This is a genomic window from Streptomyces sp. NPDC008313 (assembly GCF_042956125.1).
GTDB lineage: Bacteria > Actinomycetota > Actinomycetes > Streptomycetales > Streptomycetaceae > Streptomyces.
On record NZ_JBIBFR010000020.1, the window covers coordinates 1 to 115,343 of the forward strand.

The window sequence follows — 115,343 nt, forward strand, 5'->3', positions numbered from 1 at the left end:
CCACCCCCCAGGTCATTCCTTCGACAGGGGGACACAGTCATGCCGAGCCCGGAGGCCAGCGGCCCCGTTGCAGGACCGCGAAAAAGATAACGGGGAGGGCCCGGACCGCCGCTCTCGGGCGAGTCTCTTCCCGGCGGTACCGGAAGCTCGGCGGCCCCGGCGGCCCCGGCGGTCCCGGAGTCTCGGCGACCCGATGTTCCCTCACTCGTGCGAGGGTGGGCCTGGACCGTTCGGCGCCAGGGCGGTCGGGAAGGTGCGGAGCGCGGACGGACGCGCCGCCAGTCGGCCGAGGAGAGCAGGGCATGGAAGGACCGGACACGGAGAAGGCTCGCGGGCAGCGGCCCCTGACGACAGCGGCCGCGCTCGGCGACGCGCTGGAGGCGATCGGGGCCGGCGCCTACGTCGTCGACGAGCAGGGCCGCATCCTCGCCGTCAACTCCCGCGCCGGGCAACTCCTGGACCGGCCCGCCGACGACCTCGTCGGCCACGACGCGCACGATCTGCTGCACCGGGACCCTCACGGCCAGCCCCTGCCGAGGAGCCAGTGCCGTATGCGGCAGCCCTTCCACGCCGGGCGCGCGGCGCAGGCGGAGGAGGACCACTTCGCACGCGGCGACGGCTCCGTGCTGCCCATTTCGTGGCTGATAGCCCCCTTCGAGTTCACCGGCCACCGGCGCGGCACACTCGTCGTCTTCCACCCGTGGCAGCCACGGGAGACCGGCGCGCGGCCGGAGCCGGATGCCTCGCTGCTGACGGAATTCGAACGGCTCGCGCTGCTGGCCGCGACCACCACCCAGCTGACCTCCACGCTCGACGTCGAGGAGGCGCTGCGGCGGCTGGTGTCCCTGGTGGTGCCCAGGCTGGCGGACTGGGTCGTCATCGACCTGATCACGGAGCGCGACGAGGTGTGGCGCCACGTCGTCGTCGAGGCGGACGGCGGCGCCCTGGTGAGCCACGAGGAACTCCAGGGACCGATGCCACCCGTCCCCGCGGAATCCCCGATGCCCCTGTCCAGAGCCCTGCGCGGGGTCGCCTCGACCGTGGCCGGCCCGCAGACCTACCAGGGACCCCCGGACTCCGGCATCGCGGTCGAACAGCGCCGCATGTTCGAAGCCACCGGCATTCACTCCGCGGCCATCGCCCCCATCCGCAGCACGCGCCAGGTCCTCGGAGCCCTGACCCTGGGCCGCGCCAAGCAGAAGGGCGACTACCGCGCCGCCGACCTCCCCCTGATCGAGGACATCGCCCGCCGCGCCGGCCTCGCCCTGGACAACGCCCGCCTCTACCAGCGCCAGCGCAAGGTCGCCGAGACCATGCAGAACCACCTGCTGCCCCAGATGCCGCGCGTGCCCGGTCTGCAGATGACGGTCCGCTACCTGCCCGCGCCCCACGCCTCGCAGGTGGGAGGCGACTGGTACGACGCCTTCTCCCTTTCCGACGGCGCCACCGCGCTGGCCGTCGGCGACGTCGTCGGGCACGACCTGGAGGCCGCGGCCGGCATGGCACAGGTGCGCAACATGCTCCGTGCCTACGCCTGGGCCCTGCAGGAGCCCCCGAGCAGGATCGTCGAACGCCTCGACGAGGCGCTCATGCACATCACCGACGTCACCATGGCCACCATGATCTTCGCCCGGCTGGAGGAGACGGCCGACGGCCCGTGGAAACTGACCTGGACCGACGCCGGCCACCCGCCGCCCCTCCTGATCAGCCACGACGGGCTGGCGGAGTACCTCACCGACGGCCACGGCATCCTCCTCGGCACCGGGGTCCGTACGCCGCGCACCGACGGCACCTTCCTGTTGCCGCCCGGGTCCACCCTCGTGCTGTACACCGACGGCTTGATCGAAGAATCCGGCCACACACTCGACGAGGGCCTGGGACGACTGCGCCGGCACGCCGCCGCCCTCGCCCACCGCCCACTGGCCTCCTTCACCGACCAACTGCTGCGCCGCGTCCGCCCCGCCGCCAACGACGACGACGTCGCGATCCTCGCCCTCAGGACACCGGCCGCACCCTGACGTTCACCTGGCGGAGGACGCGGAGGCGCACCACCATCCCGCCGGGGTCCTCGTACCGCGTGGAGTACCGGGGACGAGCACGCCCGCACGACCTCCACTGAGCCGCGGCGTCCGCCGACGGCCACCGCCGCCTCGACGGCAGGCCGCGTTGTCAGTGGCGGATGCGAGGCTTCGGGGCATGGATGAGCTGGAGTTCTTGCGCGGCCGGGTCTACGGCGCCGACCACGACGACGCCGGTCCCCGGCCAGGGCGCAGCTACGCGCAACTGGTGGGCGGCCCGCTGGACGGCCTTCTCCTGGACGTCACGGACCGGCCCGGCCACGAGACGCGGGAGGCCGTGGGACTGCCCACCGAGATGGGTCACTACGGCCCCGGCGGCCGCGCCCTGTACGCGCCCCGGCCGGGGGACGGGCGCAGGTACGACTGGCGCGGCGACGCGCCTTGACCCACGCCCTTCCGCCCCGTGCCCGTCGGCCCGGCGTGCCCCTCGGCCCGCCCATCCGGCCGGCGGCTCGGCGCCGTCGCGTGAGAAGCGGAGCTGTGAAGGTCTGAGTGAAGGTCTGCGCAGGAAGCGGCGGATTTGCCGACGGTGCCTTGCGCGCGGCGTGGAGCGTTGAGTAACTACGTGTTCCATGAACCTTTTCAGCCGTAGCTCGGCACCCCGGCGCGCGGCGGCACAGAGTCCTTCCCCGTCCGTGGCTCCGGCGGCATCCGCCGCCGGAGCCGTGCTCGATCCGGCGCTGGCGGCCCTTACCGGAGAGTGGATGGTCGACCCCGCCCACAGCAGGATCGGGTTCTCCGTGCGTCACGCCATGGTGACGACGGTGCGCGGTGCCTTCGCACAGTACGAGAGCCGTCTTTTCTTCGACGGCCGCAATCCCGCCCGGTCACGGGCCGAGATCGTGCTGTCCACCGCCAGCGTCGAGACGGGGGTGGAGCAGCGCGACGCCCACCTGGTCGGCCGCGACTTCCTGGACGCGGCGCGGTTTCCGAAGATGACCTTCACCAGTACCGCGGTGCAGCTCGCCGGCAAGGACGTCTACCGCATGATCGGTGACCTCACCATCAAGAACGTCACCCGGCCGGTGGTCCTGGAACTCACCTACATCGGTCACGTCACCGACCCGTTCGGCTACGAGCGGGCGGGCTTCGACGGCACCACCACCATCAACCGGTCCGACTGGGGACTGACCTACAACGCCCGGCTGGCCGAGGGCGGAGCCATGGTGAGCGAGAAGGTCCGCCTCCAGTTCGACATCGCCGCCATCCGTACCCCCTCCGCCCCCTGACGGGGCGACCGGCCCGCCGCGCACCGGCGATCCGCGCTTGACGGGGCGTGCGGCGGGAGGCGAGGCTGTGCCTGCCTGCGGGGGAGCGGGCACTTCACAGGGGGACGCATGACTGAGCGGCATATGACTGATCTCGATCTCTGGGCGCACGGGGCCTTCCTGATCGCCCTTCTCGGATTCGTCGCGGCGTTGTTCACCGGCCTGCCGCTGTGGCTCCTGCTCCCGTCGTTCCTCGTCATGGTGCCGAGCGTCGTCGTGATGTGGATCGAGAAGCCGAAGCGGCGCCCGTGACGCCTGACTCGCCCACGTCGTAGGGAGACCTGCGGGCCGGCGCCTCAAGGCCCTGGCCCGCGGTCCGTACGCCGCGGTCTGCCGGGTCAGCTCGCGTCGAGGAACGCGGCGACCATGGCGGCGAACTCGTCCGGCGTGGCCAGCCGGACGCCGAGGGTCTCGGCCTTCGCGCGCTTGGAACCGGCGTTCTCGCCCGCGACGACGAGCGCGGTCCTCTTGGAAACGCTGGAGGAGGAACGGCCCCCGGCGCGCTCGATCAGTTCGTTGACCTGATTGCGGGTCAGCTTCTCCAGCGGGCCCGTCATCGCGCCCGTGACCACCACGGTCATCCCCTCCAGCGGGCCGCCCGGCGCCACTCCGGGCGCGCCGGCGGGCGCGCCGTCCGCGGGGATGCCGTCATCGGCCGGGGGAGGAGTGGCGCCCGGCTCGGTCATGTTGACACCCGCGGCGGCAAGCCTGTCGATCAGCGGGGCCAGCTCGGCGAGTTCGGCCACGACGGAGGGGGCCTTCTCGGTGCCGATGCCCTCGACCCGCTGCATCGCCTCGGCGTCGGCGGCGCGGACGTTGTCCATGGTGGCGAAGCACCGCGCGATCCGGCGCGACATGGACCGGCCCGTGCCACGCACACCCAGGGCGCACAGCACCCGGGAGAGGGGCTGCCTCTTGGCGGCGCCGATCGCGGCCAGCAGATTGTCGGTACTGGTCTCGCCCATCCGCTCCAGGCCGAGCAACTGCTCGCGCGTGAGCGTGAACACGTCCGCGAGGTCGGCGACGAGACCGGCCTCGACCAGCTGTACGACGCGCGTGCCGCCCAGCCCCTCGATGTCGAGCTGATCGCGGCCGACGGCGTACGCGAGGGACGCCACGAGATGGCAGTTGCGGCCCTGCTCGCAGCGCCAGCGCTCCTGGGACGCGTCGATGCCCGAACCGCAGCGCGGGCACGCCTCGGGGAACACGATCGGCTGCTCGTCGCCGGTGCGCAGATGCGCGACCGGGGCCTCGACGCGCGGGATCACGTCACCGGCGCGATGGACCATGACGGGGTCACCCAGGCGCAGATCACGGCGGGTGATGTCGGCCGGGTTGTGCAGGGTGGCGTACGTGATGGTGGAGCCGTCGATCTCGACCGGTTCGAGCACGGCGCGCGGGGCGATGATGCCGGTCCGCCCGACGTTCCACTCCACCTCCAGCAGGCGGGTGATCTTCTCCACGGCAGGGAGCTTGTACGCGATCGCCCACCGCGGCGCCCTGGAACCGGATCCCGCCGCCCGCTGGTCGGCGGCCAGATCCGCCTTGACGACGATTCCGTCGATCCCGAACGGCAGCTCGGCGCGGAGCCGGCCGATCTCCTCGATCCGGGCGACGACCTGCTCGGCGGTGGCTGCGGTGGTGCCGGGCACGGCGGTCGTCGCGGGGGTGTTCACGCCGAGGGCGGCGGATCTCCGCATCAGCTCACTGTGCGGGAGTTCGCCCAGTTCCCCGGCGAGTACGGGATCGGTGTCAGGGGTGGGCAGCAGACCGTATCCGAAGAACGTCATCGGCACCGTGTAGGCGCGCTCCTTGGCCCGCAGGGTGCCGGCGGCCGCGTTGCGCGGGTTGGCGAACGGCTGCCCGCCGTGGGCGGTGCGGACCTCGTTGGCGTGCTCGAACTGGGCCGTCGTCATGAGGACTTCGCCGCGGACCTCCACCGTGACGGGTTCGGCCAGCGTGTCCGGCAGGCCCTCGACGGTGCCGATGGCGTGGGAGACGTCCTCCCCCGCCGTCCCGTCCCCGCGGGTGATCAGCCGGGTCAGGCGGCCGTTGCTGTAGCGGGCGGCGATCGCGAGGCCGTCCAGCTTCGGCTCGACGCTGAACCGCTCCACGTCGTGGCCGATCCGCCGGGCCACCGACGCCGTCCACGCCGCGAACTCCTCGGCGGAGAACACGTTGTCGAGGCTGAGCATCGCGACCGTGTGCGGCACGTCGCCCTCGGCGGCCCCGCCGGCGACCTTCCCCGTCGGCGAGTCGGGCCGTATCCCGTCGGGATGCCGGGACTCCCACTCGGCGATCGCGCGCACCAGCCGGTCGTAGGTGTCGTCGTCCAGCGGCGAGGTGCCGCCCGCGTAGTAGGCGGCACAGGCCCGCACGGCGTCCTCGACGGCCTGCGCGTAGGCGGTGGCGTCCACGATCACGGCTGCGTGTGTTGTCATGACGAGCATCCTGCCTGTCACCACTGACAACGGACCGGGACGGCGGCGGGAGGGGGCGGCGCGTGGGCGTCTCCCGCCGGTGCCGCGGGTCCCGTCAGCCGCCGAGAAGGCCGGTGACCTGTCCGCGTACCGCCTCTCGCGCGGCAGCGGGCAGCGCGCCGAGGTCCGTACGCCCGAGGGTGGCGAGAACCTCGCCGACGCCGGTGCCGGCGTCGAGGACGGTGCTCTCGCCGATCACCTCGTAGCCGTCGCGGACCGCGACCCGCAGGCGGCTTCGTCCGCCGCCCTCGGCGTGCACCGCGGCGGCGACGACCAGCGGCGGCGGGCCGCCCGGGTCGCCGGGCAGCTTGCGGTACGCGCTCGCGAGCGGCCGGCGCCAGCGGAGGCTGAGCAGGAGGTGGTTCTTGGCCAGCAGCTCGGCCAGGTCGGTCTCGTGGACGCCGTCGGCCTCCAGGACCGTGGCCCGGGCGTCCAGGACGAGCGCGGCGGGCAGCAGGCAGCGCAGGGTGCTGCCGACGAGGTTGCCGCCCACGGTGGCGGCCCTGCGGACGGCTCCGGTGCCGACGGAGGCCGCCGCTCGGTGCAGCACCTCCGGCACGCGATCGTCGATCCGGTTCAGCACCACGGCCGCGCCGAGCGTCTCACGCCCGAGGACGTTGGCCTCCGGCAGGTCGCGCAGTGACATGGCCTGTTCGGGGAACCCGTCGCGCTGCCAGGTGGCCCAGACGAGCGTCGCCCCGCCGATCGGCAGGGCTCCGTCCGTCAGGTACGTCTGGGCTTCGGACACGGACGTGGGCAGGCGCAACAGCACGGCACCGACCTGCTTTCCGGGGGAGGGGGCGGTGGGGAGCGGTGTTTCAGCCGCATGGCCGCTGACGGTGGAGGATTCTCCCGAGTCCCGTGGGGGCGCGTACAGGGCTCACCCCCGCACTGCGTGCGCTCCTCACGCGCCGGATCGCGGGCCGCCCCGCACCCGCGCGGCCCGGCCTTGTCGCCCGCGCCCCGCCACGGTCCCGGGCCTCGCTCCCGGCCCGTGTCCCGACGCCGTCCCCGGCCTCGCTCCCGGCCCGTGCCCCGGCCCCGGACCCGGCCGGGAGGCCGCCCAACCCGCTCTAGAATGCGAGGCGTCCACTTCCCCGGCGTGCGCGCGCAGTGCGTACCGCTCATGATGAAGCAGGTTCCCCGAATGACGCAGCGGTCCGGTCTCACGACGCCTTGGGTCCTCGCCCGCCTCGCCCAGGGCGCGGTCGCGGTGGCCGCCGTCGCCGACGTGTTCCGGGCCGTGGAGCTCCGCGACCAGCACGCGCACCGCACCGACGCGTCGTCGAGCGGCTCCGGGTTCGCGTCGATGGTGTTCGTGTACGTCATGACGGTGACGGTCGTGCTCTTCCTGATGTGGTTCACCCGCTGCCGCCGCATCGCGCGGGCTCTCGCCCCGGGTGCCGTGACCGGATCCGAACCGTGGGCCGTCGCCTCGTGGTTGATCCCCGTGATCAACCTCTGGGCGCCGCGGCGGCTCGTCCTCGAGGTCCGGGACGCGAGCGCGGGCGGAGCGTCCGGGAGGAGACGTGACGGGATCCTGGTGAACTGCTGGTGGGCGGCCTGGGCCGGGCACGCGGTGGTGACCGCGGTGACCCAGGCGGGCGACGGCGTCTCGATGCCCGCCCTGCTGCTGTCGGAGGCGCTGATGCTCACCGCCGCGGTGCTCGCGATCCTCGTCGTCCAGCGCGTCACGGGTCTGCAGAGCGCCGCGCTCTCCGCGGTCGCCGCCGGGGAGCCGGCCACCCTCGTCCGGCCGCCGCTGCCGGCACCTCAGGATGCGGACGGACCGCGCCCCTCGGCCGACGCCTCGACGTCGTCGTAGACGAGGAGACCGTCCTCGCGCAGGCGGGCGCCCGGGGTCGGGGTGTGGGCGGGGGTCCGGCCGTCGTGCATGAGGTGGCGGGCCGGCACCGAACGGGCGAGTACCGCGAAGTCCGCGATGAGACGGCGGTGACAGCGCCACCAGACCGCCTCGCCGCACATGACGGTCGTAGGGGCCGAGGCCGCCTCGCTCAGCAGCCGGCCCATGGCGGCGACGAACTCGTCGGTGCGGGTGTGCGCGGCGTAGCCGCGGAAGGAAGCGTTGCGCCACACGACGTCCGGGCTGTCGGGCGCGGGCCTGCGGAACCCGCCGAGCGCGGGCTCCCAGCGGTAGGCGATCCCGTACGAGGGCAGCCATTCCGTCAGCCGCTGCCGGGACACCTCGGGGTCGCGCCGGCTGCCGGGAGCGGTGCGCACGTCCACCACGGCCTCGATACCGGCGTCCCGCAGCAGACCGGCGATCTCCTCACGGGTCGCCGTGCCGTGCCCGAAGGTCCACAGTGACGTTTCCAAGGTCTCGGACCTCCCGCCGGTCGACGGAACTCGTGGTGCGGGGTTCCCGGTCCCGCCCATTGTCCCGGCCCGGCGGCGGGACCGCAGTCCGGGCCGGAGTCCGGGCCGCGGCCCGGGGCCGCGGACCGAGCGCGGCCGGAATGCGTTCCGCCTTCCGCATGTCGGCAGCGACGCGGGCCGGTACGCTGCCGGGCCCCGCACAGGTGTTCGCGGGGCGGGGGAGGGAGTATCCAGGGCATGAACGACGCCCGGGAAGTGACCTGCCGCCCTCCGCTGAAGGCGCCCTTGTGGTCCCTCGCCGCGTCGGGCGCCGCCGGTGCGGCCGTGGCCGTCGCGGGTGTGGTGCGCGGCGCCGGGATGCCGGGCGTGTGGCTCGGTGCCGGCCTCCTGTCGGCCCTGGTGGGCGTCCTGTCGCTCGACGCGGCCGTCGCCGCCGTGGACGCGGACGCCCGCGGACTGCGGGTCCGCAGGCTGTGGCGCCGGCGGACCGTGCCCTGGCACGACGTCACCGGCCTCGGCGTCCGGCTCGTGCACGCGCACCTGTCCCGGGCCCCGGCGAGCCGCCGCGTGAGCGTGCTGCTGCGCGACGGGCACCGGCTCACGCTGCCCCTTCCGGTGGGCAGGCCGCCGCGGGACACGGACTTCGACCGCACGCTGGACGGACTGCGTGAGCTGCACAGCCGTTTCGTGGAGCGCGTGCCGGATCACCTCCCCGTCGTCTCGTACCGCACCGCCGGGCACGGCTGGGCCGGGGCGGTGATCTGGTGCGTCCTGCTGCTCGCGTCCTCGGGCGTGGCCGCGTCGTTCGTCCCGGACGCGGCGTCCGACGAGCGGGCGTGGAAGTCGGCCGCTCCCTGCGCCGTCGCGGGGGGCGGGCCGCAGCCGGGGGGAGAGTGTCTGGCCACCCGGTCCGCCGTCATCGCGCGCACCGAGGCCAACCGGCCGAAGAAGTTCAGCTGGCTCTACTTCACCGACGGCCGGCCGCTGGAGCGGCTCGCGGTCGACCGCGACGCCGCTCTGGAGTTCCAGCCGGGCGACAGGGTCGAACTGACCGTGTGGCGCGGCGAGGTGAGGAAGGTCGCCGGTGCGGGGCACGTCTGGCGCCGGCACCGGGCCGGCGCGGGGGACGTCGCGGCACTCGCGGCCGCGCTGGCCCTGGCCGCCGGCTTCCCCGCCGCTCAGGTGCTGCTGCGGCTGCGCGGAAGGCGGCTGCCCGACGACGAGGTCCTGCCGTCCGTGCTCCCGTTCGCGGGCGTGCTCGTGGCCACGGCCCTGTGGCTGCTCCCGCTCCGCTACCTCCACCCCACCTCCCTCACCGGCTCTCCCGGCACGGTCGTCTGGCTGACCGCGGGTTCACTGGTCACCCTGGGGCTCCTCGCCGCGGCCTGGCACGCCACCCGGGTCCGCACACCCACCGGGTCCGAGGCGACCGAGGGGACGGCGGAGGCGGGAACGGACGTGTTCGTCACCGCGCGGTTCCTCGAACACACCGACTACAACCCGCACGGCTTCGGCACCCACGTCGTCCTCGGCGGCGGCCCGCCCGCCGTCACGCCGCACGCCGGCCCGGGACGGTTCGCGCAGAAGCGGATCCCGGTGGAGCGGCTGACCGTGACGCACGTGCGGCGTGCCCGGGGCGACGACGGCGACAGCGTGCCCAGGAGCTGGCACATCGCCGAACTCGACGACGCCGGTGAACCGGTCCGTCTCGCGGCGGCCCCGGACGACCTGACCCGCGTCATCGGCGCGCTGCGCCTCGCGCAGCCGGCCACCCGCCCTCCGGACCCCGGACCGTGACGGGCCCTCACACGAACACCGCGGAGCCCCCGTCCGCCTCTCGCACCGTGACGCGGAGCCGGACCGCGAGCGGACCCGCCTCCCGCACCGCCGGGTGCTCGGCGGCCAGGACGGTCACGGAGAGGCCGGGCAGGGCGTGGAGGGGCCCCAGACGGACGGCGGGGCCGGGGCCGAACCCGAGGTCGAGGGTCAGCCGGCGCAGCGAGGGGAACGTGGTGGCGAGTCCGTCGAGATCCGGGTCGTCGAGGAGGTCGGGCAGCGTGAGGGAGTGGACCCGGGGGAGCGGGGGGAGGCCGCGGAGTTCCTCCGAGGGCCGCGCGAGCGGGAGCTGCAGCGCGCGGAGCCTGGGCAGTTCGGCCAGCTGTGTGAACAGTTCGGCGAGAGGCGTGGGCTGCCGGACGGCGAGGCCGCGCAGACCGGTCCAGCGGTGCAGGGTGTCCACCTGGAGGTCCTGGCTGGACACCGACAGCCGGGCCACGGAGGGGTGAGGCGGCGGAAGCTGCGCGTACTGCCCGATCGGCAGCCCGTCGAAGCGCAGTTCCCGCAGCTCGCTCATGGTGGGGACGACGTCCAGGTCCTCGGGGAGCAGCAGTGACGCGTCCAGGGACAACTTCACGAGGGGGGAGCCCGCGAGGACGGAGATGTCCCGGATCCCGGCGGCCGGATCCACGGTCAGATGCCTGATGTCCGGGCGCCCGTGCAGGAACGACAGGTCGGTGAGGGCCGGATTGCCGGTGATCGTGAGGGTGCCGATCGAGGTGTGCGGCAGATACCGGCGCAGCTGGGCCGCCGGGAAAGGCCCCTCCGTCACGACCCGCGTGAGCGGACCGAGGTGGCTCAGATTGCGCAGCATGTGGTCCCGGTTGACCAGGATCTCCACGTCGTCCAGCCGCATCGTGGCGAGCACTTCACGGGCGTAGGGCCCGGCCGGGAAGTCCCCCCAGGCCGACGCCAGGAACTGGCGCAGCAGCGGGCTGGGCTGGGCCGCGTACGCGCGTACGAGGGGAAGGCACCGGGGGGTGCCGATCCTGGTCAGGGTCGTGGCGACGAAGAGCTGCACGTGCTCGGGGATCCCCTCGGGCCCGGGGAGGATCGGCAGGACGTAGGCGCCCAGCCGGGCCACCTCGATCGCCTGGACGACGTCCTTGGGCGGCATGAAGGCCTTGAGGCGCTCGGCGACTGCCTCGCGTTTCTCCTGTGGCAGGAAGACCGCCTCCGCCGCGCAGCTCGCCGCGAGGAGATGGAGGTTCCACCGCTGGTGCCCCTCCTGGGCGTCGCCCTGGGCCATCAGGTGGTCGACGACCTTCTCGACCTCGGCGGTCCGGCAGTGGCCGATCGACAGCAGGACGACGTCCTGCCAGTCCTCCTGGGCGGCGTGGCCGAGCAGTTCCCGCAGGCAGTCGCTGTCCTGGAACTCCCGTGCCGCGAGGTAGTCCTGGAAGGTGCGGTGGATGAACTGGATGCTGTCCTCGCCGCGTTCCTCCAGTACCCCGCTGCGATTGAGCATGTGCCGCAGGACGGCGTCGACAGGGGCCTGGACCTCGGGCATGCCGCTGAGTACCGGCAGCAGTTGTCCCGCGGCCTGCTCGTGGGAGAGCTGCGACTGGCCGTTGCGCACCAGCCACACGGCGATGCGCTGCAACAGCAACTGGTGTCGCTCGGGCGCGAGTTCGATCCCCTCGGGCTCGGAGATCAGACGCTGGGTGTCGCGTTTGCCGAGCAGCATCTTCAGCGCCGCCGTGTACAGCTCGGGGCGGCTCACCGGCAGGTCACCGCGATTGCGGCGGTGCAGGGCGCAGATGACGGCGCAGAGCAGCGGCGTCCTGGCGAGGTTGCGCAGCGCCGGGCTGCTCGTGAACTTGGCCTTCAGGGCGGCTTCCAGCGTGGAGAGGGCTCCGCGCTCGTCGTCGGACAGCGTCGGCTCCAGACGGGCGGTGTCGTGCCAGGCGTGCACGAAGGCCTGGATGTCGGTGTCCCGCATCGGCAGCAGACGCAGTTCCCGGAAGCCGTCCCGGCCCATCCAGTCGGCCTCCACGGCGAGCGGTCGCACGGTGACGAGGCAGTGCAGGCCGGGGAACTCGGCCAGCAGGTCGGCGAGCCACCGGCGGGCCTCCTCGCGGTCGTGCCGGGGGACCTCGTCCAGGCCGTCCACGAGCAGCAGTCCCCGCCCCGACTCCAGGACCCTGCGGACCCATCCCCGGGGCGCCTGGTCCGTCATCAGCCGGGCCGCGCGGTCGAGTTCGCCGGGCCGGGGGAAGCCGCCGCCGGTCGCCCGGAGGCTGCGCATCGGGACGACGAACGGCACCAGTCCGTTGAGGGGGGCGAGGTTGCCGCCGAGTGTGCCGACGCCTGCGTGCGAGGCGAGCCACCACACCAGGGTCGTCTTGCCCGCGCCGGCCTCTCCCCGCAGCAGTACGTGCGGCCCCGCCTCCGCCAGCAGGTCGTCCACGCGCCGCGGGCGGGCGGGCACGCCTCCGGTCCCCGGCGCGCGGGGGGCCGCCTCCGCCTCCAGGTGCAGGTAGGCCGTGTCCAGGTCCCAGCGGGACTCGTGGGTGGCCAGTTCGTCCAGCCCGATGATGTCGATCTTGCGGTAGCGGTTCTTGACCGCCCGCCGGTACTGACGCTCGAACACCTCGTCGCGGCGGTGCGTCTCGAAGACGTCCTCCGTACGCGGGGGCAGCAGTCCGGCGTCGGCCGTGCCCGACATCCGCAGTTGCTCCGCGTCGACGTCGGTCGCCTCGATCCGCATGTGGTCGCGCCCCCGGGGGACGGCCGTGACGATGCCGAGCAACACCCCGCCGGCGAAGACCGGGGCGCCGGACAGCCCGGCGAGCGGGGAGTAGCGGTCGTCCTTCTCCGCCACGGGCTTGCGGGAGAACTCGCAGACCATGACGTGCGGCCGCAGGCGGCCGGCCATGGGCAGCACGGTGACCTCGTACTGATCGCACTCGATGTCCCCGCTGACCGGGTCGCGCTGCACCTCGGGGAAGCCGATGATCTGGCAGTCGCCCAGGGGCTGGGAGGTGGCGATCCGGCCCAGCCGCGTCCGGCCGAGCGGCTGCAGGAAGTCGGGGCCCACCACCTCGTTGCGCGTCCGCAGCAGGGCGAGGTCGCGGACGGTGTCGATCCAGCGCACCTCGCACGTGACCCACTCGGAGCTGTGGGGGTGGATGATCTCGGCGGTGCGCGGACTCTGTGTGGGGACCACCACGAGCTTGGGCGGCACCCGCCGGAGGTCCGAGATGTTCTCCGGATGCCGCACCCGGGCCCGGGGAGGGCCGGTCAGCACATGGGCGGCGGTCAGGATGTGCCGGGGGCCGATCAGGACCCCGGTGCCCTGGACGGCTCCGCCGACCAGGACGACCCGGTCGGCCGACGACGTGGCGCGCACCATGGCCGGTCAGTGACCGGAGGCGCGCCCGAAGCGCGCCGTGCCGCCCGCGGCCGGGTTGCCCACGCTCCACGGGGCTCCCGTGCGGGCGTTCTTGGGCGTCAGGGTGAAGGACACCTTGTGGGTGCGCCCGGTGGAGCGTGTTGCGTCGACACCGGCGTCCAGGACCCAGGCGCGGACCTTGGCCCCGGCCTTCGTCTCCGAGCGCAGCTCGACGGTGAACTCCATCTGGATGTCGCCCACTTCGAAGGCCAGGTCCTGGCCCGTCGCCCGGCCGGCGGCGATGAGGAGCTGGTCGCGGACCGCCTGCACCGCGTCCGCCAGCTCGATGCCGTCCTCGGTCCCGTCACCGGTCATGGCGCCTCCCCCGAAACAGACCGTCCTCAGGCAGCGAATGTACAGGGAGTGACGCCCCGCGGTACGGCGAACGTGACAGTGCCCCGGCGCGGACCACCGCGCTCTCCGGGGCGGACGCCGTGACCGCCGCCCACGGAGCGGCCACGGCGTCCCACGCCGGGGGACGCGTACCGTGCGTGCCCGCCCCGCCGCGGCCGTCGGCGCGCGGCCGGGGGCGTCACGCGGCGGGCGTCACAGGAGGTCGGCGATGCGGTCCACCTGGTCCGGGTCGAGGCCGTAGCAGTAGAGCATGACCTCGTCGGCGCCGAGGTCGCCGAAGCCGGCGAGAGCGTCCCGGATCTCGGCGGGCGTGGTGAGCAGACCGGCGGTCATCCGGTCGGCCATGCCGGTGAACTCGTAGTACGCGTGCATGGCCGAGCGCGCCTGGTCGATCACGTCCGGCGGCCCGAGCGCCACGTTGACCTGCGCGACGAAGCGGGGTTCGCCCTCGCGGCCGTACTCCTTCCAGAATCCGCGTACGGTGTCGAACAGGCCGCCCGCCCAGGAGGGCGCCGCGGCGGCGAGGAAGCCGTCGCCCCACCGGGCGACGCGTTCGAGCGCGGCGGGCTTGAAGCCGCCGAAGAGCACCTCCGGGCCTCCGGGCCGGGCGGGCTCGGGCCCGATGGGGCCGACGCCGTCGCCGTAGGGCTCACCGGACCACAGGCGGCGCATCTGCGCCATCTGACTGTTCAGCCGCCGGCCGCGGGTGCGTATGTCGACGCCCGTGGCCAGGTGGTCGTCGTCCCGGCCGCCGATGCCGAGGCCGAGGACCAGACGGCCGCCGGTCATCCGGTCCAGCGTGGCGACCTGCTTGGCGAGCAGCGCGGTCTCGCGCAGCGGGGCGAGCAGCACCTCGGTCTGGACGCGGATCCGGGAGGTGGCGCCCGCGAGGACGGCGAGGGCGATCAGGGGCTCGGGGTTGTCGTAGACGAGACGGTCCAGCAGGCCGAGCGTGCTGAACGGGCCGGCGTCCGCGCGCCGGGCCCAGGTGAGCAGGGTGGTCGGGTCGCCGATGGGCAGACCGATACCGACGTTCATGGAAGGAAGTCCTCCGGAAGAAGGGTCGACAAAGATGGTGCCGCCCCTCCGGCACCTCGGTGAGGTGGGACGGTCCCGTTCTGCGGCGTGCTTCTGGGGGAACGTCTCGTCGGAGTGGTCCCCACAGTAGAGCGCGTCGCGTTCTCGGGCCACACCTTTTCGAGCCGTTTGCCGTCCGCCGCCCGCTGTGGGCGACTTCGCAGTCCGGTCGTCCGGTCGTCCGCGGCCCTGTCTGTCCACCGTCGCGCCTGCGGGGCGCTGCCGCCCAGGCTCCCTCCGCCGGGTGCGGCCGCCGACTCCGCATTGACAGGAGTCAGGTCGCGTCGGAATGCTCGGACCGGTATGGGAGAGCGCTCTCCCATGAGCGTGACGGGCGGACGAGGAGGCAGACGGGATGACCGATGACTGAAGAAGAACGCGCGCGACTGCTGGACAAGCTGGACCTGGGACAGCGGGTGCGGCTGCTCACCGGGTCCACTACATGGCGGACGTCCGCCCAACCCGCCCTGGGGCTGGGGGAGATGACGGTCTCGGACGGCCCCGTGGGCGTGCGCGGCGAGGCCTGGGACGAGCGGGACACCTCCGTGCTGCTGCCCTCCCCGTCGGCGCTCGCGGCGATGTGGGACGAGACCCTGGTGGAACGGCTCGGTGGCCTCCTCGCGACCCAGGCGCGGCGCAAGGGCGTGCACGTGGTCCTCGCGCCCACCCTCAATCTGCACCGCTCGCCCCTGGGCGGCCGTCACTTCGAGTGCTTCGCGGAGGACCCGGAGCTCACCGGCCGCACCGGCGCCGCACTGATCCGGGGCATCCAGGCCCACGGAGTCGCCGCCACGGCCAAGCACTACGTCGCCAACGACTCGGAGACCGAGCGGCTCACCGTCGACGTGCGCGTACGCGAGCGCGTGCTGCGCGAGGTGTACCTGGCGCCGTTCGAGGCGGCCGTGGGCGCCGGGGTCTGGCTCGTCATGGCCGGCTACAACCGCGTCAACGGCGTCACGATGACCGAGAACCCGCTGCTGGCCGAACCCCTCAAGGGGGAGTGGGGGTTCGACGGGGTCGTCGTGTCCGACTGGGGTGCGGTGCGCTCGACACGGGCCAGCGCGCTCGCCGCCCACGACCTGGCGATGCCGGGACCGCTAAGCCCCTGGGGCGAGGCGCTGGAGCGGGCGGTCGGCGACGGGGCCGTCCCCTCGGAGACCCTCGACGACAAGGCCCGCCGGATCCTGCGGCTCGCCGACCGGGTGGGCGTACTCGGCCAGTCCGCCCCCGCCCCGGCTGTCGCGGCCCGGGGTGCCGCGGCGCCGGGTGTCGCGGCCGGGCCGGGCCGCGGAGCCGGGCGCGACCTGCTGCGCCGGGCCGTGGCGGCCGGTTCGGTGCTGCTGCACAACGACGGTGTCCTGCCCCTCGACCCCGGCGCGCCGCGCGGCGTCGCGGTGATCGGCCGGCACGCCGCCCGGCCCCGGGCCCAGGGCGGCGGCAGCGCCGGGGTCTACCCGCACCACGTCGTCCCGCCCCTGGAGGGGATCCGCGGCGCGCTCGGGGACGCCCTCGTCCAGTACGCCCCCGGCCCCTGCCCGGGCGCCGCTCCCGCCCCGCTGGACGCGGCGGACTGCCGCGACCCCCGCAGCGGCGCCCCGGGCGTCCTGCTGCGCGTGCTCGACGCCGAGGGGCGCGAACTCGCCGCCGAACACCGCCTCACCGGGCGCCAGATGGAGCCGCCCGTGCCGCCGGGCGCGCACGCCGTCGAGATCAGCGCCCTCCTCACGCCGGGCACCGGCGGCGAGTGGACCTTCGGCGTCGGGGGCTTCGGCCGCATGACCCTCCGTGTGGACGGCCGCACCGTCGTCGACGGCACGTTCCCCCGCCAGACCGACGATCCCGCCGTCATCCATGTGAACCCGCCGTGCCGGTACGGGAGCGTGCGGCTGCCCGGCGGGCGCGCCGTGCGCGTGGTGGCCCGGCGTGAGCTGGCGCCCGACACGGGCCGCGCCGTCCTGGTGACCGCGGCGCCGCCTGCGCCGGACGACGCCGCGGCCATCGCCGGGGCGGTCGACGCCGCGCGCGGCCGCGACGCGGCGGTCGTCTTCGTCGGGACCACCGAGGACAGCGAGTCCGAGGGCCACGACCGTACCGGCCTCGCGCTCCCCGGCCGTCAGGACGAGCTGGTGCGCGCGGTGGCGGCGGCCAACCCCCGCACCGTGGTGGTCGTCAACGCGGGCGGCCCGGTCGAGCTGCCCTGGCGCGAGGACGTGGGCGCGGTCCTGCTGTCCTGGTTCCCCGGCCAGGAGGCGGGCCCGGGCCTCGCGGACCTGCTGTTCGGCCGTACGGAACCCGGTGGCCGCCTGCCCACCACCTGGGGAGCCGCCCTCGGCGACGCGCCGGTCCTCAGCACCCGGCCCGAGCGAGGGGTCCTGGAGTACTCCGAAGGACTCCACATCGGTTACCGCGGCTGGCTGCGCGCGGGGAGCCGCCCCGCGTACTGGTTCGGGCACGGACTCGGCTACACCGCGTGGGAATACGATGGACTCGTCGCGCCGGACGCCGCGGCCCCTGGTGCCGCGGCCCCCGACGCCACGGCCCTTGACGCCGCGGCCCCCGACGTCCTCGCGGGAGGCGGCTTCACCGTGCGCGTGCTGCTGCGCAACACGGGCGCCCGGCGCGGCCGTGAGGTGGTCCAGGTGTACCTGGCCAGGCCCGGCTCGGCGGTGGAACGCCCGGAGCGCTGGCTCGCCGGGTACGCGGCCGTCGAAGCGGACCCGGGCGAGCGGGTGACCGCCGTGGTGCGGGTGCCCGCCCGCGCGCTGCGCCACTGGTGCGTGGAGTCGGGCGGCTGGCGTACCGAGCCAGGACCGTGGCAGGTGCTCGCCGGCCGGTCGGCGGGCGACCTGCCGCTGACCTGCGCGGTGCGCGTCACCCAGCCCGGCCCCTGACGGGCTGGCGGGCGCGCGGGGGAGAGCGCTCTCCCCCCGCTCCCCCCCCGGACACCCGGAAGGAGCCGCCCCGTCGACGGGGCGGCTCCTTCGCTTCGCGCGTGCCGCTGCGCGTGATGTGTTCCGCGCGATGTCTTCCGCGCGTGGGATCAGCTGTAGACGCCGAACTCGTGGAGCGAGTATCCCCAGCCGGTGCCGCGTGCGGTCAGGTGCAGTCGCACGTAGCGGGTGGTCGTCGACACGTCGATGGTGTCGATGTCACCGTTGCCGTCGGTGGTGGAGTACACGGTCCGCCAGTTCGTCCCGTCGTCGGAGACCTGGGCCTCGTAGGCCTTGGCGTAGGCCGGGTCCCAGGTCAGCTGGAGCGTGCGGATCGCGGTACGCGCCTGGAGGTCGACCTGGATGGACTGCGGGTCGCTCCAGTCGCTGGCCCAGCGGGTGTCGGCCTTGCCGTCCGTGGCCTTGGTGGGCGTGCAGGGGCAGTCGCCGTACTCCGCCTGGTACGAGGAGGCGGTGGTCGGCTTGCCGAGGGCGACGTTCGTCCCGTTGACGGGTGGAGCGACGACCTTGACCGACTTGGTCTCGATGCCGGCGTTGCCCTTGCCGTCCCGTGCCTCGATGTAGACCTTCCACACGCCGAGCCTGTCGGGAGCGGTGACGGCGAACGTGCCGTTCCCGGTGGACCGCCACTTGGCCTCGACCAGGCCCTTGTCCCCGCTCGCGTAGTTGCCGCTGAGGAAGATCTTGTACTCGATCGGGTCGTTGTCCGGGTCGCGTACGTCGGCCCGGACGGTGAACTCGGCGCCGGCCGGGGCGGACGAGGCCGGTGACACGGTCATGCCGCTGATGACGGGAGGCGTGTTGTCGCCCGCGGTCGACCCCGAGTACGCCTTCTTCACGGCGTAGTACGACAGCCTCTTGAGGCCTCCCGACAGGACGTTGAACCACACCCCGCCGAAGTCGTGCTCGGTGCCGTAGTGGAAGAGGGTGGCGCCGAGGGCGACTCCCTTGTGCCCGGTGACGCAGTCCCACGCCTTGGTGTAGCCCTCGGCCTTCTGCACGTCGGTGGGCTCGTCCGGGATGCCGTTGGCGTCGTCGGGCACCTCCCACTCACCGGCGGGGCCGCCCTCGGTGATGATGTAGGGCTTGGTGTATCCGCCCTGCTCCCAGTCCTCCTGGACGCCGCAGATGTGGCCGTAGGAGTTCATCGCGTACAGGTCCAGGTCGGGCGCGTTGCGCTTGTAGTACGGCCAGGCCCCGGTCCAGGCGTCCGTCGAGGTGACGGGGTGGTCGGGGTCGATCGAGTGGATCTTCTTGGCGACGTCGTTGACGAACGACGTGTAGGCGTTGCGCTGCTTCTCCAGCTCGTCGCCGCTGTAGCAGTTCTGCAGGCCGAGGACCGATTCGTTGCCGACGTTCCACATCAGCGTGCCCGGGTGGCTCTTGTAGGCGTCCACCCACTTGGCGAACTCGGTGAGCGAGTTGTTCTTGTACGTCGTGTCGGTCACGTAGTCGACGCAGCCGCCGCTGCCCGGACCGCCGCCCGGCTGGAGCCAGAACCCGTTGATGACGCGGATGCCGTTGGCCGCCGCGCTGTCGAGCAGGGGCTTGGTGGAACCGTCGGTGCCCCAGGTGCGGATGGTGTTGACGCCCATGGACTTGAGGTCGGGCATGTACTTGGGGGCGTCCGCGATGGACGGACCCCAGGTGAACCCCTTGACCGTGTACGGCTGCCCGCCGACCCGCAGTTGCCAGTTGCCCTGCGAGCCGGTCACCTCGACCGCGCCGCCGGAGGTGGGCGGGGTGGTGCCGCCGTCGGAGCCGTAGACCCGGAACTCCCAGAGGGAGTAACCGTATCCGCCGGACCGGGCGGTGCCCAGCATCCGCACGTAGCGTCCGGAGCCCGACACGGCGAGGTCGTCGGTGCCGCCGTCGCCGCCCGTGACGGACTTCAGGGTCCTCCAGTCCGTGCCGTTGTCGGACGCCTGGATCTCGTACGCCTTGCCGTAGGCGGACTCCCAGTTGAGCACGACCCGGCTGAGGTCGTGGTTCGCGCCGAGGTCGACCTTGATCCACTGCGGGTCGCGCCACTCGCTGGCCCAGCGGGTCCCGGTCAGGTCGCCGTCGACGGCCGCGGCGGCGGAGTACCCGTCTCCCTCCTGCGACGAGGCCGTGGCGGTCTTGCCCTGTGACAGCAGCGTGTCGTCGGCGGCGCGCGCGGTCGACGCCGTCGCCAGGGAGAGGGACGACGCCAGCAGGGCGCCCAGCGTGACAGCCAGGGCCCCCGTTCGTGGTCGCCCGGACAGGACACGGAATCTCAACACTGCGGCTCCTGGGGGGAAGTGGGGCGTACGGGTGCGGCCCTCCGCCGATGTGGGAGAGCGCTCTCCAAGGAGAGTGGCCGGTAGTCGTGAGCCTGTCAACGTGTCCCGGGGCAACTCGTGTGGTTCCGGAACCGGCCGGGGGAACGGCGACGGCCCGGGCACGGATGTTCCGCGCCCGGGCCGGTCGTCTCGGCGAGCGCCGCCTCCGGAGCCCTTCGTGGGCGGCGCCGGGAGGCTCCGTCAGAGGTTCGGCTGCACGGCTCCCGTGGTGGAGGAGGTGATGACGCCGCGGTGGGCGGGGTCGCCCGGCGGGATGCCGGGATGATGTGCGCCGGGCCGGTTGCGCGGGGCGGAGCCGCCGAGGGCCAGATGGGAGACGATCCGGTAGCGGTCGCCGCGGTAGACGGACCGCACGTACTCGACGGGGCGGCCGTGCGTGTCCGTGGTCAGGCGCTCGATGAGCAGGGCGGCGGAGAGCACGGGCGTGCCGAGCGTCTCGGCCTCCGTCTCGTTGATCACGGTCGGCTCGATGGACTGCTCGGCCCGGTGGACGTGGATGCCGTGGTGGTCCCTCAGATGGTCGTACAGCTCGCCGACCTCCAGCTCGCTGCGGGTCAGGTCCGGCACGAACTCCGCCGGGATGTGCAGGTGTTCGATGGCCATCGGGATTCCGTCGACCAGCCGCAGCCGGGCGATGTAGAGCAGTTCGGTGGCCGGTGACAGACCGAGCTTGCGGCCGATGCGGGCGCCGGCGCGCAGTGTGGTGAGTTCGAGGATGGAGCTCGTCCAGGTGCCGGAGGCGCGGGGGAGTGTGAAGCCGGTGTTCTCGGAGGCGAGCTCCTGAGTGATCTTGCCGGGTGCGATGAACATGCCGCGCCCGTGCTCGCGGACCAGCAGTCCGGCGTTGACCAGTTCGTCGACGGCCGCGCGCAGCGTCGGCCGGGAGACGTCCAGGGTGGCGCAGAGGGTGCGCTCGGAAGGGATGGCGTCGCGGGGCCGGCCGGCCTCGATCAGACCGAGCAGGTGCTCGCGCACCCTCTCCCGCTTGAGCATCGGGCCCGGCCGGCCGCTCTCCTTGGGCACTGCGCTTCTCCTCGGGGTCCGTGTCCGGCGTACTGGTCAGATACATCTTAACCAGCTGGGCTGTGGTCGTAGCGGGGGACAGAGCAACAGCCCTTGTCTACAAGGGGTATTGACACTTCTATTGGTCTATGCCACTTTCTTGCCAGCCATCAACCCACCTTGCCAATTGGTAAGTTCATCGCTGGGGGACCCGCTCATGAAGACCCGCTTCGTCGCCGCGGCCGTCGCGCTCGCGCTGTCGGTCACCGTCCTGTCCGCCTGTGGCTCCTCGTCGGACTCGACCGGGGGAGGGGACACGGAGCTGACCGTCTGGATCATGAAGGACAGCGTCGCCGACGACTTCCTCACCCGGTTCGAGCGGGACTTCGAGAAGCGGCACTCCGGCGTCCGCCTCGACGTCCAGATCCAGGAGTGGGAGGGCATCGGCGAGAAGGTGACCGCCGCACTCGCCAGCAACGACGCACCCGACGTGATCGAGGTCGGCAACACCCAGGTCGCGCAGTATGCGGCGAGCGGCGGCGTGAAGGACCTGACGGACAAGGTGGGCGAACTGCACGGCCGGGACTGGCTGCCGGGACTCGCCGAACCGGGGAAGGTCGGCGGGAAGCAGTACGGCATCCCCTGGTACGCGGCGAACCGCGTCGTCATCTACAACAAGGACCTGTTCGCCGAGGCCGGCATCACCGAGCCGCCCACGACACGGGCGGACTGGCTGGCGGACACCCGTGCCCTCGACAAGGGAAAGACCCAGGGCATCTACCTCCCCGGCCAGAACTGGTACACCCTGGCCGGCTTCATCTGGGACGAGGGGGGCGACCTCGCCGTGCGCAGCGGCGGCGAGTGGAAGGGCGCACTCGACACCCCCGAGGCCCTGAGGGGCATGGACTTCTACCGGCGGCTGCAGGCCCTGGGCAAGGGCCCCAAGGACTCCGACGAGGCCAAGCCCCCGCAGGCCGAGGTCTTCGCCAAGGGCGACGTCGCCCAGATCATCTCCGTACCCGGCGGCGCGAAGATCGTCGAACAGGCCAACCCCGAACTCAAGGGCAAGCTCGGCTTCTTCCCCGTCCCCGGCCCGAGCGCCGCGAAGCCCGGCTCCGTCTTCACCGGCGGGTCCAACCTGATCATCCCCGAGGCGTCCGCCCACCAGGACGCCGCCTACCAGGTGGTCAAGGCACTGGCCGGGAAGAAGTGGCAGACCGACATGGCCAGGCTCATGAGCTACGTGCCCAACCGGACCTCGCTCGCCCACGTCATCGAGGACAACGAGGGCACGGCCGCGATGGCGGCGGGTGCGGCCCAGGGCCACGCCACTCCCAACTCGCCCCAGTGGGCCGCCGTGGAGGCGACCAACCCCGTCAAGGGATACATGACGGCCGTGCTCACCGGCGCCGATCCGGCGAAGGCCGCCGAGAAGGCCTCGGCGAGCATCACCAAGACCCTCGGCTCCTGAGGACGGCGAGGCGTGGGAGACGGACAGACCGTGGCCTCCACGACCCGCACGGACCCCGTGCACAGCCGCCGGCCGGCGCCGGCTCCCGGCACCCACCGGCCGCCGGACACGTCCGGAACCGTCCGGCGTGCCACCCGCGGAACGGCCCTGTGGCCGTACCTCCTGATCGCTCCGACGGTCGCGGGGGCGGCCTTCCTCCTCGCCTATCCCCTGGTCCGCAACCTCGTCATCTCCTTCCAGCACTACGGCGTACGCGAACTCATCCGCGGCGACGCGGACTTCACGGGGTTCGACAACTACCGGGAACTCCTCGGCGACGACGAGTTCTGGCAGGTCGCCCGGCGCACCCTCTGGTGGACCGCGGTCAACGTCGTACTGATCATGGTGCTCTCCACCCTGGTCGCCCTGATGCTCCAGCGCCTCGGCAAGCGGATGCGGACGCTGGTGATGACCGGGCTCGTCCTCGCCTGGGCCAGTCCGGTCATCGCCACCACCACCGTCTTCCAGTGGCTGTTCGCCTCTCGCCTCGGAGTGGTCAACTGGCTGCTCGTCCGCCTGGGTTTCGACTCCTACGACGGCTACTCGTGGTTCGCCCACGGCACCGCGACCTTCACCGTCCTCGTCGTCCTCGTCGTCTGGCAGTCCGTACCGTTCGCCGCCATCACGCTGTACTCGGCCCTGCTCACCGTCCCGGCCGAACTGTACGAGTCGGCCAGGATCGACGGCGCCGGCGGCGGACGGATCTTCCGCTCCGTCACCCTGCCGATCCTGCGCCCCGTCTTCGCACTGGTGCTCTGCCTGGAGGTGATCTGGGTCTTCCGGTGCTTCGCGCAGATCTGGGCCGTCAGCAAGGGCGGCCCGGACGGCGCCACGACCACCCTGCCCGTCTACGCCTACCAGGTCGCCCAGTCGCTGCACCGCTACGACCTGGGGGCCGCGGCCGCCACCCTCACCGTGCACGCCCTGACCCTCATCCTCATCGCCTACTTCCGCCAGATGTTCCAGCAGGAGGCCGAGCTGTGAACCGCGCCCGCACGCGCCGGCTGCCCCTCCACCTGGGCGCCCTCACCGTCTTCGCCCTGTCGGTCTTCCCCGTGTACTGGATGGTGCTGACCGCCTTCAAACCGACCAAGGACATCCAGGCCGAGACGCCCGACTTCCTCCCCGTCTCGGTGACCCTCGACCACTTCACCAAGGCCGTCACGGCGGAGGGCTTCTGGTCCTTCTGGGCCAACAGCCTTCTCGTCACCGTGAGTTGCGTCCTGCTGTCCACGGCGGTGGCACTGGGCGCGGCGTTCGCGGTGGCACGGCTGCGATGGCGGGGGCGCAGAGCATTCATCCTGATGGTCTTCGTCGCCCAGGTCGCACCCTGGGAGGCGCTGCTGATCCCCATGTACGTCATCGCGCGCGACACCGACATGCTCGACAGCCTCGCGATGCTCACTCTCGTCTACTTCATGATCACCCTTCCCTTCACGATCGTGACCCTGCGCAGCTTCCTCACCTCCATCCCGGTCGAACTGGAGGAGGCGGCCCAGGTCGACGGCTGCACCCGGGCCTCCGCCCTCCGCCGCGTCACCCTGCCGCTGCTCGCACCGGGGCTGCTCGCCACCTCCCTGTTCGGATTCATCACCGCGTGGAACGAGTTCGCCTTCGCCAACATGCTGATCATCAAGGATCAGGACGACCGCACCCTGCCCGTCTGGCTGTCGTCCTTCTCCAACGTCTTCGGCACCGACTGGGGCGCCACCATGGCTGCCTCCACCCTCTTCGCGCTTCCCGCCCTGGCACTCTTCCTGGCCCTCCAGCGACGGGTGGCCGCCGGCCTCACCGGCGGCGCGGTCAAGGGCTGACCGCGCCCACCGCCTCGTACGGCCGCCCCCGCCGTCCCGCACGGCGACGGCGGACGGATCATCCACACCCACCGACGAAGGCCCCGCCATGCCCTCACCCCGCACCGACCTCGCCCTGATCCCCCTGCCGGACCGCGTCGCCCGCCTGGCCGGGCACTTCATCCTCACCGCGGACACCGCCGTGCGCGCCGGGCCGGGCGCAGAGCCCGCCGCCGCACTGCTGCGCACCCTCCTCGCGCCGGCCACCGCACTGCCGCTCGCACTCCACCCGGACGGCGACATCGTCCTCGCGCTGGACCCCGCACTGACCGGACTGGGCGAGGAGGGCTACGGACTGACCGTCGGCCCAGACGCGGTCCTGATGCGCGCCGCCCGCCTTGCCGGACTGCTGCGCGGCGTCCAGACGCTCCGCCAGCTGCTGCCCGCCCGGGTACTCGCCGGCAGCCCGGCGGGCGACACCGCGTGGAGGCTGCCGTGCGTGCAGATCACCGACGTCCCCCGGTTCGCCTGGCGCGGCGCGATGCTCGACGTCGCCCGCCACTTCCAGCCCGTCTCCTTCCTGCGGCGCTTCACCGACCTGATCGCCCTGCACAAACTCAACGTGCTGCACCTCCACCTCACCGACGACCAGGGCTGGCGCATGCCCGTCGACGCCCTTCCCCGGCTGACCGGGGTGGGAGGCCGGCGGCGCGAGACCATGGGTGACGGCACCCCGCACGAAGGCGCCTACACCCGGCGCGAACTGAGCGGCCTGGTCGCCTACGCCGCCGAGCGCGGGGTGACCGTCGTCCCCGAGATCGAGATGCCGGGGCACGTACGCGCCGCGCTCGCCGCCTACCCCGAGCTCGGCAACGACCCACGGCGGCATCGGGACGTGTGGACCCGCTGGGGGGTGAGCGAGCACGTCCTAGGCGTCCACGACGGGGTGTTCGACTTCTGCGCCACCGTGCTCGGCGAGGTCATGGACACCTTCCCCTCGCCGTACGTCCACGTGGGCGGCGAGGAGTGCCCCACCGCCGAGTGGGAACGCTCACCGCTGGCCCGGGAACGGGCGGCCGCCGAGGGGCTTCCCGGACCGGCCGCGCTGCACGGCTGGTTCATGCACCGCATCGCGGAACTCCTCGCCCGGCACGGCAGGCGCCCGCTCGGCTGGACCGAGACCGGACTCGACCTGCCGTCCCCCTTCACCGTCGCCGCCTGGCGCGACGCCAAGCACGGGCTGGCCGCCGCACGCCGCGGCCACGACGTGATCATGACGCCCCATCAGTCCACGTACCTCGACCATCCGCGCTCGCACAGCCCGCACGAACCGCCCGGCCAGCCCGGCGCCGTCGTCGATCTGCACAGCGTCTACCACACAGGCCCCGCCCCGGACGACTGGGAACCGGAGGCCGCCGCCCGGCTCCTGGGCACCCAGGCGCAGCTGTGGACCGAGTACGCCCCCACGCCCGCCCACGTCGAGTACCTCCTGTTCCCGAGGCTGTGCGCCCTGGCCGAGAACGCCTGGACCGGCCCCCGGGACTGGACGGGATTCAGCCGGCGCCTGCGCTGCCACCAAGCCCGGCTCGACGCCCTCGGCGTCCGGAGCCGCCCCCCGACGATCCGCCCCACCGGAGAGGAAACCAGCCCATGAACCGAAAGCCCCGCACCACCCGCCTGCGCACCGCCGTCGCCGTCGCGGCGGTGGCGGGACTCGGTGCCGCCGCCCTCACCGCACTCCCCGCCCAGGCGGCCGACGCGTCGGTGAAGGTCCAGTACCGGACCAGCGCCTCCTCGGCCACCGCCGACCAGGCCGAGCCCTGGTTCAAGGTGGTCAACACCGGCAGCACCTCCGTCCCCCTCGGCGACGTCAGGATCCGCTACTACTTCAAGGCCGACCCCGGCGCCTCGTACACCTTCGCCTGCTCCTGGGCGGTCAAGAGCTGCGCGAACGTCACCGGCACGTTCGGCACCCTCGCCCACCCCACCGCCACCGCCGACCGCTACCTGGAGATCGGCTTCAGGTCCGCCGCGGGCAGCCTCGCCCCGGGCGCCGACACCGGCGACATGCAGCTGCGCTTCTACCGCACCAACTGGGCCTCCCTCGACCAGAGCGACGACTACTCCTTCTCGGCCGGCCAGACCTCCTACGGCGACTGGTCCAAGGTCACCGCGACGGTCGGCGGCCACACCGTGTGGGGCACCGCACCCGGCGGCAACGAGCCCGACCCGGACCCCACCGACCCGACCGATCCCACCGACCCGCCCGCCACCGGGGCGGCACTCTTCGACGACTTCGACTACACGTCGTACAACGACCCCGCGATCGCCTCCCACGGCTGGAGCGTGCGCTCCAACTCCGGCGGCCCCGGCGTACCGGGCGCGACCTGGGCCCCGCAGAACGTCACCTTCGCCGACGACAACGGCGACTCCGTCATGAACCTGGAGACGTCCACGGCCGGCACCGGCGAATCGACGAAGCAGACCGAAGTCCTCACCCAGGCCACCAAGTTCAAGAACGGCACCTACGCGGCACGCGTCAAGTTCGCGGACACACCGAAGTCGGGCCCCGACGGTGACCACCTCGTGCAGACCTTCTTCACCATCAACCAGCTCAAGGCCCCGATGGACGACGACTACGCGGAGTACGACTTCGAGTACCTGCCCAACGGAGGCTGGGGCGAGCCCTCCGGCATCCTCTACACCACCTCCTGGGAGACCTACCGGCCCGACCCGTGGGAGGCCGTCAACCAGCACTCCGAGTCGCGCGCCGGCTTCGCCGGCTGGCACGACCTCGTCGTCACCATCGACGACAGCAACATCACGTACTACATCGACGGCAGGGAGTTCGGCCGGCACGACGCCAAGTACCTTCCCGAGAAGCCGATGTCGATCAACTTCGACCAGTGGCTGATCGACCTCGACGGCCAGACCTCCACGACCCCGCGCGCCTACGACCAGAAGGTCGACTACGTCCTGCACGTCAAGGACCAGGTGCTGACCCCCGCGCAGGTCGACGCCAAGGTCGCCGCCTACCGGACGGCCGGCCGGAGCTTCGAGGACACGGTGCCGAACGGAGGCTGACGCCGCGCCCCGCCCGGGGCCGCGGCCCCCGCAGACCGAGCGGGGGCCGCGGCCCGCCGCCGACGCCCTCCAGTAGCCTCGTGTCCGGCCACCAACCAGGCCACCAACAGGGGGCGGACATGTCAACGAACGGCGGACACATGCGTATCGCGGTGATCGGAGCGGGCGGAGTCGGCGGCTACTTCGGGGCCCGGCTGGCCTCGGCGGGCCACGACGTCACCTTCGTGGCACGAGGCCGTCAGCTCGACGCCGTCCGCCGCTCGGGGCTGCTCGTCCGCAGCCCTCTCGGGGATCTGCGTACCCCGGCGGACTCGGCCGTGGGCAGCGTCTCGGAACTCGGCCCCACCGATCTCGTCCTCGTGGCGGTGAAACTCTGGGACACCGAGGACGTCGCCGCCCAGCTGGCCTCCTCACCCGTGGCCGGCACGCCCGTGCTGTCCCTGCAGAACGGGGTGCACAAGGACCTCATCCTGCGCCGCCGTCTGCCCGAGGAGTCCGTGCTCGGCGGCACCTGCTTCATCTCCGCGTTCATCGAGGAGCCCGGCGTCGTCGTCCACAACGGCACCCTGCAGAAAATGGTGTTCGGCCCGTACACGCCCGCCCTGCGGCCCGTCACGCGGGACCTGCTCACCGCCTGCCGCGACGCCGGGATCGACGCGGAGACCAGCGACGACATCGAGCGGGTGATCTGGGAGAAGTTCGTCTTCCTCGTCGGACTCTCCGCCACCACGGCGGCGGTTCGCAGGCCGATCGGCGTCATCCGTTCCCACGAACGCACCCGCGCCCTGCTGCGCGACGTCATGGCCGAGGTCGTCTCCCTGGCCCAGGCGTCCGGCGTGGGCCTCGACGACAAGTTCGCCGACGACCGGCTCGCCTTCTGCGACACGCTTCCCGCGGACATGACCTCCTCCATGCACAACGACTTGGAGAACGGCAACCGCCTCGAACTCCCCTGGCTGAGCGGCGGAGTCGCCGACCTCGCCGCCCGGCTGGGCCTGGACGTCCCCCGCAACCGCACCGTGGCCGACGTGCTGGCCCCCTGGGCACTCGGAGCGGACGCGACCTCGTAGCAGGTACCGGAACATACGCCTCGTGTGCCGGCGGGTCCCCCGGCTCGTGACTCCCGTGTCGCCCGGCAAAGCCCAACGGCTCGTCTCCTAGGATGAGTTGCCGTGACGATCTCCTCGGACAGTCCCGCGCTCTGGCGCGACCGGCGGTTTGTTCTGCTCGCCTCCGCACGGACCATCTCGGTCCTGGGGAACGGGTTCGCACGGGTGGCGCTCGCCTTCGCGGTGCTGGCCCTGCCCGGAGTCGGGCCCGGTCAGCTGTCGCTGGTGCTGGCCTGCCAGGCGCTGCCGCAGCTGGTGTTCATCCTGGTGGGCGGGGTCGTCGCCGACCGGATGTCCCGCTCCCGCCTCATGGTCGTCGCCGACGTCGTGGGCGCGGCCGCCTACGGAGGGCTCGCCGCCCTGTCGCTGTCCGGTCACGCACCCCTGCCCGCGATGTGCGTGCTGGCCGTGACCGCCGGCCTCGCCACCGCCATGTTCGTGCCGGCGATGGACGGTGTCGTCCCGCTCGTCGTACCCGCCGAGCGGCTGCAGCAGGCGAACGGACTGCTGCGGATGAGCACCAACTCCTGTCTGTTCCTCGGGCTGGCCCTGTCCGGAGTGACCGTCGCCTGGCTCGGCGCCGGCTGGGCCCTGGCCGTCAACGCCCTGTCCTTCGTGGTCAGCGCCGTCCTGACGGCAGGCCTGAAGCTGCCCGGCCGGCCGGCGAAGGCCACCTCCGGCTGGGCCGATCTGCGTGAAGGCTGGCGCGAGTTCGCCTCCCGGCAGTGGCTGTGGGTCGTGGTCGCCCAGTGCACGGCCGTGGTCGCCGTCTTCAGTGCCACCCTCGGCGTCCTCGGGCCGCTCACCGCCCGGGACGACCTGGGCGGAGCCCGGTCCTGGTCGGTCATCGTGGCCGCACAGGCCCTCGGCGCGATCGCCGGGGCCGGACTCGCCGTACGCGTACGCGTCCAGCGCCCGATCCTCGTCGCCGTCCTCGTCACCTTCCCCGCCGCCCTGCCGATGCTGCTCCTCGGCATCGGGGCGCCGGTGGTCCTGATCGCCGCCGCCATGTTCTGCGCGGGTGTCGCGAGCGACGTCTTCAACGTCCTGTGGGCGACCACCCTGCAACGCGAGATCCCCGAGGAGGTCCTGTCCCGCGTCAGCTCGTACGACGGGTTCGGCTCCCTCGCCTTCGCCCCGCTGGGGCTGCTCGCCGCCGGTCCCGTCGCGCAGGGCGTGGGGGCCGGGCACGCCCTCCTCGGCTGCGCGGCCGTCGTCGTGCTGGCCACGCTCGCCGCCCTGCTGTCCCCCCAGGTCCGCTCGCACCGCCGCACCGCCCCCGCCGCGCGGGCGTCGCCGGTGGCCGTGAGCAGTGAGGCCGCCGACGCCTGACCGGACCCCGGGAACGTCACGGGGCGGCCGAGGGCGGCCTCCACCGCTCGCCCCGCCGCCGGAGCGAGCCAGCCGCGACGCCGTGAGCGGGGTCAGCCGTCCAGGGAGGCCACGTACGGGGCGAGCTTCGCCGGGTTCATCACCCACATGAGCCGTTCGATCCCCTCGGCCGACGCGTCGACGGACAGCAGGGCCACGGGGCCTGTGCCGGACGACACGAGGACCGCAGGCCTGCCGTTGGCCTCGACCCACCGGACGTCCGAACCGGGCCAGAACCGCGGCGCGAACGCGGCCAGGTACCGGGAGACGTGCGCCCGTCCGACGACCGGGATCCTCGACGCGCCGCGCACCCCACCGCCGTCGGCGTAGCTGACGACGTCGGCGGCCAGGACGTCCTCGAGCACCGCCAGATCGCCCGTCCGCGCCGCGACGAGGAACACGTCCATCAGACGCCGGTGATCAGCCGGGCTGACCGGTTCCCGGCGTTCGGCCGCCAGATGCCTGCGGGCCCGGCTCACCAGCTGCCGGGTGTTGGTCTCGCTCGTCTCCAGGATGTCCGCGACCTGCCGGTACGGATAGTCGAACGCCTCCCGCAGCACATAGGCGGCCCGCTCCACCGGGTTCAGCTTCTCCAGCAGCAGGAGCACCGCCAGCTCGACCGCCTCGGCCCTCTCCGCGCCCACCTGCGGATCCACACTGGTGTCGACCGGCTCGGGAAGCCACGGCCCGACGTACGCCTCGCGCCGCACCCGCGCGGACTGAGCCACGTTGATCGCCAGACGCGTGGTGATCGTGGCCAGGAACGCCGCCGGTTCGCGCACGCCGGTCCGGTCCGCGTTCTGCCAGCGCAGCCACGCCTCCTGCAGGACGTCCTCGGCCTCCACCGCGCTGCCGAGCACGCGGTAGGCGATGCCGAACAACTGCGGGCGCGCCGCGACGAAGTCACCCGTCGCCTCTTCGAGGGAACCGGTGTCGTCCCCAGCGTGCATGCCCGTCCGTCCCTCCGGCCTCGGAACCACTCGGACCACGAGGTCACCCTGTCATAAACACGACACGACAGCGGTGCGCGGCCCGGCCGGACCGGACCGCGCACCGCCCGTCCTCAGCCGAACTGGCCGGGCTCGTAGCCACCGGCCGGCTGCTGGTTGAGCACGTTGACACGGTTGTACGCGTTGATGACGGCGATGAGCGAGACGAGCGCGACGAGCTGGTCCTCGTCGTAGTGCTTGGCGGCGTTCGCCCAGGCCTCGTCCGTGACGCCACCGGCCGCGTCGGCGATCCGGGTGCCCTGCTCCGCCAGCTCCAGCGCGGCGCGCTCGGCCTCCGTGAAGACCGTGGCCTCCCGCCAGGCGGCGACCAGGTTGAGCCGTACCGGGGTCTCCCCGGCCAGCGTGGCGTCCTTGCTGTGCATGTCGGTGCAGAAGCCGCAGCCGTTGATCTGGCTGGCGCGGAGCTTCACCAGCTCCTGGGTGGTGGCCGGCAGCCCGGATTCCGACACCGCCTTGTTCGCCGAGTTGATGTGCCTCAGCACCTTGCCCGCGAGGGAGTTGCCGAAGAAGTCGAGACGCGCGTCCATGGAAGATCTCCTGGTCGAATTGCGGATACGTCCTACTGACAGGGCAGCCCGACCGGATGTGACACGGGGCGGCCTCAGTCCATCGTCAGGACCATCCGGAAGCGCGCACGTCCGGAGAGCATCCGGCGGTACGCCTCGTCCACCTCGGCCAGCGGCAGCGTCTCGACCGTCGGGCGGATGCCGTGCAGGGCGCTGAAGGCCAGCGTGTCCTGGACGTCCTGCGAGGTGCCGGACGGGTGGCCGCGGACGACCCTGCCGGTCATGAGCAGCTGGAGCGGGCTGATCCCCAGCGGTTCGGGAGCCGCCCCGATGACCACCAGCTCGCCCCGGGGCGACAGCCCGTCGACGGTCGCCGCGATGGCGTCGGAGCTTCCCGCCGTGGCCAGGACGACCCTGGCGCCGCCCAGGGACCGCAGGGCCTGCGCGACGGGGGTGTCCGCCGTGCTGTCGATGTAGTGGTGGGCGCCCAGCCGCTCGGCGAAACCGGCCTTCTCGGCCCCCCGGGCGATGGCCACGGTCTCGAAACCCATGGCCGCCGCGAACTGCACGCCCAGGTGGCCGAGACCGCCGATGCCCAGTACGGCCACCAGGTCGCCGGGGCGTGCAGGGCTGCGCCTGAGCCCGTTGAACGTGGTCACCCCCGCGCAGGCCATGGGCCCCGCGTCGCTCGCCGTCAGCACGTCCGGGACGCGGGCGAGCGCGTCGACGGGCGCGATCACCTGCTCCGCGAAGCCCCCGTCGTACGCCCCGCCGGGGATCTTCAGGTTCTCGCAGACGATGAAGTCGCCCCGCCGGCAGGACGTGCAGTGGCCGCAGCTGCCGCCGAACCAGCCGACCGTCACGCGGTCGCCGGTCCGCCATCCCCGGTCGTGCGTCCCCTCGCCCAGTTCCTCGACGCGCCCGGCGATCTCATGGCCGGGCACGAGCGGGAAGCTGAGACCGGGGAGCCCGCCACCGACGAAGAACGCGTCGCTGTGACAGATCCCGCAGGCTTCGACGGCGATCCGGACCTGGCCGGGGCCAGGCCCCGGCACCTCGCGTTCCACGATCTCGAACGGTCCACCGGCGGCGGTGACCTGCGCGACTCGGTAGGCAGACATGGGCGTCTCCGGCATCGGGTTCGACGGCCCCCCGTCTCAGCAGACCAGCCCGGGGCCGCTCGCGCACGCCGGGCCGGTGCTCGCGCACGCCGGGCCGGTGCTCGCGCACGCCGGGCCGGTGCTCGCGCACGCCGGGCCGGTGCTCGCGCACGCCGGGCCGGTGGGGGGAGGGGCGGCCGGAGCGCTCACCCGGCCGCCGGGGCCGCCTCCTCGTCCGCTCCCCACGCGGCGGCGCACAGCGACCGCTCCACCGCGTCGGTGTAGACGGCGGCGGCCAGCCACGCGCGGGCGAAGCCGTCCGTGTCGGCCGGGAGCAGACGGCCGAAGACGTCGCGGGTGCGGTCCGCGGAGGCGGAGCGCAGGCCCCGCAGGAGCTCGCCCGCCGTGGAGAGACCGAGCGAGCCGAGACGGGCGGCGTCGCCGGAAGCGGTCCCGGGGAGAGCCAGGACGCGTCGGCCCCCCGCCACGGCCTGGTGCACGCGGCGGCGCAGCAGGTGCAGCGGGGCCTCGTGCACGGCGGGCGCGCCGCCGTCGGCGGCCGGTGCCGTGCCCGGGGGCAGGTCGGCGCGCCGCAGGCGGTCCAGGCCGAGGTCCACCCGGGCGGCGGGGTCGGTGGGGTGCTGGGCGGCGAGCAGCAGCGCGCGGGGGAGCGGACCGGGTGCCAGACGGGCGACGACCCGGAGCCCGCTGCCCCGGGCCGCGGCGAGGAGGCGGAGGTTGTCGCGGTAGGGGAGGGCGGGACTGTCGTGGGCCGCCGTCAGCCGCAGGGCCAGGCCGCCGCAGTCGGCGAGCAGGCAGTCGCCCGCCGTCTCCCGGGCCGTCCCGGTGAGGGTCACGTCGAGGAACAGCAGGTCGTGGCCGCCTTTCAGCGCCCGGGTGACCTGCTCGGCGACGGGTACGGCCCACAGCCGGTCCAGCGGTTCGTCGTGCCAGTCGGCGCCCGCGGCGCGCACCGCCCGTACGCCCGCCCCCGCGCCGAGCCGTCCCGTCGGGGAGACGGTGGCGCCGGACACGGCGAGTCCCGCGCGGGACAGCTCCCGGTGGGTGAGCGCGGTGTCGCCGATCCGTACGGCCCGGTCGGCGGCGCCGGTCGCCCGTGCGGGGCCGCCCGGTGCCACGTCGGAGACGGTGTGGAGGCGGCCCCCGGCGTCGGCGGTCCAGGTGACGGCGCCCGCGTACCCGGTCGCCGTCAGGACGGGCTCGCTGAACAGCCCGTACAGCCGCAGGGAGCCGTCGGGCCGGTACGGCTGCCGTACGCTGCCGCGCAGTCCGGCCAGGTCCGGCCCGCAGGCCCGGGGCAGGCGGTGGGCCACGGAGAGGACCTCGCGCAGGGCGGCGGCCAGTTCGGTGACGCGGTACGAGGGGTCGGCGGAGCGGGCCGCGCGCACCCCGGTGACCACGGAGACCGACGCGGCGGCGGCCCGGGGAAGACCGGCGAGCCGCGCGGTGTGCGCGGCGCGCAGCAGCTCCGCCTGGAGCACGGCGCCCGCTCCGTCCGTGCCCGCTTCGAGCACGAGAGCGGCGGCGTCGTGGACAGCCCGCGCGGCGGCGAGCTGGGCGTCGGAGGGGGCCTCCGCCTCCGCGGCCCCCACCCCTTCCGGGGACGACCCGTTCGACCCGTTCGGCGCGGACGACCCGGACGACCCGGACGGCGCCGAATTCGTGGCGCTGGGGGAGTCCTCGGTCGCCGCCGCGGCGTCGACCACGGGTGCGGCGTCCGCCACCGGCGCCGCCGAGGCCGCCGCGGCGCGGTGCAGGCAGCCGGGGGCCAGCAGACATCCGCACCGGATGGCGTCCGCGCTGGTCACCAGCCCGCCCGGGGCGTGCAGTTCGAGATCGGTGTCGTCGTCGACCGCGATGCGCACGGTGTCGCCGTCCCGCACGGCCGGGCGCGCGGCGAGCTTGGCGACGCCCGCGTCCAGCCGTTTGCGGAGCCGGGGCGACAGCGCCTCGACGAGCTGTGCGGTGACGGCCGGGGTCACCGGGGGCAGGTTCTGGCTCATGCGATCTTCTCCCCTACCCAGCGGGCGAGTTCGAGCGGGCTGAGGGCGGCGACGGGCATCCCGGCGGCGACGAGCCGGCCCGCGACGCCCGTGGAGTAGCGGGGGCGGCCGGTGTCGTCGAGGCTCGCGCAGCCCAGCACCTGGCAGCCGGCCCCGACCAGGGCCCGGACCTCGGCGAGGAGTCCGCCCAGCGGGTAGCCCTCCTCGAAGTCGCTGACGACCACGACCAGGGTGCGGGACGGCACGGTGACCAGTTCGCGTGCGTGCCGCAGTCCCGCCGCGATGTGGGTGCCGCCGCCCACCTTCACCTCCAGCAGCAGCGACAGCGGATCGTCGACGTGCCCGGTGAGGTCGATGACCTCGGTGGAGAACGCCAGGAAGTGCGTGGACAGGGTCGGCACCCCGGCCAGCACCGAGGCGGTCAGCGCCGCCCAGACGGTGGACGCCTCCATGGACCCCGACACGTCGGTGACCAGGATCAGCCGCCAGTCGGCGGCCCGTCGGGCGCGCGTGCGGAAGACCGGGCGCTCGGGAACGACCCGGACCGTGCCGTCGCTGCCACGACGCGCGGTCGCCAGATTGGCCCGCAGGGTGCGCGGCAGGTCCAGGCCGCCGCCCGGCCGTCTGCTCGGGCGCGGCAGGGCCGTGCCGCGCAGGGCGGGGCGCAGCCGGGTCGCCAGCTCACGGGTCAGCGCGTCGACCAGCCGCCGCACCAGGGGGCGCAGCGCGGCGAGGCGCGCCTCGGGCAGCCCGCCCGCGTGCCGCAGAACCGTGCGCAGCAGGTCGACCGAGGGACGTGCGCTGTCCGCGTCCAGTTCGGTGAGGACGTCCTGGCGGCCCGACGCGGCGGCGGACGCGAGGACCTCCTCCCGGACGCCCGGCCCGAACAACGCCGCCAGCTCCTCGGACCACTCCCGCACTCCGGGATACGGCGCCTCCCGGCCCGCGCCCGCTCCCGCGAGGTCGCCCCGGCTGCCCTCGCCGCGTCCGCTGCCGTACAGCTCGTCGAGCGCGGTCGCCAGGGGCGCGGCGGACGGGGGGAGCTGATCCGGGCGGCGGCCCAGGACGAGACGCCAGCGGTCGGCGGGCGCCAGAAAGCGCTCAGGGGGCAGTTGCCCGGCGACCCCGTCGGCCCTGGCGCCACCGACGGAGGTCCCGCCGACGGAAGCACCGGTGGACGCGTCGGCCCCGGCGGTCCCGTCGGCTTCCGCGGTCCCGGTGGACGCGTCGGTCCGCGGCGCGGGCGCTGCCGTGCCGTCCGGCGCGGGCAGCAGCTCCAGGCACCGCAGGACCTCGCGGGCCGTGAGGTCCGCCCGCGTCCACACGGCGAGCGCGGCCGGGTCCACGCCGCCGGTGTCGGCGACGCGCACGACGCCGAGACGCTCCTCGACGGCCGCGAGGAGACGGTCGCGGGCGGCCGGGCTCAACGTGTCGAAGCCGCCGCGCAGCGCGGGCAGCCGGTCGAGGAAGTCCCGGTCGGGCAGGTGCGAGACGCGGTCGAGCAGGGGGTCGAGGGCGGGCGACGCGGTCTCCAACAGCGGGCCGGCGGCGGACAGCAGCCCGCTCAGCCGGGCGGTGAGCGCCGCACGCGCGTCGGGCCCGGTGGCCCCGTCGACCCAGGACGCCACCCGGTCGCCGAGGGTCCGGGCGTCCTCCTGCCCGAGGAGCACGCGTACGGCCCCGGCGGCCCCGCGCATCAGCGGGGAGCCGTCGGCGGCCAGGCGGGCGAGGGCGTCGGTGAGCCGGATGCCGCCCAGCGCGTCGGCGCGGTGCGCGAGTTCGAGCAGTGCGCGGGCGTCGGCGGGGTCCTCGGACCCGGTCAGCCCGTCCACCTGCCGCACCGCCGCCGACGTCAGCAGACCGGCGACGGCCGCCGCCCGGGCCGTACGGTCCGCGCCGGCGTCCAGGCCCGGGACGTGACCGGCCCGCAGCCGGTCCGACAGGGCCAGGCCGGCGAGCAGTTCGGGCAGGGTGCCGGACGCAGGCAGCACCTCCGCGACGTCGTCGAGACGCTCGTCCGCCAACGCGTCCAGTCCGCATTCCGCCGCCTGCGCGAGCCCGTCCAGAGCCTGTGCCGCCGTCGGCCCGCCCTCGTCCAGCTCGGTGCGCCGCCGCTCGCGCAGCACCCCCTCGGCCGCCTGCGCGGGTGTGACCCCGCGTACGCCGGCCGCCGTCAGCATGGCCGCGGTCGCCGGGGTCCAGCGCACCTCCCACCGCGAGGTGAGCGCCTCGGTGCCTCCCGCGCCGACGACCTCCCCGGCCCGGCCGTACGGCACGCCGCACACCGCCAGCCGGCACAGCAGCAGTTGCCGGCGCCGGTCGAGGTCGGAGCGCAGCGGGTCCAGCCGCAGGTCACGGGTGCTGTCCGACTCCGGTCCCGGCAGGCCGAGGGCGGCCACCTCGGCCTCGACGGCGGGGGCGAGGCCGCTGCGCGGCGCGTCCGGGGCGGGCCGTCCCGTGCGCGTTCCGACGAGCACCCGCTCCATCGCCCGTGCCACCGCCCGGCCCCGCCCGTACGGCTCGCCCTGCGCGAGCACCGTCTGCACGGCCTCGACCAGCTCGCCCCGGCCCGCGGCGGGCAGTCCGCGCAGCCGGGCGAGGTCGGAGGCGAGCCGGGTGATCTCGCGCGCGTCGGCGGGCCCCGACGGGTGGCCGAGCGCGCGCAGCTGTGCGCACACCTCCACGGCCGCCCGCGTCAACGCCTCCTCCAGCGCCGCCGGTTCGCCCCCGGCCCGCAGCACCATGTCCTGCCACTCGGGGTCCCGGATACCGGCCGGGTAGCCGGATCTCTCGTCCAGCAGGGCGTACGTGTACGGAATCAGGGACGTCGTCCACGTGGAGCGGCGTCCGCCGGCCGCGGCGGACCCGGCCCGTGACGCGGGGCCCGCCTCCGGCTCCCCGCCGGTGGCGGGCCCCGCCAGCGCCGGGGCGTGGAAGGCCCCGACCACGACGGCCGCCCGCTCGCCGCGCGCGGTGGCCTCGGCCAGCCGCGCCCGCATCCACCGCTCGCGCCGCAGGTCCAGCGCGGGCACGCCGCCCGAGTCCGCCGCGTCCCGGCGCAGCGCCCACCCGGTGAGCAGCGCGGCCCGGCGCAGGGCCTCGGGCGGCGAACCCGGGGCGGTCGCCTCGACGAGCCGGTCCCACAGGTCGTCGCCGGGGCGGCCCGTCAGCCGGGTCCGCAGGGCGGCGGCGAGACCGGGGCCGCCCGCGGTCCGCTCCGCGTCGCGTCGTCCCTCGTCCCACGCCCGGTCGGCGAGCGGCAGGTCGCAGGCGATGACCGGCACACCGCGCCGGGCGGCCCAGCGCACGGCCGCCAGCTCGGGCGAGAAGTCGGCGAAGGGATAGAACGCCGGCCCCCCGTCACCGGGCGCCGCGGCGAGCGCGACCGGGGCCCGGGTCTGTTCGTGTCCCAGCCACGGCAGCCACTCCTGCGTCTCGGCCGGCAGCTCGACGAGCAGCACGTCCGGTCCGGCCGCGTCCAGGAGGGCGGGCACGGCGGCGGCCAGGGAGGGCGCGTGGTGCCGTACACCGATGAGGCAGGGACCCGCCGGGTCGGTGAGGGCGGCGAGCGCTTCTTCGGCGCCGCCGGGCAGCGCCGCGGGGGAGAGGGACACGGCCGTCAGCCCTCCAGGACCGTACGCAGGTCCCACAGGGCGCGCCAGGTGGCGGAGCCCTGCTCGGCGCGGCGCCGGACGGGGCCGTCCCAGTAGCCGCGCAGCCGGGCCGCGTCGGCCGGGTCGTCCTTGCGCACCACACCGAGCAGATGTCCCGGCAGGAGCCCCAGCACGTCCCGGTCACCGGGGAAGTACGCCGACGCGAGGGCCAGCGCACCCGCGACGGAGACCGCCTCCGCGGTACTCATCACCGTCGACGGCCGCTCCACCTCCCAGCCCTCCGCCGACCGGCCCTCCCGCAGGTCCCGGAAGGCGGTGACGAGGGCCTCCAGCACGGCGTCGTCGACCCGGAAGGGCGCCCCCGCGCGCTCCACGGACGCCCGCGCCTGCCCGCGCACCAGCGCGGTCTCCGCGTCGAGGTCCGCGATCGGGCCGACCGTCTCGAAGTTGAAGCGGCGCTTGAGGGCCGCCGACATCTCCGAGACGCCCCTGTCCCGCAGGTTGGCGGTGGCGATGAGGCTGAACCCGGGCGCCGCGTGCGCCAGCGCGTCCTCGGTGCCCGCCAGTTCGGGGACGGCGATGCGCCGCTCGGAGAGCAGCGACACCAGGGAGTCCTGCACCTCGGGCAGACAGCGGGTGACCTCCTCGACCCGGGCCACCGCTCCCCGGCGCATCGCGGTCAGCACCGGTGAGGGCACCAGTGCCTGCCGGCTGGGCCCCTGGGCCAGCAGCAGGGCGTAGTTCCAGCCGTACTTGAGCTGGTCCTCCGTGGTGCCCGCGGTGCCCTGCACCACCAGGCCGCTGGTGCCGCACACGGCGGCGGACAGCAGCTCGGACAGCATGGACTTCGCGGTGCCCGGCTCGCCGACGAGCAGCAGGCCGCGCTCCCCGGCGAGAGTCACCACGCACCGCTCGACCAGGGCCCGGTCGCCGACGAACTTGCCCTCGACGGCCAGGCGCCGCGGCACCCCCTCGGGCACCGCCGCCCCGTCGGGCAGCTTCAGGGCGCGGCCGTCGCTGCCCATGACGAAGGTGACGACAGCACGCGGGGTGAGCCGCCACGCGGGAGGGCGGGGGCCGTCGTCGTAGGCGGCGAGGAAGGCGAGTTCGACGGCGTGCCGGTCCTCGGGCGGGACGATCTGGCGGGCCGTGTCGGGGGACAGTGCGGTGGTCATCCGTGTGGGTGCTTCCCGGTGCGGTGGGACGGTGGTCATCGGCGGCGGCCCTTGCGGGTGGCGCGGGTGGTGAGCTCCTCGTAGGCGGGCACGTCACCGGCGCGGACGCGGGCGACCGCGGCGGCGAACAGCTCGGGCACGGGTGTCGTCACCACCGCGCGGGAGTGGGCGCGGAAGGGGTGAAGACCCTCCTTCCAGACCTCCACCGGCAGGGCGGGGGCCTTGAGGTCGAGCCAGCCGCACGGCAGGAAGAGGGTGCGTCCGGCGCGCGCCCGTTTGGCCTCGACGACCAGACCGGTGGCCACCAGCTCGGCACGCGCCTTCTTCGCCCGGGCGGGCTTCCAGCCCGTCCAGCGGGACCGGTTGCGGTCCGTGGGGTCCGGCAGGGCGAGCAACTGGAGGTAGAGGGCGGCCGCGTCCTCGCCCATGCCGTGGGTCTCGGCGAGCTCGGTGACGAGCTCCGGCACGCTGACGGCCGGGTCCTGGGCGTACCCGGCGGCCGTGCCCCCGGGGCCGGTCCGGACGGCGAGTGCGCGGGCGAGGCCGTCGCCGAGGACGGTCCGCAGGGCCTGCAGGCCGGCGCTGCGGACCGCCCCCACCAGGCCATCGAGGAGCCCGAACACGGTGTCGTCGGGGCCGGTGAGCCCGGCCGGGCGCAGCAGGACGCCCTCCTGGTCGCCGTACCGGGGATACAGCACCAGGGCCTCGCCCAGCCGGGTCAGACTGTCCGGACCGGCGCCGCCGGTCTCGGGCAGCCCGTAGGCCGTGCGCAGCTGCGGCGCGGTCGGCCCGCCCTTCTCGGCCCAGGAGACGTCGGCTTCGAGCAGCAGTTCCGGGTCGGTCAGGCGGCGGCGCAGCGCGGCGAGGCCGCCGGGCAGGACGGCCCGGAGGGGGTGCCCGTACGGCAGGGAGTAGGCGAGGCCGGCCAGGGTGGCCGCGGAGCGCGTCAGGTGGTGCCGTCCGGGCAGCGCCGCGGTGTCCTCGGCGACGAGGTTGCCGTCCTTGTCGAGACGCTGGACGGTGGTGCGGCTGATCCACGGGGTGCGCTCCGGATTGAGCACGTCCTCCGCCGCGTCAGCCGGTACTCCCGCGAGGTCGAGGTCGGCCGCGATGTCCTCGGGGAGGCGGACGACGCCGCCGAGCAGCTCGGCCCACACCCGGCCGGCCGCCGCCGTGTCCGGTCCGGACGTCCACAGCTCGCCGGGGTCCCCGGGCAGCAGGGAGCCGATGAGCGCCGCCCGGTCACCGGGCCGTACGGAGCCCAGCAGCCCTTGAGCCAGGTCCCGCTGACGCGGTTTCAGGCCGATGGAGGCCAGCGTGCCGGTGGGAAGGTTCCGGGGATCACCGGCGAGCAGCAGAGCGGCCTGCGCGGGTCCGAGACCGCCGTCGGTCGCGGCGGCGAGGGCGTCCGGCGCCCCGGGCCGCCAGGGCGCGGTGCCCTTGTCCCGGATCAGCCGGGTCACGGCGGCGAGCGCGTCGGCGGGGAACACCGCCGGGTGCGCGGTCTCCGCCTCGAGCGTGAAGTGGGCGACGGCGCCGAAGGCCCCGGCCGGATCGTGGTCCAGGGCCAGCCAGCTCACGTGCCCGGTTCGCCGGTCGACGCGTTGGCAGCCGAGGACGACGACGGTCCGGCCCTCCCGGCGCAGCACCTGTCCGACGCGCTCCTGACCGTCGTGCGGTTCCGCGAGCAGGACCTCGCGCAACGCTCCGCCCGGCGCGGTCAGCGGACCGTCCGTGAGGGCCTCGAACAGCAGGAGCAGCGCCTCCCGGTGGGCCTCGGGCACGACCGGTGAGGCGGCGCGGTAGGCGAGCGGGCGCAGGACGTCCAGGACGGACGGCCACAGCACGCCGATGCCCGGGACGGTGTGGTCGTCGCTGGTCCATCCCGCGGAGGCGAGCCGGGACCGCTCGGGCAGCGGCTTCCCGTCGGCGGGCTTCCCGGACAGTACGTGGTTCACGGCACGGATCTGCCGCAAGGCGTTCCACCTCGGTCCCCCGCTGTACCAGCCCGGCTGGGAGGCGAGCCCCGACGTCGCGTCGCGCAGCGTCCCGTCGTCGCCGTACTCGGGGCTGAGACCGGCGAACATGCCCTCGACGCGGCGCCGGTCCACCGGCTCCGCGGGCGGTGCCACGAAGGCGGCGCCCGTCTCGGCGAGGCGCAGCGTCCCCCGTACGAGCGCGGCCACCGCCGTGAGCAGATGCGGTTCGGTGAGCGTGGGCAGGCAGCGGGACACCGCGTCGCGCACCACCTCGTCGGCGGCGGGGACGCCGGCTGCCGCCGACGTGCTCCCGGCGGCCGACGGGCCGGCGGCGGCCACCAGCGCCGCCCGCTTCGCCAGGGCTCGCGTCCCGGCGCGCAGCAGCTCGTCCGCCTGCTCGTCGCCCAGCGCGCGCAACACCGCCGAGGCGCCCGCGTCACGCGGACGCAGCGCGTGCCAGAAGTCGGCCGGCGGCACGAGCCGCGTACCGGCGGCGAACTCACCGCCCCGCTCCAACGGCGTCACCCGGCCCAGCTCCACCGGGCCGGAGGGGCCGTCGCCCGTGTACAGGGCTATCTGCCGGTGCAGGGCGACGACGACGGGCTCGGCGCCGCCGGGCAGCCGCAGCGCGCCCAGCGGTACGCCCGGTGCCCGGCCCCCGGCCGCCGGCAGGCGGACGGTCCGGCCGTCCGGCGTGCCCGCGGTGGTGCGTGCCTCGTCGCCCTCGCCCTCCGTGCGCACCCAGTGGCCGAGGACCGTCCCGTCCGTGCCGAACGGGCTGTCCTCGAGACCGGGCCGGAGCGGAAGCACCGTGCAGTCCTCCTGCCGCAGGGTCGCGCCCTCGCGGACCCCGGCCCGCAGGAACGCGGGCAGCGACGCCCGGCCGTGCGTGCCCGTGGCCGGGTCGTACTCCAGCCACACGTGCTGCCGGCCCTGCCTGCCCTGCCGCCAGTACGTGGTGCCGTCCCCGAGGACGCGGCGGACGGGCGGCAGGACCGTGTCCCCGGCGTGCAGCGCCTTTCCGCCGCTGGCGCGGCCGCCGCCGGGCAACGGGATCGACGGCTCACCGGCCGTGTTGCCGCCGTACCAGCGGCTGCCCAGCTCGCCGGTGAGCGCGAACACCTCCGAGGGGCGCGCCGACCAGTAGCCGAAGCACTTCGTGTCCTGCCACCACATCACCAGCAGCTCGCCGTCCGTGTACCGGAACGACGGACGCTGCCAGCGGTCCAGCTCCACGGGCAGCCGCAGATCGTGCTCCAGCAGGATCTCCTCGGGGCCGACGACGATCGCCTTGTGCCTGCGGGAGAGGATCAGCGCGGGCCAGGCCTCCTCGACGGCCAGGGTGTCGTCGCGGTCGCGCCGGGTCTCCGCGTCGAGCCGCCGCAGCGCCTCCTCGAGGGCGGGCCAGCCCAGCTCGTCCAGCAGACCGGCCCGCAGCGTGCGGCCCAGCAGCGGTGTGACCTCGTACGCGGCGACCCGGGCGACGGCGGCCGGGGCGACCCGGGCGGCGACCGCGCGGAACGGACGCATCCGGTCCAGCGCCGCGCGCGCGGCGGGCAGACCGGCCGCGCCGGTCAGCTCGGCCGCGGCGTCGTCCAGCCACTCGCGCAGCACGTCGGCGAGCACGGGGTGCCCGGCCAGCGACTCCAGCAGCGTGGAGTCGGGGCGGTGTCCGCCGAGGGCGCCGAGGGCGTCGTACAGGAGGCGTCGCCGGTCCGGGTCGGCGGCGAGGGCCGTCAGGTCCCGGCGGCCCGGCCGGGCCGCCCGCAGCCAAGGGTCCAGAGGGAGGAAGACGGCGCGGTCCGAACCGGCCGGTGCCAGCGGGACACCCAGCTCCACGCACAGGTCGAGCAGGTCCAGGTCGGCGCCCGGGTGCCAGCGCCCGTTGAAGATGTCCACGGGGCGGCGGCGCTCGCGCAGGCGCGGCGCCATCCGCTCGACGAGCGCCATCGTGGCCGGCGAGAGGACGGAGAACGAAGCGCCGTGCTTGCGGTGCAGGGCCCAGCGGCTCAGCCAGTCCGCCGCGTCGACGTCGTCCGCCGCGGCCCCGGCCTCGCCGGTCAGCAGCAGGTCGGCGCCGGTCTCCGCGAGCAGTTCGAGCCAGAGCTCGTCCTCGGGGGTGCGGCCCAGGCCCGCCGGCATGATCTCCAGCAGCCTGACCCGTACGGCGGGCTGCTGTGCGGCCAGCGCGGACAGGGTCGTCCGGTAGGTGGTCCAGAAGGACGCGGGCGCGCGGACGGCGGCGGGCGAGGCGAGCAGGTCGGCGACCAGGGCGCACTCCTCGGTGGCCCGGTCGAGGCCGGCGGCCCTGATGAGCCCGCGGGCGTCCTGCGGCAGCGAGGCGTACGGGGGCATTCCGGCCGCGCAGCGCTCGACGGTGAGCTGCCGGAACTGCTCCCAGGCGGCGGCCGGGCTGAGCCGGGCGGCGAGCGCCTTCACGTACTCCTTCAGCGCCTTGACGGTCAGCGCACCCGCGAAGGCGAACTCCAGGAACACCGCCCGCTGCCGCTCCTCGTCCACGGCCAGCGCGTGGACCCGCTCGGCCTCGCGCGCCTTGCCGAAGAACGCCGCGGCGTATGTGGTGTTCTCGTGCTGGAGGAAGACGCGCGCGGCCTGCTCGTAGAACGTGGGCAGGAAGTGCGGCACGGCACGGCCGAGCCGTGCGCCGAGCGCCTCGAAGCCGTCCTTGGCCGTACCGGGGCGGGACTTGGCCTGCCGTGCGAGCCGCTCGACGTCCTGGACCAGGGCCAGCGCGTGGTGGCCGTTCGCCGGGTCGTTGACCAGGGCCCAGGCGGGGAAGCCGAGGGTCTCCCGGCGCACCTGCCCGACCTCGGGGGTCTCCGGCTCCCGGGCCAGCCCCAGGAAGTCGAGCGCGAGGTCCTCGGCCTCACCCAGCAGGCCGGGGACCAGCCGGACCACCTTGCGCCCGTCCAGCGCGGTGTGGGTGTACGTGCGGACGGTGAGGACGTCGGCGTCCTCCCGGCCGGTGGTGCCGGGGAGCAGGACGGCACCCGCGTCGAGCAGGGTCGCGGAGGTGCTCTCGTCGTACGTGGTCATGCCGCGCGCTCCTCGTCCTCGATGTCGCGCCCGGCGTACAGCGCGGCCGCCATGCGTGTGCCCTCCGACCAGGCCACCGGGCCGACCTGACCGAGCTTCAGCACCCGGCCGGCGGGATCGGTGAACACCAGCGGACCGGTCTCGGTCTCCGCGTAGCCGTCGTAGTCGCCCACCCATACGCGGGCCTCGACGCCGCGCCCGTCCTCCAGGACGGAGCAGACGGCGTGGCCGCCGCGCACGCGGTAGCCGAGCTGGGCCGCCCTGCCGTGCAGGAACCGCAGCTCCTTGAAGACGCCTCCCGCGTGGTCCTCGACGGAGGCGGCGTCGGCGTCGAGCGCCGCGGGCCGGTACCACACCTCGCGGAACAGCTGCTGGGCGCGCTGCTCGACGCCGAGCTCGACGGCGAACTCCCGCAGCTCCTCCAGGTCGTCGAGGAGCACCGGGTGCGGCAGGCGCACGAGCGTGGGGGAGATGCGGACGGTGTCGCCGTCGAGGTCGACGAGGCCGAGGCCCCGCTCGGCGTCCGCGTCCCGCAGGAATCCGGCCACCTCGCCGTCGGCCCCGGTGACGACCAGGTCGCGCAGGGCGGACCGCCACGCCGGGTCGGGCCACACCCGCGCGAGGACGGCGAACGGCACCGGCAGCGAGCGCACCATCCACCGCTCCACGTCCGTCAGGCACTGGCGCTCGTGCCGCTCCAGCCACTCCACGAGCTGCCGCAGACCCACCACGGCCGGATCGTCGGCGATCTTGGGCGGCACGGACTTCAGACGCCGCCCCGCCGCGTTGCGGCACACCACTTTGCCGTCGTCGAGGGCGACTTCGTAGCCGCCTGCCGACACCCACCCCATGCGTGCCTCCCGCACCCGCGATGATCAAGTGACGGGAACTCTAGGACAGGGCACTGACAACGCCGTCGGTGAGGGCGCGCGAGCCCGGCGCCGGGACCCCTCGGCGGGTGCGGCCGGGGCCGTGAACGTTAGATCGGACGGGCGCCGTGGGCCTGGGCGGGCGGGGCAGCACCGGGCCGGGTGGCGGTCGGGATGTGCGGGGAGCGGCGCCGCCGAGGGTCAGGCGGGCGTGGCCGGGTCGTCGTGACGGACCGGATCCGGTGCCATGTCCTGGGTGCCGATCACGGAGAGCAGCTCCAGCTGGGCGGCGCCCTCGCTGCCGGGCGGGGCGTCGAACCACAGCAGGCGCTGCCGGCCGTCCTCGCTGAACAGGCTGTGGCAGTCCAGCTCGATCACTCCGAGGGCCGGATGGACGATGCGCTTGTGATCGGTGCGCCGCAGAGCGACGTCGTGGGTGTCCCACAGCGCGGCGAACTCCGGACTCCGGCGGCGCAGCGCGCTCACCATCCGGGTCACCTGGGCGTCGCCTCCGCGCCGGGCGGCGACCGCCTGGAGGTCGGCCACGAACACCTTCGAGTGGTGGGGGTGGTCCTCGACGGGATGCAGCGCGCGGGTCGCCGGATCGGTGAACCAGCGGTAGGCGAAGCTGGCCTCCGGGCCGCGGGTCGCCGGTGGACGGCCGATGAGCGCGACGGCCTGCGGGTTCTGCACCAGGGTCTCGTGCAGATCGGTGATGACCTGCGCCGGGGTGGTGGTGAGCCGGTCGAGCAGGCCGAGCAGCCCGGGCTGCACATGAGACGTCGGACCGTGCTCGGACGGCGGCAGCGGCCGGTCGGCGAGGTGGAACAGGTGGTCCCGTTCGTCGCCGTTCAGCCGCAGCGTCCGGGCCAGCGCGGCCAGCACCTGCGCCGAGGGGTGCGCGCCCCGGCCGCGCTCCAGTTCCGTGTAGTAGTCCGCGGACAGTCCCGCCAGCTGGGCGACCTCCTCGCGCCGCAGACCGGGCACCCGGCGGCGCGGCCCCTGCGGCAGACCGACGTCGGCGGGGCGGACCCGGTCGCGCCGGGACTTGAGGAAGGAGGCGAGTGCGGCATGGTTCACGCCTCCCATGGTCCCCCGCCCGCTCCCTCCTATCCAGGGGTTGCCGACCCCTGGGTGGGCACAGCCCTGGCTCCCGCCCCCGAGCGGTCCGAGGGTGGGGACACCGGCCGGGCGCCCCCGGCGACCACGCCGGTACCCCGCCGGGGCCGTCACGTCGCGGCCCGGCCCACCCGCACCACCCACCGCACATGACAGGGAGTCCTCATGTCCACCACCCCCGCAGCCCCCGCCGGCGGCCCCCGGGTCGCCGTCGTCACCGGCGGCTCCCGCGGCATCGGCCGCGAGACGGTGTCCCGGCTGGCCGCCGACGGTTTCGCCGTCGTGATCGGCTACGCCGGGAACCGCGAACTCGCCGAGCACGCCGTCAAGGAGGTCACCGCGGCAGGCGGCCGCGCCGTCGCGGTGCGGGCCGACGTCGCCGACGAGGACGAGGCGGCGGCGCTGTTCACCACCGCCGAGAGGGAGTTCGGCGGGGTCGACGCCCTCGTCCACGCGGCCGGCCGGATGGTGCTGTCCTCGATCGCCGAGCTGGATCTGGCCGAGCTGGACGCGCTGCACCGCACCAACATCCGCGGCACGTTCGTCGTCGCCCAGCAGGCCGCCCGCAGGGTCCGCGAGGGCGGCGCGATCGTCACCTTCTCCACCTCGCAGGTGGGCATGGCCTTCCCCACGTACGGCGCCTACATCGCCAGCAAGGGCGCGGTCGAGGCCCTGACGATGGTCCTCGCCCGTGAGATGCGCGGCCGTGACGTCTCCGTGAACGCCGTGGCCCCCGGAGCCACCGCCACCGACATGTTCCTCGACGGCAAGGACGAGGAGACCGTCGCCCGGCTGGCGGCCATGGCCCCGCTGGAGCGGCTCGGCACGCCCGCGGACATCGCCTCGGCCGTCTCGTTCCTCGTCTCCCCGGACGGCCACTGGGTCAACGGCCAGGTCCTGCGCGTCAACGGCGGCATCGCCTGAGAACCGTGACGGCCCCGCCGCCACGACCGTCGCCCCGTCGGACACTTCAGGCCCGTCCGGCCCTCCAGGCCCTTCAGACCCATCGGTCCTGTCGAGCCACCACAGGAATCACAGAAACAGAAGGAGAACCGTCATGCCGTTCGCGAACTTCAAGGTCCCGGCCGGAAGCCTGGACGAGCAGCAGAAGGAGAAGATCGTCACGCGCGTCACCGAGCTCTACGCCGAGCTGTACGGCGAGCGGGCCCGCGCCAACACCATGGTCCTGGTCGAGGAGGTGACCGACGGCGGCTGGGGGATCGGGGGGAACGTGCTGACCCTCGCCGCGATCCAGCAGCCCGGACGGACCCCGTCCGGCACCTGACCTGCCCGGAACTTCGGACGACGCTGCCGTGGAGAAGGCGGAACAGGCGTGGGAGGCGGCCCGTACCGGCTCCCACGCGCCGCCGGGCGGACGGGCCACGACGGGGCGGGCCGATCAGGAATCGAGAAGCGCCGCCCGCCGGGACGCGACTAGCGTGGCCGCCATGGACATCACCCCGAGCAAGAGCCCGAGGACGAACACACCGCCGACAGCGGCTCACACCGCCGACAGCCACGACCTGATCCGTGTGCACGGCGCACGCGAGAACAACCTCAAGGACGTGAGCGTCGACATCCCCAAGAGGCGCCTGACGGTGTTCACCGGCGTCTCCGGCTCGGGCAAGAGCTCCCTGGTGTTCGACACCGTCGCCGCGGAGTCGCAGCGGCTGATCAACGAGACCTACAGTGCCTTCGTCCAGGGATTCATGCCGACGCAGGCGCGGCCCGAGGTCGACGTCCTCGAGGGACTGACCACCGCGATCATCGTCGACCAGCAGCGGCTGGGCGCCGACCCCCGCTCCACGGTCGGCACCGCCACCGACGCCAACGCGATGCTGCGCATCCTGTTCAGCCGGCTCGGGAAGCCGCACATCGGCTCGCCCAAGGCGTTCTCCTTCAACGTCGCCTCCATCAGCGGGGCGGGGGCCGTCACCCTGGAACGCGGCGGGAAGACGGTGAAGGAGCGGCGCGAGTTCAGCATCACCGGCGGCATGTGCCCGCGCTGCGAGGGCCGGGGCACCGTCTCCGACATCGACCTCGGCCAGCTCTACGACGACTCCAAGTCGCTCACCGAGGGCGCCCTGACCATCCCCGGATACAAGCCGGGCGGCTGGAACTACCGGCTCTACAGCGAGTCCGGCTTCTACGACCCGGACAAGCCGATCCGCGAGTACACCGACGAGGAGCGCAGCGACTTCCTCCACCGCGAGCCGACCCGGATGAAGATCGCGGGCATCAACATGACCTACGAGGGTCTGATCCCGCGCATCCAGAAGTCGATGCTCTCCAAGGACCGGGAGGGAATGCAGCCGCACATCCGGGAGTTCGTGGACCGGGCGGTCACCTTCACCGCCTGCCCCGACTGCGACGGCACCCGGCTCAGCGGGGCCGCCCGGTCGTCGAAGATCAAGGAGATCAGCATCGCCGACGCCTGTGCGATGCAGATCAGCGATCTGGCCGTATGGGCCCGCGACCTCGACGAGCCGTCGGTGGCGCCGCTGCTGACCGCCCTGCGGCAGACCCTCGACTCGTTCGTGGAGATCGGACTCGGTTACCTCTCGCTCGACCGGCCCTCGGGAACGCTGTCCGGCGGCGAGGCACAGCGCGTCAAGATGATCCGCCACCTCGGCTCCTCGCTCACCGACGTCACGTACGTCTTCGACGAGCCGACCATCGGCCTGCACCCGCACGACATCCAGCGGATGAACGGCCTGCTGCTGCGGCTGCGCGACAAGGGCAACACGGTGCTCGTCGTGGAGCACAAGCCCGAGACCATCGCGATCGCCGACCACGTCGTCGACCTCGGTCCCGGCGCCGGGACGGCGGGCGGCACCGTCTGCTTCGAGGGCACCGTCGAGGGGCTGCGGCGCGGCGGCACCGTGACCGGCCGTCACTTCGACGACCGGGCCGCACTCAAGGAGTCGGTGCGCAAGCCGGCCGGGGCGCTGGAGATCCGCGGCGCGACGGCGCACAATCTGCGCGATGTCGACGTGGACGTACCGCTCGGCGTGCTGACCGTGGTCACCGGCGTCGCGGGCTCCGGCAAGAGCTCGCTGGTGCACGGATCGATCCCGAAGGGCCAGGGCGTGGTCTCGGTCGACCAGGGCGCGATCAAGGGATCACGGCGGAGCAACCCGGCGACGTACACCGGGCTGCTCGACCCGATCCGCAAGGCCTTCGCGAAGGCCAACGGCGTGAAGCCGGCGCTCTTCAGCGCGAACTCCGAGGGCGCCTGCCCCACCTGCAACGGCGCCGGTGTCGTCTACACCGACCTGGCGATGATGGCCGGCGTCGCCACCACCTGCGAGGAGTGCGAGGGGAAGCGGTTCGAGGCGTCGGTGCTGGAGTACCACCTCGGCGGCCGCGACATCAGCGAGGTGCTCGCGATGCCGGTGAACGAGGCCGAGAAGTTCTTCGGCGCCGGCGAGGCGAGCACGCCGGCCGCGCACCGCATCCTCGGCCGGCTCGCCGACGTGGGACTCGGCTACCTCACCCTCGGCCAGCCGCTCACCACGCTGTCCGGCGGTGAGCGGCAGCGGCTGAAGCTGGCCACTCACATGGGGGAGAAGGGCGGTGTCTACGTCCTCGACGAGCCGACCGCCGGCCTCCACCTCGCCGACGTGGAGCAGCTGCTCGGCCTGCTCGACCGGCTCGTCGACTCGGGCAAGTCGGTCATCGTCGTCGAGCACCACCAGGCGGTCATGGCGCACGCCGACTGGATCATCGACCTCGGCCCCGGAGCGGGTCACGACGGCGGCACGGTCGTCTTCGAGGGCACCCCGGCCGACCTCGTCGCCGCCCGCTCCACCCTGACCGGCGAGCACCTGGCCGCGTACGTCGGCGCCTGACCACCGCCCTCGGCGGGCACCGCGCGGCCAGGCGCCGCGGTGCCCGCCGGGCGGAGGCGCGACAACTCCGGCGGGGGCCGACAGTCCCGGCGGGGCAGGAAGACGACGGCGGCCCGCGCGGGGCGGGCGCACGACCGTGACTGCCTTCCCGGAGCACCGAAGCGCACGAACGACGCACGACGTGCCCTTCGGCGGTTACGTTCGTACGCATGCCCAGGGACTACTTCGCGGACGACCCGCGCACCCAGCTGGAGCGGATGCTCGCCGGTGACCTCTACATCGCCGACGACCCCGAGATCGCCCAGCGGCAGCAGCGCGCCATGCGGCTGGCCTCCCGCTACCAGGCCGCCTACGTCGAGGACACCGCGTCGGCCAGACCACTGCTGGCCGAGCTGCTCGGCTCCCTGGGCGAGGGCGTCGAGGTACGGCCGCCGCTGCACGTCGACTACGGCGGCAACATCGGCATCGGGGCCCGCACCTTCGTCAACTACAACCTGACCGCGCTGGACGTCGCACGGATCACCATCGGCGAGGACTGCCAGATCGGTCCAGGCGTCCAGCTGCTCACCCCCACCCACCCGGTGGAGCCGGAACCCCGCCGCGACAAGCTGGAAGCAGCCCTGCCCATCACCATCGGCGACAACGTCTGGCTCGGCGGCGGTGTCGTCGTCTGCCCGGGAGTGACGATCGGTGACAACTCCGTCATCGGCGCCGGTGCGGTCGTCACCAGGGACATCCCCGCGAACGTCGTCGCCGTCGGCAATCCCGCCCGCCCCGTCCGCGACCTCTGACACCCGCCCGTGACCACCGGACACAGCGATCCCCGGACCCGCGACCTGACGCTGCCGGCGGTCACCCGGACGGGCCGGCGGGCGGCCGTCGTGTGAAAGGAGCAGGGGCGTGTGCGAGGCTGTCCGGGAAGCGGAAGAAGGGTGACGGACGATGAGTGACAACGAGCAGAAGGCCCTGCTGGCGGGCGGCTGTTTCTGGGGTATGCAGGAGCTGATCCGCAACCTCCCCGGAGTCGTGACCACCCGGGTGGGATACAGCGGCGGCGACCTGCCCCACCCCACCTACCGCAGCCACGAGGGCCACGCGGAGTCGATCGAGATCACCTTCGATCCGATGGCGACCGACTACCGCACGATCCTGGAGTACTTCTTCCAGATCCACGACCCGAGCACGAGGAACCGTCAGGGCAACGACATCGGCTCCAGCTACCGCTCCGCCGTTTTCTACGCGGACGACGAGCAGCGCCGGGTCGCCGAGGACACCATCGCCGACGTCGACGCCTCCGGGCTGTGGCCGGGACCGGTGGTGACCGAGGTGGTACCGGCCGGCCCGTTCTGGGAGGCCGAACCGGAGCACCAGGACTACCTCCAGCGCTATCCGGACGGCTACACCTGCCACTTCCCGCGCCCCGGCTGGCGTCTGCCCAAGCCCACGGACTCCTGACCCGGCCAGGGCCTCCCGTCCGGATCATGCCGGGCTCGCGGGCTCCGGCCCGATCCGGACGGAAGCCGGGCGTAGTCGTCGCGCGGCGCTCCGGCTTCGTGCGGGCACCCTCGCGGAAGTAGGCGTACTCCCGGTCGTCCAGGCTCCAGGTGGCGCCGCCCGACTGGCGTGCGGCCCACCTGGTCCTGGCTCTCCCGGGGGCCGCCGCCAGCTCGGTCCCGCTACCTCCCGGCGCGCTCGGAGGCCACGGCGGCGGCCGCCTTCACGTGGCCGTGGTGCACGGGGCCGTGCCCGGGCAGGACGGTGTCCGCGTCGACGTCCTGGAGCACGGTCAGGGCGTCGAGGGCCCGGGCGCGGTCCTTGTGGAACATGCCGGGCAGCAGCTGGGGGCCGGTGACCCGGGACGTCGGATGGGCGGTCACCAGGGCGTCACCGCTGACCAGGATGCCCTGGGCGGGCAGGTGGTAGGAACAGTGCCCGGCCGTGTGGCCCGGCGTGTGCACGGGCACCGGGGCGCCGGGCAGGTCGAGCGCGCCCGGCGCGGGGAAGGCGCGCGGCTCGGAGACGGGAATGTGCGCGGTCCCGCCCGACCGGAGGGCGTGCACGGCCCACGGAACCACTCCGGGGCGCCACGCCCGGGCGAGCACCTGCCCGACGGAGACCTGGTGGAGGAAGTCGCGGCGGGCGTGCGGCACTTCGTCCTCGTGCATGAGTACGGGTATGCCGTGCCCGGCCCGCAGCCGCTCGGACGCCCCGATGTGATCGTTGTGGGCGTGGGTGACCAGGACGGCGCTGACGGCGCCCGGGGCCAGTCCCACGGCCGCGAGGGAGGCCAGCAGGGCGTCGTGGTCGCCGGGGTAGCCGGTGTCGATCAGGGTGCAGCTGTCACCGTCCTTGACGATCACCCAGTTGGTGTTGCTGCCCGAGACCGCGTAGACGTCGTCGCCGACCCGGACGATGTCCGCGTCGCGCAGGACCTTCTGCATCTTCTGATTTCCTCTCGCCGTCACCGGTGCCGACGGACAGTGTCCCCGACGGGGACGGCCGTCCGGAGCGGTAAGGGCCGGGTGGGCCCGGGCACTTGACCGAGGAGAGGGCGGATGCCGGGAAGCACGCGGGAAGCCGCGGGGCGACGAGGCCGGCGCCGTCAGACGTGGACGGCCGGTGCCCGGTCCTTCGGCGTCCGGGTCTCCTCGTGCGCGAGGTGGTCCGCGGGTTCCCCCGGGGCGAGGAGGCGGCCCAGACGGCCCGGCACGTCGAGGCCGACCAGGAGCACCACGATCGCCGTTCCGGCGAAGGTGAGGACCGCGAGGGCCCGGCCCAGGTCCATGCCCGAGGCCAGGCGGGCGCCGAGGACCGGGGCCACGGCGCCGCCCAGCGCGCCCACGTTGTACGTGAAGCCCAGCGAGGCGCCCCGGGTGCGGGTGGGGAAGTGCCCGCCGATGTACCGCGGCAGCAGGCCCGAGATGCCGAAGCTGGTGGCCTGCAGGGCGAAGAGCAGGACGCCGAGGAGCAGCGGGTCGTCCTGCACCGCGAACACGGGGAAGACGAGGACCAGGGAGGCGAGGAGCGTGAACGCGTACGCCTTCCTGGTGCCGATCCGGTCGCCCACGAACCCGGCCAGCCAGCAGCCGGCCATCGTCCCGAAGCCCGCGTAGTACAGGACGTCGGTGACCTGGCCGGGGCTGTACCCGAGATCGGTCTTCAGATAGGTGGGGAGCAGTGCCTGGATGGGCCACGAGTACAGGAACGCGAAGAAGACCGTGATGATCATGGACACGTGGAGCAGCCAGCCGCGCCGCCCGCCGAGCTGCACCGCGAAGGCCATCAGACAGGCTCCGGCGAGGACCGACAGGACGGGCACCATGCCGTCGCCGAGCGGCGTGAACACCGCGAAGAGCGCGACGGTGGCGGCGACGGCCATGGCCGTGTTGGCCGTGGCCCGTGCCCGGGTCGCGAACAGCGGCCCGAAGGGGCTGGGCCGCTGTTCGCGCGTGGCGACCGAGGTCTCCCAGTCGGCGGCCTCGGGCAGCGCGCGGCGCATCCACAGCGCGATCACGATCGGCACCAGGCCGATGTAGAACATCCAGCGCCAGCCGAGCGCGGGCACGACCCACTGGTAGACCTGGGCGGCGAGGACGGCGCCCGCCGAGTAGCCGGAGATCAGGAAGCCGCTGGCCCGGTTCCGCATCCGCGCGGGCCAGCTCTCCATGACGTACGTGGCGCTGGCCGAGTACTCCCCGGCCATGCCCATGCCGATGGCGAGCCGGGCGACGAAGAGGCTGGTGTAGTCCCAGGCGAACCCGCAGGCGAAGGTGCCCAGCGAGTACAGCAGGATGCTGGCCACCATCGCGGGCTTCCGGCCGAAACGGTCACCGAGGGCGCCGAGCAGCGCTCCGCCGAGCCAGCGGGTGATGAACGCGGCCGAGACGAGGCTCGCGGCCCCCACCGTGTCCAGGTGGAAGTCGGCGCTGATCTCCGTCAGCACCAGGGTGATCAGCACGAAGTCGAAGCCGTCGAGGACGTAGCCGATCCAGGCGGCGAAGAACGCCTTCCACTGGCCGCGGTCCACCTGGCGGTACCAGGGCGACGGGTCGGGGGCGGGGTGGTGCACGGTGACTCCAGGATGCCGGGCGCACTCGCCTTCGGTGCCGTCGGCGGCGGGGAACGTAAGATGTCTTACGTCTGCACGGTAGGTGACCTGGTGGTTCTCCTCAAGGGTGGGGGAGGTCACAACGGCCGGGGTGAGCGGCACCCTCGACGTCGCGGCCCCCGCGCCGGCCGGTGACCGGGCGCCTCGTCCGGAGCCACCCGGCGAGCGGCTCCGGACCACGGCTGGGTGCCGAGTTCCCCCGTGTGCGTCCGCGTCAAAGAGGCCTGCTCAGCCGCCCGGCCGTTCAGCCGGCCCCGTACCGGCGCCGTAGCGGAGTCCGTCGACGAGCAGGGCGATCATGCGCGCGGTGTGGCCGCCGTCCTCCTGGGCGGGCAGGGTCACATTGGCCACCGCGCGCAGCAGATCCTCGGGATCGATGTCGGTGCGCACGTGGCCGGCCCGCGCCGCGGTGTCGAGCAGTCCGCCGAGGACAGGCACGAAGCGCTGCTCGAAGTAGGAGGGCAGGCTGTCGTACGCGGGGTCGCCGGAATGCAGGGCGGCACTGAGCCCCCGCTTGGTGGCGATGAAGCCGGAGAAGCGCCGCAGCCACTGGGTGAGCGCCTCCACCGGCTCCCGCCGGGCCGCGAGGGAGGCGGCGTCGTCGGCGCAGCCGTCGACCTCGTGGCGGAAGACGGCGGCGATGAGGTCCGAGCGCTGCGGGAAGTGCCGGTAGAGGGTGCCCGCGCCGACCCCCGCCCTGGCGGTGATCTCGCGTACGGGGGCGTCCACGCCGGACGTGGTGAACACCTCGGCGGCCGCGCTGAGCAGAGTGTCGATGCTGCGCTGCGCGTCCGCGCGCACGCGGCGCTTCGGCTGCCCCTCCTGTGCCGGGTGATCGTCCACGGTGCTCTCCCTCGCTGGTCGGAACGAGGTTCCGCATTGTGTCAGGCGGAACGCCGTTCCATCTGCCTCAGGGTAGCCCGCCTCGGTGGGCCGCCCCGCGGAGCGCCTGGCGCCAACTCGGGTTCAGGGTAAGCGCATTCTGTCGATGTCCGGCACCTTGTCAGCCTGGTGGAGCGCACCCTATTCTCGCCGCGAGAAAGCGCTTTCCATCCTGCCTTCCATCCCGCTTCCCGTCCTGAAGATGTCATGATCATGGCATAAGGGCCCGTGAACAGGAGACGACCCATGAGGAGACCAGTCGCACTGCGGCTCAACGCGGCGCTCGCCACGCTGGCGCTCGCGGCCGGGGCCGGCGCGGCGCTGTCGCTGTCGACGCCCGAGGCGTCGGCGGCGGCCACCGGCGCCACCGGCTACGCGACCCAGAACGGCGGCACCACCGGCGGCGCGGGCGGACAGACCGTCCGCGCCACCACCGGCACGGCCATCCACCAGGCCCTCTGCGGCCGGGCCGGCAGCAGCACCCCGATCACCATCCAGGTCGAGGGCACCATCAACCACGGCAACACCAGCAAGGTGTCGGGGAACAGCTGCAGCACCGCAGAGGACAAGATCGAGCTCAAGCAGATCAGCAACGTCACCATCGTCGGCGTCGGTAACGGAGCGGTCTTCGACCAACTGGGCATCCACATCAGGGAGTCCAGCAACATCGTCATCCAGAACGTGACCGTGCGGAACGTCAAGAAGTCGGGCTCACCGACCTCCAACGGCGGAGACGCCATCGGCATGGAGAGCGACGTCCGCAACGTCTGGGTCGACCACGCCACCCTGGAGGCGTCGGGCGGGGAGTCGGAGGGCTTCGACGGCCTCTTCGACATGAAGGACAACACCCAGTACGTGACGCTGTCCTACAGCACGCTGCGCAACTCCGGCCGCGGCGGCCTCATCGGCTCGAGCGAGAGCGACCGCTCGAACGGCTTCGTCACGTTCCACCACAACCTGTACGAGAACATCGACTCCCGTGCGCCCCTGCTGCGCGGCGGCATCGCCCACATCTACAACAACTACTACGTGGGCCTCACCAAGTCAGGCATCAACTCCCGCGCCGGTGCCAGGGCCAGGGTGGACAACAACTACTTCAAGGACTCCAAGGACGTCCTCGGCACCTTCTACACCGACGCGGCCGGCTACTGGCAGGTCAGTGGCAACACGTTCGACAACGTGACCTGGTCCGAACCCGGCGAGGACAACAACCCCGCAGGACCGGACCCGCGGTCCAACACCACCGTCAGCATCCCCTACGCGTACACCCTGGACGGGGCCGCCTGCGTACCGGAGATCGTGAGCCGGACGGCTGGCGCCGGCAAGGGGCTGAAGGTTTCGGACGGCAACTGTTCGCCGCAGACCCCGACCGACCCCACGCCGGACCCGACGGACCCCACGCCGGACCCGACCGACCCGACGCCGGACCCGACCCAGCCCAGCGGGACGAATCTCAGCATCGGGGCCGGTTCCGACGGCTCCAGCAAGGCCGACGGGACGAGCTACGGCAACGTCAGGGACGGTGACCTGAACACCTACTGGTCGCCGGCCGGTTCGACCGGTTCCGTCTCGATCAAGTGGGGCTCCGCCACCACCGTCTCCGCCATCGCCGTCGAGGAGGCCTCCGGCTCCGCGGGCACGATCGGTTCCTGGAGGGTCCTGGACGCCGACACCGGGGCCGTCCTGGCCTCCGGCAGCGGGGCCGGTGCCATCGACGTCCCGCAGACCTCCCTGCGGAAGATCACCTTCGAGATCACCAGCTCGTCCGGCACGCCGAAGGTCGCCGAGTTCGAGACCTACGCCGGCTGAGGACGCGCGCGGACAGGGTACGGAACCGCCCGGGCACGCCGCCGGGCGGTTCCGGGCGCGTACAGGGGGCCCGGGCGCGTGCGGAAACCGCCCGGCGGCGTGCGGAATCCGGTGCTCAGCCGCCCGCTTCGCGCACCTGGCCGAACGTCCAGTGACGGCTCGTCGCGGGCGGCGGACCCTCCGCGCCGATCACCACACCCGTGAACCGGGCGGGGCGGAAGGCGGCGCCGGCGGCCGCGACGGCGTCGGCCGGAGCGCGGCGCAGGTCCTCGACCAGTTCCCACAGGTGTGCCGGACCCGCGGGCTGCCGTGGCCCGAGGTGATGGGCCAGCGCGTCCGCCAGGCCCGCCTGGGTCGCCCACGTGGTCAGCGAGGCGCCGGTGAAGTGGGCGAGGGCCAGGGCCACTTCGGCGGCGGAGGGCGGATCCGCCGCCATCCGGGCCAGCTCCTCGCCCAGCGCTTCCAGCAGGGCGTGGGCCTTGCCGGGCGCGGTGTCCGCCTCGACGAGCAGACGGTGGCCCGGTGACGGAGCGGGCGGAGGAAGGGGATCCGCCTGCCACGACGGCGTCACCGTCGCCGGGCCCTCCGGCGGCCAGGGCTCCGGCCGGCACCGGACGGCGTACGTGTACCCGTGGCGTTGCCGCAGGCGGGCGACGAGCCGGGACTCCGCGTGACCGCCGAGGACGAGGGCCGCCAGGCGCAGGGCCGGGGTGAGCGGTTCGTCGTCGCGCGCGGCGCACAGCCGTACCTGCGCGGTGCCCTCCCGTACCGCGGGATGCAGCCCGATCGTCCGGACCGGGGAGGAGCCGTCGCCGGGCGAGTGCGGGCGAGGCACGTCCGAGCCCTTGTCCCGGCCCGCATCCGAGCCCTTGTCCCAGCCCGCAGACCCCGCGTCCACGCCCGCCTCCGATCCCCCGCCCCCGCCCCTGCCCGGGCCCGCATCCGAGCCCTCGTTCCTGCGCCGTACGGCCGGTCCCGGGGCGTCGTCGGCGGACCACCCCGCGAAAGCCTCCCGGACGGTGTGCACGGCCGCTTCCGGGTCCAGGTCGCCGACCAGGACGAGCCGTGCGCGCGCCGGCACGAGTATCCGGGCGTGCGACTCCCGTACCTGGGCGGGCGTGACCGCGGCGATCAGCTCGGGCGCCGGCGGCTCCTGCGGGTCTCCCGCCCAGCCGGGGGCGTGCCGGCACAGCAGGGCGTGGGCGGCCACGGCGGGACGCGTCCGGGCCACGGCCGTCTGACCGCCCAGTACGGTGCGCGCGGCCGTCACCTCGGTCTCCGGGCGCTCCGGGGAGGACAGCGCGTCGGCCAGGGTGCGCAGCAGCACGTCCAGACCGTCCGCCAGCACGCCGCCCCGCAGGGCCAGGCAGCCGCCGCCCACCAGCGGGACGACGTCGCCGCCGATCCTCCCGAGGGCGGTCTCGACGGGGGTGCCGTCCGCCCGGGTGACGCCGCGCAGCACACAGGCGGCGAGGACGGCCGCACGCGCGGAGTGCACCGCTGCCGGGGCCGGACCTCCGGGACCGAGGGGCAGCGTGAGCCGCACCTCGACGCGGGCCACCGTCGCCAGCCGCACGGCGGTCACCCACAGGCCGTTGGGGAGGCGGGCGTCCGCGCTCAGCGGGAGTTGCGGTGGCTGCGGAGCAGGGGCGGCGATGTGAGGCCGTACGCGGCCGGTGCGGCGGTCGCCCGAACCCACGGCGGTGCTGATCGTCCTGCCGGTCGTCATCCGAGGACCTCACGGTGGGGGAGCGGGGTGGGGGTGCGGCGGTCCCGGGGTCGCAGGGTGAGGACGGCGCGGTGCGCGTCGCGCAGCCGTCGTGCGGCTTCGGCCGCGGCGGCGGGCGTGGTCGTGGCCAGCAGGCGGGGGACGCGTGTGTAAAGGGTCGCGTCGGCGTGGAGCAGTTCGAAGGCGCCGAGGGAACGTGCCCGGACGTGCGGTGCGTCGTGGTGGCGCAGCAGGGCGCCGATCCACCGGTTGGCGACGATGAGGAGTTCGTCGGGGGCCGGGCCGTGGGCCGCCAGCGCGGCGAGCTCGGTGTCGAGGGCGCCGACGACCTCGGCCGTGCCGGTCGCCTCGGTGTGGGTGACGGTGCAGGTGAGGGTGACCGGGTGGCGTGCGGCGAAGGCCCCGCCGACGAGTCCGCAGCCGGCCGTCACCGCCACCGCCGTGTTCTCGCGCGTCACCAGCCTGACGCGCAGGCGCTGTTCCACCAGGGCCGCGAGGAGCACGTGGGCGAGGTAGCCGGTCAGGTCGGCGGTGGGGTCGGGCAGCCGGTAGCCGACGCAGACGGCGGGCAGCGGGGCCAGCGGGTCGGTGTGCCGGCCGTACCGGTCACTGACGAGTTCCGGCTCGGGCGGGGCGGTTTCCGGGGGTGGCGTCCGCGCCGGAAGGTCGCCGAACCGCCGCCGGACCAGCCGCCGTACGGCCTCGGGATCGAAGGCGCCGACGACGGTGAGGACGGCGTTGCCGGGGGTGTGGTGCCGGTGGAAGAAGTCGCGGCACTCCTCCGGGGTGACCCGGGCGAGCGCCGCCGTGTCGCCGTAGCCGTCGTGGGTGTGCGCGTAGTGGCGGTAGAGCAGCGGGGGCAGCAGGGACTTGGGGAATCCGCCGTACGGGCGGCCGGTGACGTTGCGCCGGATCTCCTCGGCGACGACGTCCCGCTCGGTGGCGAGCGCCGCCGCGCTCGGTAGGGGGCCCGCCATCCGGTCGCGTTCCGCGGCCAGCGCGCCGGGCAGCATCCCGGCGGGGACGACCTGGTGGAAGTCGGTGGAGTCCTGGCCGGTGGCCGCGTTGGCGTAGCCGCCGGCGTGTTCGGCGCCGCCGGGGGTGCCGGGGCGTCTGCGGAACATCAGGTGTTCGAGGAGGTGCGCGAGCCCGGCCCGGCCCGGCGGGTCCGAGCGGAACCCCACGCCGTAGCGCAGGCCGACGGCGCAGACGCCGGTGCCCTGTTCGGGCGCGAGCACCACCCGCAGGCCGTTGGGCAGCGTGAACCGCCGGAGGCGGCCGGTGGCGTCCCGGCCCGTGGTGTTCCGACCGGTTGTGTCCCGGCCGGTGGCGTTCGCGGGCGCGGACGGCACGTATGTCGTGTCAGACACCCGCGCCCACCCGCAGTCCCAGCCGCTGGCCCCGGACCAGCTCCGCGTACATGCCGCAGCGGTCGAGGAGCCGGTCGTGCGGGCCCGCGTCGAGGCAGCGGCCCTCGTCCAGGACCACGATGTGCTGGGCCTGGCGGACGGTCGAGATGCGGTGCGCCACGACGACCACCGCGCGGTCCCGGGACAGGCGGTCGACCACCTCGCGCAGCCGGTTCTCGTTGATGCTGTCGAGCTGGGAGGTCGGTTCGTCCAGGAGGACCACCGGGGCGTCGGTGAGCAGGACACGGGCGAGCGCCAGCCGCTGCCGCTGGCCGCCCGAGAGGTCGTCGCCGCGGCCCACGGTGGTGTCGAGCCCCTGGGGCAGGAGGGCGACCGCCTCGTCGAGTCCCACCGCGCGCAGCGCCTCCCACAGACTGTTGTCCGAGGCGGGTGCGGTGCGGCCGAGCAGCAGGTTGTCCCTGACGGTGCCTTCGAGGAGGGTGAACGCCTGGTCGAGGTAGGTGACACGGCCGCGCAGTTCGGCCAGCGGCCAGCGGGTGGTGTCACGGCCGAGGACCCGGACGGCGCCGCTCTCGGGCACGAGGAAGCGCTCCACCAGGTTCAGCGCCGTCGTCTTCCCGGCCCCCGAGGGGCCGACGAGCGCGGTGATCCCGAGCCGGGGCACCGTGAAGGACAGGCCGTCGGCGGCCCGCCGGGTCCCGTCGTGGCTGAACGTCACCTGGTGGAACTCGATCGCGGGCCCGGCTGGGTCGCCCGAGCCGGCGGGCGCGCCGGGGGTGACGAGGGCGACGGGGCTCGTGGAGGTGTCCGAGCGGCCGCCGGGGTCCGGGGCCGGTGTGCGGCGGGGTCCCTGGTGCGGGTGCGGCCCGTGGACCGTGTCCTCGGTCCCCTCGGCGAGGACGTCCTCGATCCGCGACTGTGCGGCGAAGCCGAGCTGGAGCCGCGCGATGCCGCTGGCCACCAGGGTGAGCGGGGCGACGAGTTGCAGCAGGTACAGCAGGAACGCGGCGAACTCGGCGATGCTGAGCGAGCCGGAGGCCAGCCGGGCCCCGCTGCCCAGCACCACTCCGATCAGGGCCAGTTGCTGGCCGAGCCCCATGATGGGGGTGACGAACGCCTGACGCCTGGCCGCGGCGACCGCGGACCCGGCGGCCGTCGCGGCGTCCGCGTCGATGGCCCCCGTGACCTGGGCCTCCGCGCGGCAGGCCTTGACGGTGGCGAGGGCGCCGAGCGCGGAGGTGAAACGCTGCGCGAGTTCGCCGAGCGCCTCCTGCTGGGCGGCGGTGCTGCGCCGGATGCCCTTGATGAACACGGTGATCGCCAGCCCGGCCGCCGAGAAGGTGCCCAGCACGACGAGCAGGAGCACCCAGTCGAGCAGACCCATGATGATCAGCGTGGCGGTCACCGTGAGGGCGGCCATCGGCAGCTGGGTGACGCCGATGTCGACCACCGAGCGCAGCTGACCGGAGTCCGACGTGACCCGGGCGACCAGTTCGCCCGAGCCGACCCTGCGGGCACCCGACAGCGGCAGGCGCATCGCGTGGGCCACCACCCGCTGCCGGACGGTCAGCACCATGGACTCGCCTGCCCGCGCCAGGCAGAACGACGAGAGGGCCGACGCCACCGCGCCGGCCAGCGCGAGCGAGGTCATCAGCATGACAGAACCTGTCACGGAATGCTGCTGGGAGAAGCCGCCGACGATACGGCGCACCACCAGGGGCACGGTCAGCGTCGCGCCGGTCGCGGCCAGGGCCAGGAGGATGGCGGGGACGGTGTTCCTGGTGTCCCGGGCCACCTGGCGCAGCACGCGCAGACGAGGACGCGGGGGTTCTGGGGTCATCTGATGGGCCGACATGGCTGCTCCTCCGTCGGGTCGCCGGCCTCCGCGGCGGGAGACCGCGGGGGGCACCGACTGTGATACCCGATCACACCCCGTCCTTGTCAAGTTTCATGTCAAGCCTGTCGTCTTTCTTGACACGCTGGGGAGGGGCGGCGCTACGGTCCCGTCATGACAGTCGACACCATGGCGAGGACGGACGAGCACGCCCGCCGTCGGATCGCCCCAGCGGACCTGTCCGACTTCCCCGCCGTACCGGGCCTCCTGGAGCGCCTGGGAGCGGGGACCCTGACCCCCGAGACGGTCAGCGCCTTCCCCGGCCGCAACGACAACTGGGCGGGCACCACCACCCTGGGCCGCCCGGTCTTCGTCAAGCGCATCGGCGGGGAGGCCGCTGAGTCGCTGCGCCGCTTCCGCAGGGTGCTCCGCTTCGAACGGGCCGTGGCCGAGGCCACGGCCGACGGTGCCCACCACCTTCCCCGCCCCCGTCTGATCGGCTCCGACGAGACGGCCCGGCTCCTGGCCTTCGACCTGGTGCAGGACGCGTCCCCGGGCAGCGACCTGGCCGCCCGCGACGCGTTCGACACCGCCCTCGCACGGCGGGCCGGCCGGATCGTCGCCACGCTGCACGCCCTGCGGCCCGCCGACCGCGAGGGCATCGAGGACGCGCCGCCGCCCCTGCCGCCCCTCGGCCACCTGCGGGCCCTGCCGTGGGCCCTCTACACCCGGGCGAGCGCCGGGGCCCTGGAGGCGTGGCGGCTGCTGCAGGGCGACAGCGCGCTGCACGAGGCGCTGCGCGGCCTCAGGGCCGACGAGGCACGCGCACCCCGCGCCCCCATCCACGGCGACCTGCGCCTGGACCAGTTCCTCACCGCGCCCGACGGGACCGTGCTGCTGACGGACTGGGAGGAGTTCCGCCTCGGCGATCCCGCCCGCGACCTCGGAGGCTTCGCCGGTGAATGGCTCCACCGGGCGGTGCTCAAGATGCCCGCGGGCCTGCACCGCTCACCCGGGGAGCCCGTCTCGCACGACGAGGTCGTCGCCACCGGCACCGCCGAACTGGCCCGCGTCACCCCGCTGATCGGCGCCTTCCACGACGGCTACACGAAGGCGCGGCCCGACGCCGTCGCACAGGACCCGGACCTGCTCGTACGGGCCACCGCGTTCGCCGGCTGGCACCTGCTCGACCGGCTCCTCGCCTCGGCCGAGCGCAGCGCGCGCCTGGGCGCCGCCGAACGCGCCGCCGCCGGCATCGGCCGCACCGCCCTGCTCGCCCCGGACGCCTTCGTATCCGTACTCGGCTGGGAGGGAACCCAGGCATGAACACCACCGCACCCGCCTCGCTGGCCCCCTCGGTCCTGCGGATCCTCGACGAGACCACCGTCGGCGCCGGCGCCACGAGCGCCGTGACCTCCGGACGGGAGGTGACCGCCGACGACCCGCGCGCCCTGCGCGCCGCGCTCGCCGCCGCGTTCTACCGCCGCCACCACATGGGCCGCACCGACGACGACACGGGGGCGCCTGCCCCCAGGTCGCTGCCGGACCCCGCCCTCGAGGCCCGGCTGCGCGAGGCCATGCCGCACCGGCACGTCACCCGCGTCGTCGAACTCCTCGGCGACGGCGACGAGTCCGGCGTCCCCGTCGTGCTGGACGGCGTCCGGGTGACGGTGCCCCGGGAACGCGTGGACACCATCCGCGCCGGGACCTCCGGCCGCGTTGCGGTCCGCCTGGACGCCGCCCGCCCCGCCGTGTCCCCCGGCTTCTTCCTGTGCGAGGGCAGCGTGCCCGCCCGCGTCCGCCCCACCGGCACCCTCCGGGTCTATCTGCACGTCACCGGCCCCGAGGCGGCACCGCGCGTCTGGGCGGACGTGCTGGGCCTTCTGGAGGGCGAACAGCTCCCGTACCGGGCCAAGATCCTTTCCTCCCGCACCGGCTACCCCCGCCAGGACGCCTGCGTCGTCTACCTCGGCCCGGAGAGCTGGGACGCGGCGGAGCTCCTCGCCGACGCCGCCCGCAGCCTTCCCGGAATCGGCGGCCCCGTCTCCGCCTTCGTACGGCGACTCGCCCCCGGCGTCGGGGCGGCCTGGGAACCCGACGACGCACGCCCCGGTATGCGCCGGGTCAGCTTCGGCGAACACCGGGCCGCCGCCCTGGCCGCCGGACTCGTCGAGCACGCCCTCGACCCCACCGCCCGCAGCCGGGAGCGGGCCGTCCACGACTGCCTCCTCGAAGCCGGCGCCGACCCCGCCGACCCGGCCCACAACGTCACCTCCCCCCGCGAGGTGCTGCCCGCACCGACGTCCGCACCGACGCCCGCACCCACGGCGGCCCCCGCGCCCGGACGGCCCTCACGGACGCGAACGAGCCCGCCGGCCCCGGCACAGCCACGCGTGACCGCCGGGCGCTGAACGACGATTGGAACCCTGTCATGGCCATTTCCCCGCGGGCCAGACCCGCCGTGATGATCCCGCTCCAGCCCGACTGCGTCGACGACGCCCTGCCCTACGCCGAACTGGCGTCCCGGCGCCGCGCCCGCCGCCTGTGGACCGGGCAGTCACTGCGCCTCGACGCCCTCCAGCTCTTCGCCCACCTCGCCGGACGCGGACTGCGCCTGCCGGTCGGCACCGGCGTCTCCCTGACCGCGCTGCGCACCCCCTACGACGCCGCCGTCCAGGCCCGCTCCCTGGCACTGATCACCGGCCGCCCCGTCGTCATGGGCTACGGCACCGCCACCCCCGGCTTCGTGGCCTCGCTGCGCGGCACGCCCTACCGCAGCCCGCGCACCGCGGCCGCCGAGTTCCTCACCGCCGCCCGCACCCTGCTCGACGGCGGGACGGCCGATCTGGCGGGCGAGTACCACCACCTGCGCACCGCGCTGACACCCACCCGCCCGCACCCGGCCGTCGAGGTCGGCGCGGGCGTGCTGCGCCCCGCCATGGCCAGGTCCGCCGCCCCCGTCGCCGACGTCGCCATCACCTGGCTCACCCCCGCCGCGTACGTGCGGGACACCCTCGTCCCCGCGCTGCGGGACGGCGCGGGCGACCGGCGGCCCCCTCGGGTGGCCACCGTGGTCCACCTCGCCGTCGACCGCCCGGGACGCGACCCCGCCCGCATCGCCGGGACCGTCCTCGCCGCCCACCTGTCCGCCCCGCACTACCTGGACATGCTGCGCCGCGCGGGCCTGACCGTACGCGCCGAGGACGAGCTGTCCGTCAAGGCCAAGCAACTGGTCGACGCCGGAGTGTTCGTCTACGGCGACCCCGCGCACATCGCCCGCGAACTGGCCCGGCACCGCGAGGCCGGCATCGACGAGGTGATCCTCAACGTCGGCGGCGTCCACTTCACCCACGGCGTGCAGGAGGCGCTGACTGACCTGGAGGACGTGTTCACGGCGGTGGAGGAACACCATGGCTGAACAGGGACAGCGGACGAGCGGAACGCGGGACGAGACGGCCGGCACCCGACGCGAGCATTCCGCGGCGCCCGCCGGCGACCCGGCGTCGGCGCCGTCACGGCTGCTGCTGTTCGGCACGGGCGCGCTCAGCGTGGCCTTCCTGCCGTTCTGGCTGAACTGGCTGCGCGTCACCCGCCCCGCCACCGAGGTCCGCCTCGCCGTCACCCGCAGCGCCGAACGGTTCGTCAGCAGGGCCGCCCTCGGAGCGATCCTGGGCAGCGAGGTGCTGCTGGACGTCTGGCCGGGTACCGCCGACCCGTCGGTGCCGCCCGTCGACCACGTGGAACTCGCCCAGTGGCCCGACGCGGTGGCCGTGCATCCGGCGGGACTGCACTTCATCGGCCGGTTCGCCCAGGGGCTGGCCGACACCCCCGTCCTCATGGCACTCCAGTGCACCCGGGCGGTCATCGGCATCGCCCCCGCGCTCCCGCCCGGCGCCGAGGCGGGCCCGGCCTACCGCGGCCACCTCAGGACGCTGGAGGGGTACGACAACGTCACCGTCGCGCCGCCGCACCCCGGCCGCAGCGCCTCCACCGGCCGCGACGACGCCTCGGCGGCGGCCCCGCTGCCCGCACTGCTCGATCTGATGGCACGCCACCGGGGCGCCGTCCGGCGAACGGAAGGGACGCCTCATGCCCGCGCGGTCTGACATCGCCCCCGGCAGCGGTATCCGGGTGGCACCGGACGAGCGCCTGGCCCGCGAACTGGGCACCCGGCACATCGTCACCGCCGTCCTGACGGCACCCACCGGCGGATACGTGTGGGCCCGCCGCCCCGGCCCGGCCCGCGAGGCCCCGCTGCCCCTGCCCGACGCCCGCGGCGCCGCGGCGGTGCGCACGGCGTCCGCCGGCGCCCCGGTCGGCCTCGCCCTGGCCACCCCCGACCCCGGACAGCCGGGCGTGCTCCGCTATCCCGCGCCCGGCACCCATTCCGCCGCCGCGGTCGTCCGCGATCCGGCACCGCGCGCCCAGGCCGCCGTGCGCGACGCCGTCCGCGGTCTCGGAGCGACCCTGCGCAAGCTGCACGCCCGGCCCGCGCCCGAAGGGGCGCACGGCCCGCCGCCGGCGCCGGCCCGGCTCCTGCGGTGGCTGGCCACCGGGTCCGGCCCCGCCGCGGCACCGCGTCTGCACACGGCGGCCCGCTCCCGTCTCGGGGAACGACGGCTGCGGCGGATCGCCGAGTGGAGCGAGAGCGCGGCCCACGGCCCGGGCCCGCGCGTCCTGCTGCACGGCGGCCCGGCCCTCGGCTCGCTCGTCCTGCCGAAGGGACCGACCCGCGCGGTACTGCTGACGGGAGAGGAACTCACGGGCGGCTCATGGGAGTTCGACGTCGCCTGGCAGCTGGCCGAGTTCGCCGAGATGGCCGCCGGACACCGCCGGGGGATCTGCGGCCCCGCCGACCACGTCGCCCTGGCCAGGGCCTTCCTGGACCACTACGGCAGACAGCCCTCCCCGGCCGCCGCCCGCCGGGCGGTCGCCCTGCGCACGCTCACCCACGCCCACGACTTCGCCGCGTACGTGGCGTGGCACGGTCAGCTGCTCACCTACCTCGACCTGGTCTCGGAGGCGACGGACGCCGCGGAGAGCCCTGACGCGGAGGCGGGCTGGGACGCCGTCCGGGTGTGCGCGGCCCACGGCCGGTGACGCGACCGGCGACTGCCGGCCCCCGCTGCCCGGCGGTTGGTCTCGTTCCCCGCTGCCAGGGACCCCCTCATCTCACCGCCGCTTCCGCCAGGGCCTTCCACGCGCGCGTGGCGAGGGCGAGGCTGCCGGAACGGGTCGCCTCCTCGGCGATCCGGCGCAGCTCGGCCGCCGCGGACTCGCCCGCACCGGCCGCCAGCTCAGCCTCGTGCAACAGGATCTCGGTGCGCACCCGGTCCTGGTGGCTCATCGTGCCGGACTCGGCGAGCGCCTCGCGGCACAGGCCGGCCGCGGCCTCGACGTCACCCCGGCGGAACGCGATCCGCGCCTGCACGGACCGCAGTTCGGACAGGTGTCCGGCCCCGTCCATCATGGCGAGCGCGGTCTCCGCCTCGTGGCACCAGCGTTCCGCCTCCTGCGTCACCGTGCCCCGTACCTCGACGTGCGCGGCCACGGCCGCCAGGCGCAGCCGGGCCCACAGCAGCAGGTCGCCGCGCGCGTCCGCGAAGCCCAGTGCCTCCTCCAGCAGCGGCAGCGCCCGGTCGTGCGCGTCGCGCGCCGCGTGAACCGCCGCGGCCGTCCGCAGCGCGCGGGCCCGCCGGGCCCCGGACATCTCCCCGGCCCGCTCCAGCAGCAGACCGGCGTGCTCCTCCGCCTCACCGAGCCGCCCCGCCGCCACCTCCGCCGCGGCGAGGGCCAGCAGCGCCTCCGCCTGGTCGGCGCTCGCCGCGCCCTCGGCCACCGTCAGCGCCTCACGCGCCCACGCGATCGCGCTCTCCGTCTCCCCGAGCACCCGGTCGCAGCCGGACAGCGCGGCCAGGGTCCGTACCCGGAGGTGGGTGATGCCGGCCTCCCGGGCGACCGGGCGCAGGCGTTCCAGGGCGTCCCGCCGCGCGCGCACGTCGCCGAGCCGCTCGTGGGCCCGGGCCAGGTACCACAGCACCTGCCAGGAGTGGTCCGCGGACACGTCGGGCAGGGCGGCGCAGGTGGTGAGCAGCCGTACGGCCTCGTCGGGCGCGCCGTCGTCGAGCGCCGTGATCGCGGCGGCGAGGAAGGCGGGCGCCCGGTCGCTGTCCGCCGCGCCGGCGGCGACCTGGAAGACGTCGATCGCGACACCGAGGCGCTCCGCCAGGTGTGTCGCCGCCTGGGGCGTCACCGCGCGGTCGCCGGACTCCAGACGTGAGACGTAGCTCGCCGAGACCTTGGCGCCCACCAGGTCCGCCTGTGACAACGCCCGCTCGGCCCGCAGCCTGCGCAGCAGCCGGCCGAACTCCGGTTGGCCCAACAGTTCCATCCGCCGTCCATTCCGCGTCGTGTCAAGGGGTGGAAGTAGCTTACGGCGCCTCCCGGGACCCCGGGGTCCGGACCGTCACCTGAACGGCAGGCAGCTTCCATGACTGGTGAGAACGCTAGGGAACCATCGTACATGACAAGGTTAGTCACATTGCTTGACAAGCGTGCACGGTGACCGTAGAACTGAGTCATGGCCTCGCCGGTGACGCACCGGCAGGGGTCCCCGCTTCACCGTCGACAAGGAGACGCTCATGTCCACGCAGGACCTGATGAACGGTTTCACCGCCTACACCGACGTCGAGGAGCTCGCCGCGGAGTCGGTCGCCGACGCCGCCGAGCAGCAGTCGCCGCTCACCATCAGCCTCATCAGCATCAGCGTCGTCACGGCCACCTACGAGGCCGGCTGCTGACCCGCTCACTCACAGGAGGCGACGCGTGAACGCTGACGATCTCGTCCAGGGCTATCGCCTGTTCGTCGACGCCGAGGAGCTGGCGGCCGACGCGGCGGCGGACCTCCTGCCGACGACCACCATCTTCACCATCTCGATTCCCGAGACCGCGACACCCACGATCACCTACTAGCCGGCGGTATCGAACCCGACGGCGAGTAGCTCCGTGACTTCAAGTGTCACGAAAGATGACAACTTCTTGGTGCAGAAGAACCCGGGGCGATCCCGGAACAGCCGGGGACGGACGCAGAACATCCGCGGGACATCCCGGAACACCCCGAGACATTCGGAAACCCAGTAACCCCGAGAGAAGGAGACGCTCATGTCCGCTCAGAACCTGATGGACGGTTTCACCGCCTACACCGACGTCGAGGAGCTCGCCGCGGAGTCGGTCGCCGACGTCGCCGACCAGCAGTCGACCACCGTCTGCGTCACCATCGGCGTGACCATCTCGCTCACCGCCGAGCACACCTGCTGATTCCGCCACGGACGAGGAGGAGCCCCCAGGTGAACGCTCACGAACTCATCGACGGGTACCAGACCTTCGTGGACGCGGAGGAGCTGGCGGAGTCCGCGGCGCAGGATCTGGCCCCGACGGCGACCATCTTCTCCATCATCACGACCACCGCCACGACGACGCCGTCCCCCATCAGTCTCTAGCAGGACGGCTCGTGGCCACCGGAGCCGGGGCCATGTCCCGGGTACGGGACCGGATGTGAACCCTGAGGGGCAGGCAAGGCCGACAGGCCTCCTGCCCCTCGGGCGCGTCCGGGGCCGCCCGCTGAGCCCTCAGGGCGCGCTGAGTCGCCGGAGTCGGCTCGGGCTCGCCCACCGCGCTCAGTTCCCGGGGGCGGGGGAAGGGGCCGCTGCCCGTACGGCAGCGGCCCCTGTCGGCGTTCCGGATCGAGGTCAGCCGCCGGGCACGCCCGACGGCGACGGCGAGGTCGGCGGTGACGGCGACGGCGAGGTCGGCGGTGACGGCGACGGCGAGGTCGGCGGTGACGCCGACGCCGACGGGAACGGCAACGCCGCCGATGCCAGCGCCGCGTGCCGCGCCGCCGCGTCGCTCACGCCGGGTACGTGTCCCTTCCGGGCGAAGTCGCCGCCGGCCAGGCAGACGGCGCGGCGCGCCTCGTCCCGGCGCCCCGTCAGCCTGAACACCTCCGCCTGGTCCAGCCGGACCATGGCCTGGGCGACCGGGGAGTCGCTCGCCGCCGCGGCCTCCAGCGCGAGGTCCGCGAGGACCGAGGCTTCCCCGGCGTCCCCCCGGACCGCCGCGATCCGCGCCACGGTCCCCGCCGCTCGGTCAGCGTTCCCCGGCCACGCCGCCCGGCCGTCCCCGTCCCGGCCCGCCGCGGGAGCGTGCGGAACGGGCCCGGGGATCCACTCCGCCGCCTCCCCGTACCGGCCCGCGTCGCCGAGCAGCCGTACGCCCGCCCAGCGCACCGCGTCCCGCAGCGGGCCGACACCTAGGACGTCCGCCGCGTCCGCCGCCGTCCGCAGGAGACGGGCGGCCTGCCGGGTCCGGCCGGCCAGCGACTCGACCCGGGCCGTCAGGACGGACAGCAGCAGGGCGCCTCCCTCGGGATCGAGTTCCATCGCCGTGGCGCGGGTCAGGTCCAGGGCGCCACGGGCCGGGGCCCAGCGCTCCCGCATCCCGTACAGCACCGCGAGAGGGCCGGTCAGCGCCAGACGTGCGGCGGGCCGCCCGGCGCCGTGCTCCGCGAGCAGGGCCCGGATGCGGTGGGCCGCGGCGGCCGCCGGTTCGGGGCCCTGCCACAAGGACACCCCCAGGACGCGCAGCGCGGCGGTCCTCTCCGGTTCCGCCCCGGCCCGCCGCGCCCACACCAGCGCCGCGTCCGCGAGGACCGTCGCCTCCGCGTACCGGCCGCGCAACTGCCGCTCGCGCGCGCTGCGGACGGCGTCCCGCGCCCTGGCGAGCGCGTCGTCGCGGGGCCGGAGCATGGGCCGCGGCGTGGGCCGGGGCCCCGGTGCGACGATCTGCCGCTCCCCGCCACCACCGGGCACCGGGAGCCGCGGAGTGGCGCACGCAGCCCAGAGCGCGAGGTCGAGTACGTCCGACCGGGGCGGCCCGCCGGGCAGGACCGGCCGGGCCGCCCGGTCCGGCCGGTGCGGCGTCCGGTGCCGGGGTACCGGCCGGCTGCCGGGCACGGCACCCGCCGGCGGTCCGGGTGACATCGTGTCCGTTCCTCCACCCGGTGCCGGGTGGAAGAGCGTCGGCTCGCCCAGTTCCACGGTGGTCCCCTCTCTGCGCGTCATGAGTCGCCGCGCCGTCGCGACACCGGCATCATCCGAGCGCGCCGCCCCCGCACACATGGGTAAGGGCGACCCAGATTCGGCGCGGAGAGCCCGGACGCCGCCCGACGCGGGGAGGGACACGGCGCGCCCGGCGGTCCGGCGCGCCCGCCGGGCCGTCGCACCGCCCACGGATCACGGGCGGTGCGACGGCTCAAGCCCGTGACAGCAGTTCCCTCGCGTGGTCGACCAGGGCGCCGCGGTCCGGCACTCCCGTCTTCTGCAACAGGCTCGCCACGTGCTTCTCGACCGTACGGGGCGAGATGTGCAGCCGGGCCGCCAGCGCCTTGTTGCTGGGCTTGTCCGGCATCATCTCCAGCACCTCGAACTCGCGTACGGTGACGCCGAGTCTGCGCAGTGCCTCGGGGATCCGGTCGGTGCCCGTGCGGCGCTGCCGGACCGGCTCACCGAGCCGCCGGAGCATCGTCCGGCAGGCACCGGCCACCGGACCCACGTCCGCCTGGTGGAAGTACTCCTCGGCCTCGCGCAGCCAGTCCCGCGGCCGGCCCCAGCCCTCGGCCGCCGCCGGCTCGGCGACCAGCCGCAGCCCCAGGCACCGCGCCATGCGGAAGGGCCCCGAGGCCGCCTCGGCCCGGCGCATCGCCTCGTCGGCGCCCGCCACGTCCCCGCGCCGCCCGGCGAGCACGGCCTCCGCCAGCGCGACGAACTGGCGGTTCCACCGCATCCCGCCGGCGCCGGTGGCGGCCACCTTCCGCAGACGTTCCCCGTCGGCCCGGCCGGCGAGCACGTCGAGCAGCGGCCCCAGACCATGGTGCCCGTCGAGGTGGAAGGGGTGCTGCCCGCGCCCCTGTTCCGCCGCGACGTGCGCCATGTCGAGCTCCGCCGCCTCCCGGTCCTCCTCCAGCAGCGCGCAGAAGGCGCGCCCCAGCCCGTGCACCAGCAACGCCTCGCCCGACTCGTCACCACCGTGCCGGGTGAACTCCGCGAGCGCGGACTGCATCTCCTCGCGCCGTCCGCGGTGCGCGGCGAGGACGACCCTGGCCATCAGCTCGTAGTGCGTCACCGTGACGAGCCGCCGCACCCTGTTCTCGGCCAGACACGCGTCGAGTTCCTCCTCCGCCCGCTCGAAGTCGGCCGTCAGCACCCTGTGCAGGCCGAGGACGGCGGTGGTGTTCTGCGCGAGCGTGATCGCGCCTCCCCGCAGCAGCTCCCGGTGTGCCCGCTCCAGCGGTCCGGCGTCGGCCCGCGCCAGCCAGGCGTTGCCGCCGAGGCCGATCAGCGCGTAGTTGCGCCAGGCCGTCAGCTCGTGCTCCACCGCGCAGTCCAGGGCCCGGCGAAAGCACGCGTCGGATTCGGTGAGGTCGTGGTCGCGCCCGGCGAAGCCGAGGATGTACCAGGCCTGGCAGACGACCGCGGGCACCGGGACGCGCTCCGCCCGCTCCGCCGCGCAGCGGGCGAGTTCGGCGCAGCGGGCCATCCGGTCCGCCGCCGGGCTCAGCACCGCCAGGTACGCCGACACCGCGTCCAGCGAGGCCAGTTGTTCCTCGGTCGCGGTGCCGGGCAGCAGTTCCCGGGCCGCCGACACCTGGGCGTCGCCCTGCGCCCACTGCCCGGCCACCTGCGCCGCCCACGCCAGGCGGATGTGCCGGTCGATCTGCCGGACGCGGTCCCCGGGTGCCTGCGCGGTGAGTTCCCCGGCCACGGCCAGCGCCTGGTCGAACCGGCCGTCGTCGGCGAGCGCCTGGAGCAGCGCCTCCAGCAACTCGGTGAGCAGGCCGTGGTGTCTGACGACGCCGGCCGGGTCGTCGAGCATCGACCGGGCGTGTTCCAGCACGGCGGCCGCGGAGCCGGGCGCGCCCGCGACCGTGGCGCGGCGGCCGCACTCCAGGTACAGCCGGGCGGCGGCCGTGTACTCACCGGCCTGCTCGCGCAACCGGGCGGCCAACTGGCACCACTCGTCCGGGAGTCCCGGGTACAGCTCCACGACCGCCTCGGCTGCCTGCCGGGCGGTGCGGGCCAGTTCGCCGGGGCTGAGCCCACTGCGCAGCGCGTCCACGGCCAGCGGGTGCTGGAACGCGTACCAGCCGGGTATCGCCTCGTCCGGGGCGAGGAGCTGGGCCTCCACCGCCGATTGCACGTCGTTGAGCAGGCTCTGGTCGTCCAGCCCGAGGACGCGCTGGGCGAGCGTGAGCTGGAAGCGGTGGCCCAGCAGCGCCGCGACGGACAGCAGCCGCGAGCCGCCGGGCCCGAGCCGGTCGGCGCGGGCACTGATCAGCCGGACCAGCGTCGGAGGAACCGCGCCGGCGGTGACGCCCGTCAGCCGCCAGGCATGCTGCGCCTGCACCAGCTCACCGGTGGCGATCATGCTGTGCAGCAGTTCCTCCACCATGAGCGGGTTGCCCGCGCTGTCGTGCAGGATCCGGTCGGACACCTCCGCCGGTACGAGGCCGGGCTCGGCCTCCAGACACGCCGTGACCAGGTCGTGCACCTCGGGCCGTCCGAGCCGGGTGAGGGGGAGTGTGATGCCGTCGTTGCGCCGGCACACCTCCTCGGCCAGCTGATGGGCCCCCGGCGACTCGGTGCGCACCGCCGCGACCACGGCGACCGGCTGGCCCGTCAGGTTCCCCGCCAGGTACTCCACCACGGCGAGGGTCTCCGGGTCGGCCTCGTGCAGATCGTCCAGCGCCAGGACGCAGCCGTTCTCCCGGCCGACCAGGGCGGTCAGCCGGAGGACCGCCTCGGCGACCACGACCATCGACGCGTCCCCGTACTGCCCGCCGGGATCCGCCCAGTCCGGCACCAGGCGCCCCAGCACCCGCCGGTACGGCCCCAGTTGCCGCGCCAGCCCCGGGTCCAGGGTCCTCGCCACCGACATCAGCGCCTCGGTGAGCGGCCGGAAGGGCACCGGTGGGCCCGTGACGCTGCCGCGGCCGCGGAGCACGGGCATCTCGGCGTCCACGGCGCAGCCGAGGAACTCCCGCAGCAGCCGGGACTTGCCGATTCCGGGCTCGCCCGTCAGGAAGGCGACCGTGCCGTGGCCGCGGCGGGCATCCCCGAGGACCGTACGCAGCGCCGCCAGTTCGGCGGGGCGCCCGACAAGAGTGGCAGCGCGGGTTCGCATGCGGCGAGTCTAACTACGTGCCCACGTAAGGGGATTGGTCCGGACGGAATTCCCACGGGCCGCGCGGGCCGGTGCCGGCGGCCCGCGAGAGGAGCCTGGGGGGAGCACGTACGAATCTGGGGGACGAATACCCATGCCGGGCCGGAACGCGGTTGGCATGCTCCCGTCTGTGACCAAGCGAACGGACCGGCGTGACGACCTCCCGACCACGCCCGAGCCGCCGGACGGCGACCACGAGGCGTTCCTCGCGCTCGTGCTCTCCCTGGCCCCCGACACCGACGTCCCGCCCCCGCCGGGCGACGCCGGCACGGTCGGCGAACTCGTCCACCCCCTCGTGCCGTTCATCACGGCGGCACGGCGACGGGCTCTGCGGCGGCCGGCATCCGAAGCCGTCGACCTGACCGCCGTCTGGCGAGGGGCCGAGGACGCCCTCGCCGAGCGGCTGGCCCGCCTCGCCGGACGCGCCCTGGCCGGAGAACTGGCCACGGCCCGCACCACGGGCGCCCTGTGCGGTGACACCGGCGCGGAACGCTACCGGTGCTTCCTCGGCGGCCTCGCCCGCCGCGATCGCCTCGCCGGACTGCTCACCCGCTACCCGGTGCTGGCCGGCCTGCTCGCCCGGGAATGCCTCACCACCGTCACCGTGCTCCACGAACTCCTCGACCGGCTGGCCGCCGACCGGCGGGCGCTGGCCGACACCGTCCTGCCCACGGCCCGAACGGCACGCCTGACCGGCGTCGAACTGGGCAGCGGGGACCGGCACGCCGGGGGACGCTCGGTCGCCGTCCTGCGGTTCGACGACGGTGAGCGGCTGGTCTACAAGCCCCGGCCGCTCGGACTGCACCAGTGCTGGAACGCGCTGCTGGACTGGTTTGGCGAGGTCCTGCCCGAACACGCCCCGGGCGGCGTGGCCCTCCTGCCCCGCGACGGCTACGGCTGGGCGGAGTTCGCTGCGGCGGCCCCCTGCGCCGACGCGGCCGAGGTGGAGGCCTTCTACCGGCGGCAGGGCGCGCTGCTGGCACTCTGCTACGCCCTGGACGCCGTCGACCTGCACTGCGAGAACGTCATCGCCTGCGCCGGCCGGCCCGTCGTGGTCGACGTGGAGACGCTCTTCCACCCGTCCTGGAGCCCGCGCACCGACCACGGCGACGATCCCGCGCTCGGCGCGCTGAACGACTCCGTGGCCCGCACCGGGCTGCTGCCCTGGCTGCTGGACACCGAGGCCGGCTCCGTGGACGTCTCCGCCTTCGCCGCCGGCCGCGACGACGCCGCCTCGCTGCTGGTGCCGGACTGGGCCGACCTCGGCACCGACACGATGCGGGTCGTCCGGCGCCGCGTGCCCTACGCGGGCGCCGACAACCGTCCGGTGCTCGACGGCCGGCCGGTCGACCCGCTGGAGTACGCGCAGCATCTGCACACCGGCTTCGCGGCCGGCTATCGCGCCGTACTGCGCCACGCCGACGAACTGACCGGTCCCGACGGGGTGCTGGCCCGCTTCGCCGGGCAGCCGATCCGCGTCGTGGTGCGTCCCACCCACGTCTACGCCGCGCTGCTCGAGGACGCCACGGAGCCCAAACGGCTCACCGGCCCGGACGACCGCGCCGCCGCCTTCGGGGGCCTCGGCGCCGAGACCGGATCCCCGCACCTGGCCGGCCTGGCGGTCCACGAGCGGGCCGACCTCATGGCGGGCGACGTCCCGCTGTTCACCGGTACGGCCGACGGGCGCGCCCTGCGCACCGCGCACGGCGGCCTCGTCCCCGTCACCCTCGCCGGGAGCGGCCTCGACACCGCGCTCGACAAGATCCGCCGCATGAGCGAAACCGATCTGCGGCGGCAGAAATGGCTGATCGCGGCGGCGCTGGCCACCAAGAACACGCCGGACGCGCCCCCCGCCGGCGCACCCTGGCCCCACCCGGCGCCGCCCCAGCCTCTGGACCGCACCCGGCTGCTGGCGCTGGCCTGCCGGATCGGCGACGAGCTGATCGCCACGTCCCTGCGGAACGCCGGGAGGACCAACTGGATCGGACTGGAACCGTCGGCCGGACGGTGGACGGTGCAGCAGGCCGGCGCGGGCCTCGCCGACGGCTACCCGGGGCCCGCGCTGTTCCTCGCCCAGCTGGGCCGGCTCACCGGAATCGACCGGTACACCTCGGTCGCGGCACACGCCGCCGGAGCCCTGCCGGACCTGGTACGCGGCCTCGCACGCCATCCCGAGCTGTCCCGGCAGGTCGGCCCCGGCGGCTTCTTCGGACTGGGCGGGATCTGCTACGCGCTGACCCGGCTGGCGCACCTCCTCCAGGACGCCCGGCTACGGGACTGTGTCCCCGTGGCTCTTTCCGCCCTGGCCTCCTCGCTCACCGAGGAAGAGCCGGGCGTCGGGTTCGGCCTGGCCGGCGGACTGGCCGCGCTGCGCGCCGTGCACGCCGAGACGGGGGAGCGGCACGCCGCCGAACTCGCCGCGTCCGTCGCCGCGCGACTGGCCCGCCGCAACCCCACGGCCGCCGAAGCCGCCGGCTTCCTGCACGGGGACACCGGCATCCGCTGGGCCACGGGGCAGGAGGCGGCACGGCACCCGGAGGACACCGGCGCGGACCTGAGCTGGAGCACAGGACTGGCGGGTGCGGCCCTGGCCGCGGCCCGGCACCCTGGCGGTGAGCCGGTGGTACGGCGGTTCCTCACCGCCGCGACGGAGCGGACACCGCTGCGCGACCAGTCCCTGTGCCGGGGCGAACTGGGCGTCGTCGACGCCCTCGTCGAACTGGACCAGGCCGGGTACGAGGAAGCCCGCCGCCTGTGGAGGATGTCCGGCAGCCGGCTGCTCGGCGCTGTCGAACAGCACGGAGCCCGGTGCGGCACGGCGGGCGAGGTGACGACCCCCGGCCTCCTGTACGGCACCTCCGGGATCGGCTACGGCCTGCTGCGGCTCGGGTTCGCCGCCGAGGTCCCCTCGGTCCTCCTGCTGAGTCCGGCCGCAGCGGACGCGACCGGCAGGCACGCCGCCACCGGCCACTGACCACCGAACGACCGCAACCACTCAGAGAGTCACACCGACACCGAGAAACACCGAGAAGGGAGCACGGGATGCAGGAGCAGGGACCGGAATTCGAGGCGCAGGAGTCGCGGGACGAGTCCGGCGTCGAGCCGCAGGAACCCGCGGGCCACAAGGACAACGGGCGCCGCGCGAGAATCCTGGCCGGCCTGACCGTCGGAACGCTGGTCGTCACCGCGGTGGCCTCCGGTTTCCCCACCCCGACCGTGGTCAGCTGGGCCTAGACCCTCCCCGGCCCTCCCCGACGCGGACGGGCGGCGCGCAGGCCCTCGATCGCCGGCCCGCGTCGCCCGTCCGGCCGGTGGCCGGGCTCCGGCGGGGTCAGTCCTTGCGCCCCGTCGCCGCGACGGTGACGCCGAGGCCGATCATCGTCAGCCCCCCGGCCCCACCGACCAGCGACAGCCGCCGGGGCGAACGGGCGAACCACTCCCGGCCGGTCGCCGCGGCCAGTCCCCAGACGCTGTCGCTGAGCACGGCGATGACGTTGAAGACCAGCCCGAGCAGCAGCATCTGCGCCACCACGTGACCCTGGGCGCGGTCGACGAACTGCGGCAGCACGGCGGCGAAGAACACGATCGTCTTGGGATTGGCCACGCCGACCGTGAACCCTTCCCACAGGGTGCGCCCGCCGCTCGGGACCCTCCGGTCGGAGGCGAACGCGGCCCGCAGCGAGCCCCGTTGCCGCCAGGCCCTCACCCCCAGATACACCAGGCAGGCGGCACCGGTCAGCTTCAGCAGCGTGAACACCAGGACGGACCGCTCCACGACCGACCCGACGCCGAGCGCCACGGCCACGACGAGCGCGTACGCGCCGAGGGTGTTGCCCACGACCGTGGTGAGCGCGGCTCGGCGACCCTGGGCCAGCGCCCGGCCGATCACGAACAGCACACTGGGCCCGGGGACCACGATCAACAGGAACGACATCGCCGCGAAGGCGAGCAAACGCTCGGCAGACACCATGCGGCGCATGCAAGCACGCGTCCCGTTCCCGCCGCAGCCCCTTTTCCGCCGCCCGTGACCGGGGATCCGTCGAGGCCGACCGTGGGGTCGGTGTGGAGCGCCTGTCCGGTCGCGGCGACGGTCAGGTGGAGCAGGCGCGGGCCGTCCGTACGCCCTCGCTGACGATGCGCAGGTTGAGGCCTAGCTTCTGGCTGAGCACTACGAGTCGGGCGGGCCGAAACGCCACTCCACATACCGGTGCGACGCCGACGCCGTCGGGTTCAGGCCACGCCGCGATCCTGCGGTGTCACTTGGTCCGGCGGTGTCGAGGTTCCGTCCGTGAGCCGTGCCGCGAGGAGCGCGATGTCGTCGTCGGCGGAGGCGGGCACCAGGTGGCTGAGGAGGCTGTCGCACAGCGCGTCCAGCGAGGGGGCGGGGCGGGCGAGGAGGTGGGTGAGTTCGGCGAGACGGTCGTCGATGTCGCTCCCGCGCGCCTCTACGAGCCCGTCGGTGTACAGGACGAGCAGGCCGCCTCGCGGGAGGGTGAATCCGGTGGTGACGAAGCGTGTTCCGCCGACGCCCAGCGGGGCTCCGGGTGACGCGTGGAGAAGACGGACCGTGCCGTCGGGCAGGACCAGCGCCGGCGGGGGGTGGCCGGCGCGGGTCATGCGGCACTCTCCGGTCCGGCAGTCGACGACGATGTAGAGGAACGTGGCGAGCGTGGGTTCGGCGAGGTCGTCGAGGGCCGCGTCCAGCTGGTGCAGCAGGTCCTCCGGGCTCAGGCTGAGCCGGGCGAGTGCCCGGACACTGGCCGACAGCCGCCCCATGACGGCCGCGGCCTGGGTGCCGTGCCCCATGACGTCCCCGATGGCGAGCGCGGCCCTGCCGTCCTCAAGGCGGATCACGTCGTACCAGTCGCCGCCGACCTCGTTGACGTCACCGGCCGGCAGGTAGCGGTGCGCGACCTCGATGCCCGGGGGCGGGGTGACGTGCTGGGGCAGCATGCTCCGCTGCAGGATGAGGGCGGTGTCGTGCTCGCGGTGGTAGAGGCGGGCGTTGTCCACGCAGACGGCGGCGCGGGCGGCGAGTTCACCGGCGAGGTTGACGTCGCCGTCGGTGAACGGTCCGGGGGTGCCGTGGCGGTAGAAGGTGGCCAGCCCCAGCACGACGCCACGGGCGAGGAGCGGCACCATCATGAAGGAGTGCACGCCGGTCTCCAGAAGCTTCGCGGGCGCGGCGGAGTGGCGGACGGCCGAGGCGACGGACTCGGCGTCGAACCGGGCGAGGACGTACGGGGTGCGGTCGGTCAGGGCCCGCGTGTAGGGGGCGCCGGCGGGGAACGTCATGGTGCGGCCGAGCGGGGCGAGGACGTCCGAGACGGGTGACCCGGTCAGCGGGGACTTCCCCAGACGGCGCAGTCCGGCGCCGCCCACCAGTCCGGACCCGATGGGATCGCCGGTGGTGAGCGTGTCCAGTACGTCGACGGTGACGCAGTCGGCGAGGTCCGGGACGGCGACGTCCGCGAGCTCCTGGGCGGTGCGTTCCAGGTCCAGGGTGGTGCCGATCTTCAGACTGGCCTCGTTGATCAGGGCGAGGCGGCGGCGCCCCACCTCGGCCTCCATCTGCGCCTGCTGCTGCGCGGTGATGTCGATGAAGGTCGCCGTCAGGCCGATCGGTCTGCCGTCGGGATCCTCGATCCGCACCCAGGAGCAGGACCAGACACGGTCGTGGTCCGGGTCCGCCGGAGTGCGGCCCGTACGGCGGAAGTCGAGGTGGGGGACCCCGGTGGCCAGCACCTCGCGCATGAGGGCTTCCATGGCCGCCGCGTTCACGCCGGGCAGCAGCTGCACGAGGCGGCGTCCCACGTGGGCGGCCTGCGGCATGCCGTTCATGGCCTCCAGGGCGGGGTTGACACGCAGGAACCGCAGTTGCTCGTCGAACACGGCGATCCCGACCGGGGAGCGGGCGAACAGCCCGTCCCAGACCGCGGAGGAGCCCCGGATGTGCCGGGCGGCGTACGCGTCGGCGGCGAAGACCAGCACGGTGGTGCCGCCGTGGCGCCGGGCCGGTACCGGTGCCGCCCAGATCTCCAGCTCCATGGGATGCCCGTCACGGTGCCAGGCCGTCACCGTACCGGTCACTCCGCAGCCCCGGGCCGCGCTCTCCCACAGCGACCGGCCCAGGCCGCGGTCGGCGCCGGGGTGCAGCAGTTCGGCGATGTGCCGGCCCACCACCTCGCGGGAGGTGTAGCCCAGCAGGTCCTGCGCCGTGTGGTCCCAGCGCACGATCCTTCCGTCGGCGCTCGTGGCCACCACGGCCACGCGAAGGTCGCCCAGCCAGCCCCCGGCGTCCCGGGCGGCGCTGGTCACTTCCTCGAAGGGCATCCGGTCCATCTCGCGTCCGCTCCCGGCCCCGCCGCGGGCCGTCGTCCCCTTCAGTATGGGCGCGCCCTCCTGTCGCCGCCCGGCCCCGGACGAGGAGGGGGATCACGGCGGCGGAGGGACGTCGGGCGGCTGCGCTTCGGGCGGACGTCGCGGGTGCGCCGGGGTCCGCGGTGCCCTGTCGCGGACACCTTGTCACGCGGTGACAGCGGCTCTACTCTCACGGAGGTGACTGACGAGTAAGTAAGTTAGGCCGGGAAGGGCTTCACCGGGCGTGCGGCCGCACGCCGGACGCCTCTGCCGTCCGCTCCGCGTTCCCTCGCGCGCCGCTCGTGCCGACCGGTGCGAAGCCCTCATGCCCCACGGCGGCCGCCCCGCGCCCGGCACGGCCGCGGCGCCTTCCGGCCACGCCGCAGCGCCGCCGACCGCACGACCACGCCTTTCGACGAAGCAGGGAGTGAGCCGCATGACGAACCGACCCGCCCGCGCCACCGACCAGCCGGAGCCGGCAGCCGCTGAGGACCCCGCCCCCGAGGGAGCCCCGACTCGCGGCCCCGCCCCGCGGGGAGGCACGGCTTGCGGCCCCGCACGCCGCGGGAGCACGCCGCACCCCGGCGGCCGTCTCCTGACCACCGCGCTCGTGGCCCTGGCCTGCCTGACCGCGCAGGGCCTCGCCGCCACCGGCGCCACCGCCGCGGACGTCGTCTCCCGGGGCACGACCGTCCCCGACTTCTACACTCCGCCCACCGCCCTCCCCTCGGCGGACGGCACCCTGATACGGACCGAACCACTGCCGCTGGCCCTGAGCCTGCCCGGCCTCGACGGCCGCCCGCTGCCCGGCTCCGCGACCCGCCTGATGTACAAGTCCACCGACTCGAACGGGCGACCCGTCGCGGTGACCGGCGCCTACATCGAGCCCTCGGCCGCCTGGAAGGGCAGTGGGCCGCGCCCGCTGGTGGCCGTGGCACCCGGAACCATGGGGCAGGGCGACCAGTGCGCCGCCTCCCTGGGGCTGGAGCACCCGATCGTGGTCAACGGCGACACGATGTCCGTCGGCTACGAGGACCTGGCCGTCTACCGTCTCCTCGCCTCCGGGGCCGCCGTGGTCGTCACCGACTACGTCGGACTCGGCGCCACCGACCGCCTCCACACCTACGTCAACCGGCTCGACGGCGGCCACGCCCTGCTGGACGCGGCCCGCGCGGCCCGTACGGTCACCGGGGCGTCCGTCACCTCCGCCTCGCCCGTCGGCCTCTTCGGCTACAGCGAGGGCGGCGGGGCCGGCGCGTCGGCCGCCGAGCTGCAGCCTACGTACGCCCCCGAGCTCAAGCTCGCCGGCGCCTACGTCGGCGCACCCCCGGCCGACCTGACCGAGGTCGTCAAGGGCATCGACGGCAGCGCCCTGGAAGGCGCCCTGGGCTGGTCGCTCAACGGCTTCCTCCAGTCCGACCCCGAACTGCGGCCCCTCGCGGACGCCCACATCAACGCCGCCGGCAGGGCCGCCATGAAGGACCTGTCCACCATGTGCGTCGGCGACGCGATCTTCGGATACGCCTTCAGGAAGAGCACGGCCTGGACCACCAGCGGAAAGTCCCTCACCGACATCGTCAAGAGCGAGCCGGAACTGCAGAGGGTGCTCGACGCCCAGCGCATCGGAAGGCTGAAGCCGACCACCCCGGTCCGGCTGGCGACCGGCGTCCAGGACGACATCGTCCCGCACGCCCAGGCACGCCAACTCGCCGTCGACTGGTGCCGCAAGGGCGTCGACGTCACCTACCACGCCGTCACGCTGCCCAACCTCGGCGACGGACTCCTCACCAACCACCTGGTGCCGCTCCTCACCGACCAGGGCGACGCCGTCGCCTGGCTGACCGACCGCCTGTCCGGCGAGAAGACCACCTCCAACTGCTGGTCGATGCCCCTGCAACCCTGACCGGACGCGCGACCTCCCGGACCCGACTCCCACCCCGGGCTCACCGGCTCATCGGCTCACCGGGTCCGGCCGTCGTCACTCCACCTGTCGTGACCAGTCGTCGAGCATCGCGGCGAGCGGCCGCAGCAACCCCGCCGACGAACCGCCCGCCGTGACGCGCGGCCCGCTCACCGTCCGGTCCGGCCGGCCCGCTGCCCAGCCGTCGGACGGCCTCGGCCGCCGGCCGTGTGAGACTCCTCGGCATGGAACGTGATCACATCAGTGCGAGGCTGAGCGTCGGGCATCGCGACTGCGGACTCGACGAGCGCCTGAGCCGTGGCCTGGACGAGAGGTCAACTTCCCCGCCACCGGCACCACGGCCTCCGACCAGGGGGCGCTGTCCGTGAAGGTTCTGGACGACGCGGGCGAACTCGTCGGCGGACTGTCCGCCTGGACCTGGGGCGGGCTGCTCGGCATCCAGATGCTGTGGGTCAGGGAGGGGGACCGCGGGGCCGGCTGGGGGAGCAGGCTCCTGCTCGCCGCGGAGGAGGAGGCACGCCGGCGAGGCTGCGACCGCGCGTGCGTCTCGTCGTTCACCTTCCAGGCACCGGCGTTCTACCAGGGCCACGGATACGTCGAGACCGGCAGGACCCTCGGGATCCCGGGCGGTGCCGAGGACGTCCACATGTACAAGAAGCTGGCGCAGGAACGACCGGGCCGGCGCGGGCCGTTCAGAACGCCCGCTGCGGACGCTGCGCACTCCGCCCGGCGAAGGGGACCCGGCGCCGTGCCGTGAGCGGGGCCGCCGCCTTCGTGAGGGCCCGGGGCGACCGCCCGCCGGCGGCAACGGATAATGGGCCGGTGTCCAGCCCAGTGATCTCGTCCAGGGAGTCGGAAGTACTCGCGCTGCTCGGGGAGCACCTCAGCAACGCGGAGATCGCCGCGCGGCTGGTGATCTCCGTGCGTACCGTCGAGTCCCACGTCTCCTCGTTGCTGCGCAAGCTCCAACTGCCGGACAGGCGGGCGCTCGCCCGGCACGCGGCCGACTCCGCCCCCGCCGGGCAGATGCGCCCGGCCCCCGTCCTGCCGGCGCCGCTGACGGCGTTCATCGGCCGGGGGCGGGAGCGCGCGGAACTGTCCGGCGCCGTGAAGACCCACCGGCTCGTGACCGTGGTCGGACCGGGCGGGGTGGGCAAGACGCGCCTCGCCCTGGAGGTGGCGGCGGACGTGGTCGACGCCTTCCCCGGCGGGGTGTGGTTCGTCGACCTGGTCCCCGTCACCGAGCCGGGCCGGGTGGGGGCGGCGGTCGCGGCGGCCGTGGGAGTGGGCGAGCAGCCGGGGCACGGCATCGACGACGCGGTGCTGGCCGCGCTGGCGGATCACCGGGCCCTGCTGGTGCTGGACAACTGCGAGCGGGTACGCGACGGGGTCGCGCCGTTCCTGGAGCGGCTGCTCGCGGCCTGCCCGGAACTGTGCGTGCTCGTGACGAGCCGCGCCCGACTGATGGTGCCCTTCGAGCGGGCCCTCCCCCTCCCGCCGCTGTCGCGGGACGGCGGCGACGAGTCGGAGGCGGTGGCCCTGTTCATGGACCGGGCGGCGACCGTCGGCCATCCTCCGGGCCCGGCCGCCGGTGAGGGCGTAGTCGCCATCTGCGAACGGCTCGGCGGCATGGCGCTGGCGATCGAACTGGCGGCGGCACGGTGGTCCACGCTCGGACTGGACGGTCTCGCGGCCGGCCTAGTCGACCAGCTGCGGATCCTCACCGGCGGACCCCGCGCCGACGACCGGCACCGGTCGGTACGGGCCGTGCTGGACTGGAGCCACGACCTGCTGGAACCGGAGGACCAGGCGCTGCTGCGTCGACTCGCCGTGTTCGTCGCGCCGTTCACCGCCGACGCCGCCGCGGAGGTCGCCGGATTCGCGCCGCTCGATCCGGCCGCGGTCGTCGACGGACTCGGCCGACTGGCCGAGCAGAGCCTGCTCGCCGTCACCCCCTCGGCGACCGGCACCCGCTACCAGGCGCTGGAGACCATCCGGCAGTACGGGGCCGAACGGCTTACCGAGGCGGGCGAGTTGACCGACGTCCGCTCCCGCCACCTGCGGTGGTGCTCGACGGGTGCCTCCGCTCTCGGACCGGCCTCCGGCGCGGACTGGCGTGCCCGCTTCGACGCCGTGGCCGACGACCTGAGGGACGCCCTCACCTGGGCCGCCGGCTGTCCGGAGCGGCGCGTGGAAGCCCGCCGACTCGCGCTGACTCTGGCGGAGTTGGCCTTCTCCCGGAACCTGCTCGGCGAGTCCCAGCAACGCTACGAGCAGGCGGTCCGCCTCGCCGGTGAAGCCGGTGAAGCCGGCGAAGCAAGGGCGGCAGGCGAAGCAAGAGAGGCCGGCGAAGCCGATGAGGCCTCCTGCGCGGCGGCGCTGCGGCAGGCCGCCGCCGTGGCCGGATGCCGCAGGCTCGGCGACGACATGTTCCGGCTGCACCGCGCCGCCGGCCGGGCCGCGCTCCGGGCCGGGGACCCCCGCGGCGCGGCCCGCGACCTGGCGGCCGCCGCCACCAGCGCGTACCGCTTCTCCACCTCGTTCAGGAGCCTTCCGCCCGTCGACGAGGTGAAGGCCATGCTCGTGGAGGCGCGCGAGCTGTCCGGCGGCGCCCCCGAGGCCGAGGCGGCCCTGGTGCTCGCGGAGGCGGCGGTGGTCGCGGACGCCTACGGCGCGCTGCAGGGCGACGCGGAGAACAGTGCGCACCGGACGATCGAGCGGGCCGAGGAAGCGGTCGCACTCGCCCGGCACGCGGGCGACCCGGTGGCCGAGTCCGCCGCTCTCGACGCGCTCTCCGGCGCCCGCAGCTGGGCCGGTCAGTCCCACGCCGCCGCCCGGGCCGCCCGGCGCCGGATCGACGTCCTGCGCTCCGCTCCGCACACGCCGGCCGGTGCGCACGAGTCGATGGACGCCCTCGCCATGGCCGCCGGAACCGCGCTCGGCGTGGGCGAACTGCCGCAGGCCCGGCACTGGGGCAGGCAGCTCGCAAGCCATCCGCTGCTCGCCGAGGCGGCCCACCACGCCGGCTCCTGGATCCTGGTAGCGGACGCGTTCGCCGGCCACGCCGACGACGTACTCACCCGCAGCGCCACGTTCCGCGACGCGTGGGAGCACAGTGCCCATCGGCAGTCGCTCTCCCTCGGCGCCGCGGCGGCCTCGGTCGCCATGGTCCACGGCCTGCGCGGCGACCAGGACGCCCGGGCCGCCTGGCTCGGGATCGTCGACCGGGCCGACACGGCGCCGCAGCACCGGTACGGCTACGGCGCGGTCTGCGAGGCCACGGTCCTGCTCCATCACGGGGACGCGGACGCGGCACTGGAGCGCGTCCGGCCCGAACCGGAGCAGGTGTGGAAGTGGGTGTGCTGGGTCTGGCTGCACTGGTACGTGGCCCTCAGGGCGGAGGCGGCGGTGCTCGCGGGGCACCCCGACGCACGCGCCCGGATCGGCGCCGCCCGTACCGTGGTCGCCGGCAATCCGGTCGCCACCGCCCAGGTGGACCGCGCCGAGGCGCTGCTCGACGGCGACCTGCCGCGGCAACTCGCCGCCGCCGCGGCGTTCGACGCGGCGGGCTGCCCCTACCAGTCGGCGCGCACCCTGTCGCTCGCCGGAGGCGAGCACGCCGGCCTCGGCGGGTCGGCCCTGGCCGGCCTGGGCCTCGCACCGCGGACGGCCCGGTAGCGGCGCCGGGAACGCCCGGCGGGGCGGAGGCACCGACGGCGCGCGCCCCGCCCCGCCGCCCACCGCCTGCCGCCGCCCCGCCCCGTCACCGCGCGTCCGCCCTCATCCCACCGCCCGCTTCACCAGCGCGGCGATGCGCTCCTCCACCTCGGCCGTCACCTCGGTCAGGGCGAAGGCGGTCGCCCACATCGACCCGTCGTCGAGCTGGGCCGGGTCGTTGAACCCGAGCGTCGCGTAGCGCGCCTTGAACTTCGCCGCGCTCTGGAAGAAGCAGACCACCTTGCCGTCGAGGGCGTAGGCGGGCATCCCGTACCAGAGCTTCGGCGCCAGGCACGGGGCGCCGGCCGTCACGACGGCGTGGACGCGCTCGGCCATGATCCGGTCGGAGCCCTCCATCTCGGCGATCTTCGCGAGCACGTCCCGCTCGGCCTCCGCCGCCTTGTCCGCACGGGAGCCGCGGCGCGCCGCCTTCTTCTGCTCCTGGGCGTGCTCCTTCATCGCGGCCCGCTCGTCGGCCGTGAATCCCTCGTACGTGCTGCTTCCGGCACCGCTCATCGTCACTCCCGTGGTCGTGGGCCGTCCTCGGGCCCGTCCGTCCGGCCGGACCCGAGTTCTGCTCTGTGATCACAGCCTCCCCCGGCCGGGGCACGGCCCGCCTCCGTGCCGACCACGGAAAGCACCACTGAGTACGCACCACTGAGTAAGCACCACTGAGTAAGCACCACCGAGCCCGCTCCGAGGACCGCTCTCCTGACACCGTACGGCCCTGGCGGCAGCCCGCTACTTCGTCACCTCCGCGGACTCGTAGGTGGTGGATCCCGGCGCCACGCAGACGAACCAGTTCGCCGTGGGGTAGCCGTGGACGGACCGGATCACGGCGTCGTCCGTGGGATGGAGCGCGGAGTTGTCGGGGGCGCGGTCGGCCAGGGTCGTGCTGCCGTCCTTCCAGTGGCAGGCGACCTGTTCCGCCGTCGTGGCGACCGTGCCGATGACCAGGCGGAGGGGACCCTTCTCCGCCTTCAGGGGCTGGGGGACGACGCGGATGTCGTCCCCCTCCGGCCGGGACGGCTCGCCGACCGTGTCGAACTCGACCAGTCGCATCGTCAGATCGTCGCCGGGATCACCCCAGCCACGGACGACGAAGTAGCTCTTCCTGCCGATCAGGTCGGAAGGGCTGCCCGTGGTCGCCGGCACCAGTCCCCAGTCCGCCATGGCCTTCATCTGCCGGACGGCCTCGCTCCTGTCGCGCGGGGCACGCCACACCTGCACGTTGACGCCCCACTCCACACCGTCGCGACGCCCCCAGCCCACGTGGGAGATCTGCGGCTCGTCCACGAGGGCCATGTCCTTCGGGGCCGGCTTCGCGGGGGCGGCGGAGTCGTCCGTGCCGGACAGGCCGGTCACCGCCAGCGCTCCCGTTCCTCCCGCGAGCACCAGGGCGGCGGCCGCCGTCACCGCCCACCTGCGTGCCCTGCGCCGACGGCCGCCGCGGACGACCGCCTCGACGGGGGCGACGCCCACGTCGAACTCGCCCGCGGCCTGTGCGAGGAGGGCGGTGAGCGCGGCCCCCGCCCTGTCGTGACGCTCCTGCTCCGTGCCCGTCATGCCCGTCCTCCCCGCGTAACGGTGTCCGTCAGCGCCGGTACGGCGCGCAGCTTCGCTATCCCCTTGGCCGTGTTGCTCTTGACCGTGCCGACCGAGCAGCCCATGGCCCGCGCCGTCTGCGTCTCCGTCAGGTCCTCCCAGTAGCGCAGGACCACCGCCTCCCGCTGACGTGCGGGCAGCCGGGCCAGCGCGTCGAGCAGGGCGCCCCGGTCGTCGGCCCGAGCGATCCCGTCCTCGCTGTCGGCCTCCTCGCGCACCAGCCCCGAGTCGTTGCTCGGCGCGAGAAACTCCTTCAGGCGTCTCCGGTGCCTGCGGGCATGAGTGTTGATCATGACGCGCCGTACGTACGCCTCCGGGTCGTCGGCCGCGCTCACCTTGCGCCACGCCGTGTAGACCCGCTCCAGCGTCGACTGGACCAGATCCTCGGCCGCGTGCCTCTCCCCGGTGAGGAGAAAGGCCGTGCGCATGAGCCGTGGCCATCTGCCGACCATGAATGTGCGGAACTCCTCGTCCCGCTCCTGCTTGCCGTCCCCCATGGACACCTCCTGGACAACTGAAGGAGTCCATGGACCGGCCGGACCGTTGCCTCCCCCGCGGACTTCGAGGAGATCCTCTCCCACGGCCGAGGGCCTCGCAGCCAGGGCCGTGACGGGAGCCCGCCCCGGCGGCCCGACAACGGGACCGGCCTTGTTATGGACACCGCCCGAAGCGGCGTGCTCTCATGACGAGGCATGATTTTCTAACGTTGCAATCGCGGGCGACGTGTCCGGACCGCCCTCCGAGTGAACAGCGCCATCCCCTTGCCGCCGCCGCGAGGGAGACCCCGGCCGCCGGTGCCCCGGCCCGCCGCGCGCGGTGTGCCGAACCGCCGACAGGAGAACGGAGTTGCGCATGACAGTCACACCGGGTGGGCGTCGGCTCAGACCACCGCGGCATGTGGGCGCCGCCGCCGCCCTCGCCGTGACCGCCGCCATGACGCTGGCTCAGGCCGGGACGGCGGACGCCGCGAGCGCGTCCGGCGAACGGATCCCCACCGTCTCGTCGGGGAACGCCCGCTTCCAGGTCCTCTCGCCGACGCTGATCCGCACCGAGTACGCCGCCGACGGGAAGTTCACCGACGACCCGACGTTCAACGCGATCGGGCGCGGCGGGTTCACCCCGGCCTCCTACACCTCACGGACCGCCGACGGCTGGCTCACCATCAGGACCAGTGCCGTGACCCTGCGGTACCGGGTCGGCTCGGGCCCGTTCGAGGCGAGCAACCTCTCCGTGGACGTGACGGCGGGCGGCACCCCGGTCACCGCGGCCCCCTGGAACCGTCTGACGTGCACGCTCGGTGCGCTGTGCGAGGCGGAGGACCTCCAGCTCAGCGGCGCCTCCGTGGCCTCTGACCACCGTGACCACACCGGGGTCGGGTTCGCCGCGGGCTTCGAGGGGACGGGCTCCTCGGCATCGTCTGACATCGATGTCAAGGAGGCCGGGACCTACCGGTTCGACCTCCGGTACGCCAACTCGGTGGGCGGGGACGGCAAGAACGAGACCCGCACCCTGACCCTGACCGTGGACGGCGGCTCACCGCAGAAGATCTCCCTGCCCACCACGGGCAGCTGGGACGCCTGGAAGCTCGCCACCGCCGAGGTCGGGCTCGGCGCGGGCCACCACACCCTCGCCCTCACCCGGACCGCATCGGACTCCGGTGATGTCAACCTCGACAGCGTGGCGCTGGTCCGCCCCGGCGACGCGTACCCGTCCGTGTCCACCACCGCGATCAAGGACTGCCTGTCCGGCGTGAGCTGCGAGGCGGAGGCCGGGCGGCTCGGCGGCTCGGCGGGCGGCGCCACGGACCACACCGGGTACGCGGGCACCGGCTTCGTCGCCGAGCTCGACAAGGGCTCCAGCCTGACCACGCACGTGGTGGGCGTGCCCGCAGACGGCGACTACACCCTGCGGGTGCGCTACGCCAACGGCACCGGAAGCGACGGCGGCCACCGGACCCGCACCGCCTCCGTCACCGCCGGGGACGCGCACGCCACGCTCGCGTTCCCGGCGACGGACGGCTGGGACGACTGGCGGACGGCCTCGGTCCCGGTCCGCCTCGGCAAGGGGGAGAACGACGTCACCCTCGGCTGCCCGGACGACGCGAGCTGCCACATCAACGCCGACACCGTCTCCGTGGCCGCCGCGGGCGACCCCGCGCCCGCGCCGCACCTCCCGCTCGGCGGCTACCGCCGCGGTCTGGACGGCGTGACCGGCAGCGGCGCCGCCCCCGTCACCACGCCCGGCCTGCTCAACAAGGACGGCTGGTACCTGCTCGACGACACCCCGTCGGCGCTGTACGACACCGCCACGAAGAAGGTCCGGCAGCGCCCGGACCACAACGGCGGTGCCTACCAGGACGGTTACCTCTTCGGCTACGGCCACGACTACAAGCAGGGCCTCACCGACCTGGCCACGCTCACCGGCCCGCCCGCGCTGCTGCCCCGGTGGGCCTACGGCGTCTGGTACTCGGAGTACATCGACCGTACGGCCGAGGACTACCAGAAGAAGATCCTTCCGGCCTTCCGCTCCGAGGGCGTCCCGCTCGACGTGCTGGTGACCGACACGGACTTCAAGGCCGTCAACAACTGGAGCGGCTGGGAGATCGACCAGAAGAGGTTCCCGGACCCCACGGGCTTCTTCAAGGACTGGTCCGACGCCCAGGGCCTGCACAACACGCTCAACGTGCACCCGAGCATCCTCGCCTCCGACCCGCAGTTCGCGAAAGCGCAGGAAACCGCCAAGGGCAAGCTGAAGCGGGGCGGTTGCGCCGGCGCCGCCGGCGTCGAGGACAACTGCTACGTCTTCGACTTCGGCGACCCCGACCAGCTCCGGGCGTACATGGACCTGCACCGCACCATGGACCAGCAGGGCAACGACTTCTGGTGGCTCGACTGGTGCTGCGACGCCTCCCAGTCGTCGATGCCCGGTGTGACCCCGGACGCCTGGATCAACCAGCAGTACGCCGCCATGACCGCCGGGAACGAGGGCCGGGGCTTCGTGCTCTCCCGCGCCTACGGCTCACTGCAGGCCGCCGGGTACAGCGGCCAGGCGGGGCTGCCGACCGGGCCGTGGGCGGACAAGCGCTCCACCGTCCACTTCACCGGTGACACCTCCTCCACCTGGGGCGTGCTCAAGATGGAGGTCGGCTACACCCCGGGAGAGTCCGCCGCGACCGGGATGGCGTCGATCACCCACGACATCGGCGGGCACAACGACACGACGGGGCTGACCGGTTCGGAGAAGTACACCGACGGCGGGCAGACCCGTACCACGCACAAGCTGCCCGACGACCTGTACGCGCGCTGGGTGCAGTTCGGCACCTTCCAGCCCATCGACCGGCTGCACAGCAACCACAGCGACCGGCTGCCCTGGCAGTACGGCACGGCGGCGCGCAAGTCGGCCGACGCGTTCCTGAACCTGCGCGAGAACCTGGTGCCGTACACCTACTCGCTCGCCGAGGAGGCCAACCGCACCGGTGTGCCGATCGTCCGGCCCACCTACCTGGAGTACCCGGACGAGGCGCAGGCGTACGCCACCGCCGGCAGCGAGTACTTCTACGGGTCCGACATGCTGGTCGCCCCGGTCACCAGCCCGGGCAACTCGGCCACGACCTCGGTGTGGTTCCCGCCGGGCCGGTGGACCGACTACTTCACCGGCAAGACCTACACCGGAGGGACCACCCAGGACGTCACCACCACCCTCGACACGATGCCGGTGTTCGTCAAGGCCGGCGGCATCCTGCCGACGCGGACCCAGGATGTGTCCTCCCACGACCACAACCCGCTGACCGGCGTCACGCTGACCGTCGCGGCCGGGAAGCCGGGCTCGTACCGCCTGTACGAGGACGACGGGGTCGGTACGGGGCGGCACCACAGCGCCACGACCACGGTCCGGTACCGCGAGAGCGGCACGCGTCACACGGTGTCGATCAGCGGGACGAAGGGGTCGTTCCGGGGACAGGTCGGCAAGCGCCGGTGGACGCTCTCCCTCCTCGGGGCGACGCACGCGCCCACCAAGGTGAGCGCCACCGGAACCCGCCTCTCCCCGGACGCGTACCACTGGGACAGGAGCACCGGGGTGCTGACCGTCGAACTCCCGGCGCGCAGCGTGCACGCCCCCGTCACCATCACCTTCCAGTAGGAGCCCACGCAGGCCCACCCAGGCCCACGCAGGCGGGAAAGCCGCCGCCGAACGCGGCGGCTTTCCCGCCTGCCAGGCCGTGGGCATCCGGTCCTACGAGGCGGCGGCCATCCGGCGCACCCCCTCGGTGATCAGCGCGGACGAGGTCGCCAGGTTCATACGGACGAAGCCCGCGCCACCCGTCCCGAAGTCCGCGCCCGCGTTCAGCGCGACCCGGCCGCGGCGCAGGAAGACGTCGGCGGGGTCGTCGCCGAGACCCAGGCCGCGGCAGTCCAGCCAGGCCAGGTAGGTGCCCGGCGCGGGCGAGTACCGGACGGCGGGCAGGTGCTCGGCCAGCAGACCCGCGAGGAGGCGCCGGTTGCGGTCGAGACCGGCCAGCACGGCGTCGAGCCACGCGCCCCCGTCCCGCAGGGCGGCGGTGTGGGCGATGACCCCGAGATGGCTGCAGCCGTGACCGACCTCCTCGGGCAGACGGGCGAGGTCGGCGGCGGCGTCCGGCCCGGCGAGCGCGAGGGCCGCCTTGAGACCGGCGAGGTTCCACCCCTTGGAGGCCGACATCAGCGACAGCCCGTTCTGCCCGCCGGGCACGCTCAGATACGGCACGAAGGCGGCGTCCGCCGACACGACCGGGGCGTGGATCTCGTCCACGACCACGCGGACGCCGTACGTCCCGGCCAGCTCGGCCACCCGCGCGAGCTCGGCGGCGGTGTGCACGGTCCCGGTCGGGTTGTGCGGGCTGCACAGCAGATACGCCGGGCGCTCGGCATGCCGCCCGGCCCGCCGGAACGCGTCCTCCAGGGTCACGAAGTCGATCCGCCCGGCCTCGTCCAGCGGCGCCTCGACCACGGTACGGCCCAGGCTCGAGACGAACTGGTAGAAGGGCGGGTACACCGGGCAGTTGACGACCACGGGGTCGTCCGGCCCGGAGACGAGCTTGAGCATCTCGACGGCGCCCATCATCACATCGGGCACGATCGCGGTCCGTTCCACCGCGATCCCGTCCCAGCCCCACCGCTCGCGGGCGAACCCGGCCAGCGCATCGGCGTACCCGGTCCCGGCCGGATACCCGGTGTCGCCGAGCGCCACCGCGTCGGTGAGGGCCCGGGCGACCGGCTCGGCCGGCCGGACGTCCATCTCGGCCACCCACAGGGGCAGTACGTCCTCCGGATACGTCCGCCACTTCATGCTCGTACGCCGCCGCAGCTGCTCGAGGGAGAGCTGCTCCAGAGGGTGGGGACCGTCCACCGCGACGGGGTTCCGCTTCTCGCTGCTCATGAGGAGAACGTAGACGAAGCGACGCCGTGGCGGCGGCCGGCCCGACCGGAGAGGAGATCACCGGGATCGGATGACCGGCGGGGTCCGCGTGGAGCACGATGGGGCGCATGACTGAGCGACCCGCACGATGGACGCAGGCGACCGTCTACCCCGACATGTGGGCCGACCCGGGCGAGGACCCCCGAGAGAGCGGGGGAGCCGCTCCGGACGGTGAACTCGCGACCCTGCGGGACTACCTGACGAACTACCGCATGACCCTGCGGATGAAGTGCGAGGGGCTGGACGCGGAGCAGCTGGCCCGGCGGTCGGTGCCGCCGTCGACGATGTCGCTGCTCGGCCTGGTCCGGCACCTCGCCGAGGTGGAGCGGGACTGGCGCAACTGGATCGGTGACGGTGAACCGCTGCCGAAGCTGTACGGCAGGCGCGACGCGGACTTCGACGAAGCCGTCGCCGAGCAGGCGCAGGTCGACGCCGCGTACGGGGATCTGGAGCGCGAGCAGGCCGCGACGGACGCCGCGCTGGCCGGGCACCCGGACCTGGGCGAGCGTCTGGGCGAGGACGGGATCTCGGTCCGGGAGCTGCTGGTGCACCGGATCGAGGAGTACGCCCGGCACTGCGGCCACGCCGATCTGCTGCGCGAGTGCGTCGACGGACGGGTGGGTCAGTGACGCGGACGGGGCCGGGCCCCGCCCCTCGGCCGGGCGGGCCCGGCCGACGGGCGCGTCCGATGGAGGGGCGGGCGGGCGGATCGGGGCGGGCCGCCCGAGCGGTCAGTCGGCGCCCCGCAGGGCCGCCTTGCGCATGATCTGGTCGCGTTCGCGCCAGTGGGACCAGAAGGCGCCCTTGTAGCCGAGGTGCACCAGGCTCGTCAGGAACGGGTTGTCGGCGTAGTTGTTGTCGTGCTCCGTGAGCCCGGGCGCGGTCGGCAGCATGACGCGGGGCACGTCGTGCTCGGGTATGAGGTCCCAGAGGAACTCCACCGTCCGCAGCCACCGCCCGTTCGCGGCGCCGAGCGTGCTCTCGTCCTCGTCCAGGTCGGGGGAGAAGTAGTAGAGCGGACGGATGGCGCCCGACTCCTCGAACATGAACTGCCGTTCGTACGCGAGCGGAGAGGAGCACTGACGGGCGGTGCGGATGACGATGGGCTCGGTCGCCGTGTTGGACTGCACGCCCGGCACGGGGACGCGTCCGGCGCTCCGCTCCGCGCACCACATGCCGAGCGGGGAGTACGGGAAGATGCGCAGGCCCAGGGTGAAGCCGACGACCGTGGCGTCGAGGGCCATGGTCCGCTCCACGCACTCCCGCACCGTCTCCCGGGTCTCCCCGGGCATGCCCAGCAGCACTTCCACCATGCTCAGCATGTGGTACTTGTGCGTGAGCCGGACCGCGTTGACGACGTCGTCGAAGGTGTAGAAGCGGGTGCCCTTCCCGGTGACCTTCCAGCCGTCGAGCAGATCGTCACGGACGTGGTCGGGGGCGAGGTTGACCCCGGCGCAGCCGGCGGCGGCGAGGAGTTCGGCCAGTTCCTCGTCGAACGGCGCGGGCTGGGCGTAGATCCACAGACGCAGGCGGTGCAGCGGCGAGGTGTGGTCCCGGTCCTTGCGCCGGACGATCTCCCGCAGCAGCGCCTTGCTGTTGGCGACGGCGAGGTTGAACTCGCTGTCGGTGGTGTGCAGATCGTGCACGCCCAGGGCGGTCAGGGCTTCCATCTCGTCGGCGACGGCCTCGATCCCGCGGCGTGCGAAGCGGTTCCCCTTGGCGTCCGGCTCGACGCAGTGCGAGCAGGTGAACGGGCAGCCGTTCTTGGTGAGGATGTTGCCGAGCCCGCCGCGCCGGTAGTACTCGAGGTTGTCGACCTTCGTCGGATCGCTGCCGCGCCGTCGGTAGGCGGTGCCCCGGTTGACCTGCCAGTCGCGCGTCTCCCCGAAGCCCGCCGCGGCGAGGACGGGCCGTTCCGCGGCGAGGAGCGCCGGAGGGCCGTCCGCCGGCGGGGTGCGTACGACCGTGCCGGCCCCGCGGTTGGTGAGCAGTCCGGGGACGAGGGAGGGGTCGGTTCTGTCGGCGAGGGCGCGGGCCAGGTCGCAGATGATGTGCTCACCCGGTCCCTTCACGCCGTAGTCGATGCCGAAGTAGTCCACCAGCGCGAACGGCATGGAGGAGAATCCCACGCCGCCCGCGACGACCGGCGCGTCGCTCAGCGCGCGGACCGCGTGGATGATCTCGCGGTGCTCCTCCAGGAACACGCGCTGTTCCTGGGGGTAGATGGTGTCGGTGTTGCGGACGGTGACACCCACCAGCAGGGGCCGTCTGTCGCGGAAATACTCCCGGAGGGCCACGTGCCAGTCCTCGCGCCGGAAGGTCAGGTCGACGACCTCGACGGTGAATCCGCTCGCCTCAAGCGACGTCGTCAGGATGTCCAGGGCGTAGGGGGTGATGGGCGGGTGGATCTTGTTCGGGTTGATCAGTGTGACCAGCGGCGTGTTCAAGCTTCCTCCCGTTACCGCTCGTGCTGTGACCGGCACGTTCGATGGTGCGGGCGGCGGGGCGCATGGTGATCGCCACGCCGGTCAGGCACGCGGCCATGGTCAGGACGGCCGCGGCGTCCAGGGCCGGGGCGTTGCCCAGCGACCATTCGGTGATCCGCACGAGCAGGGGCACCAGCAGGGACAGCGCGGCCATGTACATCGGACCGCGTCGCAGCACCAGTTCGTGCGCGGTGACGTAGACGGGTGCCGTGAGCACCGCGCCCAGGAGCAGGGTCCCGAGCCACTGCCGGGCGGACACGTCGCCCATGGACTCGGTGAGGGCGGCCACGGGCAGCAGCATCGCCGTGGCCACCGCGAAGACGACGGGCAGGGCACCGAGCGGAGGCAGATCGCCGAGTGCCTCCCGGTACAGGTAGTTGTAGAGGGCGAAGGTGGCGGTGGCCAGCAGCGTCCACCCGCCGCCGACGAGGAGGTCGGTGGTGGTGCTCGTACCGTCGGTGGAGGCCGCGTCCAGGGCGTACCCGAACGCGCCGGCGACCGCGACCGCGGTGCCCCAGGCCTTGCGCCGGGTGAACCGCTCACCGAACGCGGCCATCCCGATGGCGAAGGTCACGCAGGGAAGCAGGGCCACCACGAGCCCGGTGTTCGAGGCACCCATGCTCCGCACGCCCAGCATGGTGCCGGCGAAGTACACGAAGTAGCCGAGGAAGGCGAGCAGCAGCACGGAGCGCCCGCGCCGCGCGGTCCTGGCCAGGGCCTGCCGGGCCGGGGTGGTGGCGAGGGCGATGGCGAGCAGGGCGAAGGTGCTTCCCGCGGCCCGGCCGGTGGCGACGGTCAGGGGCGGGACGTCGTCCGCGACGAGGACTCCGGACAGTACCCAGCCGGCGGTCAGCAGGGCGAGGGTGGCGACGGTGAGCCCGGCCACGAGGGTCCGGTCCGGGGCCGCCGCGCCGCCGCTACGCCGTTCGGCCGAGCGCATGTTCCAGCCCGTCCATGACGGAGTGGGCGTCATGGACGAGGGTCTCCCGGTCCGGCGCGGTGAGGAAGACCAGCCCCGCGGAGTTCAGATACCCGTTGGCGGCGTCGTACGGCGGCATGGGGCTGCCGGAGGGCAGGGTGAGCCCGTCGAACACCTCGGCCTTCGTGCCCGGCGAGAGCAGTGCCTGCCAGTCGATCCGCTCCGGCACGAACGGGGGCAGCGAACTCCACGGCCGGCCGCGGGAGTCGGCGGCGTACAGCGCCACCGACCCGGCGGCGTGCGCGTCCGGTTCGACGAGCATGCTGCCGGGCAGCCGCGGGTCCTCACCGAGGACGGCCCGCGTGTAGGCGCCGATCATGTCGACGCCGTGGACGTGCTCCACCTCGCGGGTGAGCAGCACGCCGCCGAAGCGCGCGGCGGTCTCCAGCATGCACACCCGCCCGCCGTCGAGCAGCTTCATCTCGGTGTGCGTCGCGCAGGTGCCCAGTTCCAGGGCGTCGACCGCGCGGCGCGCGATCTCCTCGACCTTCCGCTGCAGGGCGGGTGCGAGGGCGCACGGGGTGAAGTTGGCGCGCTCGGTGAACGGCGGGGTGGTCGGGGCCTTCGACGTGATGCACACCGGGTGGTAGCGGCCTTCGACGACGACACCCTCGACGCTGATGTGGTCGCCGTAGCGGGCGTCGTCGTACCAGGTGCGGATCGACGAGGGAATGATCTCGTCGACGAGGAAACCGGAGCCCGCCTGTGAGCCGGCGGCGGACGGGCGCAGTTCGGAGAACCACTGGTCCTTGCTGCCGGACAGCGCCGCCACGGAACTCTCCCAGGCCGTCCGCAGGTCGTCCTCGGCCCGGATGACGACCTGTCCGACGGCCGCGGCGCTCCAGGCCGACTTCAGCAGCAGGGGAGGGCTGAGCCGCTTCCACGCGGACCGCAGGTCGTCGACGGAGTCGGCGGGCAGCCACCTCGGGACGGGAACACCGGCCCGCTCCCAGACCACGCGCATGGCCCGCTTGTCCCGGGCGCGTCGTACGTGCGGGCCCGGGCCGGGCAGCGAGAGCCGCTGGCATGCCTCGGCCACGGCGATCACGGCGAACTCGGAGAACGTGAGCACCCCGTCCGCCCCGACCTGGTGTGCCGTCGTCACGATGCGGTCGACCAGGTCACCGGCGCGCAGCCCGCTGCCGGACACGTCGATGACGGAGGCGCAGCAGGTGTCGGCCACGGCCCGGGCCGACACCGACAGCGGTGTCACCGCCAGGACGTGGACCTCGGCCGCGGCGGCGACCTTCGGGATGGTGTACTCCGGAGGTGCCCCGGCCCTGGCATGGATCAGCAGAACGCGTGCCAACGTCTCTCCCCCTGTTGTCTCCCCCGAGCCCCATGTTCCGGCGGGCTGCGCGCCCAGGCTAGGAACGGAGGGTGACGCACGCAACAGGCCCCGGCGGCGCGCCCGTTGGTTCAGGCCATGATTGTTCCGGCACCGGTCCGACAGGACGGCGTGCCGCGAGACGGCGGGGGACTCCGGTCGGCCGCCGGGCGCTCCGGCCCGGCATGATGTCGCCATGACACCGATCACAAGCCTGGACCTGACCGGCTTCACCGAACGCGAACCCGGTGTGTGGACGGACGCGACGGGACTCGTGCTGTCGGTGCACTTCTTTCCCCTTGTCCCCGATCTGCCCGCTCCGCTGCACGAGTTCGAGCGGCTGCGGGCCCGGATCGCCGCCGATGTGGGCGGGCGGGGAGGCGGTCTCATCGAGGCGGTGCCCGGCACGGTGCACGGGGTCGCGGCGGTCCGTCAGCTGATCAAGGTGCCACGGCCGGGTGGTCACGGGCAGGTGTTCCTCGGCTCGTGGACCATCCCCAAGGACAAGTGCAGCACGGTGCTCAAGGTGCAGGCCGCCGAAGGGGCGATGACGGGGACGCGGGAGGCCGTGGTGATGGCCGAGGTGGGCCCGGAGGCGTACTTCCGGGCCCACCCGTACGCGGCCGGCGGGCAGTTCGGCGGTCTGCCGTACCACGTGGGCGACGACGAGCACTGGGACACGCGGTTTCCCGACCACCCGCTCACGCTCGTACGGGCCGCCCTGAACCGGGTCACGCCCACGGTCACCCTCGACGAGAGGTTCCGGCGACTGCCCCCGTTCGCGGGCCCGGACGAATCCGCCCGCCCGGCCCCCGCGCCGAACACCGCACCGGCCGCCCCGGCCGCCGCCAAGCGTCGCTGGTTCCGCCGCGCCGACGGCCGCTGAGAGCGCGCGGACAGCCGCCGCACCCGGTGACCACCGGCGCGTCCCCACCGGCGCGGCCCACCGGCCCGGCCCGCGGTGAGAGCGGGCCGGGCCGGTGGCCGGGCGGAGCCGGGTGGGCCGGCCGGGGCCCGGGGCCCGTTCGGCCGGGCGGTGGTTCAGGAGGCGACGAAGCGCGCGATCTGCCCCAGTACCACCGTGTCCGTCAGGTACCCGATGTGCGTCTGGCAGGGCACGTTGTTGTTCGTCGCACCGTCCAGCCGGGTGCTGGTGTACGGGAGGATGATGCCGTCGCACGCCGAGTACCAGGTGGCGTACCTGGTGCTGCCCGGCGTCTCGTCGCCCGCGGAGATCTGGGAGATGAACGAGGACCCCGGATACATCTGCTGGCACGTCGTGTAGATCAGACAGGCGCCCGCGTACGTGGTTCCGTGGTTGGCGCCGGCGATCGAGGCGAGGTGGCTCACGCTGCTGTTGCCGCCCAGCACCTTCAGGTAGTACTGGCTGACGAGGCCGCCCATCGAGTGGTTGACGATGGCGACCTTGCTCGCCCCGGTCCGCGCCTTCACGTTGTTGACAAAGGTGGCGAGGCCCTGGGCGTTGGTGATGTTGTTCCCGTAGGAGTTGTACTCGTAGGCGAAGAGGTTCGAGCTGGACCAGCCGTTGAGCCGGAAGACGCTCATGGCGGTGGTCCAGTTGGACGCGTTGCCGGTGTACCCGTGGACGAAGACGACCGGCGTGCTGGTCGACAGGGGCTGAGCGGCGGCGGCCGGCCGCCCGGCGGAGGCGGCCGTGGACGCGGGCTCCGCCGCGACGGCCGTCGACGCCGAGGAGAACAGGGTGAACGCGACCGTGCCGGCCGCGAGTATGCCGAGAAGCCGACGTGGGGAACGACGACGCATGGGCCCTCCTGACGAGGATGCGGGGTGGGGTGCCTGACCCGACCAGCGTCGTGGGGCGAGGCGCGCGCGCCATCGGCTGAATCACCAGTGTGCGCGGTGACTCCGGGGATTCTGGGGGCGGGCCCCGCGGGGCGACGCCGGCCCGGCGAAAGAAATCCGCACGCGATGTCGAGAACGGGCGAACGGCTCCGTCCCAGGGACGAACGCGACCACAATGGGCCGCACCAGTACCGAGGAGAGACACCATGGCCAAGTACCTGCTGCTCAAGCACTACCGCGGCGCTCCGGCCTGCCTGAACGACGTGCCCATGGACCGGTGGACCCCCGAGGAGATCTCGGCCCACATGACGTACATGCACGACTTCGCGGACCGGCTGCAGGAGACGGGCGAGTTCGTCGACGGCCAGGCGCTCGCCCCCGAGGGGACGTGGGTCCGGTACGACGGCGAGGGGCGCCCGCCTGTCACCGACGGGCCGTTCGCCGAGACCAAGGACCTCATCGCCGGCTGGATGGTGATCGACGTCGACAGCTACGAGCGCGCCGTCGAGCTGGCCGGGGAGCTGTCCGCCGCCCCCGGTGCCGGCGGCAAGCCGATCCACGAGTGGCTCGAGCTGCGCCCGTTCCTGGCCACGCCGCCCACCATCACGGAGTGACCTCGCCGATGGACGAGGCCCTGCTGAGGAGCCTCACACCGGGTGTGCTCGCCGCCCTCGTCCGCCGCGGAGCCGACTTCGCGGCGGCCGAGGACGCCGTGCAGGACGCACTCGTGGAGGCGGTCCGCGTCTGGCCGGCCGATCCTTCCCCGGGCTCCGGGCCGCGCTCGGGCGGGGGAGACCTCATTCGGGACCCCAAGGCGTGGCTGATCACCGTGGCCTGGCGCCGCTTCCTCGACGCGACCCGGGCGGACGCCGCGCGCCGCCGGCGTGAGGACGTGGCCGACGACGAGCCGGCGCCCGGTCCCGTGTCCGCCGTGGACGACACGCTGCGGCTCTACTTCCTGTGCGCCCATCCGTCGCTGACCCCGTCCTCCGCGGTCGCGCTCACGCTGCGGGCCGTCGGCGGGCTCACCACCCGCCAGATCGCCCAGGCCTACCTGGTGCCCGAGGCGACCATGGCGCAGCGGATCAGCCGGGCCAAGCGCACCGTCTCCGGCGTGCGCCTGGACCGGCCCGGCGACGTCGCCACCGTGCTGCGCGTCCTCTACCTGGTCTTCAACGAGGGCTACTCGGGTGACGTCGACCTCGCCGCCGAGGCCATCCGGCTCACCCGGCAGCTCGCGGCCGCGATCGACCACCCCGAGGTGGCGGGGCTGCTCGCCCTGATGCTGCTCCACCACGCCCGGCGCGGCGCCCGTACCGCGCCGGACGGCAGCCTGGTGCCGCTCGCCGAGCAGGACCGCGGCCGGTGGGACACGAGGGCGATCGCCGAGGGCGTCGGGATCCTGCAGACGGCCCTGGCCCGCGACCGGCTGGGGGAGTTCCAGGCCCAGGCCGCCATCGCGGCGCTCCACGCCGACGCGCTCGCCGCCGAGCAGACCGACTGGGTGCAGATCGTCGAGTGGTACGACGAGCTGGTCCGCCTGACCGACAACCCGGTCGTCCGCCTCAACCGCGCGGTGGCGGTCGGCGAGGCCGACGGACCGCGCGCCGGGCTGGCGGCGCTCGCGGCGCTGGACGACGGTCTGCCGCGCCACGCGGCGGTGGCGGCGTACCTGCACGAACGGGACGGGGACCCGGTGACGGCGGCACGGCTGTACGCGGAGGCGGCCCGGAAGGCTCCCGACCTCGCCGAGCGGGACCACCTGACACGTCAGGCGGCCCGGCTCAACTCCCGCGGGCACGACTGACCCACCGGGCCCGGGCCGCGGGCACGAGCCGCGCGGCCGGGTTCGGGCCGCTCACCAGGCCACCGTCTCCTGGGACGCGCGCTGTCCGCGGATCGCGCCGCGCTGCGCGTTTACATCGGCCCCGGCTGTCGCTACCTTGAGTATGGGAGCGCTCCCATCTCTTGCGTGCTTGTCATGTACCGATCATCATCCGTACTGATCTTCTCCCGGAGGGGAGGCCTTCGTGACCAGACGCAGGATCTGTTCCTTACTCGTGGCGCTGACCACCGTGTTCGCGGCGTTCGGCCTGGCGGTTGTGAACCAGGGCAAGGCCGAGGCACACGGTGTGGCGATGATGCCCGGCTCCCGCACGTACCTGTGCCAGCTCGACGCCATCACCAGCACCGGCGCACTCGACCCCACCAACCCGGCGTGCCAGGACGCGCTGGACCAGAGCGGCTCGACCGCCCTGTACAACTGGTTCGCCGTACTCGACTCCGCCGCCGGCGGCCGCGGCTCCGGCTATGTGCCGGACGGCACGCTGTGCAGCGCGGGTGACCGTTCGCCCTACGACTTCTCCGCCTACAACGCCGCCCGCTCGGACTGGCCCCGGACGCACCTGACCTCCGGGGAGTCGATGCAGGTGCAGTACAGCAACTGGGCCGCGCACCCCGGTGACTTCCGGGTCTACCTCACCAAGCCCGGCTGGTCACCCACGTCCGAGCTCGGCTGGGGCGACCTGGACCTGATCCAGACGGTCACCAACCCCCCGCAGCAGGGGACGCCGGGAACCAACGGCGGCCACTACTACTGGGACCTGAAGCTGCCCTCGGGCCGCTCCGGGAACGCGCTGATCTTCATCCAGTGGGTGCGCTCGGACAGCCAGGAGAACTTCTTCTCCTGCTCCGACATCGCCTTCGACGGCGGCCACGGCGAGGTCACCGGCATCCGGGGCTCGGGAGGCGACCCCACGCCGACACCCACGCCGACGCCGACCCTCACGCCGACCGATCCGGGCACCGGTTCGTGCATGGCGATGTACACCGTGGTCAGCTCCTGGAACGGCGGCTTCCAGGGCTCCGTCGAGGTGATGAACCACGGCACCGCACCGCTCAACGGCTGGACCGTGCGGTGGAAGCCGGGCGACGGCACCAAGATCGGCAGTGTGTGGAACGGCGCGCTGACCAGTGGCTCGGACGGCACGGTCACGGTGAAGAACGTCGACTACAACCGGACCATACCTCCCGACAGCAGCGTCACCTTCGGCTTCACCGCCACCTCCACCGGCAACGACGCACCGGTCGGAAGCGTCGGCTGCGCCGATTCGTAGGCACGGCCGGCCAGGCGCCGGCCACGTCGGCGCGCCGCCCGGCGGCCGCCCGCACTCACCACATCAAGGAACCTCCAAGATTTCACGGAAGGACAGCCCATGGTGTCGAGGACAGTGCGGCCGCCGGGCAGGGCGCGACCGCGAGCGGCGGCGTTCGTGGCCGTCGTGGGCACGCTGCTGGCGTGCCTGGCCGTCTACGGGCCACCCAGCGCCGCCCGCACGGACGACGGCGGGGTGTGCCGTGTGTCGTGGACGGCCGATCAGTGGTCCGGAGGCTTCACCGCGCAGGTGTCGGTCACCAACCTGGGTCCCGCCGTGAGCAGTTGGGAGCTGGGGTGGACGTTCGACGCCGGCCAGAAGGTGACCTCCGGCTGGAACGCCCGGGTGACCCAGGACGGCACGTCCGTCACCGCGCACAGTCTGGACTACAACGGATCGCTGCCGACCGGGAGTTCGACGAGCTTCGGCCTGCAGGGGACCTGGTCCGGCACCGATCCGGCGCCCGACGACTTCACTCTCAACGGCGCGTCGTGCGGTGACGGCCCGGCCCCGACGTCCGGGACCTCCGCCACGCCCACCGGCTCCCCGTCCGGCTCCGCCTCCCCGAGTGATTCCCCGGCCCCCTCGGGGAGCGCGTCGCCCACGCCGTCGGACGACCCGGCACCGGGATGCGCGGACGCCACGGTGTGCTCCGGCTTCGAGGACCAGACCGGGAGCATCCCCTCGGGCTCCTGGACGGTGGTCGCACCGGACTGCAACGGTTCCGGGAAGGTGACGGTCGACTCCTCCGTGGTCCACGCCGGCAGCCGCTCGCTCCGGGTCGACGGGGCCGCCGGGTACTGCAACCACGCCTTCGCCGCCACGGCCGAGGACGTCTCCGCGGTGGGCCCCGTGGTCTACGGCCGGCTGTGGGTGCGCCACACCACGGCACTGCCCGCCGCCCACGTCACCATGGTCACCATGGCCGACGCCCGTGACGGCGGACGCGAACTGAGGATCGGCGGCCAGAACGCCGCCCTGCAGTGGAACCGCCAGTCCGACGACGCGACCCTGCCCGCCCAGAGCCCGGCGGGGGTCGCCCTCAGCGCCCCGCTGCCGACCGGCCGTTGGGTGTGTCTGCGCTTCGCGATCGACACCACCCGGCAGAGCATGGACACCTGGATGGACGACCGGCAGATCGCCGGGCTGCACGTGGACGGCACACCCACACAGGACGTCGACTCCCAGTGGCTCAGCCGCACCACGGCACCCCGGCCCACCACGCTGCGGCTGGGCTGGGAGAGCTACGGCACGGGCGACGACACCCTCTGGTACGACGACATCGCCCTCGGCTCCAGCCCGTTGGCGTGCTGAGACCGTGGTCCCGTCCGGTGGGTTGCCGGACGGGACCACTCCCACCGCGCCCTTCTCGATGGCACGGTGGGGCGACCTACCCCGTCCCTGCGTCAACGGCGGCGCGCGGCGACCGCGAGCAGGTCGGCGGCGGGACCGTGCAGCGAGCGTCCGGTGAGCCACACCGCGCGCAGCGCCCGGCGCAGTTCCACGCCCTCCACGTCCACCTCGACGAGCCGGCCGTCGGCGATGTCGGTGCGCACGGCGAGTTCGCTGATGACCGCGGGCCCGGTTCCCGCCATCACCGCTCCCCGTACGGCGGTCGCCGAGCCCAGTTCCAGCAGGGGCCGCGCCTCCTTCGCGCCGGCCCGGCTCAGGGCCCGCTCCAGGGCCACCCGGGTCCCCGAGCCCTGTTCGCGAACGACCAGCGGGGTGGCGGCCAGCTCGCCGGCGGTCAAGGGTCTTCGCCTGCGCGCCCAGGCGTGCCCGGGCGCGACGACCACGAGCAGTCTGTCGGTGGCCACCGTCCTGCTGACCAGCCCCCGGGGGACGTGCGGCGACTCGATGAAGCCTATGGCCGCCGCGTCGGCGCGGAGCAGTTCCGGTACGTGTTCGCTGTTGGTCACCCGCAGGCCGACGTGCAGGCCGGGGTGGGCGTGGCACAGCTCGTTGATCCATGACGGGATCAGGTACTCCGCCACCGTCATGCTCGCCGCCACCTTCAAGGTGGCGTCCAGCTTGTTGCGCTGGGCCTCCACGCTGGTCATCAGGGCCGCGAGTTCGTCCAGGACGCGCTGGGCCCGGCCGACGACCACCTGTCCGTCCGCCGTCAGGCTGGAGCCGCTGCGGCCGCGGTCGATCAGGGCCAGGCCCAGCCTGCGTTCCAGTGTCGCCACCCGCTTGCTGGCCGAGGGCTGGGTGATGCCGAGTTCGACCGCGGCCCTGCCGAGACTGCCCAGCTCTCCGACGAGCACCAGCAACCGCAGCGCTTCCACATCCGGCAGACCACTCATGGCCCAAGAGTACGAACAGCCGCGCCCGCCCGTCAGCCCGCCAGGTCATTCCCTTCGGCTATGACCTCCCTGTGACGTAAGGGCTACCGGCCAGGTCAGGGAGGTGTCCATCATGTGGACATGAGTGATGACGCCGAGAAGCCCGCCGTGGTGCGCACCGCCGACCCGGCCGCCGCGCCGCGGGAGCGGTGGGGGCGGCGACTGGCCGAGCGGGTCCCGGGCCTGCTGCTCGCGGTGGCCGTGGCGGCGCCGGCGAGCGTGCTGGGGGCCTGGTTCCCCGTCGTCGGAGGGCCGGTCGCCGGTGTCGTCATGGGCGTCGTGGTGGCGGCCGTACGGCGCCCGGCCGAGCGGTTCCGGCCGGGGGTGGCGGCGGCGGGCCGTTTCGTCCTGCAACTGGCGGTGGTCCTTCTCGGATGCGGGCTGTCGCTGACCCAGGTCGTGGAGGTCGGGGGAAGCTCGCTGCCCGTCATGGTGGGGACGCTGGCGGCCTGCCTGGCCGCCGCGTACGTCCTCGGCCGCCGGCTGGGCATAGGACGTGACCTGCGCACCCTCATCGGTGTCGGCACCGGCGTCTGCGGCGCCTCCGCGATAGCGGCGGTCACTCCGGTCATCGGCGCCGCGAGCGCGGAGGTCGCCTACGCGGTGTCGACGATCTTCCTGTTCAACATCGTGGCGGTGCTCACCTTCCCCTTCCTGGGCCACCTCCTGGACATGGGCCAGCAGTCCTTCGGGCTCTTCGCCGGTACCGCGGTCAACGACATGTCCTCCGTGGTCGCCTCCGCGGCCACCTACGGTGACGAGGCCGGCCAGTACGCGGTCGTCGTCAAGCTCACGCGTACCCTCCTCATCGTCCCGATCTGCCTGTGGCTGGCGGCGGTGGCCAGACGCCGCGCCGCCGCGGCTCCCGCCACGGACTCCACGGCGGACCCGCGCCGCGCGGCCCGTGCGAACGTCACCGGGCTGGTGCCCTGGTTCCTCGTCGGCTTCCTGCTCACGGCCCTGGCCAACACCGTGGGACTCGTACCGGAGCGGGCGCACCACGGTCTCGGCGTGCTCTCGGTCTTCCTCATCACCGTGGCCCTTTCGGCGATCGGGCTGTCGACCGACGTAAGGGGTCTGCGCCGCGCGGGCCCCCGCCCGCTTCTGCTGGGGGCCTGTCTGTGGATCGTCGTCTCGGTCACCAGCCTCCTGCTCCAGTACGCCACCACGCGCTGGTGAGGTGGCGCGCGGCAGCCTCATGGCCCCCGCCGCGCACGGAACACCCGCCGGGCGCGGCAGCCCCGCTCTTGACATGGTCATTTCTGATGCCGATGCTGGGACGGCTGAATTTCTATCGATGTAGACGCGCCCGGGCGTACGCCGGGCAGCCCGACGGGCAGGGCCGTCCCCCCCGCCACGCCGTCTCCACGCGGCCCTGCCCGGCCCCCCACAGGCACCCTCCACCGGCCCCGGCCCCGGAGCGGAGGGCCGACCAGGAAACGGGACCATGAAACCGACTCGCCTTCTCACGGGCATCGCCGCGTGCGCGCTGTCCGGCGTCCTCGCCGCCGTGCTCTCCCTGTCGTCCGCCGAACCGGCGCACGCGGACCAGACCGGTCTGCGCGCGGCGGACCCGAGCGTGCTCCGCGTCGGCGGCACCTACGTCTCCGTACAGTCGGCCGGCGGCGGCATCGTGGTCAGGCAGGCCTCGTCGACGGCCGCGCTGTCCTCCGCGCCGGCCCGGCGGATCTGGTCGGACACCCGTGACCGCGGTGAGGTCTGGGCCCCGGAGATCGTCAGGGACGGCGGCCGGTACTACGTCTACTTCTCGGCGGGCCGAGGACCGGCCCACCGGATGTACGTCATCAGCTCCGCCTCACCCGACAGCGGCTACACCGCCGAGAGCCAGGTGGCCCTGCCGGACGGCAAGTGGGCCATCGACGGCACCCTGTTCACGTTCAACGGGCAGCGCTGGTTCGTCTGGTCGGGCTGGGCCGGCGACACCAATGGGGAGCAGAACCTCTACATCGCCCGTATGAGCGGCCCGACCACGCCGACCGGCGCACGGTACGTCATCTCGCAGCCCCGCGAGAGCTGGGAGCGGGTGGTGGGCAACCCGTTCATCAACGAGGGACCCGAGCCGGTCAAGGATCCGAACGGGCAGCTGCACATCGCGTACTCCGCCAACGGGAGCTGGAGCGAGGATTACTGCCTGGCCGACCTGAGGCTCCGGGCCGGCGGCGACCCGACGTACGTATGGGACTGGTACAAGTCCAACGGCTGCCTGTTCGGCTCCGACCGCGCGACGATGATGCCCGGCTGGGACCCGACCCTGCACGTCAACGGCCCCGGCCACCACAGCTTCGTGCTGCTCGACGGCGACATCGGCACCAGCCCGCCGGCCGGCCCGCGGTTCCCCCTGATGTTCCACGCGGTGCCGAAGGGGACGCCGTACACCTGGGAGAACCGCTACTGGTACACCGGCACGTTCTGCTGGTGGGGCGGCACGACCTACAGCCGTGCCGACGTCCCCGGCCCGAACACGGACACCGGATGGAGCCTCAAGTTCTTCGAGTAGGGCGCCGGACGTACGCCGCGGCCCCGGGACGAGGGTTCACGGACGGGGCGTGGCGGCCAGGAACGCGTGCAGGGAGGCGGTCACGGCGGTGACGAAACCGTCCCGGGCCGCCTCGTCGAGGCGCTCCAGGGACAGATAGGGGTTGAGGTCCTCCAGCTCGACCAGGAGGAGATCACCCTCCTGGGTGCGGCAGGCGTCCACGCGCTGGATGCCGTGGTCCAGGGTGTTCCAGTCGATGAAACGGCGGGCGAACGCGAGGTCGGCCCCGGTGGGCCGGTAGCGCTCCAGAACCCAGCGCCGCTCCGGGTCGGGGGCGTGAAGGGCGTACTGGAAGACGTCGTCGACGTAGTAGAACGACACCTCGTAGCGGAAGTCGACGCGGGGCTGGACCAGCAGACCGTCCAGGGGGAGTCCGGCCAGCTCCTCCCGCGCCACGAAGCGCAGGCCGATGGAGTCCGCCCCCGCCTTCGGCTTGACCACGTACGCGTCGGCCGCGGGCAGACGCCCGAGGTCCCGGGGGCGGTCGACGGTGGGAATGACCGGGTACCCGGCCGCGGTCAGGTCCAGCAGGTACTGCTTCCCGGCCATGTCGGCCCGGCCGCACAGCGGGTTGTAGACCCGGATGCCGCGTGCCGCCGCCCGGTCACGGAAGGCGTCGTACTCCTCCCGGTAGTGGAGCACGGGGCCGCTGTTGCGGACCACGACCGCGTCGAAGGCGTCCATCAGAGCCGCGGCGTCCAGCGGATGGCACAGGGCCACGTCGAAGTCGCCCCGCAGCCGCGACGACAGGAAGATGTCCTCGTCGCAGTAGCGCCGCCCCCGGGCCTCGTAGGCGAGATCGGTCACGAACAGAACGCTGGGGCGGCCGGGCACGGGGCATCTCCTGGGTCGGTGGCCGACAACCTACCTCCACCGCTGTGCGGCTCGGCGGGGACGGCCGGGTACGGGCCAGCCGCGCGTCCGGGCCGTGCGGCCGGGGGAGCCCCCGCACCCGCCGCCGGCCCTCACCCGCCGCCGTCAGCGCACCGCCGGCAGCACCAGGACCTGCGCCCCGGGGAGCCCGGCCCGAGACAGCTTGGACCACCAGTGCCCGTAGCGGCTGTAGACGGCCGGCTCGCGGCCGGCGACGAACGCCGTCAGTGACCGGGCCTCCGCCGCGAGTCCGTCCCAGGCGGCCGACGGCAGGGGATGGAAGGCGGTGGCCTCGATGCCGCCGTCCACGGGCCGCCACACCCCGGCGACACGACCGTCCACCAGCAAGGTGGGCAGCACGTCGCCGTTGTTCCGGATCACCAGGGGCCGGTACGCCGGGGGCACCAGCCGGCCGCGGTCGGCGTGGGCCAGCAGCACGCTGTCCCACATCGCCATGAGCCGGGGCGGAGCGGGGACGTCCCCCGGCGGCCGGGAGGCGCCGGGTACGTCGAACAGTACGACGTCGTCCGGTCCCCGGAGCTGCTCGACGGCGCCGTCCAGGGCACGCAGGGCGTCGCGGACGGGCGCCCGCCGCACCATCGCGAACCGCGCCACGTCCGCCACCGACGCGGGCCCGAACCCCGCGAGGTAGCGCAGGACCAGGGTCCGCAGCGCCTCCGGCGCCACCTCCCGCCCGGTGGGCACCGGCCCGGTCCCGGCCGCGACGAACGACGGCCGGACGCCGAAGGACCACGGTGCGTCCGTCGGCGCGTGGTGCAGCGGCGCGTACGCCTTGAGCCCCCACCAGGCGCCGTCCTTCTTCTCGGCGCCGAGCCGCTCCTCGACCCACGCCTGCATCTCGGCCGACCCGCGGGGCCGGTCCGCGAAGGCCAGCAGTTCCGGCACCAGCCGCTCGGCGTCCGCGGGCGTCAGCCCCGCGGCGGCGAACCGGTACCCGAGCCGGGAGCCGTAGAGCGTCGGCTGCATCGCCGCGCGGAAGTCCTGGTAGTCACCGGCGTGCACCGCGTGCAGGGTGATCCGCATCAAGGCCGCCTTGACCACGGACCGTCCGGTGAAGGCGGCGTCCAGCTCGGCCGGATCGAGGCCGGTGAGCCGGTTCCACAGCGCGAGATACGGTGAAGCCGGGTGCTGCGCCTGCAGGGCCACCACCCTTCGCACCCCGTCCGGGACGGACAACGGTTCCCGCGCCAGCAGCAGTTGACGGCTGAGGGTGGCGCGGTTGAGTTCCTCTGCGGTGATCCTCACCGCGCGGATTCTGCCGCGCCGGCCGTCCGCGGACAAACGCCGCGGACGGGCCGAGGGGCCGCATAGGCGGGTGGGACGCGGTGTTCAGTCCCGTCGCGCCGACCGTCTCGCGGACTGCCCTCTCCAACATTTCAGGACACATGCAAAAGCTTGGGCAAGGGAAAAGCAACAAATCTTGACGGGAACGACCGTCGTGCGTACGTTCCGCAACGGCCGTCAGGCGCGTGAACTCGGCCCTCCGGTCGGCCAGTTGGAAGATCACCCCCCTTCCGTCGAGGAGCACACCATGCGCGAAGCGAGATCCTCGGTACCCCCCGGAACGACCCGTACGACCCGTACGACCCGTACGACCCGTACGACCCGTACGACCCGTACGACCCGTACGGCCCGTGCGACCCGTGCGACCCGTGCGACCCGTGCGATCCGGACCACCGGCCCGGCCGACCGGCCGCTCGCGGTGGGTCGCAGACGACTGCTGTCGGTCCTGGCCATCCTCGGACTCGCGCTGAGCGCCCTGGTCGGCCTCCCCGGAGCTGCTCAGGCCGCCGGCTCACTGCCCTGCGACATCTACGGCGACGCCGGTACCCCCTGCGTCGCCGCGCACAGCACCGTACGCGCCCTCTTCTCCTCCTACGGCGGCCCGTTGTACCGGGTCACCCGTGCCTCCGACGGCGCGGCCACCGACATCGGCCTCCTGGCCACCGGCGGATTCGCCGACGCCGGGCACCAGGACACGTTCTGCGGCGGCACCACCTGCCGCATCACCAAGGTCTACGACCAGACTTCGCGGCACAACGACCTGACCCCCGGGCCCGCAGGAACCGCCGGCATGGGGGCCGACCGCGGAGCTGACGCGAGTGAACTCGCCGTCACCGCGGGAGGCCACAAGGTCTACGGCATATGGATCTCACCCGGCGTCGGCTACCGCTACACCGGCGTCGCGTCCGGGGTCGCGGTCGACGGGCGGCCCGAGGGCGTCTACATGGTCGCCAGCGGTACCCACGTCGGTTCCGCCTGCTGCTTCGACTACGGCAACGCCGAGAGCACGCCGGCCGACACCGGCAACGGTCACATGGACGCGGTGAGCATCGCGACCACCTGCTACTTCGCACCGTGCACCGGCTCCGGGCCGTGGGTCGAGGCCGACCTGGAGAACGGCATGTTCCAGGGCGACAACGGCTCCAACCCCGCGAACCGCGGCAACAGGAGCACGTACGTCACCGCCGTCCTGAAGAACAACGGGCAGACGAGATACGCGCTCAAGGGCGGCGACGGACAGTCCGGCGGGCTGACGACCTGGTGGGACGGGGCGCTGCCCACCCGCGGCGGGTACCGGCCCATGCATCAGGAGGGCGGCATCATCCTGGGCACGGGTGGCGACAACAGCAACTGGAACATGGGCAGTTTCTTCGAGGGCGCGATGGTCTCCGGCTATCCGACCGACGCCGCCGAGAACGCCGTCCAGGCGAACATCGTCTCCGTCGGCTACTCCGGCCGGACCGACGTACCCAACGGCCCCCAGGGTACGGTCACCGGCCCCGGCGGAAAGTGCGTGGACGTCGCCGCCGACGACACGGGCGTCAACGGTGCCGCCGTACAACTGTGGGACTGCCAGACCTACGCGGAGGACCAGCACTGGACCCACAACTCCGACGGCTCGCTCAGTACGGTCGGCCGGTGCCTGGACGTCGTCGGGAACGGTACGGCGGCCGGGGCGAAGCTGGAGCTGTGGGACTGCAACGGCGTGGGTGGTCAGAAGTGGGTGCAGCAGGCGGACGGTTCGCTGCTGAATCCGCAGTCGGGGCGGTGCCTGGACTCTCCCGGCGGGGCCACGGCCAACGGCACCCGGCTGCGGATCTGGGACTGCAACGGCGCCGCGGCCCAGAAGTTCTCCGTCGACGCGGGCGCCCCGGTCACCGGGCCGGGCGGCACGTGTCTCGACGTCGCGGCCGACGACATCGGAGGCAACGGCGCCGTCGCGCAGTTGTGGGACTGCCAGTCCTGGGCCGTCGACCAGCACTGGTACCACGGCGCCGACGGTTCGCTGCGCACGCTCGGCCGGTGCCTGGACGTCGAGGGCAACGGTACGGCGGCCGGGGCGAAGCTGGAGCTGTGGGACTGCGACGGCGTGGGCGGTCAGAAGTGGGTGCAGCAGGCGGACGGTTCGCTGCTGAACCCGCAGTCGGGGCGGTGCCTTGACTCTCCCGGCGGGGCCACGGCCAACGGCACCCGGCTGCAGATCTGGGACTGCAACGGATCGGCGGCGCAGAGATTCGCACTGGGCTGAGACCCGGCCGAGAGGACACCGGTCCCGCGGACCGGTAGCAGGAGACGGGACTTGTGAGGGAAGACCGGTCTTTTCTCACAAGTCCCGTCTCCTGGCGGACCGGCACGTCGGCTACTTGCTCTCCAGCCTCCCCAGCGGCTCGGCGTCCTGCTCCAGAGCGGCGGCCGCCTCCCGCCAGCCCGTGTCCCCGGGGATGAGGGCGCTGCGCAGGAAGGCCGAGGTGAGCCGCTGGATCAGCGCCACGCGCGCCGGGCTCTCGTCGGTGGTCTCCGTGACCTCGTACCCGGAGATCCCTCCGAGCGAGTGCTCGGCCCCGAACAGCGTGAGCAGGCTCTTGTCGCCCGGGCTGTGGGTGTAGGGGTCGGTGAACCAGTCCGGCCCACGGGTGGAGAGCAGTGACTGGTCGTGGTCCCCGGCGACGACGAGCGCCGGTGTCGTCATACCGTCGAAGGACGGCTTCATGAAGGGCAGGTTCTCTTCGGCGAAGGGGGTGAGGTCGTCACCGAGACCGGGCAGGGCGAGCAGCACGCCCGCCTTGACCCGGGAGTCGGACATGTCCTCGCCCGGCACACCGTCGGCGTCGAGGACGCGCGCGCCGAGCAGTGTGCTCGCCGTCTGCGCTCCCCACGAGTGGCCGGCCACGGCGATACGGCCGCGGTCGAGGCGCCCGCCGAGGCCCGGCACCGATGCCTCCAGGACGTCGAGCCCGTCCAGCACCCGTGCGAGATCCTCGACACGGAAACGCCAGACGCGCGGGGTGCGTGGGTCCTCGGCGGGAAGGGCGAGCGTCCTGGAGTCGAGATGGGTGGGCTGAAGGACGACGAATCCCCTGGCGGCCCAGTCGTCCGCGAGCGGGGCGTAGTCGTCCATCGACTTGCCGAAGCCGTGCGAGAAGACGATGACGGGCAGGCCATCGCCGGTCGCGGGAGCGGACACCCGCACCTGCAGATTCTCCCCCCGCTCCGGCGCGCTCAGGACGACGGGCTTGGCCGACACCACCGTGACGGGCCCGCCCACGCTCTCCCGCGGGTTCGCACGGTGCGTCTCGGGGCCGGACTCGGGCGTGGACATGGATAGGGGCATGGACATCGAAGTGCCTTCCAGGGTGTTGCTTCATGACCCGGCCCGACGGCAGCGGCATGCGACGGCATGGGCGTGCCTCTGCCCGCCGGCATCAGCACGAAGCGGAACGTTGCTCCGCTTACGATACGGAACGCTGTTCCGCTTCGCAAGGGCGGGTGTGGGGGCGGGTACGGGTCACGGCACGGTGATCACGGTCTTGCCGCGGGCGTGGCCCTGTTCCACGTGGCGCAGGCCCTCGGCCGTGCCGGCCAGGGGATAGGTCCGGCCGACCACGGGAGTGAGCTTTCCGGCGTCGACGAGTGCGGTGACGGTGAGCAGGTCCTCCCGGGCCGGGCCGGCCGGGGTCGCCGGGAGGATGGGGCGCAGCCGCTGCCGGACGACGGCGTCGAGCGCGGCCGTCCTCAGCATGGAACCGATCGCTCCGAAGACATGGCCGGGTGAACCGCCGCCGTTGGCCACCAGGGTCCCGGCCGGGGTGAGCACCCGGCGCAGTCGGCTCAGCGGGTGATTGCCCACGTTGTCGAGGATCACGTCATGGCGTACGCGCCCGTCGGTGAAGTCCTCCCGGGCGTAGTCGACGACCCGCGTCGCGCCCAGTGAGCGGACCAGGTCGCCGCTGCCGGCCCCGCACACCGCGGTGACCTCCGCGCCCAGGTCCGTCGCGATCTGCACGGCGAAGGTTCCCACGCCGCCGCCCGCTCCGTTGACGAGCACCCGCTGCCCCTCCCGGACCCGGCCCACGGTGCGGATGCCACGCAGGGCGGTCACCGCCGCCATGGGCACGGCCGCGGCCTGCTCGAAGGTGAGGCGCGCGGGCTTCGGGACCAGCAGGTCGGCGGTGGTGCACGCGTACTCGGCGAGGGAGCCCGGGCAGAAGCCGAGGACCGGGTCGCCGGGCCGCAGCGCCTGTACACCGGGGCCGACCGCCTCCACCACCCCTGCCGCGTCGATGCCGGCGACCCGGTGCTTCGGCCGGCTCAGTCCCATGCCGCCGGTCAGCCGCGCCGCGTACGGGTCGCCGCGCATCATGTGCCAGTCATAGGGGTTGAGTGCGGCGGCGCGTACGCGTACCAGCACCTGGCCGTCCCCGGCCGTGGGCCGGTCGATGTCCAGAAGCCGCAGGATGCCGGGCGGGCCGAACCGCTCCTGGACCACTGCCTTCATCGCCGTGCCCCCGTCCCCTCGGGCCCCCGCCGCGGTTCGCGCGTGTCCTCCGGTCACCGTCCCGGGGGTGTCGCACGCCGTCGGTGCGGGCCGTACCGCGAGTGAGGGAAAAGTAGGTGTACGGCCGACGGCCGTCAAGTGCCGCCTGCGGGACGGGCTCAGGGCGTGCGGGCGCGGAGACGGCGCAGCATCCGGGGGTCCGTGAAGCCGACCGAGCGGGCGGCGGCGTCGACCGTCGCGCCGTGACTGATGAGGTGCTGGGCACGCTCCAGGCGCAGGGCCTGCTGGTAGCGCAGGGGAGTGAGTCCGGTGGCGCGGCCGAAGAGGCGGGTGAGGGTGCGTTCGCTCACGCCGACGGCCGAGGCCAGGCCGGGCAGCGGGAGTGCGCGGTCGAAGCGGGCGTCGATGAGGTCCTGGACGCGGTGCACGGTGTCGTCGAGGTGGGACCGGTGCCGGAGCATCGCGCTGGACTGCGGTTCATGACCGTTGCGGCGGGCGTAGACGACCATGTTCCGGGCCACCTGGGCGGCGACGGCCGGGCCGTGCCGGGTCGCGAGCAGGTGCAGGGCCAGATCGATGCCGCTGGCGATGCCGGCCGAGGTGATGACCCGGTCGTCGGAGGTGAACAGGACGTCGCGCACGACCACCGCCTCGGGGTGG

Annotated in this window: 86 protein-coding genes (1 of these 86 running past the window's edge); 44 read left to right on the top strand and 42 right to left on the bottom strand. The window is 73.8% G+C overall.

Annotated elements, in window-relative coordinates:
• The first annotated feature begins 302 nt into the window (after nucleotides 1-302).
• The 4 genes from ACFY93_RS24960 (at nucleotide 303) to ACFY93_RS24975 (ending at nucleotide 3,598) form a co-directional block, all read left to right on the top strand.
• On the top strand, nucleotides 303-2,018 hold the full coding sequence (locus ACFY93_RS24960) for a SpoIIE family protein phosphatase (protein WP_391362951.1): 1,716 nt from the start codon (nucleotides 303-305) through the stop codon (nucleotides 2,016-2,018).
• 178 nt (nucleotides 2,019-2,196) lie between these two features.
• Entirely contained in the window at nucleotides 2,197-2,463 is a 267-nt protein-coding gene (locus tag ACFY93_RS24965) for a hypothetical protein (RefSeq protein ID WP_391362953.1), read from the top strand.
• Between the two features lie 187 nt (nucleotides 2,464-2,650).
• Nucleotides 2,651-3,307, top strand: coding sequence for a YceI family protein (locus tag ACFY93_RS24970; RefSeq protein WP_391362955.1), 657 nt, complete (start codon nucleotides 2,651-2,653; stop codon nucleotides 3,305-3,307).
• Between the two features lie 123 nt (nucleotides 3,308-3,430).
• Nucleotides 3,431-3,598: a hypothetical protein gene (locus tag ACFY93_RS24975; protein ID WP_391362957.1), complete on the top strand. Its 168-nt coding sequence runs from the start codon at nucleotides 3,431-3,433 to the stop codon at nucleotides 3,596-3,598.
• Between the two features lie 86 nt (nucleotides 3,599-3,684).
• Here the strand turns inward: ACFY93_RS24975 and ligA are convergent, their stop codons facing one another.
• Complete coding sequence (ligA, locus tag ACFY93_RS24980) at nucleotides 3,685-5,787, bottom strand: NAD-dependent DNA ligase LigA (RefSeq protein ID WP_391362959.1); 2,103 nt, start codon at nucleotides 5,785-5,787, stop codon at nucleotides 3,685-3,687.
• A 94-nt stretch (nucleotides 5,788-5,881) separates the two neighbouring features.
• A complete protein-coding gene (locus ACFY93_RS24985) occupies nucleotides 5,882-6,598 on the bottom strand; it encodes an FAD binding domain-containing protein (protein ID WP_391362961.1) in 717 nt (238 codons plus the stop codon).
• Nucleotides 6,599-6,973: 375 nt separating this feature from the next.
• On the opposite strand from ACFY93_RS24985, the gene ACFY93_RS24990 reads away from it, so the two are divergent.
• Nucleotides 6,974-7,651, top strand: coding sequence for a DUF4328 domain-containing protein (locus ACFY93_RS24990; protein WP_391362963.1), 678 nt, complete (start codon nucleotides 6,974-6,976; stop codon nucleotides 7,649-7,651).
• Here ACFY93_RS24990 and ACFY93_RS24995 read toward each other — a convergent pair.
• On the bottom strand, nucleotides 7,600-8,163 hold the full coding sequence (locus ACFY93_RS24995; RefSeq protein WP_391362965.1) for a DUF488 family protein: 564 nt from the start codon (nucleotides 8,161-8,163) through the stop codon (nucleotides 7,600-7,602). The two genes, ACFY93_RS24990 and ACFY93_RS24995, sit on opposite strands and share 52 nt — an antisense overlap.
• Before the next feature lie 237 nt (nucleotides 8,164-8,400).
• Here ACFY93_RS24995 and ACFY93_RS25000 point away from each other — a divergent pair, with 237 nt between their 5' ends.
• Nucleotides 8,401-9,960, top strand: a complete 1,560-nt coding sequence (locus ACFY93_RS25000; RefSeq protein ID WP_391362968.1) for a PH domain-containing protein — start codon at nucleotides 8,401-8,403, stop codon at nucleotides 9,958-9,960.
• A gap of 7 nt (nucleotides 9,961-9,967) precedes the next feature.
• Here ACFY93_RS25000 and ACFY93_RS25005 read toward each other — a convergent pair whose 3' ends face one another.
• The 3 genes from ACFY93_RS25005 to ACFY93_RS25015 form a co-directional block, all read right to left on the bottom strand.
• Nucleotides 9,968-13,354 (bottom strand): NACHT domain-containing protein, encoded by a 3,387-nt coding sequence (locus ACFY93_RS25005; RefSeq protein ID WP_391362970.1) that lies wholly within the window; start codon nucleotides 13,352-13,354, stop codon nucleotides 9,968-9,970.
• A gap of 6 nt (nucleotides 13,355-13,360) precedes the next feature.
• Entirely contained in the window at nucleotides 13,361-13,708 is a 348-nt protein-coding gene (locus ACFY93_RS25010) for a trypco2 family protein (RefSeq protein WP_391362972.1), read from the bottom strand.
• Between the two features lie 231 nt (nucleotides 13,709-13,939).
• Complete coding sequence (locus tag ACFY93_RS25015; RefSeq protein WP_391362974.1) at nucleotides 13,940-14,785, bottom strand: LLM class flavin-dependent oxidoreductase; 846 nt, start codon at nucleotides 14,783-14,785, stop codon at nucleotides 13,940-13,942.
• A gap of 401 nt (nucleotides 14,786-15,186) precedes the next feature.
• On the opposite strand from ACFY93_RS25015, the gene ACFY93_RS25020 reads away from it, so the two are divergent.
• Entirely contained in the window at nucleotides 15,187-17,715 is a 2,529-nt protein-coding gene (locus ACFY93_RS25020) for a glycoside hydrolase family 3 C-terminal domain-containing protein (protein WP_391362976.1), read from the top strand.
• Nucleotides 17,716-17,864: 149 nt separating this feature from the next.
• Here ACFY93_RS25020 and ACFY93_RS25025 read toward each other — a convergent pair whose 3' ends face one another.
• Nucleotides 17,865-20,039: a discoidin domain-containing protein gene (locus ACFY93_RS25025; RefSeq protein ID WP_391362978.1), complete on the bottom strand. Its 2,175-nt coding sequence runs from the start codon at nucleotides 20,037-20,039 to the stop codon at nucleotides 17,865-17,867.
• Nucleotides 20,040-20,279: 240 nt separating this feature from the next.
• Nucleotides 20,280-21,092, bottom strand: a complete 813-nt coding sequence (locus ACFY93_RS25030; RefSeq protein ID WP_391363161.1) for a UTRA domain-containing protein — start codon at nucleotides 21,090-21,092, stop codon at nucleotides 20,280-20,282.
• Between the two features lie 226 nt (nucleotides 21,093-21,318).
• On the opposite strand from ACFY93_RS25030, the gene ACFY93_RS25035 reads away from it, so the two are divergent.
• The 7 genes from ACFY93_RS25035 to ACFY93_RS25065 all read left to right on the top strand — a co-directional run bounded on the left by ACFY93_RS25035 (nucleotide 21,319) and on the right by ACFY93_RS25065 (nucleotide 29,929).
• The gene (locus tag ACFY93_RS25035) at nucleotides 21,319-22,572 is read left to right on the top strand and encodes an extracellular solute-binding protein (protein WP_391362980.1); all 1,254 of its coding nucleotides are present in this window, start codon (nucleotides 21,319-21,321) and stop codon (nucleotides 22,570-22,572) included.
• A gap of 12 nt (nucleotides 22,573-22,584) precedes the next feature.
• The gene (locus ACFY93_RS25040) at nucleotides 22,585-23,595 is read left to right on the top strand and encodes an ABC transporter permease subunit (protein WP_391362982.1); all 1,011 of its coding nucleotides are present in this window, start codon (nucleotides 22,585-22,587) and stop codon (nucleotides 23,593-23,595) included.
• A gap of 80 nt (nucleotides 23,596-23,675) precedes the next feature.
• Nucleotides 23,676-24,425, top strand: a complete 750-nt coding sequence (locus tag ACFY93_RS25045) for an ABC transporter permease subunit (protein WP_391363163.1) — start codon at nucleotides 23,676-23,678, stop codon at nucleotides 24,423-24,425.
• 88 nt (nucleotides 24,426-24,513) lie between these two features.
• On the top strand, nucleotides 24,514-26,058 hold the full coding sequence (locus ACFY93_RS25050) for a family 20 glycosylhydrolase (RefSeq protein WP_391362984.1): 1,545 nt from the start codon (nucleotides 24,514-24,516) through the stop codon (nucleotides 26,056-26,058).
• On the top strand, nucleotides 26,055-27,488 hold the full coding sequence (locus ACFY93_RS25055; protein ID WP_391362986.1) for a cellulose binding domain-containing protein: 1,434 nt from the start codon (nucleotides 26,055-26,057) through the stop codon (nucleotides 27,486-27,488). Before ACFY93_RS25050 ends, ACFY93_RS25055 begins: the two co-directional genes overlap by 4 nt.
• Nucleotides 27,489-27,628: 140 nt before the next feature.
• The gene (locus tag ACFY93_RS25060) at nucleotides 27,629-28,558 is read left to right on the top strand and encodes a 2-dehydropantoate 2-reductase (protein ID WP_391363165.1); all 930 of its coding nucleotides are present in this window, start codon (nucleotides 27,629-27,631) and stop codon (nucleotides 28,556-28,558) included.
• A gap of 102 nt (nucleotides 28,559-28,660) precedes the next feature.
• Entirely contained in the window at nucleotides 28,661-29,929 is a 1,269-nt protein-coding gene (locus ACFY93_RS25065; RefSeq protein ID WP_391362988.1) for an MFS transporter, read from the top strand.
• A gap of 92 nt (nucleotides 29,930-30,021) precedes the next feature.
• Here ACFY93_RS25065 and ACFY93_RS25070 read toward each other — a convergent pair whose 3' ends face one another.
• The 9 genes from ACFY93_RS25070 to ACFY93_RS25110 form a co-directional block, all read right to left on the bottom strand.
• Entirely contained in the window at nucleotides 30,022-30,918 is an 897-nt protein-coding gene (locus ACFY93_RS25070) for an RNA polymerase sigma-70 factor (RefSeq protein ID WP_391362990.1), read from the bottom strand.
• Nucleotides 30,919-31,031: 113 nt separating this feature from the next.
• Nucleotides 31,032-31,505 (bottom strand): carboxymuconolactone decarboxylase family protein, encoded by a 474-nt coding sequence (locus ACFY93_RS25075; RefSeq protein WP_391362992.1) that lies wholly within the window; start codon nucleotides 31,503-31,505, stop codon nucleotides 31,032-31,034.
• A gap of 74 nt (nucleotides 31,506-31,579) precedes the next feature.
• On the bottom strand, nucleotides 31,580-32,605 hold the full coding sequence (locus ACFY93_RS25080) for an alcohol dehydrogenase catalytic domain-containing protein (RefSeq protein ID WP_391362994.1): 1,026 nt from the start codon (nucleotides 32,603-32,605) through the stop codon (nucleotides 31,580-31,582).
• A gap of 185 nt (nucleotides 32,606-32,790) precedes the next feature.
• Nucleotides 32,791-34,608 (bottom strand): hypothetical protein, encoded by a 1,818-nt coding sequence (locus ACFY93_RS25085; protein WP_391362996.1) that lies wholly within the window; start codon nucleotides 34,606-34,608, stop codon nucleotides 32,791-32,793.
• The gene (locus tag ACFY93_RS25090) at nucleotides 34,605-38,201 is read right to left on the bottom strand and encodes a DUF5682 family protein (RefSeq protein ID WP_391363167.1); all 3,597 of its coding nucleotides are present in this window, start codon (nucleotides 38,199-38,201) and stop codon (nucleotides 34,605-34,607) included. The genes ACFY93_RS25085 and ACFY93_RS25090 overlap by 4 nt, the downstream gene beginning before the upstream one ends.
• Before the next feature lie 26 nt (nucleotides 38,202-38,227).
• Nucleotides 38,228-39,397 carry an AAA family ATPase gene (locus tag ACFY93_RS25095; RefSeq protein WP_391362998.1) on the bottom strand — a complete coding sequence of 390 codons (1,170 nt, stop codon included), beginning with the start codon at nucleotides 39,395-39,397 and terminating at the stop codon, nucleotides 38,228-38,230.
• Between the two features lie 35 nt (nucleotides 39,398-39,432).
• Nucleotides 39,433-44,433, bottom strand: a complete 5,001-nt coding sequence (locus tag ACFY93_RS25100) for a hypothetical protein (RefSeq protein WP_391363001.1) — start codon at nucleotides 44,431-44,433, stop codon at nucleotides 39,433-39,435.
• Nucleotides 44,430-45,284 (bottom strand): DUF4132 domain-containing protein, encoded by an 855-nt coding sequence (locus tag ACFY93_RS25105; RefSeq protein ID WP_391363003.1) that lies wholly within the window; start codon nucleotides 45,282-45,284, stop codon nucleotides 44,430-44,432. The genes ACFY93_RS25100 and ACFY93_RS25105 overlap by 4 nt, the downstream gene beginning before the upstream one ends.
• Nucleotides 45,285-45,503: 219 nt before the next feature.
• Entirely contained in the window at nucleotides 45,504-46,391 is an 888-nt protein-coding gene (locus ACFY93_RS25110) for a helix-turn-helix domain-containing protein (protein ID WP_391363005.1), read from the bottom strand.
• A gap of 195 nt (nucleotides 46,392-46,586) precedes the next feature.
• Between ACFY93_RS25110 and ACFY93_RS25115 the strand changes: the two genes are divergently transcribed.
• The 5 genes from ACFY93_RS25115 (at nucleotide 46,587) to msrA (ending at nucleotide 51,727) form a co-directional block, all read left to right on the top strand.
• Nucleotides 46,587-47,345, top strand: a complete 759-nt coding sequence (locus ACFY93_RS25115) for an SDR family oxidoreductase (protein WP_391363007.1) — start codon at nucleotides 46,587-46,589, stop codon at nucleotides 47,343-47,345.
• A gap of 133 nt (nucleotides 47,346-47,478) precedes the next feature.
• Nucleotides 47,479-47,706, top strand: a complete 228-nt coding sequence (locus tag ACFY93_RS25120; protein ID WP_391363009.1) for a tautomerase family protein — start codon at nucleotides 47,479-47,481, stop codon at nucleotides 47,704-47,706.
• A gap of 163 nt (nucleotides 47,707-47,869) precedes the next feature.
• The gene (locus tag ACFY93_RS25125; RefSeq protein WP_391363010.1) at nucleotides 47,870-50,272 is read left to right on the top strand and encodes an ATP-binding cassette domain-containing protein; all 2,403 of its coding nucleotides are present in this window, start codon (nucleotides 47,870-47,872) and stop codon (nucleotides 50,270-50,272) included.
• A 209-nt stretch (nucleotides 50,273-50,481) separates the two neighbouring features.
• Nucleotides 50,482-51,063: a maltose acetyltransferase domain-containing protein gene (locus tag ACFY93_RS25130; protein ID WP_391363011.1), complete on the top strand. Its 582-nt coding sequence runs from the start codon at nucleotides 50,482-50,484 to the stop codon at nucleotides 51,061-51,063.
• A gap of 151 nt (nucleotides 51,064-51,214) precedes the next feature.
• Nucleotides 51,215-51,727 (top strand): peptide-methionine (S)-S-oxide reductase MsrA, encoded by a 513-nt coding sequence (gene msrA / locus ACFY93_RS25135; protein WP_391363012.1) that lies wholly within the window; start codon nucleotides 51,215-51,217, stop codon nucleotides 51,725-51,727.
• Between the two features lie 221 nt (nucleotides 51,728-51,948).
• Here msrA and ACFY93_RS25140 read toward each other — a convergent pair whose 3' ends face one another.
• From ACFY93_RS25140 to ACFY93_RS25150, 3 genes are all read right to left on the bottom strand, one after another.
• Nucleotides 51,949-52,713: an MBL fold metallo-hydrolase gene (locus tag ACFY93_RS25140; RefSeq protein ID WP_391363014.1), complete on the bottom strand. Its 765-nt coding sequence runs from the start codon at nucleotides 52,711-52,713 to the stop codon at nucleotides 51,949-51,951.
• Between the two features lie 161 nt (nucleotides 52,714-52,874).
• Nucleotides 52,875-54,341, bottom strand: coding sequence for a sialate:H+ symport family MFS transporter (locus ACFY93_RS25145; protein WP_391363168.1), 1,467 nt, complete (start codon nucleotides 54,339-54,341; stop codon nucleotides 52,875-52,877).
• Between the two features lie 267 nt (nucleotides 54,342-54,608).
• Complete coding sequence (locus ACFY93_RS25150; RefSeq protein ID WP_391363016.1) at nucleotides 54,609-55,223, bottom strand: TetR family transcriptional regulator; 615 nt, start codon at nucleotides 55,221-55,223, stop codon at nucleotides 54,609-54,611.
• A gap of 285 nt (nucleotides 55,224-55,508) precedes the next feature.
• Here ACFY93_RS25150 and ACFY93_RS25155 point away from each other — a divergent pair, with 285 nt between their 5' ends.
• Complete coding sequence (locus tag ACFY93_RS25155; RefSeq protein WP_391363018.1) at nucleotides 55,509-57,071, top strand: polysaccharide lyase family 1 protein; 1,563 nt, start codon at nucleotides 55,509-55,511, stop codon at nucleotides 57,069-57,071.
• A 115-nt stretch (nucleotides 57,072-57,186) separates the two neighbouring features.
• On the opposite strand, the gene ACFY93_RS25160 is transcribed toward ACFY93_RS25155, so the two are convergent.
• From ACFY93_RS25160 to ACFY93_RS25170, 3 genes are read right to left on the bottom strand one after another with little or no spacing between them, the layout of a single operon-like run.
• A complete protein-coding gene (locus tag ACFY93_RS25160) occupies nucleotides 57,187-58,800 on the bottom strand; it encodes an insulinase family protein (RefSeq protein ID WP_391363020.1) in 1,614 nt (537 codons plus the stop codon).
• A complete protein-coding gene (locus ACFY93_RS25165; protein WP_391363022.1) occupies nucleotides 58,797-60,170 on the bottom strand; it encodes an insulinase family protein in 1,374 nt (457 codons plus the stop codon). The genes ACFY93_RS25160 and ACFY93_RS25165 overlap by 4 nt, the downstream gene beginning before the upstream one ends.
• Nucleotides 60,163-62,025, bottom strand: coding sequence for an ABC transporter transmembrane domain-containing protein (locus tag ACFY93_RS25170; RefSeq protein WP_391363031.1), 1,863 nt, complete (start codon nucleotides 62,023-62,025; stop codon nucleotides 60,163-60,165). Before ACFY93_RS25170 ends, ACFY93_RS25165 begins: the two co-directional genes overlap by 8 nt.
• A gap of 153 nt (nucleotides 62,026-62,178) precedes the next feature.
• Here ACFY93_RS25170 and lxmK point away from each other — a divergent pair, with 153 nt between their 5' ends.
• From lxmK to ACFY93_RS25195, 5 genes are read left to right on the top strand one after another with little or no spacing between them, the layout of a single operon-like run.
• On the top strand, nucleotides 62,179-63,330 hold the full coding sequence (gene lxmK, locus ACFY93_RS25175; RefSeq protein ID WP_391363033.1) for a class V lanthionine synthetase subunit LxmK: 1,152 nt from the start codon (nucleotides 62,179-62,181) through the stop codon (nucleotides 63,328-63,330).
• Nucleotides 63,327-64,415, top strand: a complete 1,089-nt coding sequence (locus ACFY93_RS25180; protein ID WP_391363035.1) for a T3SS effector HopA1 family protein — start codon at nucleotides 63,327-63,329, stop codon at nucleotides 64,413-64,415. Before lxmK ends, ACFY93_RS25180 begins: the two co-directional genes overlap by 4 nt.
• A gap of 20 nt (nucleotides 64,416-64,435) precedes the next feature.
• Nucleotides 64,436-65,422: an LLM class flavin-dependent oxidoreductase gene (locus tag ACFY93_RS25185; RefSeq protein ID WP_391363037.1), complete on the top strand. Its 987-nt coding sequence runs from the start codon at nucleotides 64,436-64,438 to the stop codon at nucleotides 65,420-65,422.
• On the top strand, nucleotides 65,415-66,110 hold the full coding sequence (locus ACFY93_RS25190; protein ID WP_391363039.1) for a flavoprotein: 696 nt from the start codon (nucleotides 65,415-65,417) through the stop codon (nucleotides 66,108-66,110). Before ACFY93_RS25185 ends, ACFY93_RS25190 begins: the two co-directional genes overlap by 8 nt.
• On the top strand, nucleotides 66,094-67,104 hold the full coding sequence (locus ACFY93_RS25195; RefSeq protein WP_391363041.1) for a hypothetical protein: 1,011 nt from the start codon (nucleotides 66,094-66,096) through the stop codon (nucleotides 67,102-67,104). The genes ACFY93_RS25190 and ACFY93_RS25195 overlap by 17 nt, the downstream gene beginning before the upstream one ends.
• Before the next feature lie 67 nt (nucleotides 67,105-67,171).
• On the opposite strand, the gene ACFY93_RS25200 is transcribed toward ACFY93_RS25195, so the two are convergent.
• Nucleotides 67,172-68,395, bottom strand: a complete 1,224-nt coding sequence (locus ACFY93_RS25200; protein ID WP_391363043.1) for a helix-turn-helix domain-containing protein — start codon at nucleotides 68,393-68,395, stop codon at nucleotides 67,172-67,174.
• A gap of 250 nt (nucleotides 68,396-68,645) precedes the next feature.
• On the opposite strand from ACFY93_RS25200, the gene ACFY93_RS25205 reads away from it, so the two are divergent.
• From ACFY93_RS25205 to ACFY93_RS25220, 4 genes are all read left to right on the top strand, one after another.
• Nucleotides 68,646-68,804 (top strand): LxmA leader domain family RiPP, encoded by a 159-nt coding sequence (locus ACFY93_RS25205; protein WP_391363046.1) that lies wholly within the window; start codon nucleotides 68,646-68,648, stop codon nucleotides 68,802-68,804.
• Between the two features lie 25 nt (nucleotides 68,805-68,829).
• The gene (locus ACFY93_RS25210) at nucleotides 68,830-68,976 is read left to right on the top strand and encodes an LxmA leader domain family RiPP (protein ID WP_391363048.1); all 147 of its coding nucleotides are present in this window, start codon (nucleotides 68,830-68,832) and stop codon (nucleotides 68,974-68,976) included.
• A 189-nt stretch (nucleotides 68,977-69,165) separates the two neighbouring features.
• Nucleotides 69,166-69,321, top strand: coding sequence for an LxmA leader domain family RiPP (locus tag ACFY93_RS25215; protein ID WP_391363050.1), 156 nt, complete (start codon nucleotides 69,166-69,168; stop codon nucleotides 69,319-69,321).
• A 29-nt stretch (nucleotides 69,322-69,350) separates the two neighbouring features.
• Nucleotides 69,351-69,503 (top strand): LxmA leader domain family RiPP, encoded by a 153-nt coding sequence (locus ACFY93_RS25220; RefSeq protein ID WP_391363052.1) that lies wholly within the window; start codon nucleotides 69,351-69,353, stop codon nucleotides 69,501-69,503.
• 249 nt (nucleotides 69,504-69,752) lie between these two features.
• Here the strand turns inward: ACFY93_RS25220 and ACFY93_RS25225 are convergent, their stop codons facing one another.
• Together ACFY93_RS25225 and ACFY93_RS25230 are read right to left on the bottom strand one after the other, a co-directional pair.
• Nucleotides 69,753-70,808 carry a hypothetical protein gene (locus ACFY93_RS25225; RefSeq protein ID WP_391363054.1) on the bottom strand — a complete coding sequence of 352 codons (1,056 nt, stop codon included), beginning with the start codon at nucleotides 70,806-70,808 and terminating at the stop codon, nucleotides 69,753-69,755.
• A gap of 505 nt (nucleotides 70,809-71,313) precedes the next feature.
• Nucleotides 71,314-74,241 carry an AAA family ATPase gene (locus tag ACFY93_RS25230; protein WP_391363056.1) on the bottom strand — a complete coding sequence of 976 codons (2,928 nt, stop codon included), beginning with the start codon at nucleotides 74,239-74,241 and terminating at the stop codon, nucleotides 71,314-71,316.
• A gap of 169 nt (nucleotides 74,242-74,410) precedes the next feature.
• Between ACFY93_RS25230 and ACFY93_RS25235 the strand changes: the two genes are divergently transcribed.
• Together ACFY93_RS25235 and ACFY93_RS25240 are read left to right on the top strand one after the other, a co-directional pair.
• Nucleotides 74,411-77,254, top strand: a complete 2,844-nt coding sequence (locus ACFY93_RS25235; RefSeq protein ID WP_391363057.1) for a type 2 lanthipeptide synthetase LanM — start codon at nucleotides 74,411-74,413, stop codon at nucleotides 77,252-77,254.
• A gap of 68 nt (nucleotides 77,255-77,322) precedes the next feature.
• A complete protein-coding gene (locus tag ACFY93_RS25240) occupies nucleotides 77,323-77,514 on the top strand; it encodes a hypothetical protein (protein ID WP_391363059.1) in 192 nt (63 codons plus the stop codon).
• 97 nt (nucleotides 77,515-77,611) lie between these two features.
• Here the strand turns inward: ACFY93_RS25240 and ACFY93_RS25245 are convergent, their stop codons facing one another.
• Both ACFY93_RS25245 and ACFY93_RS25250 read right to left on the bottom strand, forming a co-directional pair.
• Nucleotides 77,612-78,250 (bottom strand): LysE family transporter, encoded by a 639-nt coding sequence (locus tag ACFY93_RS25245; protein ID WP_391363061.1) that lies wholly within the window; start codon nucleotides 78,248-78,250, stop codon nucleotides 77,612-77,614.
• 260 nt (nucleotides 78,251-78,510) lie between these two features.
• Nucleotides 78,511-80,622: a SpoIIE family protein phosphatase gene (locus ACFY93_RS25250; protein ID WP_391363063.1), complete on the bottom strand. Its 2,112-nt coding sequence runs from the start codon at nucleotides 80,620-80,622 to the stop codon at nucleotides 78,511-78,513.
• 454 nt (nucleotides 80,623-81,076) lie between these two features.
• On the opposite strand from ACFY93_RS25250, the gene ACFY93_RS25255 reads away from it, so the two are divergent.
• The 3 genes from ACFY93_RS25255 to ACFY93_RS25265 all read left to right on the top strand — a co-directional run bounded on the left by ACFY93_RS25255 (nucleotide 81,077) and on the right by ACFY93_RS25265 (nucleotide 86,239).
• Nucleotides 81,077-82,543: a lipase family protein gene (locus ACFY93_RS25255; protein ID WP_391363065.1), complete on the top strand. Its 1,467-nt coding sequence runs from the start codon at nucleotides 81,077-81,079 to the stop codon at nucleotides 82,541-82,543.
• 382 nt (nucleotides 82,544-82,925) lie between these two features.
• The gene (locus tag ACFY93_RS25260; RefSeq protein WP_391363066.1) at nucleotides 82,926-83,318 is read left to right on the top strand and encodes a GNAT family N-acetyltransferase; all 393 of its coding nucleotides are present in this window, start codon (nucleotides 82,926-82,928) and stop codon (nucleotides 83,316-83,318) included.
• A 65-nt stretch (nucleotides 83,319-83,383) separates the two neighbouring features.
• Complete coding sequence (locus ACFY93_RS25265; RefSeq protein ID WP_391363068.1) at nucleotides 83,384-86,239, top strand: LuxR C-terminal-related transcriptional regulator; 2,856 nt, start codon at nucleotides 83,384-83,386, stop codon at nucleotides 86,237-86,239.
• Between the two features lie 102 nt (nucleotides 86,240-86,341).
• Here ACFY93_RS25265 and ACFY93_RS25270 read toward each other — a convergent pair whose 3' ends face one another.
• The 3 genes from ACFY93_RS25270 to ACFY93_RS25280 form a co-directional block, all read right to left on the bottom strand.
• On the bottom strand, nucleotides 86,342-86,794 hold the full coding sequence (locus tag ACFY93_RS25270; RefSeq protein ID WP_391363071.1) for an iron chaperone: 453 nt from the start codon (nucleotides 86,792-86,794) through the stop codon (nucleotides 86,342-86,344).
• Nucleotides 86,795-87,019: 225 nt separating this feature from the next.
• Nucleotides 87,020-87,844 carry a hypothetical protein gene (locus tag ACFY93_RS25275; protein ID WP_391363073.1) on the bottom strand — a complete coding sequence of 275 codons (825 nt, stop codon included), beginning with the start codon at nucleotides 87,842-87,844 and terminating at the stop codon, nucleotides 87,020-87,022.
• Entirely contained in the window at nucleotides 87,841-88,380 is a 540-nt protein-coding gene (locus tag ACFY93_RS25280; protein ID WP_391363075.1) for a SigE family RNA polymerase sigma factor, read from the bottom strand. Before ACFY93_RS25280 ends, ACFY93_RS25275 begins: the two co-directional genes overlap by 4 nt.
• 436 nt (nucleotides 88,381-88,816) lie before the next feature.
• On the opposite strand from ACFY93_RS25280, the gene ACFY93_RS25285 reads away from it, so the two are divergent.
• A complete protein-coding gene (locus tag ACFY93_RS25285) occupies nucleotides 88,817-92,023 on the top strand; it encodes a TIM-barrel domain-containing protein (RefSeq protein WP_391363170.1) in 3,207 nt (1,068 codons plus the stop codon).
• Between the two features lie 93 nt (nucleotides 92,024-92,116).
• Here the strand turns inward: ACFY93_RS25285 and ACFY93_RS25290 are convergent, their stop codons facing one another.
• The gene (locus ACFY93_RS25290; RefSeq protein WP_391363076.1) at nucleotides 92,117-93,298 is read right to left on the bottom strand and encodes an aminotransferase class I/II-fold pyridoxal phosphate-dependent enzyme; all 1,182 of its coding nucleotides are present in this window, start codon (nucleotides 93,296-93,298) and stop codon (nucleotides 92,117-92,119) included.
• A gap of 107 nt (nucleotides 93,299-93,405) precedes the next feature.
• Between ACFY93_RS25290 and ACFY93_RS25295 the strand changes: the two genes are divergently transcribed.
• The gene (locus ACFY93_RS25295) at nucleotides 93,406-93,966 is read left to right on the top strand and encodes a DUF664 domain-containing protein (RefSeq protein WP_391363078.1); all 561 of its coding nucleotides are present in this window, start codon (nucleotides 93,406-93,408) and stop codon (nucleotides 93,964-93,966) included.
• 102 nt (nucleotides 93,967-94,068) lie between these two features.
• On the opposite strand, the gene tsrT is transcribed toward ACFY93_RS25295, so the two are convergent.
• The 3 genes from tsrT to ACFY93_RS25310 are packed head-to-tail and all read right to left on the bottom strand — an operon-like array spanning nucleotide 94,069 to nucleotide 98,111.
• Nucleotides 94,069-95,784 carry a tryptophan 2-C-methyltransferase gene (tsrT, locus tag ACFY93_RS25300; protein WP_391363080.1) on the bottom strand — a complete coding sequence of 572 codons (1,716 nt, stop codon included), beginning with the start codon at nucleotides 95,782-95,784 and terminating at the stop codon, nucleotides 94,069-94,071.
• A complete protein-coding gene (locus ACFY93_RS25305) occupies nucleotides 95,693-96,796 on the bottom strand; it encodes an EamA family transporter (RefSeq protein ID WP_391363082.1) in 1,104 nt (367 codons plus the stop codon). Before ACFY93_RS25305 ends, tsrT begins: the two co-directional genes overlap by 92 nt.
• Nucleotides 96,741-98,111 (bottom strand): acetyl-CoA carboxylase biotin carboxylase subunit family protein, encoded by a 1,371-nt coding sequence (locus ACFY93_RS25310; protein ID WP_391363083.1) that lies wholly within the window; start codon nucleotides 98,109-98,111, stop codon nucleotides 96,741-96,743. The genes ACFY93_RS25305 and ACFY93_RS25310 overlap by 56 nt, the downstream gene beginning before the upstream one ends.
• 214 nt (nucleotides 98,112-98,325) lie before the next feature.
• Between ACFY93_RS25310 and ACFY93_RS25315 the strand changes: the two genes are divergently transcribed.
• Entirely contained in the window at nucleotides 98,326-99,015 is a 690-nt protein-coding gene (locus tag ACFY93_RS25315; RefSeq protein WP_391363085.1) for a hypothetical protein, read from the top strand.
• A 155-nt stretch (nucleotides 99,016-99,170) separates the two neighbouring features.
• On the opposite strand, the gene ACFY93_RS25320 is transcribed toward ACFY93_RS25315, so the two are convergent.
• Nucleotides 99,171-99,914 carry an alpha/beta fold hydrolase gene (locus ACFY93_RS25320; RefSeq protein WP_391363087.1) on the bottom strand — a complete coding sequence of 248 codons (744 nt, stop codon included), beginning with the start codon at nucleotides 99,912-99,914 and terminating at the stop codon, nucleotides 99,171-99,173.
• Between the two features lie 245 nt (nucleotides 99,915-100,159).
• On the opposite strand from ACFY93_RS25320, the gene ACFY93_RS25325 reads away from it, so the two are divergent.
• The 4 genes from ACFY93_RS25325 (at nucleotide 100,160) to ACFY93_RS25340 (ending at nucleotide 104,422) form a co-directional block, all read left to right on the top strand.
• Complete coding sequence (locus ACFY93_RS25325) at nucleotides 100,160-100,567, top strand: YciI family protein (protein ID WP_391363089.1); 408 nt, start codon at nucleotides 100,160-100,162, stop codon at nucleotides 100,565-100,567.
• 8 nt (nucleotides 100,568-100,575) lie between these two features.
• Nucleotides 100,576-101,760, top strand: a complete 1,185-nt coding sequence (locus ACFY93_RS25330) for a DUF6596 domain-containing protein (protein ID WP_391363172.1) — start codon at nucleotides 100,576-100,578, stop codon at nucleotides 101,758-101,760.
• Nucleotides 101,761-102,013: 253 nt separating this feature from the next.
• The gene (locus ACFY93_RS25335) at nucleotides 102,014-103,069 is read left to right on the top strand and encodes a lytic polysaccharide monooxygenase (RefSeq protein ID WP_391363174.1); all 1,056 of its coding nucleotides are present in this window, start codon (nucleotides 102,014-102,016) and stop codon (nucleotides 103,067-103,069) included.
• Nucleotides 103,070-103,168: 99 nt separating this feature from the next.
• Nucleotides 103,169-104,422, top strand: coding sequence for a cellulose binding domain-containing protein (locus ACFY93_RS25340; RefSeq protein ID WP_391363090.1), 1,254 nt, complete (start codon nucleotides 103,169-103,171; stop codon nucleotides 104,420-104,422).
• Nucleotides 104,423-104,514: 92 nt separating this feature from the next.
• Here ACFY93_RS25340 and ACFY93_RS25345 read toward each other — a convergent pair whose 3' ends face one another.
• Nucleotides 104,515-105,414 carry a LysR substrate-binding domain-containing protein gene (locus tag ACFY93_RS25345; RefSeq protein WP_391363092.1) on the bottom strand — a complete coding sequence of 300 codons (900 nt, stop codon included), beginning with the start codon at nucleotides 105,412-105,414 and terminating at the stop codon, nucleotides 104,515-104,517.
• 120 nt (nucleotides 105,415-105,534) lie between these two features.
• Here ACFY93_RS25345 and ACFY93_RS25350 point away from each other — a divergent pair, with 120 nt between their 5' ends.
• The gene (locus ACFY93_RS25350; RefSeq protein WP_391363094.1) at nucleotides 105,535-106,632 is read left to right on the top strand and encodes a putative sulfate exporter family transporter; all 1,098 of its coding nucleotides are present in this window, start codon (nucleotides 105,535-105,537) and stop codon (nucleotides 106,630-106,632) included.
• 268 nt (nucleotides 106,633-106,900) lie between these two features.
• Nucleotides 106,901-107,971, top strand: coding sequence for a family 43 glycosylhydrolase (locus tag ACFY93_RS25355; protein ID WP_391363096.1), 1,071 nt, complete (start codon nucleotides 106,901-106,903; stop codon nucleotides 107,969-107,971).
• A gap of 36 nt (nucleotides 107,972-108,007) precedes the next feature.
• Here ACFY93_RS25355 and ACFY93_RS25360 read toward each other — a convergent pair whose 3' ends face one another.
• Complete coding sequence (locus ACFY93_RS25360; RefSeq protein ID WP_391363097.1) at nucleotides 108,008-108,844, bottom strand: hypothetical protein; 837 nt, start codon at nucleotides 108,842-108,844, stop codon at nucleotides 108,008-108,010.
• Between the two features lie 144 nt (nucleotides 108,845-108,988).
• Nucleotides 108,989-110,158 (bottom strand): DNA glycosylase AlkZ-like family protein, encoded by a 1,170-nt coding sequence (locus ACFY93_RS25365; RefSeq protein ID WP_391363176.1) that lies wholly within the window; start codon nucleotides 110,156-110,158, stop codon nucleotides 108,989-108,991.
• A gap of 277 nt (nucleotides 110,159-110,435) precedes the next feature.
• On the opposite strand from ACFY93_RS25365, the gene ACFY93_RS25370 reads away from it, so the two are divergent.
• Complete coding sequence (locus ACFY93_RS25370; protein ID WP_391363098.1) at nucleotides 110,436-112,436, top strand: arabinofuranosidase catalytic domain-containing protein; 2,001 nt, start codon at nucleotides 110,436-110,438, stop codon at nucleotides 112,434-112,436.
• Nucleotides 112,437-112,547: 111 nt separating this feature from the next.
• Here ACFY93_RS25370 and ACFY93_RS25375 read toward each other — a convergent pair whose 3' ends face one another.
• The 3 genes from ACFY93_RS25375 to ACFY93_RS25385 form a co-directional block, all read right to left on the bottom strand.
• Entirely contained in the window at nucleotides 112,548-113,507 is a 960-nt protein-coding gene (locus tag ACFY93_RS25375; protein ID WP_391363100.1) for an alpha/beta hydrolase family protein, read from the bottom strand.
• Nucleotides 113,508-113,693: 186 nt separating this feature from the next.
• Nucleotides 113,694-114,683 carry a zinc-binding dehydrogenase gene (locus ACFY93_RS25380; protein WP_391363102.1) on the bottom strand — a complete coding sequence of 330 codons (990 nt, stop codon included), beginning with the start codon at nucleotides 114,681-114,683 and terminating at the stop codon, nucleotides 113,694-113,696.
• A 158-nt stretch (nucleotides 114,684-114,841) separates the two neighbouring features.
• Nucleotides 114,842-115,343, bottom strand: the 3' portion of a protein-coding gene (locus tag ACFY93_RS25385; protein ID WP_391363104.1) for a DJ-1/PfpI family protein. It continues 407 nt past the right edge of the window; the window shows 502 of its 909 coding nt (coding positions 408-909); its start codon lies off the right edge, out of view — the gene reads right to left on this strand; its stop codon occupies nucleotides 114,842-114,844.

Bases quoted from the DNA above. Each gene is read 5' to 3' on its own strand.
- ACFY93_RS24960 (WP_391362951.1), top strand. From the start codon at position 303: ATGGAAGGACCGGACACGGAGAAGGCTCGCGGGCAGCGGCCCCTGACG.
- ACFY93_RS24965 (WP_391362953.1), top strand. From the start codon at position 2,197: ATGGATGAGCTGGAGTTCTTGCGCGGCCGGGTCTACGGCGCCGACCAC.
- ACFY93_RS24970 (WP_391362955.1), top strand. From the start codon at position 2,651: ATGAACCTTTTCAGCCGTAGCTCGGCACCCCGGCGCGCGGCGGCACAG.
- ACFY93_RS24975 (WP_391362957.1), top strand. From the start codon at position 3,431: ATGACTGATCTCGATCTCTGGGCGCACGGGGCCTTCCTGATCGCCCTT.
- ligA (WP_391362959.1), bottom strand. From the start codon at position 5,787: ATGACAACACACGCAGCCGTGATCGTGGACGCCACCGCCTACGCGCAG.
- ACFY93_RS24990 (WP_391362963.1), top strand. From the start codon at position 6,974: ATGACGCAGCGGTCCGGTCTCACGACGCCTTGGGTCCTCGCCCGCCTC.
- ACFY93_RS25000 (WP_391362968.1), top strand. From the start codon at position 8,401: ATGAACGACGCCCGGGAAGTGACCTGCCGCCCTCCGCTGAAGGCGCCC.
- ACFY93_RS25005 (WP_391362970.1), bottom strand. From the start codon at position 13,354: ATGGTGCGCGCCACGTCGTCGGCCGACCGGGTCGTCCTGGTCGGCGGA.
- ACFY93_RS25010 (WP_391362972.1), bottom strand. From the start codon at position 13,708: ATGACCGGTGACGGGACCGAGGACGGCATCGAGCTGGCGGACGCGGTG.
- ACFY93_RS25015 (WP_391362974.1), bottom strand. From the start codon at position 14,785: ATGAACGTCGGTATCGGTCTGCCCATCGGCGACCCGACCACCCTGCTC.
- ACFY93_RS25020 (WP_391362976.1), top strand. From the start codon at position 15,187: ATGACTGAAGAAGAACGCGCGCGACTGCTGGACAAGCTGGACCTGGGA.
- ACFY93_RS25030 (WP_391363161.1), bottom strand. From the start codon at position 21,092: ATGCTCAAGCGGGAGAGGGTGCGCGAGCACCTGCTCGGTCTGATCGAG.
- ACFY93_RS25035 (WP_391362980.1), top strand. From the start codon at position 21,319: ATGAAGACCCGCTTCGTCGCCGCGGCCGTCGCGCTCGCGCTGTCGGTC.
- ACFY93_RS25045 (WP_391363163.1), top strand. From the start codon at position 23,676: ATGGTGCTGACCGCCTTCAAACCGACCAAGGACATCCAGGCCGAGACG.
- ACFY93_RS25050 (WP_391362984.1), top strand. From the start codon at position 24,514: ATGCCCTCACCCCGCACCGACCTCGCCCTGATCCCCCTGCCGGACCGC.
- ACFY93_RS25055 (WP_391362986.1), top strand. From the start codon at position 26,055: ATGAACCGAAAGCCCCGCACCACCCGCCTGCGCACCGCCGTCGCCGTC.
- ACFY93_RS25060 (WP_391363165.1), top strand. From the start codon at position 27,629: ATGCGTATCGCGGTGATCGGAGCGGGCGGAGTCGGCGGCTACTTCGGG.
- ACFY93_RS25070 (WP_391362990.1), bottom strand. From the start codon at position 30,918: ATGCACGCTGGGGACGACACCGGTTCCCTCGAAGAGGCGACGGGTGAC.
- ACFY93_RS25075 (WP_391362992.1), bottom strand. From the start codon at position 31,505: ATGGACGCGCGTCTCGACTTCTTCGGCAACTCCCTCGCGGGCAAGGTG.
- ACFY93_RS25080 (WP_391362994.1), bottom strand. From the start codon at position 32,605: ATGTCTGCCTACCGAGTCGCGCAGGTCACCGCCGCCGGTGGACCGTTC.
- ACFY93_RS25085 (WP_391362996.1), bottom strand. From the start codon at position 34,608: ATGAGCCAGAACCTGCCCCCGGTGACCCCGGCCGTCACCGCACAGCTC.
- ACFY93_RS25095 (WP_391362998.1), bottom strand. From the start codon at position 39,397: ATGACCACCGCACTGTCCCCCGACACGGCCCGCCAGATCGTCCCGCCC.
- ACFY93_RS25100 (WP_391363001.1), bottom strand. From the start codon at position 44,433: ATGACCACGTACGACGAGAGCACCTCCGCGACCCTGCTCGACGCGGGT.
- ACFY93_RS25105 (WP_391363003.1), bottom strand. From the start codon at position 45,284: ATGGGGTGGGTGTCGGCAGGCGGCTACGAAGTCGCCCTCGACGACGGC.
- ACFY93_RS25110 (WP_391363005.1), bottom strand. From the start codon at position 46,391: ATGGGAGGCGTGAACCATGCCGCACTCGCCTCCTTCCTCAAGTCCCGG.
- ACFY93_RS25115 (WP_391363007.1), top strand. From the start codon at position 46,587: ATGTCCACCACCCCCGCAGCCCCCGCCGGCGGCCCCCGGGTCGCCGTC.
- ACFY93_RS25120 (WP_391363009.1), top strand. From the start codon at position 47,479: ATGCCGTTCGCGAACTTCAAGGTCCCGGCCGGAAGCCTGGACGAGCAG.
- ACFY93_RS25125 (WP_391363010.1), top strand. From the start codon at position 47,870: ATGGACATCACCCCGAGCAAGAGCCCGAGGACGAACACACCGCCGACA.
- ACFY93_RS25130 (WP_391363011.1), top strand. From the start codon at position 50,482: ATGCCCAGGGACTACTTCGCGGACGACCCGCGCACCCAGCTGGAGCGG.
- msrA (WP_391363012.1), top strand. From the start codon at position 51,215: ATGAGTGACAACGAGCAGAAGGCCCTGCTGGCGGGCGGCTGTTTCTGG.
- ACFY93_RS25140 (WP_391363014.1), bottom strand. From the start codon at position 52,713: ATGCAGAAGGTCCTGCGCGACGCGGACATCGTCCGGGTCGGCGACGAC.
- ACFY93_RS25155 (WP_391363018.1), top strand. From the start codon at position 55,509: ATGAGGAGACCAGTCGCACTGCGGCTCAACGCGGCGCTCGCCACGCTG.
- ACFY93_RS25160 (WP_391363020.1), bottom strand. From the start codon at position 58,800: ATGACGACCGGCAGGACGATCAGCACCGCCGTGGGTTCGGGCGACCGC.
- ACFY93_RS25170 (WP_391363031.1), bottom strand. From the start codon at position 62,025: ATGTCGGCCCATCAGATGACCCCAGAACCCCCGCGTCCTCGTCTGCGC.
- lxmK (WP_391363033.1), top strand. From the start codon at position 62,179: ATGACAGTCGACACCATGGCGAGGACGGACGAGCACGCCCGCCGTCGG.
- ACFY93_RS25180 (WP_391363035.1), top strand. From the start codon at position 63,327: ATGAACACCACCGCACCCGCCTCGCTGGCCCCCTCGGTCCTGCGGATC.
- ACFY93_RS25185 (WP_391363037.1), top strand. From the start codon at position 64,436: ATGGCCATTTCCCCGCGGGCCAGACCCGCCGTGATGATCCCGCTCCAG.
- ACFY93_RS25190 (WP_391363039.1), top strand. From the start codon at position 65,415: ATGGCTGAACAGGGACAGCGGACGAGCGGAACGCGGGACGAGACGGCC.
- ACFY93_RS25195 (WP_391363041.1), top strand. From the start codon at position 66,094: ATGCCCGCGCGGTCTGACATCGCCCCCGGCAGCGGTATCCGGGTGGCA.
- ACFY93_RS25200 (WP_391363043.1), bottom strand. From the start codon at position 68,395: ATGGAACTGTTGGGCCAACCGGAGTTCGGCCGGCTGCTGCGCAGGCTG.
- ACFY93_RS25205 (WP_391363046.1), top strand. From the start codon at position 68,646: ATGTCCACGCAGGACCTGATGAACGGTTTCACCGCCTACACCGACGTC.
- ACFY93_RS25215 (WP_391363050.1), top strand. From the start codon at position 69,166: ATGTCCGCTCAGAACCTGATGGACGGTTTCACCGCCTACACCGACGTC.
- ACFY93_RS25225 (WP_391363054.1), bottom strand. From the start codon at position 70,808: ATGCTCCGGCCCCGCGACGACGCGCTCGCCAGGGCGCGGGACGCCGTC.
- ACFY93_RS25230 (WP_391363056.1), bottom strand. From the start codon at position 74,241: ATGCGAACCCGCGCTGCCACTCTTGTCGGGCGCCCCGCCGAACTGGCG.
- ACFY93_RS25240 (WP_391363059.1), top strand. From the start codon at position 77,323: ATGCAGGAGCAGGGACCGGAATTCGAGGCGCAGGAGTCGCGGGACGAG.
- ACFY93_RS25245 (WP_391363061.1), bottom strand. From the start codon at position 78,250: ATGGTGTCTGCCGAGCGTTTGCTCGCCTTCGCGGCGATGTCGTTCCTG.
- ACFY93_RS25250 (WP_391363063.1), bottom strand. From the start codon at position 80,622: ATGGACCGGATGCCCTTCGAGGAAGTGACCAGCGCCGCCCGGGACGCC.
- ACFY93_RS25255 (WP_391363065.1), top strand. From the start codon at position 81,077: ATGACGAACCGACCCGCCCGCGCCACCGACCAGCCGGAGCCGGCAGCC.
- ACFY93_RS25270 (WP_391363071.1), bottom strand. From the start codon at position 86,794: ATGAGCGGTGCCGGAAGCAGCACGTACGAGGGATTCACGGCCGACGAG.
- ACFY93_RS25275 (WP_391363073.1), bottom strand. From the start codon at position 87,844: ATGACGGGCACGGAGCAGGAGCGTCACGACAGGGCGGGGGCCGCGCTC.
- ACFY93_RS25280 (WP_391363075.1), bottom strand. From the start codon at position 88,380: ATGGGGGACGGCAAGCAGGAGCGGGACGAGGAGTTCCGCACATTCATG.
- ACFY93_RS25285 (WP_391363170.1), top strand. From the start codon at position 88,817: ATGACGCTGGCTCAGGCCGGGACGGCGGACGCCGCGAGCGCGTCCGGC.
- ACFY93_RS25290 (WP_391363076.1), bottom strand. From the start codon at position 93,298: ATGAGCAGCGAGAAGCGGAACCCCGTCGCGGTGGACGGTCCCCACCCT.
- ACFY93_RS25295 (WP_391363078.1), top strand. From the start codon at position 93,406: ATGACTGAGCGACCCGCACGATGGACGCAGGCGACCGTCTACCCCGAC.
- ACFY93_RS25305 (WP_391363082.1), bottom strand. From the start codon at position 96,796: ATGACGCCCACTCCGTCATGGACGGGCTGGAACATGCGCTCGGCCGAA.
- ACFY93_RS25315 (WP_391363085.1), top strand. From the start codon at position 98,326: ATGACACCGATCACAAGCCTGGACCTGACCGGCTTCACCGAACGCGAA.
- ACFY93_RS25320 (WP_391363087.1), bottom strand. From the start codon at position 99,914: ATGCGTCGTCGTTCCCCACGTCGGCTTCTCGGCATACTCGCGGCCGGC.
- ACFY93_RS25325 (WP_391363089.1), top strand. From the start codon at position 100,160: ATGGCCAAGTACCTGCTGCTCAAGCACTACCGCGGCGCTCCGGCCTGC.
- ACFY93_RS25330 (WP_391363172.1), top strand. From the start codon at position 100,576: ATGGACGAGGCCCTGCTGAGGAGCCTCACACCGGGTGTGCTCGCCGCC.
- ACFY93_RS25340 (WP_391363090.1), top strand. From the start codon at position 103,169: ATGGTGTCGAGGACAGTGCGGCCGCCGGGCAGGGCGCGACCGCGAGCG.
- ACFY93_RS25345 (WP_391363092.1), bottom strand. From the start codon at position 105,414: ATGAGTGGTCTGCCGGATGTGGAAGCGCTGCGGTTGCTGGTGCTCGTC.
- ACFY93_RS25350 (WP_391363094.1), top strand. From the start codon at position 105,535: ATGAGTGATGACGCCGAGAAGCCCGCCGTGGTGCGCACCGCCGACCCG.
- ACFY93_RS25355 (WP_391363096.1), top strand. From the start codon at position 106,901: ATGAAACCGACTCGCCTTCTCACGGGCATCGCCGCGTGCGCGCTGTCC.
- ACFY93_RS25370 (WP_391363098.1), top strand. From the start codon at position 110,436: ATGCGCGAAGCGAGATCCTCGGTACCCCCCGGAACGACCCGTACGACC.
- ACFY93_RS25375 (WP_391363100.1), bottom strand. From the start codon at position 113,507: ATGTCCACGCCCGAGTCCGGCCCCGAGACGCACCGTGCGAACCCGCGG.
- ACFY93_RS25380 (WP_391363102.1), bottom strand. From the start codon at position 114,683: ATGAAGGCAGTGGTCCAGGAGCGGTTCGGCCCGCCCGGCATCCTGCGG.